Annotated in this window: 78 protein-coding genes and 4 pseudogenes (2 of these 82 running past the window's edge); 41 read left to right on the top strand and 41 right to left on the bottom strand. The window is 58.3% G+C overall.

Annotated elements, in window-relative coordinates; translation table 11 throughout:
• Positions 1 to 1,010, top strand: partial view of a DMT family transporter gene (locus AC6I1V_RS17415; protein ID WP_486855035.1) — the 3' portion only. Its footprint begins 7 nt before the window's first position; the window shows 1,010 of its 1,017 coding nt (coding positions 8-1,017); its start codon lies off the left edge, out of view; its stop codon occupies positions 1,008 to 1,010.
• Positions 1,011 to 2,394: 1,384 nt separating this feature from the next.
• Here the strand turns inward: AC6I1V_RS17415 and AC6I1V_RS17420 are convergent.
• Positions 2,395 to 2,949 carry a hypothetical protein gene (locus AC6I1V_RS17420; protein WP_308772423.1) on the bottom strand — a complete coding sequence of 185 codons (555 nt, stop codon included), beginning with the start codon at positions 2,947 to 2,949 and terminating at the stop codon, positions 2,395 to 2,397.
• 414 nt (positions 2,950 to 3,363) lie between these two features.
• Complete coding sequence (locus AC6I1V_RS17425) at positions 3,364 to 5,250, bottom strand: alkaline phosphatase family protein (protein ID WP_486854856.1); 1,887 nt, start codon at positions 5,248 to 5,250, stop codon at positions 3,364 to 3,366.
• Positions 5,251 to 5,671: 421 nt separating this feature from the next.
• Between AC6I1V_RS17425 and AC6I1V_RS17430 the strand changes: the two genes are divergently transcribed.
• Together AC6I1V_RS17430 and AC6I1V_RS17435 are read left to right on the top strand one after the other, a co-directional pair.
• Entirely contained in the window at positions 5,672 to 7,231 is a 1,560-nt protein-coding gene (locus AC6I1V_RS17430) for a BCCT family transporter (protein ID WP_486854857.1), read from the top strand.
• Positions 7,232 to 7,559: 328 nt separating this feature from the next.
• Positions 7,560 to 8,744, top strand: coding sequence for an MFS transporter (locus AC6I1V_RS17435; RefSeq protein ID WP_302552659.1), 1,185 nt, complete (start codon positions 7,560 to 7,562; stop codon positions 8,742 to 8,744).
• A 786-nt stretch (positions 8,745 to 9,530) separates the two neighbouring features.
• Here AC6I1V_RS17435 and AC6I1V_RS17440 read toward each other — a convergent pair.
• On the bottom strand, positions 9,531 to 11,147 hold the full coding sequence (locus tag AC6I1V_RS17440) for an amidohydrolase (RefSeq protein WP_497737284.1): 1,617 nt from the start codon (positions 11,145 to 11,147) through the stop codon (positions 9,531 to 9,533).
• Positions 11,148 to 11,689: 542 nt separating this feature from the next.
• Here AC6I1V_RS17440 and AC6I1V_RS17445 point away from each other — a divergent pair.
• Complete coding sequence (locus tag AC6I1V_RS17445) at positions 11,690 to 13,045, top strand: 5'-deoxyadenosine deaminase (RefSeq protein ID WP_486855039.1); 1,356 nt, start codon at positions 11,690 to 11,692, stop codon at positions 13,043 to 13,045.
• Positions 13,046 to 13,286: 241 nt separating this feature from the next.
• On the opposite strand, the pseudogene AC6I1V_RS17450 reads toward AC6I1V_RS17445, so the two are convergent.
• Positions 13,287 to 13,712: pseudogene (locus AC6I1V_RS17450) on the bottom strand (IS5 family transposase); the annotation flags it as partial.
• Positions 13,713 to 13,813: 101 nt separating this feature from the next.
• On the bottom strand, positions 13,814 to 14,050 hold the full coding sequence (locus AC6I1V_RS17455; protein ID WP_497737285.1) for a transposase: 237 nt from the start codon (positions 14,048 to 14,050) through the stop codon (positions 13,814 to 13,816).
• A 561-nt stretch (positions 14,051 to 14,611) separates the two neighbouring features.
• Between AC6I1V_RS17455 and AC6I1V_RS17460 the strand changes: the two genes are divergently transcribed.
• The gene (locus AC6I1V_RS17460; protein ID WP_486854559.1) at positions 14,612 to 15,760 is read left to right on the top strand and encodes an MFS transporter; all 1,149 of its coding nucleotides are present in this window, start codon (positions 14,612 to 14,614) and stop codon (positions 15,758 to 15,760) included.
• On the opposite strand, the gene AC6I1V_RS17465 is transcribed toward AC6I1V_RS17460, so the two are convergent.
• Positions 15,735 to 16,052 (bottom strand): hypothetical protein, encoded by a 318-nt coding sequence (locus AC6I1V_RS17465; RefSeq protein ID WP_486854558.1) that lies wholly within the window; start codon positions 16,050 to 16,052, stop codon positions 15,735 to 15,737. The genes AC6I1V_RS17460 and AC6I1V_RS17465 overlap by 26 nt on opposite strands.
• A gap of 1,291 nt (positions 16,053 to 17,343) precedes the next feature.
• Between AC6I1V_RS17465 and AC6I1V_RS17470 the strand changes: the two genes are divergently transcribed.
• From AC6I1V_RS17470 to AC6I1V_RS17500, 7 genes are all read left to right on the top strand, one after another.
• Positions 17,344 to 17,991 carry a GntR family transcriptional regulator gene (locus AC6I1V_RS17470; RefSeq protein WP_308771774.1) on the top strand — a complete coding sequence of 216 codons (648 nt, stop codon included), beginning with the start codon at positions 17,344 to 17,346 and terminating at the stop codon, positions 17,989 to 17,991.
• Complete coding sequence (locus AC6I1V_RS17475) at positions 17,988 to 19,088, top strand: DmpA family aminopeptidase (RefSeq protein ID WP_486854557.1); 1,101 nt, start codon at positions 17,988 to 17,990, stop codon at positions 19,086 to 19,088. The genes AC6I1V_RS17470 and AC6I1V_RS17475 overlap by 4 nt, the downstream gene beginning before the upstream one ends.
• A 167-nt stretch (positions 19,089 to 19,255) precedes the next feature.
• Entirely contained in the window at positions 19,256 to 20,332 is a 1,077-nt protein-coding gene (locus tag AC6I1V_RS17480) for an ABC transporter substrate-binding protein (RefSeq protein ID WP_479858753.1), read from the top strand.
• A 409-nt stretch (positions 20,333 to 20,741) separates the two neighbouring features.
• Positions 20,742 to 21,650 carry a DMT family transporter gene (locus AC6I1V_RS17485; protein WP_486854556.1) on the top strand — a complete coding sequence of 303 codons (909 nt, stop codon included), beginning with the start codon at positions 20,742 to 20,744 and terminating at the stop codon, positions 21,648 to 21,650.
• 934 nt (positions 21,651 to 22,584) lie between these two features.
• The gene (locus AC6I1V_RS17490) at positions 22,585 to 23,811 is read left to right on the top strand and encodes an HlyD family secretion protein (protein ID WP_308771682.1); all 1,227 of its coding nucleotides are present in this window, start codon (positions 22,585 to 22,587) and stop codon (positions 23,809 to 23,811) included.
• Positions 23,808 to 25,331, top strand: a complete 1,524-nt coding sequence (locus AC6I1V_RS17495; protein WP_486854555.1) for a DHA2 family efflux MFS transporter permease subunit — start codon at positions 23,808 to 23,810, stop codon at positions 25,329 to 25,331. The genes AC6I1V_RS17490 and AC6I1V_RS17495 overlap by 4 nt, the downstream gene beginning before the upstream one ends.
• Positions 25,332 to 25,339: 8 nt before the next feature.
• Positions 25,340 to 25,942 (top strand): TetR/AcrR family transcriptional regulator, encoded by a 603-nt coding sequence (locus AC6I1V_RS17500; RefSeq protein ID WP_308771683.1) that lies wholly within the window; start codon positions 25,340 to 25,342, stop codon positions 25,940 to 25,942.
• Between the two features lie 1,181 nt (positions 25,943 to 27,123).
• Here the strand turns inward: AC6I1V_RS17500 and AC6I1V_RS17505 are convergent.
• Positions 27,124 to 27,456, bottom strand: coding sequence for a hypothetical protein (locus AC6I1V_RS17505; protein WP_497737286.1), 333 nt, complete (start codon positions 27,454 to 27,456; stop codon positions 27,124 to 27,126).
• A gap of 168 nt (positions 27,457 to 27,624) precedes the next feature.
• Between AC6I1V_RS17505 and AC6I1V_RS17510 the strand changes: the two genes are divergently transcribed.
• The 6 genes from AC6I1V_RS17510 (at position 27,625) to AC6I1V_RS17535 (ending at position 33,819) form a co-directional block, all read left to right on the top strand.
• Positions 27,625 to 27,762 carry a hypothetical protein gene (locus AC6I1V_RS17510; RefSeq protein ID WP_486854908.1) on the top strand — a complete coding sequence of 46 codons (138 nt, stop codon included), beginning with the start codon at positions 27,625 to 27,627 and terminating at the stop codon, positions 27,760 to 27,762.
• 115 nt (positions 27,763 to 27,877) lie between these two features.
• On the top strand, positions 27,878 to 28,663 hold the full coding sequence (locus AC6I1V_RS17515; protein WP_486854909.1) for a substrate-binding periplasmic protein: 786 nt from the start codon (positions 27,878 to 27,880) through the stop codon (positions 28,661 to 28,663).
• A gap of 8 nt (positions 28,664 to 28,671) precedes the next feature.
• Complete coding sequence (locus AC6I1V_RS17520) at positions 28,672 to 30,279, top strand: GGDEF domain-containing protein (RefSeq protein ID WP_486854910.1); 1,608 nt, start codon at positions 28,672 to 28,674, stop codon at positions 30,277 to 30,279.
• 1,026 nt (positions 30,280 to 31,305) lie between these two features.
• The gene (gene ahpC / locus AC6I1V_RS17525; RefSeq protein ID WP_308772284.1) at positions 31,306 to 31,869 is read left to right on the top strand and encodes an alkyl hydroperoxide reductase subunit C; all 564 of its coding nucleotides are present in this window, start codon (positions 31,306 to 31,308) and stop codon (positions 31,867 to 31,869) included.
• 100 nt (positions 31,870 to 31,969) lie between these two features.
• A complete protein-coding gene (locus AC6I1V_RS17530) occupies positions 31,970 to 33,589 on the top strand; it encodes an FAD-dependent oxidoreductase (RefSeq protein ID WP_497737287.1) in 1,620 nt (539 codons plus the stop codon).
• Positions 33,590 to 33,627: 38 nt separating this feature from the next.
• Positions 33,628 to 33,819: a thioredoxin family protein gene (locus tag AC6I1V_RS17535; RefSeq protein WP_486854993.1), complete on the top strand. Its 192-nt coding sequence runs from the start codon at positions 33,628 to 33,630 to the stop codon at positions 33,817 to 33,819.
• 507 nt (positions 33,820 to 34,326) lie between these two features.
• Here AC6I1V_RS17535 and AC6I1V_RS17540 read toward each other — a convergent pair.
• From AC6I1V_RS17540 to AC6I1V_RS17550, 3 genes are all read right to left on the bottom strand, one after another.
• Entirely contained in the window at positions 34,327 to 34,563 is a 237-nt protein-coding gene (locus AC6I1V_RS17540; protein ID WP_486854991.1) for a hypothetical protein, read from the bottom strand.
• A gap of 1,255 nt (positions 34,564 to 35,818) precedes the next feature.
• Positions 35,819 to 38,593: a hypothetical protein gene (locus AC6I1V_RS17545; RefSeq protein WP_497737288.1), complete on the bottom strand. Its 2,775-nt coding sequence runs from the start codon at positions 38,591 to 38,593 to the stop codon at positions 35,819 to 35,821.
• 16 nt (positions 38,594 to 38,609) lie between these two features.
• A complete protein-coding gene (locus tag AC6I1V_RS17550; protein ID WP_486854799.1) occupies positions 38,610 to 39,212 on the bottom strand; it encodes a hypothetical protein in 603 nt (200 codons plus the stop codon).
• A gap of 545 nt (positions 39,213 to 39,757) precedes the next feature.
• On the opposite strand from AC6I1V_RS17550, the pseudogene AC6I1V_RS17555 reads away from it, so the two are divergent.
• The 3 genes and pseudogenes from AC6I1V_RS17555 to AC6I1V_RS17565 form a co-directional block, all read left to right on the top strand.
• Positions 39,758 to 39,913, top strand: a pseudogene (locus AC6I1V_RS17555) (sodium:solute symporter family transporter); the annotation flags it as partial.
• A gap of 112 nt (positions 39,914 to 40,025) precedes the next feature.
• Positions 40,026 to 40,598: a sodium:solute symporter family transporter gene (locus AC6I1V_RS17560; protein WP_486854798.1), complete on the top strand. Its 573-nt coding sequence runs from the start codon at positions 40,026 to 40,028 to the stop codon at positions 40,596 to 40,598.
• On the top strand, positions 40,532 to 40,753 hold the full coding sequence (locus AC6I1V_RS17565) for a hypothetical protein (protein WP_486854801.1): 222 nt from the start codon (positions 40,532 to 40,534) through the stop codon (positions 40,751 to 40,753). Before AC6I1V_RS17560 ends, AC6I1V_RS17565 begins: the two co-directional genes overlap by 67 nt.
• A gap of 224 nt (positions 40,754 to 40,977) precedes the next feature.
• On the opposite strand, the gene AC6I1V_RS17570 is transcribed toward AC6I1V_RS17565, so the two are convergent.
• The 9 genes and pseudogenes from AC6I1V_RS17570 to AC6I1V_RS17610 form a co-directional block, all read right to left on the bottom strand.
• Positions 40,978 to 41,181: a hypothetical protein gene (locus AC6I1V_RS17570; RefSeq protein WP_486854797.1), complete on the bottom strand. Its 204-nt coding sequence runs from the start codon at positions 41,179 to 41,181 to the stop codon at positions 40,978 to 40,980.
• 433 nt (positions 41,182 to 41,614) lie between these two features.
• Complete coding sequence (locus AC6I1V_RS17575; protein WP_497737336.1) at positions 41,615 to 41,800, bottom strand: AAA-type ATPase lid domain-containing protein; 186 nt, start codon at positions 41,798 to 41,800, stop codon at positions 41,615 to 41,617.
• Positions 41,801 to 41,843: 43 nt separating this feature from the next.
• Positions 41,844 to 42,239, bottom strand: coding sequence for an AAA-type ATPase lid domain-containing protein (locus AC6I1V_RS17580; RefSeq protein WP_486854795.1), 396 nt, complete (start codon positions 42,237 to 42,239; stop codon positions 41,844 to 41,846).
• Positions 42,236 to 42,493, bottom strand: coding sequence for a hypothetical protein (locus AC6I1V_RS17585; protein WP_486854794.1), 258 nt, complete (start codon positions 42,491 to 42,493; stop codon positions 42,236 to 42,238). The genes AC6I1V_RS17580 and AC6I1V_RS17585 overlap by 4 nt, the downstream gene beginning before the upstream one ends.
• A gap of 219 nt (positions 42,494 to 42,712) precedes the next feature.
• On the bottom strand, positions 42,713 to 43,141 hold the full coding sequence (locus AC6I1V_RS17590) for a PhzF family phenazine biosynthesis protein (protein ID WP_486854793.1): 429 nt from the start codon (positions 43,139 to 43,141) through the stop codon (positions 42,713 to 42,715).
• Positions 43,105 to 43,581, bottom strand: a complete 477-nt coding sequence (locus tag AC6I1V_RS17595) for a PhzF family phenazine biosynthesis protein (protein WP_486854792.1) — start codon at positions 43,579 to 43,581, stop codon at positions 43,105 to 43,107. The genes AC6I1V_RS17590 and AC6I1V_RS17595 overlap by 37 nt, the downstream gene beginning before the upstream one ends.
• A 531-nt stretch (positions 43,582 to 44,112) precedes the next feature.
• Positions 44,113 to 44,589 (bottom strand): N-acetyltransferase, encoded by a 477-nt coding sequence (locus tag AC6I1V_RS17600; RefSeq protein WP_486854791.1) that lies wholly within the window; start codon positions 44,587 to 44,589, stop codon positions 44,113 to 44,115.
• A gap of 1,175 nt (positions 44,590 to 45,764) precedes the next feature.
• Positions 45,765 to 46,409 (bottom strand): annotated as a pseudogene (locus AC6I1V_RS17605) (IS1595 family transposase); the annotation flags it as partial.
• 501 nt (positions 46,410 to 46,910) lie between these two features.
• A complete protein-coding gene (locus AC6I1V_RS17610) occupies positions 46,911 to 47,627 on the bottom strand; it encodes an SDR family NAD(P)-dependent oxidoreductase (protein ID WP_486854953.1) in 717 nt (238 codons plus the stop codon).
• Positions 47,628 to 48,796: 1,169 nt separating this feature from the next.
• Between AC6I1V_RS17610 and AC6I1V_RS17615 the strand changes: the two genes are divergently transcribed.
• Together AC6I1V_RS17615 and AC6I1V_RS17620 are read left to right on the top strand one after the other, a co-directional pair.
• On the top strand, positions 48,797 to 49,867 hold the full coding sequence (locus AC6I1V_RS17615) for a YeiH family protein (protein WP_486854952.1): 1,071 nt from the start codon (positions 48,797 to 48,799) through the stop codon (positions 49,865 to 49,867).
• A gap of 535 nt (positions 49,868 to 50,402) precedes the next feature.
• Positions 50,403 to 51,383, top strand: a complete 981-nt coding sequence (locus AC6I1V_RS17620; RefSeq protein WP_486854951.1) for a LysR substrate-binding domain-containing protein — start codon at positions 50,403 to 50,405, stop codon at positions 51,381 to 51,383.
• A gap of 1,551 nt (positions 51,384 to 52,934) precedes the next feature.
• Here the strand turns inward: AC6I1V_RS17620 and AC6I1V_RS17625 are convergent.
• On the bottom strand, positions 52,935 to 54,818 hold the full coding sequence (locus AC6I1V_RS17625) for a hypothetical protein (protein WP_486854385.1): 1,884 nt from the start codon (positions 54,816 to 54,818) through the stop codon (positions 52,935 to 52,937).
• A gap of 232 nt (positions 54,819 to 55,050) precedes the next feature.
• The gene (locus AC6I1V_RS17630; protein ID WP_302554665.1) at positions 55,051 to 55,842 is read right to left on the bottom strand and encodes a ParA family protein; all 792 of its coding nucleotides are present in this window, start codon (positions 55,840 to 55,842) and stop codon (positions 55,051 to 55,053) included.
• Positions 55,843 to 56,128: 286 nt separating this feature from the next.
• On the opposite strand from AC6I1V_RS17630, the gene AC6I1V_RS17635 reads away from it, so the two are divergent.
• The gene (locus AC6I1V_RS17635; RefSeq protein ID WP_486854384.1) at positions 56,129 to 57,565 is read left to right on the top strand and encodes a hypothetical protein; all 1,437 of its coding nucleotides are present in this window, start codon (positions 56,129 to 56,131) and stop codon (positions 57,563 to 57,565) included.
• A gap of 1,836 nt (positions 57,566 to 59,401) precedes the next feature.
• Here the strand turns inward: AC6I1V_RS17635 and AC6I1V_RS17640 are convergent.
• The 3 genes from AC6I1V_RS17640 to dnaB all read right to left on the bottom strand — a co-directional run bounded on the left by AC6I1V_RS17640 (position 59,402) and on the right by dnaB (position 62,728).
• A complete protein-coding gene (locus AC6I1V_RS17640) occupies positions 59,402 to 59,848 on the bottom strand; it encodes a flavodoxin (RefSeq protein WP_486854383.1) in 447 nt (148 codons plus the stop codon).
• A 919-nt stretch (positions 59,849 to 60,767) separates the two neighbouring features.
• Positions 60,768 to 60,941: a hypothetical protein gene (locus tag AC6I1V_RS17645; protein WP_497737289.1), complete on the bottom strand. Its 174-nt coding sequence runs from the start codon at positions 60,939 to 60,941 to the stop codon at positions 60,768 to 60,770.
• A gap of 437 nt (positions 60,942 to 61,378) precedes the next feature.
• Complete coding sequence (dnaB, locus tag AC6I1V_RS17650; protein ID WP_486854382.1) at positions 61,379 to 62,728, bottom strand: replicative DNA helicase; 1,350 nt, start codon at positions 62,726 to 62,728, stop codon at positions 61,379 to 61,381.
• Positions 62,729 to 63,496: 768 nt separating this feature from the next.
• On the opposite strand from dnaB, the gene AC6I1V_RS17655 reads away from it, so the two are divergent.
• Positions 63,497 to 63,691, top strand: coding sequence for a hypothetical protein (locus tag AC6I1V_RS17655; protein ID WP_486854381.1), 195 nt, complete (start codon positions 63,497 to 63,499; stop codon positions 63,689 to 63,691).
• Positions 63,692 to 63,705: 14 nt separating this feature from the next.
• Here AC6I1V_RS17655 and AC6I1V_RS17660 read toward each other — a convergent pair whose 3' ends face one another.
• Complete coding sequence (locus tag AC6I1V_RS17660) at positions 63,706 to 64,632, bottom strand: GGDEF domain-containing protein (protein WP_486854380.1); 927 nt, start codon at positions 64,630 to 64,632, stop codon at positions 63,706 to 63,708.
• A 3-nt stretch (positions 64,633 to 64,635) separates the two neighbouring features.
• A complete protein-coding gene (locus AC6I1V_RS17665; RefSeq protein WP_308771805.1) occupies positions 64,636 to 65,157 on the bottom strand; it encodes a V4R domain-containing protein in 522 nt (173 codons plus the stop codon).
• A 373-nt stretch (positions 65,158 to 65,530) separates the two neighbouring features.
• Between AC6I1V_RS17665 and AC6I1V_RS17670 the strand changes: the two genes are divergently transcribed.
• From AC6I1V_RS17670 to AC6I1V_RS17690, 5 genes are all read left to right on the top strand, one after another.
• Positions 65,531 to 66,322: a hypothetical protein gene (locus AC6I1V_RS17670; RefSeq protein ID WP_486854379.1), complete on the top strand. Its 792-nt coding sequence runs from the start codon at positions 65,531 to 65,533 to the stop codon at positions 66,320 to 66,322.
• A gap of 542 nt (positions 66,323 to 66,864) precedes the next feature.
• Positions 66,865 to 68,352 carry a helix-turn-helix transcriptional regulator gene (locus tag AC6I1V_RS17675; protein ID WP_486854378.1) on the top strand — a complete coding sequence of 496 codons (1,488 nt, stop codon included), beginning with the start codon at positions 66,865 to 66,867 and terminating at the stop codon, positions 68,350 to 68,352.
• A 619-nt stretch (positions 68,353 to 68,971) separates the two neighbouring features.
• Positions 68,972 to 69,907 (top strand): ABC transporter substrate-binding protein, encoded by a 936-nt coding sequence (locus AC6I1V_RS17680; RefSeq protein ID WP_486854377.1) that lies wholly within the window; start codon positions 68,972 to 68,974, stop codon positions 69,905 to 69,907.
• A 6-nt stretch (positions 69,908 to 69,913) separates the two neighbouring features.
• Complete coding sequence (locus tag AC6I1V_RS17685; RefSeq protein ID WP_486854376.1) at positions 69,914 to 70,888, top strand: ABC transporter permease; 975 nt, start codon at positions 69,914 to 69,916, stop codon at positions 70,886 to 70,888.
• Entirely contained in the window at positions 70,885 to 71,655 is a 771-nt protein-coding gene (locus tag AC6I1V_RS17690; protein ID WP_497737290.1) for an ABC transporter ATP-binding protein, read from the top strand. The genes AC6I1V_RS17685 and AC6I1V_RS17690 overlap by 4 nt, the downstream gene beginning before the upstream one ends.
• 411 nt (positions 71,656 to 72,066) lie before the next feature.
• Here the strand turns inward: AC6I1V_RS17690 and AC6I1V_RS17695 are convergent, their stop codons facing one another.
• From AC6I1V_RS17695 to AC6I1V_RS17715, 5 genes are all read right to left on the bottom strand, one after another.
• Entirely contained in the window at positions 72,067 to 72,723 is a 657-nt protein-coding gene (locus AC6I1V_RS17695; protein WP_479859914.1) for a GntR family transcriptional regulator, read from the bottom strand.
• 919 nt (positions 72,724 to 73,642) lie between these two features.
• Complete coding sequence (gene cuyA / locus AC6I1V_RS17700; RefSeq protein WP_486854587.1) at positions 73,643 to 74,644, bottom strand: D-cysteate sulfo-lyase; 1,002 nt, start codon at positions 74,642 to 74,644, stop codon at positions 73,643 to 73,645.
• Between the two features lie 385 nt (positions 74,645 to 75,029).
• Positions 75,030 to 75,404 (bottom strand): RidA family protein, encoded by a 375-nt coding sequence (locus AC6I1V_RS17705; RefSeq protein ID WP_486850967.1) that lies wholly within the window; start codon positions 75,402 to 75,404, stop codon positions 75,030 to 75,032.
• A gap of 58 nt (positions 75,405 to 75,462) precedes the next feature.
• The gene (locus AC6I1V_RS17710; RefSeq protein WP_482330807.1) at positions 75,463 to 76,215 is read right to left on the bottom strand and encodes an aspartate/glutamate racemase family protein; all 753 of its coding nucleotides are present in this window, start codon (positions 76,213 to 76,215) and stop codon (positions 75,463 to 75,465) included.
• Between the two features lie 73 nt (positions 76,216 to 76,288).
• Positions 76,289 to 77,524, bottom strand: coding sequence for a dicarboxylate/amino acid:cation symporter (locus AC6I1V_RS17715; protein WP_302553760.1), 1,236 nt, complete (start codon positions 77,522 to 77,524; stop codon positions 76,289 to 76,291).
• 595 nt (positions 77,525 to 78,119) lie between these two features.
• On the opposite strand from AC6I1V_RS17715, the gene AC6I1V_RS17720 reads away from it, so the two are divergent.
• A complete protein-coding gene (locus AC6I1V_RS17720; protein ID WP_486854586.1) occupies positions 78,120 to 79,514 on the top strand; it encodes a Na+/H+ antiporter NhaC family protein in 1,395 nt (464 codons plus the stop codon).
• A 735-nt stretch (positions 79,515 to 80,249) separates the two neighbouring features.
• Here AC6I1V_RS17720 and AC6I1V_RS17725 read toward each other — a convergent pair.
• The 4 genes and pseudogenes from AC6I1V_RS17725 to AC6I1V_RS17740 all read right to left on the bottom strand — a co-directional run bounded on the left by AC6I1V_RS17725 (position 80,250) and on the right by AC6I1V_RS17740 (position 82,490).
• Positions 80,250 to 80,899, bottom strand: a pseudogene (locus tag AC6I1V_RS17725) (aminotransferase class V-fold PLP-dependent enzyme).
• Positions 80,900 to 80,959: 60 nt separating this feature from the next.
• Entirely contained in the window at positions 80,960 to 81,160 is a 201-nt protein-coding gene (locus tag AC6I1V_RS17730; protein ID WP_486854585.1) for a hypothetical protein, read from the bottom strand.
• Positions 81,161 to 81,303: 143 nt separating this feature from the next.
• Positions 81,304 to 82,083 carry an oxidoreductase gene (locus tag AC6I1V_RS17735; RefSeq protein WP_486854584.1) on the bottom strand — a complete coding sequence of 260 codons (780 nt, stop codon included), beginning with the start codon at positions 82,081 to 82,083 and terminating at the stop codon, positions 81,304 to 81,306.
• 35 nt (positions 82,084 to 82,118) lie between these two features.
• A complete protein-coding gene (locus tag AC6I1V_RS17740) occupies positions 82,119 to 82,490 on the bottom strand; it encodes an oxidoreductase (protein ID WP_486854583.1) in 372 nt (123 codons plus the stop codon).
• Between the two features lie 268 nt (positions 82,491 to 82,758).
• On the opposite strand from AC6I1V_RS17740, the gene AC6I1V_RS17745 reads away from it, so the two are divergent.
• The 3 genes from AC6I1V_RS17745 to AC6I1V_RS17755 all read left to right on the top strand — a co-directional run bounded on the left by AC6I1V_RS17745 (position 82,759) and on the right by AC6I1V_RS17755 (position 85,428).
• Positions 82,759 to 83,703: a LysR substrate-binding domain-containing protein gene (locus AC6I1V_RS17745; protein WP_486854582.1), complete on the top strand. Its 945-nt coding sequence runs from the start codon at positions 82,759 to 82,761 to the stop codon at positions 83,701 to 83,703.
• A gap of 458 nt (positions 83,704 to 84,161) precedes the next feature.
• Positions 84,162 to 84,815 carry an HAD family hydrolase gene (locus tag AC6I1V_RS17750; protein WP_486854402.1) on the top strand — a complete coding sequence of 218 codons (654 nt, stop codon included), beginning with the start codon at positions 84,162 to 84,164 and terminating at the stop codon, positions 84,813 to 84,815.
• 166 nt (positions 84,816 to 84,981) lie between these two features.
• Positions 84,982 to 85,428, top strand: coding sequence for a TraR/DksA family transcriptional regulator (locus tag AC6I1V_RS17755; protein WP_486854401.1), 447 nt, complete (start codon positions 84,982 to 84,984; stop codon positions 85,426 to 85,428).
• Between the two features lie 1,341 nt (positions 85,429 to 86,769).
• On the opposite strand, the gene AC6I1V_RS17760 is transcribed toward AC6I1V_RS17755, so the two are convergent.
• Positions 86,770 to 98,586, bottom strand: a complete 11,817-nt coding sequence (locus AC6I1V_RS17760; RefSeq protein ID WP_497737291.1) for a VCBS domain-containing protein — start codon at positions 98,584 to 98,586, stop codon at positions 86,770 to 86,772.
• Between the two features lie 2,182 nt (positions 98,587 to 100,768).
• On the opposite strand from AC6I1V_RS17760, the gene AC6I1V_RS17765 reads away from it, so the two are divergent.
• From AC6I1V_RS17765 to creD, 5 genes are all read left to right on the top strand, one after another.
• A complete protein-coding gene (locus AC6I1V_RS17765) occupies positions 100,769 to 103,036 on the top strand; it encodes an anaerobic ribonucleoside triphosphate reductase (protein ID WP_479858642.1) in 2,268 nt (755 codons plus the stop codon).
• A gap of 477 nt (positions 103,037 to 103,513) precedes the next feature.
• Positions 103,514 to 103,681, top strand: a complete 168-nt coding sequence (nrdD, locus tag AC6I1V_RS17770; protein WP_005024786.1) for an anaerobic ribonucleoside-triphosphate reductase — start codon at positions 103,514 to 103,516, stop codon at positions 103,679 to 103,681.
• Positions 103,682 to 103,885: 204 nt separating this feature from the next.
• On the top strand, positions 103,886 to 104,389 hold the full coding sequence (nrdG, locus tag AC6I1V_RS17775) for an anaerobic ribonucleoside-triphosphate reductase activating protein (RefSeq protein ID WP_302551892.1): 504 nt from the start codon (positions 103,886 to 103,888) through the stop codon (positions 104,387 to 104,389).
• Positions 104,390 to 104,787: 398 nt separating this feature from the next.
• Entirely contained in the window at positions 104,788 to 105,009 is a 222-nt protein-coding gene (locus tag AC6I1V_RS17780; RefSeq protein ID WP_497737292.1) for a hypothetical protein, read from the top strand.
• Between the two features lie 218 nt (positions 105,010 to 105,227).
• Complete coding sequence (creD, locus tag AC6I1V_RS17785; protein WP_497737293.1) at positions 105,228 to 106,919, top strand: cell envelope integrity protein CreD; 1,692 nt, start codon at positions 105,228 to 105,230, stop codon at positions 106,917 to 106,919.
• Between the two features lie 186 nt (positions 106,920 to 107,105).
• On the opposite strand, the gene AC6I1V_RS17790 is transcribed toward creD, so the two are convergent.
• Positions 107,106 to 107,441 carry a hypothetical protein gene (locus AC6I1V_RS17790; RefSeq protein WP_479859484.1) on the bottom strand — a complete coding sequence of 112 codons (336 nt, stop codon included), beginning with the start codon at positions 107,439 to 107,441 and terminating at the stop codon, positions 107,106 to 107,108.
• 301 nt (positions 107,442 to 107,742) lie between these two features.
• Between AC6I1V_RS17790 and AC6I1V_RS17795 the strand changes: the two genes are divergently transcribed.
• The gene (locus AC6I1V_RS17795) at positions 107,743 to 108,216 is read left to right on the top strand and encodes a helix-turn-helix domain-containing protein (RefSeq protein WP_308772122.1); all 474 of its coding nucleotides are present in this window, start codon (positions 107,743 to 107,745) and stop codon (positions 108,214 to 108,216) included.
• Positions 108,217 to 109,023: 807 nt separating this feature from the next.
• On the opposite strand, the gene AC6I1V_RS17800 is transcribed toward AC6I1V_RS17795, so the two are convergent.
• Positions 109,024 to 111,009 carry a SpoIIE family protein phosphatase gene (locus tag AC6I1V_RS17800; RefSeq protein ID WP_497737294.1) on the bottom strand — a complete coding sequence of 662 codons (1,986 nt, stop codon included), beginning with the start codon at positions 111,007 to 111,009 and terminating at the stop codon, positions 109,024 to 109,026.
• Positions 111,010 to 111,636: 627 nt separating this feature from the next.
• On the opposite strand from AC6I1V_RS17800, the gene AC6I1V_RS17805 reads away from it, so the two are divergent.
• The gene (locus tag AC6I1V_RS17805; RefSeq protein WP_302551886.1) at positions 111,637 to 111,852 is read left to right on the top strand and encodes a hypothetical protein; all 216 of its coding nucleotides are present in this window, start codon (positions 111,637 to 111,639) and stop codon (positions 111,850 to 111,852) included.
• A gap of 158 nt (positions 111,853 to 112,010) precedes the next feature.
• Here AC6I1V_RS17805 and AC6I1V_RS17810 read toward each other — a convergent pair whose 3' ends face one another.
• From AC6I1V_RS17810 to AC6I1V_RS17820, 3 genes are all read right to left on the bottom strand, one after another.
• Positions 112,011 to 112,778 (bottom strand): helix-turn-helix domain-containing protein, encoded by a 768-nt coding sequence (locus AC6I1V_RS17810; protein ID WP_302551885.1) that lies wholly within the window; start codon positions 112,776 to 112,778, stop codon positions 112,011 to 112,013.
• Positions 112,779 to 113,078: 300 nt separating this feature from the next.
• Positions 113,079 to 113,603: a hypothetical protein gene (locus tag AC6I1V_RS17815; protein ID WP_486854630.1), complete on the bottom strand. Its 525-nt coding sequence runs from the start codon at positions 113,601 to 113,603 to the stop codon at positions 113,079 to 113,081.
• 1,060 nt (positions 113,604 to 114,663) lie between these two features.
• On the bottom strand, positions 114,664 to 115,343 hold the end of the coding sequence (locus tag AC6I1V_RS17820; protein WP_337431391.1) for an L-lactate permease. It continues 961 nt past the right edge of the window; 680 of the gene's 1,641 nt are visible here — the last part of the coding sequence; the start codon falls outside the window, past its right edge — the gene reads right to left on this strand; the stop codon is at positions 114,664 to 114,666.

The following is a 115,343-nucleotide window of genomic DNA, read 5'->3' on the forward strand; positions in this document are numbered from 1 at the left end:
TTGTCCGCACGGCCAAGCGTGAGCGGAGCCGCCGCGCCCGCACGGGGAGTTCCGTTCCGAAACGGGGAGGCGAGGGGAGCCTGCCGGCACGCCGCCGGGATAGGGAGGCATTCATGGGCTTTTTTCTGGGGCTGTTTTCTTCCGCGACGTTCGGGCTGATCCCGCTGTTCACTCTGCCGTTGATCCACGACGGGCTTTCCCCGGCTTCGGTCTTGTTCTACCGATTCCTTATCGCGTCATTGACGCTTGGGGCCGTGCTTGTGCTGCGGCGGGAGCGCTTCCATGCCAGAGCAATCGATCTGTGCAAGCTGGCGGGCATGAGCTTCATGTATACCGCAGCAGCGCTGCTGCTTTTTTACGGCTTGAACCACATGCCGAGCGGCGTCGCCACCACTATCCAGTTCCTGTACCCCGTTATGGTCATGCTGCTCATGATCGCCTTTTTTCATGAGCAGTTTTCCCTGATCACAGCCTGTTCCATCGTGCTTGCCGTGGCGGGGGTGGCCTTGCTTTCCATCGGGGGGGACAGCAGCAAGCCCGTCACCCTGCTCGGCGTGGGCATGATGCTCCTTTCGGGTTTCTGCAACGCCTTGTACATCACGGGGATCCACGTCGCGGGGATCAGGAACATGAACGGCCTCGTCATGACCTTCTACGTGCTGCTCTTCGGGGCGGCGTTTGCGTTCGCCAATGCCGTCGGCACGGGAACCTTCCAGCCCCTGTCCTCATGGTGGGAATTCATGATGGCAACCCTGCTCGCCGTAATCACGGCGGTGCTGTCCAACTTCACCCTCGTGCTCGCCGTCCAGCGCATCGGCTCGACCCTGACATCCGTCCTCGGCGTCATGGAACCCCTTACAGCCGTTTTCGTAGGCATCATCGTCTTCAACGAACCTTTTACGCCCGCACTCGTCGGCGGCGTGATCCTTATCGGCTCCTCCGTCACCCTCGTCATGCTTGGCAAACAGGTTCAGGCCCTCGCCCGGAAACTGCAAAGAAAAACGGCTTAACCCCACAACCCAACACGCCCTTCAAAAACAAAAGGCGGGGAAAACTGCTTTCTCCGCCTTTTCGCCGTTGCCGTGCCGCCCCGGATAACTCCAACGAGCCCTTTACGCCCACACTCGGCGGCGTAATCCTTATCGGCTCCTCCGTCACCCTCGTCATGTTCGGCAAACAGGTTCAGGCCCTCGCCCGGAAACTGCAAAGAAAAACGGCTTAACCCCACAGCCCAACACGCCCTTCAAAAACAAAAGGCGGGGAAAACTGTTTTCCCCGCCTTTTCGCCGTTGCCGTGCCGCCCCGGATAACTCCAACGAGCCCTTTACGCCCGCACTCGTCGGCGGCGTGCTCCTTATCGGCTCCTCCGTCGCCCTCGTCATGCTCGGCAAACAGGTTCAGGCCCTCGCCCGGAAACTGCAAAGAAAAACGGCTTAACCCCACAACCCAACACGCCCTCCAAAAACAAAAGGCGGGGAAAACTGCTTTCCCCGCCTTTTCGCTGTTGCCGTGCCGCCCCGGATAACTCCAACGAGCCCTTTACGCCCGCACTCGTCGGCGGCGTGCTCCTTATCGGCTCCTCCGTCACCCTCGTCATGCTCGGCAAACAGGTTCAGGCCCTCGCAGGGGGGGGCGGCACGCAGGAACATTTCGGATGCGCATGTCTCCCGGTTACATGGATAAAAAAAAGCTGTGTCATAGGAAACGGTTGATAGTTTGTTTCCTCAAATTCCAGTTGATGTTTTATTCCTTCAAATTTCAAAGGAATAACCAATAAAATGCCCCCAATCTGGAGCCCATCAGCAAAAATTTGAAAAACACATGTATTTTCATTATATTACAAAAAACAACCGCATACTATGACAGAGGCAAAGAAAAAGCTCTGTTCTTCTAAAAAGTGTTTAAATTGGTTCTGTCATAGCATGCGGTTGTTTCACCTCAACAACACGGTGAAGATACAGGCTTTTTATCCAGTTTTCCCATCGGCGGAATCCATAGCTGCGGAATCCATAGCCAAGGTATTTTGTTTATTATTCCTTTGGAATTTCAGGGAAAAAGCATAACCCGTTTTTATGACACAACCTTTCTCATTATTTCAAAAATTACAAAATAAACCAGTTAGCAGAACGGAGTTAAGAAAAGATAGAAAAAGATGAAAAATAGAAAAGGCAGGGCCCCTCGTCCTTCTTACTTGAATGGCTTTGAAATGAAGGACTGTACGCACAAAGCCCGTCATACGGGGCAACCACCTCCCATATCACGGGAAAATGCCGAACAGGGATTCGATAAACGCAAAAGTCTTTGGAAAGGGAGGGATGGGGTTTGGGGAAGGGAGGGAAAAGCTTTTCTTCAGAAAAGTTTTCCCTCCCTTCCCCAATGCTTCAAACGAACCGCTTATGCGCAGTCGTGCTTGTCCCAAGGCTCGCGGTTGTCGCGCTGGATGACGGACTCCATACGGACGAGGGCTTCCTTGAGCTTCTTGATTTCTTCCAACTTGAGGTTGGGGTTCTTCATCACCTGATAGATGATCGCGCCGGTGCAGGACTCGTCGACGGGGAGGTCGGCGATGGTGGCGATGGTCACGGCGATGTCCTGCGCATTGACGGCACGCCCGACGGTGCCCGCCTTGGCATTGACGGCAAGCCCGTAGAAGGCCGTGCCGGAAGCGGAAGCGACCACAACCAGCGTGCGGCGGTCGGCGGCTTCAAGGGCCGGGGCGAGGGCGTCCGCGCCTTCGACGATCACCAGCGCGGCGTCAGCTTCAAACGCGGCTTCGATGCCGGAGGCGTCGGCGCAAACCCCGCCGAGGGCGACGGCCAGTTCCTTGAGCCCCGCGGCATCCGCATGGGGCAGCACGGCGGCCTTTTTCTTCAGCTTGTCCAGCGCCTCGCCGGAACCGTTGAGATCAAGCGCATCAGCCAACACGAGAAGGGCCTTCTTTTCAGCCATGACGATATTTTCCTTATTCGACGGGCAGTAACCCGTTGTTGTTTGTCCCCCTTCCCACGCGGCGGGGACTCCCTGCCAACCGTGAAAGATGGGGTATTAAGAACGGCTCCGGCATAGAATATGGTTGTTCCATCTCCACAGTATGGTGAAAAGGGAGACTTTTTCCCCCATTTCCCCGTTGACGGACTCTCTGTTGAGGGATTTTATTGGTTATCCCCTTGGAGTTTCGAGAAATAAGGCATCAACCATTTCCTATGGCACAGCCTAACGAACATCCCCTTTCCAGCCCGGCAGGAACTCCCGCCGCGCGGCCTCCCCGCCAGCCAAAACGTTTGGGGGATGAGGGGCCGGGGAGGGGAGAAGGAGACACTTTCCAAAGGAGCCCCCCTCCCCCGGTTTCTTCATCCGCTCAGCCTACTTCACCAGATTGGGGTCTTCCATGATCTGGTAAATGGGCGCGCCTTCGGCGTCCGCGGGCACTGGGCCGCCGGTCATGTAGCAGAGGGTGGGCACGATGTCCGCCAGCCAGCGCGGGCGGGTGTAGCGGTAGCCCTTCTTGATGTTCGGGCCGCGGAACATGAGGAGGTTCTTGAGGCTGCCGCAGCCGGATTCGCCGGTGGGCAGGCCGTAGCCGTGTTCCGCCATATATTCCGGCTTGAGGACGTACACCACGTCGCCCGCCTGCGCGCCGCCCATGCCGAAGACATGCGCGTCTTCCCTGCGTACCGCGAGGAGCACGGGCCGCTCGCCGGTCTCGGGATGCTTGTAGTCGAGCAGGGCGTCGATGATCCGGTCGCGCACCTTCTCGTAATCCTCAGGCTCGACGATGCCGCCGGGGTACTTGCCCTTGAGGTTCACATACACGAACATGTAACGCTGCGGGACAGCAAGGGATTTGCTCACGTCGAGCACGTAGTTGAAGCCTTCGGTCTCTTCGTAGATGTCCCAGTAGTTCTCGGACTTCTTGGGCTCGTAGGAACACAGGCCCGCTTCCTTGAGGGCGTGGGCGGTGTTCAGGATCGGGCCCATCGGGGTCGCGCCGTGGTCGGAACACACGCACATCAGGGTGTCGTCGCCCATGATGTCCATGAGGCGCCCAAGAAGGCGGTCTTCCACTTCGTAAATGTGGCGCTCCATCTTTTCGGCGCGGGCGCGGACTTCAGGGTCCTTGCTGTCCAGCTCGCTCAGCCAGCCGTGATAGAACCAGTCGATGGGGTGGGAGTGCATGTAGAACAGATCCCAGTCCGGGTTGGCCTTGAGCAGGGATTCGATGGTGTTCCAGAGCCATGCGCTGTGGAACTCCACCAGCTCGCACACGGTATCGGTGTCGATGATGCCGTGGAGGAAGGCCACCAGCCCGATGTCGTTCGCGGTGATGTGCTTGGAAAAATCAATCTGATCGGCGGCTTCTGGGGGGGCGACGAAACCGATGCGGCCCGCGATGCCGGAGATGTACAGCTTGAATTCCTCGGCGTCGTCGGAGAGTTGCATCAGTTTGCAGCGGAACACGCCCTTTTCGGTGCGCCCGTCGGCCTTGATGGTGAAGTCATGCTGAACCGGCTCGCTCCATTCGCCGAGCTTGATAGTGAAGAACGCCTTCGAGTAATCCTTTTCAGGGCACAGGGCGATGCGGTCATAGCCGTCGTCGCCGCTTTCCCAAGCGAGGCAATACCACGTCTGGGCTTCGACCGGCTCGACGCATTCCTTAAAGACCATGTTCACGGCCATTTCCAGCGGTTCGTCGCATTCGGGCAGGTTCTTCCAGCCTTTGGCGTCGTCGAAGGAGCCCTGAACGCCCATCGGGTAAAATTCCGTGGAGATCACGCTTTCGGAAGCGAGGAATTCCTTGTGCTCGTTGCCGTGCAGGGGCCAGCGGGTTTCGGCGGGCGAGAGGCCCTGCCCCATGATCATGACGCCGTTCTTCATGTGGGAAGGCCACGACATGGGGTAGTTGACCACGATGCACTTCTTGCCGGTTTTGTCCCACGCGTCCCATATGGTTTCGGCGGTCACGATGTCGGAGCCGAACGCCTGCGTGGTTTCCTTGTAATCGAGGCTGCGGCCTTCATGGTAATAGTAATAGTCCTCCACGCCGTGCGTGCGGGGATAGGCGCCCGTGCAGATGGTCGCCCAAGACGGCGGGGTGACGGTGGGCAGGTTGTAGCCTTCGGGGATGAAGCTGCCTTCAGCCATGAATTTACGGAAGTTTTCCAGCCCACCCTGCGCCAGCATGGCTTCCAGACGTTTCGGGATGAGGCAGTCATACCCAATGAGTGCGGCGCGCTTCGCTTTGTCTGCCATCACGGACTCCTTCTCTGTTGCGGTCAAAGGTTCAGGGCCGCTTGCCGGCCCGGTGTGTCGTCGGCAAGGCTGTATCAAGATGCGTGCCAGATGCTTCCAAAGGCCCCGCAGGGCCGCTTTCAGGATATTTTGCTCCTTTTTGGACAATACGCGGGGATGCACGGGCCCCGCTTCGCGGCGCAAAAGGCGACAACCTTGTCATAGGGCGTTCATTGCCGGGCATAACATATGGAAATCATAATGGCTGAAAAGAAAAGCCTCCTTTGTCGCAAATGGTGACATAAATGTCGTATACGGGGCATATGAAAGCATCTTTCATGCTAATTCAGTGTATTGAAAGAAAATGTTCCTTTTGGCACAATCTTGGCAACACCCTCAGCCAAAACTACGGCCCCGAATCAGACCGGGCTGAGGAGAGCGCATGAACCAAGCTACAGACAAAGGCAACGGCATTGATTTGCGTCCCGAGTGGGGGATCTTCATCCCTTCCGTATTGGTCATCATCCTGATCAGCATTCCAGCCGTCCTGTACCCCAAGGCCGCCGAAGAAGTGGTCGCCGCCATCTACCAGCCGTTCGCGGCGAACTTCGGCACGCTCTACCTGTGGATCACGGTGGGGTTGATTGTCCTGTGCGTGTATTTCGCGTGCAGCCGGTACGGCGACATCAAGTTCGGGGACCCGGACGAGAAGCCGGAATTCCCCCTGTCCTCATGGATAGCCATGATCTTCTGTTCCGGGGTGGCCGGGGCGGTCATGTTCTGGTCGATCATCGAGCCCCTGTGGGACATCGTGCAGCCCCCGCAATACGCCGCGCCCATGAGCACGCAGGCCTATGACTGGGCCCTCGCCTACCTGCTGCTGCACTGGGGGCCGAACGCATGGTGCACCTATTTCATCACCGCCCTGCCCATCGCCTACATGTTCCATATCCGCCGCAAGCCGTTCCTGCGCATCAGTTCCGCCGCCGACATGATCATCGGCAAACAGAAGGACGGCCTCATCGGGCGCTGCGTGGACGTGTTCTTCATCCTCGGCCTGATGTTCTGCACCGCCGTGACCATGTGCATCTCCCTGCCCACGGTGGAGGCCGCGCTGGCGCGGGTGTTCGGCATCACGCCCTCGTTCGGGCTTGAAATCGCCATCCTGCTCGTGAGCGCGCTGCTTGCGGGCGTCACGGTGTATCTCGGCCTCAAGAAGGGCATCAAGCGCCTCAGCGACCTCAACGTGATCATCGCGCTCGCCATGGTGGCCTACGGCGCGCTGGTCGGCCCCACGGCCTCGCTGTTCGACATCTTCACCAACGCCGTGGGCAGGATGCTCGGCAACTTCTGGAACATGACCTTCTGGACAAACCCGTTCTCCGAAGGTTCCTTCCCCCGCGACTGGACCATCTTCTACGCCCTGTTCTGGGCGGGGTACGGGCCGTTCATGGGCCTGTTCATCGCCCGCATCTCACGGGGGCGCACCGTCCGCGAAGTCATCGGCTGGGGGATGTTCGGCACGGTGGCGGGCGGCTTCATGATCCACGGCGTGTTCGGCTCCTATACGCTGTGGGCGCAGTACCACGGCATCATCGACGCCGTATCCATCCTCAAGGCGCAGGGCGCGCCCGCCGCCATGATGGCCGTCATCGACACGCTGCCGTTCAGCAAGGCCGTCATGCTGGTCTACTGCGCCTTCTCCACGATTTTCCTCGCCACCACGGTCAATTCCGGCTGTTACGTGGTTTCCGCCACCGCAACCCGCAGGATGCCCGTGGACGCCGACCCGCACCGCTACCACTGTACGTTCTGGGCCGTGGCGCAGGGCCTGCTGGCGCTTGGGCTGCTGGCTATGGGCGGTCTTGAGGTGGCGAAGATTTTCGGCAACTTCTCCGGCGCGCTGATGGCTCTTCCGTCGCTGCTCCTGACGGCCTGCTGGCTGAAGATCATCCGCGAGGACGGCAAGGAACTGCTGCATACCTACCGGGCCAAGGACTGACGCCCGGCGCGGAACCAGATCCAGCAAAAACCCGCCCCATGTCCGGCAGCATAGGGGCGGGTTTTGCGTTTCTGTGCGCCGCATTGCCGTGGCGCGCAAGCCCCACGCCCCCGAAAAATCCCTTTCCCATGCCTTGCGGCGAATGTCCTTTGTCGACGCCTGGCTAGCGTTTACGCCGGATTATGGAGGGCTGGGCCCGCCTTTTTGCGGCCTTGCGGCTCCCCATCAAAACACGTAACGTCACCGCAGGCCGCCTCCGGGCGGGAGATCCCTTCACGGCTGGCGCGCCGCCATGCCGGAGCGTCCCGGACAACACAAAGGAGCCCTGATGCGCAGTCGCCTTTGTCCCAAAGAGGCGTTGTTCACGCCGAGCTTTATTGCCGTCTGTTCCGCGAACCTGCTGTTCTTCATCGCCAGCTTCATGATGGTGCCCGTCCTGCCGATCTACCTGCTCGACGGCCTGCACGCCTCCAAGTCCGTCGTGGGCATCATCCTTTCCGCGTACATGATCGGCGCGCTGGTCATGCGCCCCATTTCCGGCTTTCTGGCGGATCAGTTCCCGCGCAAGATGCTCTTCCTCGCCTGCGGCATCCTGTTCGCCGCCCAGTTCGAGGGGTACCTGCTGTTCAAGGCGCTGGCGCTCGTGGGCATCGTCCGGGCGCTGCACGGCATGAGCTTCGGCGCGCTTTCCACCTCCGCCGCCACCCTCGCCGTCGACGTCATCCCCATCGCCAAGCTCGGCACCGGCATCGGCCTGTACGGGATGATGGGATCGCTCGCTATGGCCCTCGGCCCCATGATCGGCATGCTCGTCCTTGAGGCGGGATCATACGACGCCGTGTTCATCACCGCGATGGGCTGCGCGGCGGGCGGCGTCCTGCTCGGCCTGCTGGTCAGGAAACAGCGCGTGACCCTCAGCCGCGGCGAAAAAATCTCGCTTGACCGCTTTTTCCTGAAAAAAGGCACCTACGCCTTCATCGGGCTGGTGCTCATGGCCTTCGTGTACGGGCTGCTCGTCAACTACCTGTCCGTCTTCGCCCGCGAACGCCACGTCATGGCGAACCCCGGCTACTTCTTCCTGCTCATGTCCCTTGGGCTCGTCCTCAGCCGCCTTTTTGCGGGCGGCATGATCGACAAGGGCTACATCGGCCGGCTCATCCTCGGCGGCAAGAGCGCCATCCTGCTGGCTTCCCTGCTCTTCCTCTTCGTGCCCACGGAAACCGTGTTCTTCGGCTCCGCCGTGGCCTTCGGGCTCGGCTTCGGGATGATGTCGCCTTCCTACCAGACCCTGTTCATCAACCTTGCCGAACCCACCCGGCGCGGCACGGCCAACGCCACCTACCTCATCGCGTGGGACGTGGGCATCGGCGCGGCCGTGCTCCTCGGCGGGCTCATCGCGGAAATATCCAGCTTCGACCACGCGTTCATCCTCGGCCTGATCATGCTGTTCTTCTCCGCCGTGCTGTATATGAAGGTCATCGGCCCGCAATACGAGAAAAACAAGCTGCGCTGAGGCCCCCCGGCCCACGCGAAAAGGGTGGGGCTGTTTGGGACGATCCGATCCCGGCCCCACGGAAAGGGCGGGGCCGCACAGCGCTACCCCTTGCAAAAAACGGACGCCCCGCCAACGCGGAAGGCACCCGTTTTCCGATGTTCCGCCCCAATCCCAAAGAAACCGGAATACGCAGGGATTCGATAAGATAAGACCGTGGGAAATGGCTGAGGCTTTCTCCACATTCCAAAGGGATGGCCAACAAGCTGCCACAGCCGTTGGGCCGCCAGCGGGAAACGGGAAAAAGGCCGTACTTTCACCGTGCTGCGGAGATGGAACAGCCGCATCCTATGCCGGAACCTAAAGCAGGGGCCTTTGGAAAGGGGGAGAGCCCGGCAGGGGTAAGGATTCGATAACGTAAGGCCGTACCGCAGGAAGCGGCTGAGACTTTCTCCATGTTCCAAAGGGATGGCCAACAGATTGCCACAGCCGTTGGGCCGCCAGCGGGAAACGGAGAAAAAGGCCGTATTTTCACCGTGCTGCGGAGATGGAGCAGCCGCATCCTATGCCGGAACCTAAAGCAGGGGCCTTTGGAAAGGGGGGAGGGCTCGGCTGGGTTGGGGAAGGGAGGGAAAGGCCTTTCCTCAGAAAGGTTTCCCCCTGCCTTTCGCTCTTTTCCCGGTTTTCCGCTCCAGGCCGCATCGTCAATTAGGTATAATCTATTGAAATCATACAACTATATTTCAAATCACGAAGAGATTATTTTTAAATAGCTTCAAATAGTTACATATAAAACGACGACACGGCCTAGGGAAGCTGCCCGTACACGACCCTGTTGTCCACGATGGCCGCGGCGAAGGTGATGCCCTTGAGCCGCCCGGCGGGGGCTTCCAGGATGTCTTCCGAGGGGATCACGAAGTCCGCGACCTTGCCGGGCTCGATGGTGCCCCGCCACGTTTCGCTGTGGCTGAACAGCGCCGCGTAGGAGGTGTAGGCGCGCACGGCCTCCAGCGTGGAGATGCGCTGATCCGGGCCAAGCACCGCGCCGCCCTTGGTTTCACGGTTCACGGCGGTATGGATGGAGAGCATGGTCATCTGCGGCAGCACCGGCGTGTCGGCGTGGAGCGAGAAAGGCAGGCCAGCCCGCACCGCGCTTCCGGCGGGGTCAAGGCGCGCCGCCCGATCCGGGCCGAGGAAGATGTCCCGGTGCCGATCGCCCCAGTTCCAGACGTGCAGCCCGTAGAACGAGGGCAGGATGCCCGCCTCCTTCATGCGCCGGACATGCTCGTCGGTCGCCATCTGGCAATGGATGATCAAATGCCGGGCGTCCTTGCGGGGGCAGCGGGCCTGCGCCCGTTCCACCGCCGTGATGAAGGTTTCGATGGCCCCGACGCCGTTGCAGTGGATGGAAAGCTGGCGGCCCCGCGAGTGCCAGTGGTAGACCAGATCGTCCCAGTAGCCCTGCGTGCCGATGATGCCCGGCCTGAGCGAGGGATCGAAAAAATACCCTTCGGGGATGGCGGCTGTCCCGGCCTGAATGGAGCCGTCCGCAAGCGCCTTGACCGCCGAGTACTGCACGAAGCGGCTGCCCGGCCCGTCGAGGAGGCCCGTGGGCTCCAGCCTGCGGAAAGGCTGCTCCATCGTCGCCAGATAGACGCGCATGTTCAGCCCGCCGGATTCGTAGAGCTGGTTATAGGTGCGGTACACCGTCTCGGCGCTCAGGTTGCCGATGCCCACCGCCGAGTCGTGCGCGGAAGTGAAGCCCTGCGCGTTGTATTCCGCCACGCACTCCCGGACGAGGGCCTTGTGGCGTTCCTGATCCGGCGCGGGCATGAGTTCGCTCATGGCCTTGAAAGCCATCCCTTCCGCAATGTACCCGTTGGGCAGGCCGTCCTTGCCGAGGAACACGTTCACGTCGTCGAAAGGCGCGTCCGGGTTGACGCCGATGCGCTCCAGCGCCTTCGAGTTGGCATAGCAGGTGTGCCCCGAAATGTGGAAGACCAGCACGGGACGGTTGGGCATCACCGCATCGAGTTCCTGCTTGGTCGGGCCGCGCCGTTCGGGGATGTCGGTATCGTCGAAATTGTAGACCACGATCCCGTCATCGCCCCGCACCCGTTCGGCCTGCTTGCGGATCAGGGGGTACACGTCGTCGAGGTGCGCAATGCCCGGACAGCGGCAGTGCGTTTTCCACATGGCGTACAGCGAGGCGTGGCTGTGCGTGTCGATGAAGCCGGGGTAGAGGGACGCCCCCCTGAGGTCGACGGTCCGGCAGCCGGGCCCGGCCAGCGCCGCCAGCTCGTCCTTCGGGCCCACGGCCTCGATGACGTTCCCGGCCACAAGCACCGCCTCGGCAACGCTCCCGGCGGCGTCCATCGTGACGATCCGCCCATTCGTGTACAGCGTCTTTTCAATGCACCGCATAAGGAACTCCTTGACAACACATGAGAACCGTTCAAAAAGCCAACACAGCGAGCCCCGGCCCGCGGCTTCGGAGGGCTTGCCGCAGGCGCTCCTGAAAGACTAACCACACGGTACACGGCGAAGGCGATGGGCCGCAAGCTGAAAAAGGGCGCGGCGGCCTCGGAATCCAACACGGGAAACGGGCGGGCCCAGCCCCGCACGGCAACGGAACTTGATGACGGGCCCATCATCCGTTCCATCAATGCCCGGCCCCGCATGGCGGCGGAACGCACATTCCGTTATCACACGATACGGCGTAGTATGCGGGGGAAGGGGCCCCGGAAGCGTCCGCCCCTTCCGCCTTCCCACCCGCCGGCCGGGATTGTGCGGGAGGGGCGCCGCACGGCAGGGAAAGAGCCACTCCCAAAGCAGCGATCCGGATCAAGGCCGCGGGGTGCCTACGGCAGGGAGGGGACCTCGCGTTTCCCTCCGGGCATCCCACCCCCACCCGCCATACCAGCCAACCACAACGTGACGCCACGATTCACGACAGGAGAAAACACATGCGCACACTGCTCGCCAACGCAACCGTCATTACCATGAACCCCGCGCGGGATGTTTTGGACACGGACATCCTCATTGAAAACGGCGTCATCGCGGACATGGGGCCGGGGCTGGCCGGACGCCCGGAATACGCCGATGCGGAACGGATCGACCTTTCCGGGCGCATCGTCATTCCGGGCCTCATCCAGAGCCATATGCACGTCACGCAGTCGCTGTTCCGGGGGCTGGCCGACGAAATGGAACTCATGGACTGGCTCCAGCGCCGGATCTGGCCCCTCGAAGGCGCGCACACGCCCGAAACCAACGCGGCGGCCGCCCGCCTCGCCGCCGCCGAAGGGCTGCGCAGCGGGGTCACGGCCTTCATCGACATGGGCACGGCCCATTGTCAGGACGCCATTTTCGAGGCCATGCGCGACGTGGGGATGCGCGGGCTGTTCGGCAAGTGCATGCTCGATATGGGCGGCACGGACGTTCCCGCCGCGCTCATGGAGGATACCGAAACCTGCCTCCGCGAGAGCGAACGGCTCATGAACCGCTGGCACATGAGCGCGGGGGGCAGGCTCCGTTACGCCTTCGCGCCGCGCTTCGTGCCCTCGTGCACGGAAAAGCTCCTCACGCGCACCCGCGACATGGCGAGGGCCAACGGCGTGCGCCTGCACACCCACGCCTCAGAAAACAAGGGCGAGTGCGCCTATGTGGAAAGCCTCGTCCACATGCGCAACCTCCGCTACCTGCACTCCATCGGCTACACCGGGGAGGACGTGATCCTCGCCCACTGCATCTGGATCGACGACGACGAGATCCGCATCCTCGCGGACACGGGCACCCATGCCGTACACTGCCCGTCCTCCAATATGAAGCTCGCGTCCGGCATCGCCCGCATCGACGAGATGCTTGCCGCCGGGTGCCGGGTGGCGATCGGGCTCGACGGGGCCCACAACCATATGGATGCGCTCGTGGAACTGCGGCAGGCGGGCATCCTCCAGAAGGTGCGCACCAACCGCCCCACGGCCCTGTCCCCGCTTCAGGCGCTGGAAATGGCCACCCTCGGCGGTGCGCGGGCGATGGGACAGGAGGACGAGCTCGGCTCCCTCGAACCGGGAAAGAAGGCCGACCTTGCCGTCATCAACCCGGACAGGCTGAACATGGCCCCCCGCATCGGGCGCGACCCGGTTGCGCAGGTGGTCTATCAGGCCACGCACGAGAACGTGGAGGCGACCATGGTCGACGGCGTTTTCCTGTACCGGGACGGGAAATATGCGTCCCTCGACCTCAAAGAGTGCCTGCGCGATGCGGAAAACGCCTGCGCCCGGATACTCCGCAGCCCGGACGTCGCGCCGCTGTTCGCGCACTAGGCCGTGTCGTCATCTTACATGGAACAATTTAAAATTATTGAAGACAATCTTTTATGATTTGAAAATAATCATATAACTTCAATATATTATATCTAATTGACGACACGACCTAGGGCCTGTTCACACAACCTGAGAATAAACATCATTTTTAAGCGATGCTGAATGTTCCTTCCAATCCGTTTCAGTCATGGGAAAAATGCAGCATAGTGTGAACACGCCCTAGGGGCTGTCCCTAAATAGTTTACTGGAGCCAAATAAGGCATGATGCCAGCATGACAGATGCTTTAAAAGTTATGGCCAGCTTATCATATCGAGTAGCAACTCTGCGAAATGATTTAAGCCTGGCAAAAAAACATTCAACAAGATGGCGCTCTTTGTATACATGACTGTCATACTCTCGTTGAATCCGTCGGCCTGGCATTGGCGGAATGACCACTTCGTGATTTTGGCGTTCCGCCAATGCCAGTAGCTTATTGGCATCATATGCTCTGTCCGCAAGGAGCTTTTCTGCCAGTAACCCTTCTATCAGGTCACATGCGGGAACAATGTCATTTACATTCCCTGCGGTAATGTGAATGCGCAAAGGATTGCCGAGGGCGTCAACCACAGCGTGAACCTTGGTGGTTAATCCGCCTTTACTGCGACCGATCTGCTGATGGAAGTGCCCCCTTTTGCGCCGGTAGCGTGTTGGTGCAGCCTGATAAAAGTGGCGTCAATAATTATAGCCTCAGGATCGGCGTTTATGGATAACATTCGAAGAATGTCATCCTAGACTTCAAGTTTAGCCCATTGGAGGAAGCGTTTATGTACCGTTTTCCAGGGCCCGAACTCTGGATGTAAGTCCCGCCAGGGCGCTCCTGTTTTCATGAGCCACAGGATGGCGTTAAACATCAGACGGTCATCCTTACGTTTGCGGCCTCTGGTTTCCGTACGGGTCTTTACCAGCATAGGCCCGATTATGGCCCATTTTTCGTCTGAAATATCGTGTCTGCTCATGCCAGACATCAAAACAACAGAAAGACGAAAAGTCGAGAACTTATTTAGAGACAGCTCCTAGCGGGGAGGCCCGTTTTGCCGCCCCTAAGATGGGGCAACGCCCCGGCGGAGGTGAGAACCCTGCCGGGGCGTCCCGTGGTTCCGTAATTGCGGGGACGCGCCTCGTTCAAAAACGAGCCCCCTGCACCAGCACGTGTGGTTCCGCAATTGCGGGGACGCACCCTTGCGGGGCTAGGTGGTCAATCCTGCACCCCTTTTTTAGATCGTGTCGTCATTTTACATATAATTATTTGAAATTGTTAAAAAAGATTTTTACATCTTAAAATACTAAGTTATTTCAATAGATTATATCTAATTAGCGACACCGATCCGAGACTTTTTTCCCGCCCATCAATTCTTCCCCGCAGCACAGGATTTTTTTCTGTAATGCTTGACAGTAAAAAACGTTTTTTTTAGAAGCCAAAGCTCCTTCGGAGGATTGGCGCATGCGCGGCGCACAGTTGGATAAGAAGTGTCTTTTGACACTCTTATCCTTTTTTTTGGCTTTTCCGACTTTATTGGAGAAAAACCATGAAGCTACGTCTTCCACAAGCATCTGTTTTAGGCTGTCTTTTCTTTTTCCTCTGTGCGGGTATAGTTTACGGATTATTTTCTTCGCGTCTGCCTGCGATTAAAGCACAAACCCAAGCCGACGAAGCACAGATTGGCTTGGCCTTGCTTTCATTAGGGGTTGGATCCGTTATCGGGTTCATCGGCGCAAGCCCTTTGCTTCGGCTTATTCAGTCTCGGACAATGTTAAAGGCTATAAGTGCCGCACTGCTTTTGGTGCTTATGCTTATCGGGTTTTCTTTTTCCATTGCCATGTTATATGCGGCATGTTTTTTATTTGGTTTTTGTACCGCATTATTTGACGTATGCATGAATACCCAGGCGATATTGCTTGAAATAAAAACACGCCATGCTTATATGTCTGTAATGCATGCCTTTTATAGTGTCGGATGTTTATCCGGCTCTTCAATAGGGGCCCTATTCGCATCTTTGGACATCACCGTTTATATCAATTATGCCCTTTCCGTGATAGCGCTCTTCTTTTTTTGGCATTTCGCATCGTCCCATCTGCATGACGACATACAAGCGGCTTCACATGAGAAAAAGAAATATAAAATTCCGCTATTTATCATCTTTTGTGGCCTCATGGCGCTGTGCGCCTTCATTTCCGAAGGAAGCGTAGCCGAATGGGGAGGGATCTTTCTGCATACGGTCAAAGGTGCGGATGAGGGGATATCAGCTTTAAGCTTCGGCGTATTTTCAGCACTCATGGCATTCGCAAGGTTATTTGGCGACCGTATGCGCGAATATTTTGGAGACTTTCCGCTATTATTCGGCGGAACAATAGCAGCAAGCGCAGGCATGTATATCGTGCTTGAATCACCTTGGCCGACAGTATGCCTTATCGGTTATTCCTTCATGGGGTTGGGCCTTGCTCCCGTCATGCCCATTGTTTTAAGCCGTGCCGGTGCTTCCGGCCTCATACCGCCTAACGACGCAAGCGCAATAGTATCGCTCTTTGGGTACAGCGGGTTGCTTATCGTGCCTCCGACATTAGGATTTCTTGCCAATAACATCGGCCTTGACAAGGCATTGCTTTTACCTCTTGCCCTTTGCCTTTTGCTGGTGGGAGGGAGTTTTGCCTTCAAAGCGGTGCCGAAATCGTCTTAGGCGCGGGGCATCGGCGTTTCGCGCTGCCCCTGCCTGCCCCGTCGAGGCTGATGGGCCGTATGCCCGCGCTTTCAGTGGGGCCGGGCTTGACGGCCTTTGCCACGGCTGGCTTTGGCATCGGCTTTGAAGCGGCCCCCCTACCTGCTGCGGCGGGCTGGGGGGCCTTATGTTTGGCGTTGATGCTGCGGGCGCTTCCCGCCATAGGGCCTTCAGGATCGGCGTCCCCGCCCGCTTCCCGGCGGGCCGCCCCGCCGCTCCGCACGGCGGAAAGGCGGCTATGGCCGGAAGCCACGCCCTGCGGGGTTTCCCCATCTTATTGGAATGGGAATCAAGGGTGGAGGAAGGATGGAGGCCGGAAATCCCGCCCCACAGGGGGTTCCACCTTGCCGAGATCTTCTTTGGCAACGCGCAGCCGGAAGCCCCGCATCCGTAGGGTTTTCCCCGATCAGGGCAACCGCTGGATCGGCTGGAAGGAGGAAGCCCCACACCCGCAGGGGGCTGTCCATTTCCGCGCGTTCGCATGGAGGGGCAAGCCCCGCATCCGCAGGAGGTTTTCCAACCCCCGAAATATACAGAGCCTTAACCCAAAGGAAGCCCCGCAACCCGCAGTTTTTTTCCCTGAATCGCCTTTCAAAGTCGGTGAGGGCCTTCAGGAAGCCCCACACCTGCAAGGGTTCACCGTACCTGCTGGCGAAGCCTTTTTCAGTTTTCCTGTTGATGGACTCCACCGGTTCTCCCCCGTACCTGCTGACGAAGCGCAACCGTCCGTAGGAAGCCCCACAAGCAAGGATTCCCCTCTTGATCGAGCAGGAAAAGAACGTGTCAAAGTCGGAAGCCCCGCATCCGCAAAGATTCACCCCCATCGTGGTCGCTCGGCGCCGCTTCATCGTGGAAGCCCGCACCCGTAGGGATTCCTCCAGTGTTAGCCGTGGGAATCTTCTCAAGCGTCAGGAAGCCCCACACCCGCAGGGGTTCCTTCCTCCCCCTGTTCCCCCGGCGGCGGGCGGCGGGAAGCTCCACGCCCGCAGGGGTTCCCCTGGATGAGGCTGCTTTCTGGAGCGAAGAGAGGGGAACCTCGTCCTGCAGGGGATTCCCCTACGGCCTCACCCCGGTCATTGAAGGGAGTCCCGGAAGCCCCACACCCGCGGGATTCTCCCCACCTTTTTTTGCAGGCCTCGCGGATCAAGCTGCCGGAAATCCCGTACCCACAGTATTCCCGCCAGTTCGGTAATCCTGCAAGCCCGTCGTTGCGCGGGAAATCCCGCACCCGCAGGGTTCCCCCCTTTTCCGGGAAAGGCGCGGGGCTGTTTTCCGTCAAGCAACAGGGGCGGACGGGGAATAGCCCCTGCCGTGGGAAAGGACTGATGCCTTCTTCCTTGAATCCTAGGGAATAGCTGGCAACGTGCCTCAGCCATGAATCCCACCGACGGAACACCTGAAGAAAAAACGTCATTTCAGCATAGTGTGGAGGTGAAACAACCACATGCCGTGGCGGAGCCAAATATTTTTGGGGAAAGGGCGCACGAGGCTTGCATCAACTAATATATTAGTATATCACTACCCCAACAGCAAGGAATGCCAGCATGATCAGACTGAATACGAACCCCGGCCTGTTGAGGACGGCCGTTTACGAGCGGATCCTCTCGGATCTCCAGCAGGGGATCATCGTCCCCGGCGAGGCCATCAGCCTGAACAAGCTGGCCGAGGCCCTCAACATCAGCAAGACGCCGCTGCGCGACGCCCTGTTGGAACTTCAGGCGGAAGGCTTCGTGACCCTCTATCCGCAGCGCGGGGTCATGGTAAACGTCCTTTCCGAAGAGGAGAAGCGGGAAATTTATGAGGTGTGCGGCGTGCTTGACGGGCAGGTCATCCGCAACGTCTTCCCCCGCATGACGCCGGGCCACATCGCCCGCCTCAAAGAGCTCAACGCCCGGATGCACCCCGGAACGCAGGACATTTCCAGCGACGAGTACAACCGCATCAATCTGGCTTTCCACGAGACGTACCTTGAGCTGGAAACCAGCGCCCTCCTCAGAAAGCTCCTGCGCATCAACCGGCTGCGGTTGTTCCAGTTCTCCCAGAGGGACTGGGGCAAGGCGTTCTGTGCGGCCGACCACGCCGAGCACGGCCGGATCATCGAGCTGTTTGAATCCGGCACCGCTGAAGAGCTTTCCCGCTACGTCACGCAAGTCCATTGGTCGTTCAACTGGCAGCAAGGAACCGAATCATGAGAATCAGAGACATCGCGCGCATCGAAGGGTTCCCCTGCGGGGAATACAACGCCGTCACCGACGTCAAGGGCGTGCGCGTGGGGCACTCCACCGTCATCAAGGAGGGGCCGGGCCCCATCGAAGGCATCGCCCGCACGGGCGTCACCGTCGTGCTCCCCGCCGAGGACATCGTGGAAAACGCCATGTATGCGGGCGTGTTCAGCCTGAACGGGAACGGCGAGCTTTCCGGCTGCCACTGGATCGAGGAATCGGGCCTGCTCACCACGCCCATCGCTCTGACCAACACGCACAGCCTCGGCGTCGTGCGCGACGCCATGATCGGCTATTACGCCCAACGCCAAAAGACCGACGGTTCCTCGTACTGGATGCTCCCGGTCGTGGGCGAGACATGGGACGGCTGGCTTTCCGACATCAACGGGATGCACGTGCGGCCTGAGCACCTGTACGCCGCGCTCGATTCGGCGGCCTCCGGCCCGGTGGCGGAAGGCTGCGTCGGTGGCGGCACCGGCATGATCCTCCACGAATTCAAGGGCGGCATCGGGACAAGCTCCCGCGTGCTCCCCAAGGAGCTCGGCGGCTACACCGTGGGCGTGCTCATTCAAGGCAACTACGGTAAGCGTGAGGATCTGCTCATCAACGGCGTGCCCGTGGGCAGGCACATCCCCACCTCGCGCATCCCCGGCAAGGAACAGGCGTCCCAGCCCATGCCCAAAGAGGACGGCTCGATCATCATCGTCGTCGCCACCGACGCCCCGCTTACCCCTGACCAGTGCAAGCGGCTGGCCCGCCGCGCCGGGCTCGGCCTCGGACGCACCGGGGGCCTCGCCTTCGACGGATCGGGAGATATTTTCATCGCCTTTTCCACCGCCAACCGGCTTGGCAACAACGCCGGGGGCGGCCCGCGTGAGCATACCGTGCGCACCCTGTCGCACGGCTGCATGGACCCCCTGTTCCGCGCCACGGTCGAAGCCACCCACGAAGCCATCGTCAACGCCATGTGCGCGGCGACGGACACGGACGGCATCCTTGGGCGGCGCATGTACGCGCTGCCGCTCGACGAGGTGCGCGGGATCATGCGGCGTTACGAATCCCTCTAGAGGCCGCCGCGCCGCACCCCCCGCAACGGGCGCGGCGGCCCCCCCTTATCCCCGGAAAGGGATGGGCGGAGCAATGTTTGAAGAGCCCGGTTTTCACCGTGAGACAACCTCTTGCCAAAAAAGGGCGCTCCTATACGGGAGCGTCCCACATAAACAAGGAGTCCCTTATGTGGAAGCGCTTTTTAGGCATCATGGCTGCAACCCTTTGCGTGTTGAACCTGACCGTGGGCAGCGCCTTCTCGGCTGATCTCGTCAAAGTCCCCACCGCATGGCTGGACGAGCACGAGACGTTCCTGATGTGGTACGCCAAGGGAAAGGGTTGGGACAAGGAAGCCGGGCTTGACATCGAAATGAAGCTGTTCAACTCCGGCCCGGACATCCTCAACGCCCTGCCCGCCGGGGAATGGCGTTTCGCCGCCGTGGGCGCCCTGCCCGCCATGCTCGGCAACCTGCGCTACGGCACCTCCATCATCGCGCAGGCCAACAACGAGGCCGCGCTCTGCACCTCCGTCGTCGTCCGCGCCGACAGCCCCATCGCCAAGGTCAAGGGCTGGAACAAGGACTACCCCGAAGTTTACGGCAGCCCTGAAACCGTGCGCGGCAAGACCTTCCTCGCCACCACGCTGACCTCGTCGCACTACGCCCTCAGCACATGGCTCAACGTCCTCGGCCTCAAGGACAGCGACGTGGTCATCAAGAACATGGATCAGTCGCAGGTCGTGGGCGCGTTTGAAAACAACATCGGCGACGGCATCGCCATCTGGGCCCCGCACACCTTCATCATTCAGGAAAAGGGCGGCGTGGTCTTCGCGGGCGACATCGTGCACTGCAAGAAGTCCAACCCCATCGTGCTCATCGCCGACACCAAGTACGCCGAAGCCCATCCCGATGTGGCCGCGAAGTTCCTCAGCGTATACATGCGCGCGGTGGATCTCATGAAGAATACGCCGCCCAAGCAGTTCGTCGAGGAATACCAGAAGTTCTATCTGGAGTTTGTGGGCAAGGAATACAACTACAATCAGGCCCTGCTCGACCTTGAGACGCACCCCGTCAGCAACCTTGACGAACAGCTCGCCATCTTCGACGACTCCAAGGGGCCGAGCCAGGCGCAGCTCCACCAGTCCGACATCGCCGCCTTCTTCTCGAACGTAGGCCGCATCACCGCCGATGAAGCCGCCAAGGTTTCCGACGGCAAGTATGCGACCGGCAAGTATCTGAAGCTCTTGAAGGAGCAGCAGAAGTAGTCGGGATAGGGGAAAATTTGGGAGAAAATTGGGGAGGGGAGGGGGAACCTTTCTGAAGAAAGGCTTCCCCTCCCCAAACCCCACCCCTCCCCCTCCCAAGACTTTTACGTTTATCGAATCCCTGTCCGCGAGCCTGCTTCGATGCGGGCTGCTTTTGGGATAAGACGCATTGCGCTGGGGAAAAGCGTTGTCCGGGGAAAACGGGCCTGCCGGTTGCCCCGACCCTTTCAGGAAGGCCCTGTCATGGCATAAGATTGTTTTATTTTTGCAGTATGCGGAAAATAGAGACTTTTTCTCATTTTTTTCGCTGATGGGCTCCAGATTGGGGCATTTTATTCGTTCTTCCTTTGGAACTTCAAGAAAGAAAGCATTAACCGTTTCCCATGATACAGCCTTTAGGAAAGCAGCCATGAGCACATCCTTTGTCAGAGGGCCCCTCCTCATCCTTCTTGGGGCCTTGTGTTTCAGCACCACGGGGACTGTCCAAGCCCTTGCCCCGGAAGGGGCGACGCCCTATGTCATCGGCGCGCTGCGCATGCTCGTCGGCGGGCTGTCCCTGCTCCTGTGGTGCGCGTTCCGGGGGGATCTGCCCCGGTTCTGGCATTGGCCCATGCGCTGCGTCATCCCCTCCGCCTTTGCCCTGCTCGGCTTCCAGTTCTTCTTTTTCCGGGGCGTGCTCGAAGCCGGGGTTGCCGTGGGCACCGTGGTCGCCATCGGCTTCTCGCCCATCGTCGTGGCCCTGCTCGGATTGATCTTCCTGCGCGAAAAGCCCGCCAAGGCATGGTATCCCGCCACCGGGATCGCCCTGATCGGGCTGCTCCTGCTCAACGCCGACGCCGTGGACGGGGCCAGCTTCGCGGGCATGGCCTTCCCCCTGCTCGCGGGATTCTCCTATGCCTGCTACTTCGTGTTCAGCAAGCCGCTGGCCCAGAACGCCTCGCCCGGTTCCGTCATGATGGTTCTGTGTCTCCTGAGCGGGCTGTGTATGTTGCCCGTCTTCTGGATCTACCCGGTTGCATGGCTGGCGACCCCCGTGGGCGCGCTCGTGGCCCTGCACCTTGGGGCCGTCACCACGGCCGTCGCTTTTTCCCTCACCCTCTCCGGACTCAAGGTGACGCCCGCCGCCACAGCCTCGACCCTCAGCCTTGCGGAGCCCCTCTCCGCGGCCTGCCTTGGGATCTTCTTCCTCCATGAGCCGTTGTCACTGTCCGCCGCCGTGGGGATTGCCCTCATCTTCGGCAGCGTCCTCATCCTCATAGCCTGCCCGTCCGCCCAGCCGTCCAGCGGAAAACTCGCCCCCCGCCCGCAAGGGCAATGACGGGGAAGGCCCCGCATGCCCCCAAAGGCATCTGTGGCCTTCCCTTGTTCGCGGGGCTCCCTTTCGCTGCCGGAGCCGCCCCTTTTCCGTGTGGAGCCTTGCCTCCGATGAGAACATGCGAACCGCCCTGCCCGGCGTAAGCCTTCCCCTGTTCGCAAGGGAGGCTCCTCCAGCCGGGGTGCTGATGCCTCGGCCTTCCCCGCCTTTCCCCTATTTGTGGGGTTCTTCCATAGAAAATGGTTGATGTTTTATTTCTTAAAAGCCTTTACCCCCACTCATGGGGGCTCTTCCCTTCATTGACCCATACGAAAATCTTGGGAGGGGCCTTCACACCACTTGCGGGGGTTCTCCTGCTACAGCAAGAAAGCTGTTGCCGCTTGTCCAGCTTTACCTCGCTCGCGGGGGTTCTCCTCCTCGATGCCATTCTTAAGAATAAGGATTTTCGGCTCTCCCCCTGCTCGCGGGACTCTCCCATGCCTGCTATTTTTCATGTTCAGCAAGCCGCTGGCCCGGAACACCTCGCCCGGTTCCGCCATGATGGTTCTGTGCCTCCTGAGCGGGCCGTGCTGTAGGTCGGCCTTTCCCGCTCGCGGGGGTTCTTCTCCAGCCGGGGCGCTGATGCCTCGGCCTTCCCCCCCACTCATGGGGGCTCTTCCCTTCATTGACCCATACGAAAATCTTGGGAGGGACCTTCACGCCACTCGCGGGGGTCTTCTGCTACAGCAAGCAAGCTGTTGCCGCTTGTCCGGCCTTCTCCCTGTTCGCGGGGTTCCCCGTCATCCGGGGTTGCCGCCACGGGACGGCGGCCCGTGCGCCAAAAACCGATTGACGGTGCGCTGGGCGTGATATAAAACTGACTGGTCAGTTTTCATTTTATTCCAACCTGTGAAAAGAGCGGCCGATCAGGGAACCATGCGCTGCACGGGAGCCTCTCATGACGACAGACGAAAACCTCTCCATGACCCCAGACGACGACAAGGCCCAGCAGCGGCGCAAACGCCCCCGCAGGGGCCCGCTCATCGGCTTCCTGCTTTTGCTGTTCCTGCTTGCGGGGATAGGCGCTGGCGCGTGGTGGTATCTGTTCCTGCGTTTTGAGGAAAGCACGGACGACGCCTATGTCGCCGGCAACGTGCTGCGTATCATGCCGCAGGTGAGCGGCAAGGTCGTCGCCGTGGATGTGGACGACAACGACATGGTCGCCGCCGGGCAGGGGCTCGTGCGCATCGATCCCGTGGACGCCCGCCTTGCCTATGAGCGTTCCCTTGTGGCGCTGGCCTCGGCGGTGCGCGATACCTGCCGCCTTCAGGCGCAGCTCAGGGAAACCGAGGCCGCCATCCGCATGCGCCGGGTGGATCTGCGCCAGAAAGCCGACAATCTGGCCCGGCGCGAGGCGCTGGGCAGGGCCAACGCCATCGGCGCGGAAGAGCTGAAGCACGCCCGCGACGCCCGCGAGAACGCCGCCGTAGCCCTCGCCGCCGCCGAAGAGGAACGCAACGCGCTTGCCGCCGTGCTGCTGGATACCGGGCTTGCCGAACAGCCCGCCGTGCGTCAGGCCGCCGCCAACGTGCGCGACTGCTGGCTCGCGCTCCAGCGCACCACCGTCCTGAGCCCCGCCGCCGGGCAGATCGCCAAGCGCAGCGTGCAGGCCGGAGAAGTCGTATCGCCCGGCACACCGCTCATGACCGTAATCCCCCTCCACCGCCTCTGGATCGACGCCAATTTCAAGGAAGTCCAGCTTCATAAGATGCGCATCGGCCAGCCCGCCGTGATCCGCGTGGATATGTACGGCGGCGACGTCACCTATCATGGCCGCGTGACCGGGTTCTCCGCCGGGACGGGCAGCGCCTTCTCCCTCCTGCCGCCCCAGAACGCCACCGGCAACTGGATCAAGATCGTCCAGCGCGTGCCCGTGCGCATTGAAATCGATCCCGCCGACCTCAGGGAACACCCCCTGCTGGTGGGCCTGTCCGCCGTGGTGAAGGTGGACACGTCCGACACGTCGGGGCGGCTCCTCGCCGCTGCCGCCCGCACCGAACCCGTGCCCGGCGATCTCGTCTCGCAGGCCCCCGCCGTCGATTTCGCCCCGGTCGAGGCGACCATCGACGGCATCATCCGGGACAACGCCCTGCCCGGCGTCTGCCCCATCCCGGACAAGCCATGAGCGCCCAGCCCCTGCCGCCGCTTCAGGGCGGGATGCTCGCCGCCGCAACCATCGGGATTTCGGTGATCACGGCGATGACCGTGCTCGACTCCACCATCGCCAACGTCGCCCTGCCCACCATCGCGGGCAACCTCGGCGTGGCGTCTTCACAGGGGACGTGGGTCATCACCTTCTTCGGGGTCGCCAACGCCATCGCCATCCCGCTCACCGGCTGGTTCGCCCGGCGCATGGGCGAGGTGCGGCTGTATTTCTGGTCCACGTTCCTGTTCGTCGTGGCCTCGTTCCTGTGCGGCATAGCCAACAGCCTTGGGATGCTCATCATTTGCCGCATTTTGCAGGGGGCCGCCGCCGGGCCGCTCATCCCGCTTTCCCAGAGCCTCCTGCTGGCCTGTTACCCCAGCGAGAAGCGCGGCATAGCCCTTTCCCTGTGGTCCATGACCATCGTGCTCGCGCCCATCCTTGGGCCGATCCTCGGCGGGTACATCTGCGACAACTACACGTGGAACTGGATCTTTTTCGTCAACGTGCCCGTGGGGGCCGTATGCCTCGTCGCGTTGCGCATCCCTATGGCGGGGCGCGAGACGCCCACCGCCAAGAACCCCATCGACACCGTGGGGCTGATCCTGCTCATCATCGGCGTGGGCAGCCTCCAGCTCATGCTCGACGAGGGCAAGGACAAGGACTGGTTCGCCTCCGGCTACATCGTGTTCCTCGGCATCCTCACGGTGGTGGGGCTGGTGTTCCTCGTGGCGTGGGAGCTCACCGAAGAGCACCCCGTGGTTGACCTCTCCCTGTTCCGGCACCGCAACTTTACCGTGGGCACAACCTGCATCAGCCTTGGGTTCCTGTTTTATTTCGCGGGGGTGGTCATGGTGCCCATGATGCTCCAGACGCGGCTCGGCTACACCTCCATGTGGGCCGGGCTTTCCCTCGCGCCCATCGGGATTTTCCCGGTCTTCCTCTCGCCGCTCATCGGCCGGTTCGCGCAGCGCATCGACATGCGGATCATCGTCACCATGAGCTTTCTGGTTTTCGCGGCGGCCTTCTACATGCGCACCCTGTTTTCCCCGGACGTCGATTTCTTCTTCGTCCTCTGGCCGCAGGTCGTGCAGGGGATCGGCGTGGCCATGTTCTTCATGCCGCTCACGAGCATCATCATTTCAGGGCTCGACGCCAAGGACATCGCCAACGCCTCCAGCCTTTTCAACTGCATCCGCGTGCTGGCGGGCTCCATCGGGTCGTCCCTCGCCACCACCATGTGGGAACGGCAGGAAGCCCTGCACCACGTCCGGCTCACCGAGTCCATCACCCCGTTCAACCCGGCGGCGCAGCACGGGCTCAGCCAGCTCGCGCAGATGGGCCTTTCGCCGGAACAGGCGAAAGCATGGGTCGCCAACGAAATCACGCGGCAAGGGTTCCTGCTCGGATTCAACGAACTGTTCTGGCTGGCGTCCATAGCCTTCATCGGGCTGGCCGGGCTGGTCTGGCTGTCCGTTCCCATCAACAAGAAAACCCGGTAGGCGGGCGCATGGCACAGCAATCGAAATGCCGGAAAAAGACGGAGGCGCGCCGGGAGGCCATCCTCGACGCCGCGCTGGAGGAATTTGCCGCCAAGGGGTACGCCGGGGCGCGCATGGAAGACATCGCCCGGCGTGCCGGGGTCGCCAAGGGCACGCTGTACCTGCATTTTGGGGATAAGGAGGGGCTGTTCAACGGCCTCACGGAATCGGCGTTCGCACCCATGCACGAGCTGGCTCAGGAGATCCTTGAAGATAAGGCCCTGACCCTGCGCGAAAAGCTGATCCGCTTCTGCGGGCCGATGCTGGATGAGCAAGGCTGTTCGCGGACGGCGCGGATTATCAGGCTGGTATGGGCCGAGGGGCTGCACAACCCCAAGCTCGTCACCCCGTTCTACCACGGCCTGATCGTCCCGCTCCTCGAACTGCATCGGGAAAACCTGCGCCTCGCCGCGCATGAGCACCCCCACCCGGCGCTCCAACAGTTCCCGCAGCTTCTCGTTTCCCCGATCATGCAGGGGCTGCTCTGGCAGGGGATGTTCAGGGACAAGGCCCCGCTCGACGTAAAGGAGCTGTATATCGCCTATCTCGACATCATCCTGCCGGAAAAATAAGGGCGGCCTCATGCGGGCGGGCGGTTGTTGTCCATAACGTGGCGGATATGCACGCCATTGAAAAGCGCCCTCTCTGGGCCGTGGCCCTACGCGCGGTGGGCCGCTGTGCGGGGGGCGTCCGAGCGCGGCGTGAGCCGGCGGGCTTCTCCGTGGGCTGTCGGCTTTGCCCCGCTCGAAACGGGTTTCGCCCCCGGTGCGGCCCATCCGCACGAGGGTGCTGGCATTGATTTCAAATTTATTACCTTCGTTACGCGTGTGGCCCATCCGCGCGAGGGATAGCACGGGATCGCGGCCCGTGGCCCCGATCTGTTGGTGCAGCCCCTTCGGGCAAAGAATGTTGAGCAACGCGCGGGGGCTTCGGGCATGACCGGACGCGGCCCCTCCGGGCGGGAGGGTCCATAACGTGGCGGATATACGCGCTACTGAAAAGCGGACTCTCTGGGCCCGCAGCCCACGCATGGTGGGCCGCCGTGCGGCCTTCTACGCGATGTTTAGTAAGTAAATTCGGTAGGTCACACCAGAAACGCGGCAGGGCGTTTGGGCGGCATCCCTTTTTCCGCCGCCGCCAGCTTTGAAAGCCAACAAATTGTAGATCTCTAACAGACTATCATGTATTTATAAGCAAGTAATTCCCATTATGGGGGCGGCTACGCTTTTCCCCGGTTGCGCCGGAAGTCTTTCGCGGAATAGACAGCGGCCCCTCCCCTCAGTACCTTCTGGCCCCAAGGCCCACCCGGTTTCAAGACAGGTGGGCTTTGTTTTTCTTGCAACAATGGACGTTGATTGTTTTTTCCTGTGGCGCGTTACAAGCGCCCGCAGAGGGCCGCGTATGTTTTACGGCTTTGAGGCAAGGGTTCCGCTGTTTTTCATGGTATAAAACGGCATAAAATTAACATAATAAAAAATGATTATGTGATATATTTCTGTGGCATCAACAAGCGCCCGCGAACTGCCCGCCGCCCCTCCATGTGATGCCCCACCCCGTCCCCCGCCGTCCGGCCCTCTGTCCCAACCGGGTGGTAATCGGTACCCTGTGCGGAGCCGGGAATGGGCACGCCCCCGAAACAGGGGCCGCATCGCAGAGTATGCGGAAGGCTTTCCCAAAACATACAAGCCGCCAAAGCCATCTCATGCTGTGCCGCAGGATTGCGGAAGGAACACCGGAGGCCGCCCTCTGCCTCCTAATGCCTCCGCTCCCTGCGCCCGCCGTCCGCCGGGCACTTTCCGCACGGACGGGGATTGCAGGGAACCAGCAGGAACCCCGGACGTAAAGCCGAAGCACTTCCCGTACGGGCGGGAGCGCTGTCCTGATCGGCGCAGTCGTCGGATTCCTTGACGGCACCTCCCGCATGGGCACGGCCTTTCCCGCATAGGCGGGGCTCGCTACGCCGCAGGCGGAACCCCGATGGGGCCATGACGCACCCGGTACGGGTGGGGATCGCGATCCCATATAATTTTATAGGGATATACCGATGCCGGGCCGCTGCCGCCGAAAAACGGCGGCCCCAAAACATCCCCCGCGCCTTTTCCGGCCGTCTCCATGTTTTCTCATAACACGGTATTCTTCCTCGCAATAAATCGTTATTCCTCCCCAAGCACTGATTGCAACGGGCCGGAATATCCTTTAGAAAAGGGTAGGCCGCGCATTGAGAAAAGCGGCCTGCCCCATCCATCGGATCCTGATGCCGCGTACCGCGCTAGGTCAGGGGCTGAGGGTGCCCGCCGCCGGTTCCGCCGTGCGGCTGATCCCCGGTTCTCCGGGGCCAGCGTCCCGCCGTTTTTCCGATCAGCCTGCCGGGGCTTCCCGCAACAAGTTCTGAGGAACGCCTTTTCCCCTTTGAAAACGAGAGCATCACAGTGAAGCGTCCCGTGTTCCCCGCCGAGAAACGGGAACCTTGCAGGGACCGTCCCCCAAGAGAGTTTCCTTTGAAGATCATGATACCGTCTTTTCCTCCCCCGCTCCGGCCCGTCCTGCTGGCTGTGCTCCTCCTCGCGCTGCTGTCCGCGGGCTTCCCGGCGCGCGGCGGGGCCGAGGAAACCCTCCGCATCGGCGTGGAAGACGATTATGCGCCCTTTTCCTTTCCCATAGAAGGCGGACAGGCCGGGTTCGACCCCGAAGTCGCTGAGGCGCTGTGCAAAGCCATGCGCCGTTCCTGCACGATCAAGCCGCTGCCCTTCGGCACCCTGTTCGAGAAGATGCGCGGGGGCGAGCTTGACCTGATCGTCGCCGGGCTTGCCCAAAACGAACAGCGGCAGGCGTACATGGATTTCACCAACAGCTACTACCATTCCCGTTCCATCTATCTGGGGCTTCCGAACAGCGTGGACATCAGCCCCGAAGGGCTGAAGGGGAAGCGCATCGGCGTCCAGGAGCATACGCAGCAGGAGATTTTCCTCCAGAGGCACTGGGCCGACGTGGTTGAGCTTATCCGTTTCCCCACCTATGAGCAGCTCCTTGAAGCCTTCTGCGCCGGGGGGCTGGACGCCATCCTCGTGGATGGGCTGTCCGGGTATGAATTCCTCCAGAGCGAGCGCGGGCAGCCTTTCGCCATACTGGATGACCCCCTCCCGCCGGACGCAGACCTCGCCTATGCCCACATCGGCGTCAGGAAAGGCGAGCCCGAATTGGTGGACGCCCTCAACGAAGCCATCGTCCATATCAAACTGAACGGCGATTACGACCGCATCGTGCGCAAATATTTCCCCTTCAGCATTTATTGAGCGCGTCCATGCATTCCAAGCCTTCACGAAACGCGGAACCGGGAAGAAAGCGGCAGATCGGCATCAACCTTTTCCCCGTCATCGTCTCAGCACCCCTGATGGCGCTGCTGGCCTTCGTCTCCTTCATCTTCATCAGTGACCTTCAGCGGATCAAAAACCTGGCGCTCTCCACCAGCAACAGCCATCTGCCGCAAGTCCTCGCCAAGCAGCAGATGCTCCTCAACGTCGAAAACATGCGCCGCAGCATTGCGCTGGTGTACAGCTCCTCAGACCCCACCATCAGCCGGAACGCGGGCATTACCGCCCAAGCCCTGATCGCGGAGTCCGTCTTTGAGGAAACGTCGCTGGATTTCTCCAGCAAAATGAATGAAATCAAACCCCAGCTCCTCCGCCTCATCGAGCTGAAGCAGCAAAACCATCAGGCCGAGGATCGGCTTCATGACGGGGAAATCTCTTTTTCAAACGTGCTCGGCCGGCTGTTCATCCGAAGCGGGATAGAATACGGCTATCCTCTCAGGCACAGCGCGCGGCATCTAGGCAAGGAGTTCGCAAGCGGCACGGCCAACAGGCAGGGCCTGCAGGAAAGCCTGCGCCCGCTGATGGGCATGTGCGCCAAGGCGGAACGGGCGGAGCCCCCTGACCAGCCGCTGCTCAAGGACTGCGCGGAATTCCGGGCGGGCTGGGAAGGCATCGCCTCCAGTTGGGCGCAGCTCGCGCACGGGCAGGCGGAAGCCAAAGAACTCTGGGGCACCCTTGACGGCAAGCTGCGCGAACTCAGCGACGCCGTTTCGACCCACGAGGCCGAATGGATTTACCGGAGCATGTCCCACATCAACGAGGAAGTTTCACGCATCGAGGAACTCTTCCCGATCATGGGGGCCGCGGTGTTCGCCGGGCTGCTTGCCACGCTGCTGCTCATCCACCTTCAGATCCTCCGCCCCCTGTCCCTGCTCTCCCAGGCGCTGCGCACCATCCGTTCCGGGCGCCCCATATCGGAGCTCCCCCGCGTGCGCATCCGGGAATTGCAGGACGTGCTCGACGTTTTGCCGGACATCAGCCGCCATATGGACGAACTGAATACCCGTTCCGGGCAGCTCGCGCAGGAGCGGGATCAGTATGCCGACCTCAGCTTCCGGGATGCGCTGACCGGCGTGTACAACCGCCGGGCGCTTGAGGAGACGATGGAACGCATCCCGGCGCGCACGCCGCTCGCCCTGCTGATGCTCGACCTCGACTTTTTCAAGAACTACAACGACCGGTTTGGGCATCAGGCCGGGGACGCCGCCCTCAAAGCCGTGGCGCAGGCCACGCAGAAGGCGCTCCTGCGGAATTCCGACAGGATATTCCGGTACGGCGGCGAAGAGTTCACCACCATCCTGGCCGGGGGCGGGCAGTATTCGGCCATGACCGTGGCTCAGCGCATTTTGGAGGAAGTGGCCGCGCTGAACCTTCCCCATCCCGATTCCCAGACGGGCAGGCTCACCGTCAGCATCGGCATCGCGCACCGCCCGTCCGGGGACGATCAGGACATCTGCGAAGTGCTGGCCCACGCGGATCAGGCGCTCTATAAAGCCAAGACGTCCGGCAGAAACCGGATCGCCCTTTTCGGGGAGTGAGCCCTTCCGATCCCGGCAGGCCCGCATCGGCCCGGATCAGCGGGGATCGGCGGGGCTATTGGGCACCATCGGCCCCGCCCGTGCGCACGGTTTCGGAAGCCCCCATTGCTTCCTTGAGCTCCTTGGACACCCTGAGCTTGATCGTCTTGCGCGGGGGAATGGGCACAGACTACCCCTCTCGGCGGCGTATTCAGGAAGGCATCCATTCCCAATCTTTTTCCTCCCTATCAAGATGAGGGGCACACTGTGGAACCTCCTTCCCATCTATGTGCGAATCACGGTGAGGCGGGGCATCCGATAAAACACCCCCCTGTTCAGGCGAACCTCCAGCCAACCTCTATCCAGCATGCCTCTATGATGATGTGGATACGCGCCGCACACTTGCCCCCTAAAAGAAAGACTCTGCTATAGTATGTGGTTGTTTCACCTCCACAGTGCGGTGAAAATACAGCCTTTTTCTCCGGTTTTCCCCTTGGCGGGATCTACGGCTAAGACATTTTATCGGTTAATCCTTTGGAACTTCAGGGAAAAAAGCATCAACCATTTTCTATGACACAGCCAAAGAAAAGCCCCGGAAAAAATTCCGTGGCGCTGCTGGGGAAGGTGCGGGGGCAGGAGCCCCTGTTTCAAAGCGCTTGGGCATATACGGCACAGGGGATGTCCGGGAGCGGGCTTTACAGCACATCGGGGGTGCGGAAGGGCTCCGTCAGATACGGCGGAGGCCCAAACCGGGCAGGCTGAATTTTTTCAGGCCGCCGCACGGATGGGCGAAGGCCCGCGGCAAGGCCCCATACGGCGCGGGGGTGCGGCACGGGTGGGGATGGGACGAAAAAGTAATGTATCCTTGCGGGGAAATGCGGTACTAGCGTGAAGGGCCGGGGCATGTGACGGGCGGGCGCGCTCAGGAAAACCATGTCCCTGCGACCTTGACAAAGGAATTCTAAATGGTAATGAATTTCGTATTCAATTAGTGGGGCACGGCGGCATGCCGTGCGGGGACGCCAACAAAAACCAAAGGAGATCATTATGTCGCTGATCAATAAGGAAGTAAGCGAATTCAGCGTTCAGGCTTTTCAGGACAACGCCTTCAAGACCGTGACCAAGGCCGATATCCTTGGGAAATGGGCCGTGTTTTTCTTCTATCCGGCGGACTTTACGTTCGTGTGCCCCACCGAGCTTGAGGATCTCGCCGAAAAATATGAAGATTTCAAGTCCATTGGATGCGAGGTCTATTCGGTTTCGTGCGACAGCCATTTCGTCCACAAGGCGTGGCACGATGCCTCGAAGACCATACAGAAAATCAAATACCCCATGCTCGCGGATCCCACCGGCGCGCTGGCCAGGGATTTCGACGTGATGATCGAATCGGAAGGCATGGCCGAACGGGGCAGCTTCATCATCAACCCCGAAGGCCGCATCGTGGCTTACGAGGTCATCGCCGGGAACGTGGGCCGCAACGCAGACGAACTGTTCCGCCGGGTGCAGGCTTCCCAGTTCGTGGCCTCGCACGGCGATCAGGTATGCCCCGCCAAGTGGCGGCCCGGCGCGGAAACCCTGAAGCCCAGCCTCGACCTCGTGGGCCTGCTGTAATGGACGCCGCCCGGACTGCGGATCTGTACGACGCCGTGGTGGTGGGGGCGGCCCGGCAGGGCTTGCCGCCGCCCTCTACCTTGCCCGCGCCCGGTACAGGGTGCTTGTCGTGGAGAAGGACGCCTTCGGCGGGCAGATAGCCCTCACCGCCGAAGTGGTGAATTATCCCGGCGTGGAAAGGATTGACGGCCATTTGCTCACCGAGGCGATGCGCCGTCAGGCCCGGCATTTCGGCGCGGAGTTCCTGCTGGCCGAAGCGCAGGGGATCGACGTGGACGGGGATTTCCGCATCGTGCGCACGAGCCGGGGGGCTTTCCGGTGCTTCGCCGTGCTGCTCTCCACCGGGGCCCATCCCCGCAAGGTGGGCTTTGAAGGCGAGGAGGCGTTCCGGGGCCGGGGCGTGGCCTACTGCGCCACATGCGACGGCGGGTTCTTTACGGGCAGGGACGTGTTTGTGGTGGGCGGCGGGTTCGCCGCCGCCGAGGAAGCCATGTACCTCACCCGCTACGCCCGCTCCGTGACCATGCTCGTGCGCCGGGGCACGCTGTCCTGCGCCGAAAGCATCGCCGAACAGGTGCTGGCCCACGAATCCGTCCGGGTGCGCTTCAATACCGTCCTGGAAGCGGTGGAAGGCGACACGGCCCTGCGCCGCGCCGTGTTCCGCGACACCGTGACCGGGCGGCAGGAAACGTATGCGCCGCCTGAGGGCGAGAGCTTCGGGGTATTCGTCTTCGCCGGGTACGAACCGGCCTCGCGGCTTGCCGAAGGGCTTGCGGAACTGACCGAGCGGGGCAATATCGTTACCGACAGGGAACAACGGACGCGGACGGAAGGGATCTACGCCGCCGGGGACGTGTGCGACAAGCGGCTGTGCCAAGTGGTCACCGCCGTCTCGGACGGGGCCGTTGCCGCCACCGCCATCGAACGCTATGCGGCGGACATGCAGCGCAGGACGGGGCTGCGCCCGCAGCGCCCGGAGGCCGCCGATACGGGGTACAATGGGGCGGCCCCGCGCGGGCCGCATCCGCAAGGCCCGGCAGCCGCGGCTTCCGGCGCCCCGAAAGCCCCTTCGGGAAATGCCCGCGGTGCAGGGGACGGGTTCCTAACGGCTGAGCAGCGGGAACAGCTTGCGGGCGTCTTCGCCCGGATGGAAAGCCCGCTCACCCTGAAGGCGGAACCGGACGGACGCCCGGTTTCGGAAGATCTGCGCCGGATGCTCCTGGAGCTCGCGGCGTTGACGGATAAGCTGACCGTGGAGTGGACGCCGCCGTCTGACGGGCCGGAACGCCCCTGCGTGCGGTTTTTTCGGGCGGACGGGAGCGATACCGGCATTGCCTTCCACGGCGTCCCCGGCGGGCATGAGTTCAATTCGTTCATCGTGGGCCTGTACAACGCGGCGGGCCCCGGCCAGAGCATCGATCCGGCCCTTGCCGAGGCCATCGCCGCCATCGGCAGGCCCCTGGAACTGCAAATCGTGGTTTCCCTGACCTGCACCATGTGCCCGGAACTGGTGATGGCGGCGCAAAAAATTGCCGCCTCAAACCCGCTGGTGACAGCCAAGGCCTACGATGTGAACCTCTTCCCGGAACTGCGGGAACGGTACAAGATCATGAGCGTGCCTTGCCTCATCATCAACAAGACGAAGGTGGCGTTCGGCAAAAAGACGCTCGCCCAACTGCTGGAATTGCTGGCGGAACCGGAGGCCGGGCACGCCGGGTGATTTCCATGTGCCCGGAACTGGCGATGGCGGCGTAGAAAATCGCCGCCTCAAACCCGCTGGTGACAGCCAAGGCCTACGATGTGAACCTCTTCCCGGAACTGCGGGAACGGTACAAGATCATGAGCGTGCCTTGCCTCATCATCAACAAGGCGAAGGCGGCGTTCGGCAAGAAGACGCTCGCCCAACTGCCGGAATTGCTGACGGAACCGGAGGCCGGGCACGCCGGGTGATTTCCATAGGCTGTGTCATAGAAAATGGTTGATGTTTTTTCCTTGAAGTTTCAAAGGAATAACCAGCAAAACGCTTTAGCCATAGGTTCCGCCAAGGGGAAAACTGGAGAAAAAGGCTGTATTTTACCACACTGTTGGATGAAACAACCGCATACTATGACAGAGCCTTTCCATAAGCGAACCTAGGGCTGTTTTGGGGAAGGAGGCTGAAAAGTTCCCCTTCCCCAAAACAGCGGGCACGCCCCTTTCTCCCCCCCTCTCCTCCTCCTTCATGCTTGCCAGCCTTTTCTTTTGGCTCTGTCATAGTACATGGCTGTTTTGTTTCAGTAATATACTGAAACTATATGCTTTTTCAAATTTTCCGCTGGTGGGCTCTGTGATTGGGGGATTTTATTGGTTATTCCTTTGGAATTTCAAGGAAAAAAGCATCAACCGTTTTCTATGACACAGCCTTTCTTTTCAAGGCTGCGCACATTGCCCTGTGCTTTTCCGGCACAGGGTTTTCTTTCATGAAATTTTCTTTTGGGTAACATGGCGGGGCAGATGCCGACAGTCCCTCTCCTCAAAGGCTTTGGCTTCCGGCAAGCCAGCAGCAACGGTTCCCTGCGGCCTTTTTGCAGAGCCCTGCTTGCCGCCGGGGAAATGGACATTGCGGCCTTTTAGGGAAGGCCGTGCCATAGAAAACGGTCGATACTTTATTTCTTGAAATTCCAAAGGAATAACCAATAAAATGGTCCGAATCATGGAACCCATCAGCGAAAATTAAAAAAACTGTATTTTCAGCATATTGCGGATATAAAACAACCAGATGCTCTAACAGAACCTTAGAAAAAGAAGGCCCCCCGCTAGGCGGCTTTCCAAAACGCGTATTGCGTATGGGCGAAGCGTGATGCGAGGAACGCGCGCCGCACAAACCGAGACATAGAATTTTTTTAGGCTGTGCCATAGAAAATGGCTGATGCCTTTTTCCTTGAAGTTCCAAGGGAATAATCAACAAAATGCCTCAGCTATGAGTCTGCCAAAGGGAAAATTGGAGAAAAAGGCCGTATGTTCACCGTGCTGTGAAGATGAGGCAACCACATACCATGACAGGGCCTTTTTTATTATGTCAGTGTCAATTTTATTCCTTCATAATGACAACAAACTACATATAATAAGCAAAAATGGACGCTCACAATTTCCCGTCTCTTTGACCTATACAATGGACGCTCAGAATGTCCGTCCATATGCGTTGAAAAGACCGTTCCAGAAGAAACGGTTGCCGATTTATTTCTTGAAGTTCCAAATAAATGACCAATGATATGCCTCTGAAGCCCCACCGGGAAAGCGGGAGAAAAAGGCCGTATTTTCATCATACTCTGGGGATGAAACAACCGTATGTACTGACGGGATCTATAAAAAATGGCTCTGTCATAGTATGCGGTTGTTTCATCCCACAGTGTGGTGAAAATACAGTCTATTTCTCCAGTTTTCCCCTTGGCGGAACCTATGGCTAAGGCATTTTGCTGGTTATTCCTTTGAAACTTCAAGGAAAAAAGCATCAACCATTTTCTATGACACAGCCTAAAAAATTCCTGTCAGAGTGGACGCTCACACTTTCCTGTCTCTTTATCCTATCTAAATGGACGCTCAGAATATCCCCTTTAAGCGGACGCTCATATCGCACACATAAAATGGACATCCATAAAAGGGCGGGATGTCCCCCCTGCCCATCCGAGGCTGCTTTGCCGGGAAGAGCCCATATCACCTTGCGATTCATGCCCTCCCCGCCCATCCGGGGCTGCCCATAGTGCGAAGAATGGATTTGCTTTTCCTATAATTGCCATCCGGGGCTGCCACCCTCAAATCCCGGAGGCAGCGGGTTCCCTCCGGTATGGCGGCCCTTCCCTTTTCGGAAGGCGCAGCACCGCTGCCGCAAGGCGGTTCATGAAAAAAGACGCCGCATCCCTCAAGGGGACACGGCGTCCGCAAGCGTTTTGCGGCCTCCCGGATCGTCGGCTCAGAGGATGTCGCTGAACTTCGCCAGAAAGTCGCGGGTGAAGAAGCCGCTCTGAACCTTCTCTTCGAACCTGGCCTTCGCGCTGAGCTTATGCCGGGCATACGTTTCCATGACGCTCGGCGCGGCCCAGTCATCCACGACACGGCCACCCTTCGCAAGTTCCGTGGCGTAGGCCTTGGCTTCCCTGAGCCGGTCCACGGCGGCATCCACGGCTTCGTCGTCCATGCAGGGGGCGAGCATGGCCCGGTAGTCCGTTTCATCAAGGGCCATGAGCTTGTCGAACGTGTCGCGGTCGATGAGCGCCGGCTTGAACAGCTGGTTGAAGCCGAACACCTGGCACGCCGTATACAACAGGCCTGGGGGGATGGTCGAGAGGTCGATGCGTCCGTCAGCCGGTACGGCGTATCTGTGTCCCTCCAGCAGTTTCAGGAATTTCTTCTGGTACTGGGTGGGGTTGCTCAGGTCAACGACGGTCATGCCCCTCTTGAGGGTTCCGAAGCTGGCGTCGTTGTCGATGCCCGTGATCTTCACGGCCCCGGTTTGCGGGTTGATGTCCACAAGGTAGTTGTTGCCGTGGCGATCCACCTGCCCGGAGAGGACGTCGGCCCACTCCAGCCTGGAAAGTTCGCGCATCAGGTTGGCGCGCATGGCATCGAGCTTCCCGTTGGAGCGCAGGACGTGGCAGGCTTCCCGGAAATTGAGCTCCCTGCCGTCGGGCATCCGGCAGCAGGGCTTGCCGCGCAGGACATCGTAGAAGGTCTTGCCGGGGGCGGCCTCCATGAACAGGCCAAGCTGCCCGTCATGGCTGCCGATGCTTGAGCGGGCGATGGCCCCGCCGCAGCCGATGGCGTCCGCCGCACGGGAGGCCGCCACGTTGAGCTGCATGGTGCGCGCGCCGTCGCGGTAGCCGAGGCCGCCCGCGGCCAACCCGTCGAGGCCGCGCCGTGCGCCCACCTCAGGCTTGAAGACAAGCCTCATGTCTTCGCCGTCCCTGCCCCGGTAGGTACACAGATGCACGGTATTGGCCGCGCCCTGCCCCAGCTTGCGGGAACCCTTCAGGATGGCGTCGCCCGCCCGGAGCTCAAGCTGGTCGGTCATGATGCCGCGCAGGGAGGCTTCGAGGACGGTATTGATGTCCACATGGTGATCCAGCGCGGCCTGGATGTATTCGCCCCGCGCCTGCGGGTTGGCCCCCGTCGAGCGCAACATCCCGACGGCCTCCATGATCTCGGCAGTGAAGATCTCGTTGCGCGTGATCAGGGGCGTGCTCCCGATCTGGGCCGCGAGCCTTTCCACCTCAGGGGGCATGAACACCAAGCCGCTTTGCTCCACGCTCCGGCGCAGTTTATCCGCCATGCCGGGCAGGATCCGCTCCCCGCAGAATTTCAGGTAGTAGCTCTCGATCTCCTCTGTAGTCATTCTGGGCTCCTTCGCGATTTCCATCATGGTCAGGAGCGTACCGCAGGCCCGGCGGGTGTCCGGGATCTGAAGGATGTCCATGGCCTCCCTCATCTCGTGCTCCAGCTGTTCAGGCGAGAGCTCCCCGGCGTCGAAGCGGGCCATGAGCTCGCCGACCCTGGCGTTGTAGCGGGCAAGCCCCACGGAAAGCTGCGTGCCGAGGCCGTTGGGCAGGATCGAAGCCTCGTGGAACAGGGAGGGATCCACAAGCGGCAGGATCGCGCGTATGGCGGATCTGACGCCCGCTTTGGGGTCGGCGGCGGCAAGGGCGTCCAGCCGCTCGGCGGAGCGGGCAAGCATGGCCTCGGCGGGTGCGAACAGGGAGCGGTCGGGGATGAGGACCGGGCCGCTGTCGGGGGCGGGGGCCGGATCGCCGTCCGGGAGGGGGCCGCCCTCAGGGGCCACGCCTCCGCCGGGAGTGGGGGCGCCTTCCTGGGCTATCCCTTCGTCGGGGGCGGGGGCGGCATCGGGGTTGATGGCCGCGTCGATGCGCCCGCGCAGGGTTTCGAGATCGTCGCGCAGCCGGGCTATCGTATCTTGAAATACATCAAGCGGCATCTGCCCCTTGCGGGCTTCCAGCGCGTCGATTTTTCCGAAAAGCCGCGCCGCATCAGCCCTGAACGCCCCGGCGACGCCGCCGCTGCCGTGCATGAAGTGCGCCATGTCCTGCATGGCTTTCCCCGCCGTGGGCGCCTGGGGCTCAGCAACGCCGGGGGCCACCTCCTGCTGCCGGTTGGCGGGCATAGCCATGAGCTGCATGGTGGCCGCAAAATTCAGCGCCTCTGAAGCCCGGAACTGGGTGGCCTGCGCCAGCGAGTCAAGCAGGGCGGCCCGAACACCGCTGGCCTTTTGGAATGCGGCAATCTGGGAATACAGCTTGTTCTGCGCATCGACGAAGCCTTTCAGCGCCTTGAACGCGGCATCGGGAAGCGGGTTGCCGCGGAAGTCCCCGATGGGGATGCCGCGCAACTTCGCCGCCGCCGCATCGCAGGCTTTGGCGGCATCCAGCATGGCGGAGTGAATGCTGAAGCCGCCGTGGAAGAGCTTGGGGCGGGGGATTTCGGCTTTCAGGGCTTCGTACAGATCCCCGCCGATGCCCCGCAGCCCGCCGGAGCGGTCAAGGGCCGTGTCCAGCATCCGGCGCAGCCGCGGCTCGGCCTGGACGAGATCCGCATCGGACGGGTTTCCGGGGGCCGGGGCCTCGTCCCGTGCGGCGTTGGGGGCGACTGGGTTTTGCCGCCCGGCGTCTTCGACGTCCGCATGGGGATCGATGCCGAGGGGCGTGCCGGGCGTCGTGGAGAAAATCGTGGAGCTCATAGGTGGCCTCCGTGCGCTAGACGCGCATCCAGTTGACGTTGGGGATGCCGGCAGGCCCGGAATCGAAGCCCTGCATCAGATCCAGCAGGGCATCCAGCCCTTCGCCCTGCTGCCGTACCTCGCCCTCCGAGGTGTCCAGGCGCCATGCGCAGCGCTCGGCGTCAAGGACGACGCTCAGCACGCCCGACCGGGGCAGGCAGGCTTGGCAGGCCTCGATAAAACGGCACGCCGCCTCAAGGGACAGGCGTTCCGCTTCGGGGTCGCCCCACGCACGCCCCCACGGGAGCGACAGCCCAAGGCGCAGGCGTCCCGCATCCAGCAGGTAGCGGAACTGCCAACTTTGGAGCCCCCTGCCCACAAGCCCGCAGCCGAGATAGCGGACGGGGCCTTCCCCGATGCCCTGCGGCGCTCCGGGGCCGCCAAACAAGGCGTCCAGCTCCTCAAGGTAAAGCCCGGCAAGCCCGGAGAGCTCCCGCCCGTCCGTGGCGAAAAACCATTCGTCGATCTGTTCCAGTTCGTTGATGGCCTCCAGAGGCAGGGGGGGCAACGGCAGGCCGTTGTCTTCAAGCATCCCCGCAAACCCTTCCGGCAGCCGCAATTCCCGTACGGTCGCATCCATTGTCCGACTCCTTCGTCATGCCGCAAAACGGCGGGACATGCCGCACGGGGCCGCCAACGGCGTTGCCGGTTTCCCCGCGCGGGTGCTTCATGCAAAAGGCCCAAGCAAAATCCGTGCTCAGGGAAGTCTAACCAGCAGGGGCTGTTCCCGCAACACCTTCCCCGGATGCCGTGGTCCCGCCACGGGGCGGCGGGATCCGCTCCTGCTTCGGCACGTTCCCCGGATACGTGGGATTCCTCATAGACAATTGCTACATCTATGGAAAGGGTATGTTCCCCGGACGCAGGGAATTCCCTGTTCTACCTCGTCTTCCCCGAAGTCACGGCGAGTATGTTCCCCGGACAATGATGCACGCCGCGTCTCCGCCACCGGCATTTTCCCCGGATACGGGGGATTTCCTGATCAGCTTGGTGATCTGTCCGACGGTATCTCGTACCTTCCCCGGATATACCCTGCTGTCAGTGTCCTATGCAGAGGTCGCCTCCGTACCTTCCCCAATCCGGGCCCTGTTCTGTGTGGGGGCGTTCGGGGTGCAGATACTGGCGATGGGCGCCATCCTCCAGACCGCCACGGGCATCAGCCTCATCCCCGCCGCGCTGATTGCCTCGATCGTGACGCTGGCCTACACATGGTCGGGCGGCATCCTCGCCGTAACCCTTACCGACGCCGTGCAGTACGTCATCATCGTCATCGGGGTTACGCTCTGCGGCTATCTCGCCATCGATCACCTCGGCGGGTTCGACGCCATGATGTCGATCCTCTACTCCAACCCGCGCTTTGAGTCGAACATGAAGCCCATGGCCAACTGGTCCCTTGTCCAGTTCCTCGGCCTGTTCTTCAGCTTCCTGCGCGCCGTACTACATCCAGCGCTACGCCTCCACCAAATCCGCCAAGGACAGCAAGAACGGGCTGCTCATTTTCGGTGTGCATTGGATTTTCTTCATGGCCACCACCGCCGCCATCGGCCTGGCGTCCATGGCGATCCAGCCCGACGTGAAGCCCGACCTCGCCTTCACCAACCTTATCCGCGACATCCTGCCCCCCGGCATCACCGGGCTCGTGTTCAGGGCGCTGCTCGCCGCCGTCATGTCCACCGGCGCGGCCATGATCAACACGGCTGCGGTCATCTACACCCGCGACATCTACAACAAGTTCATCAACGCCACAGCTACGCAGGCCGATCTCCTGCGCCAGTCCCGTCTGTCCACCCTGCTTGTGGGCGGCATCTCCATCGGCGTGGCCATCGTCTTCCAAGACGTGTTCGGGCTGATGATCTACCTGTTCAAGCTGTGGCCTTCCGCCATCCTGCCGCCTTTGATGTGCGGCCTGCTCTGGGGCAAGATCTCCCCCTACGCGGGCGCCCCGCGGTCATCGCCGGCGGCCTGAGCTTTTTCCTCTGGAGCGACAAGGTACTTGGGGAGCCCTTCGGCATCCCCGCCAACTTCATAGGCATCGGCATGAACTGCCTCGTGCTGTTCTTCATCCATCAGAAGATGAAGAACCACAAGCCCGAAGGCCCCTTCCTCCCCGATCTCAACTAACCGCCGGAGGCGTCATCATGTGGCTTCAGTTGACGAAGTACTTGTTCTATCTTTCCTTCTTCCTGAATATCGCCTGCGGCGTGTGGGTATTCTTCGGCATTATCCAGTGGCTCAGGGATCTGAACAGACAGTAGGCCCGCCCCGCCGGGAAAGGACCGCAGCGCATCCCCGTGAAAAAAGGGGGGAGAGCCATCTCCCCCTTTGCATAAGCGCCGGGAGCGGCTTCATTTCGTTCCGGCGCGCAGGACGCAGCTTTCCCAGCCCTCCCCGCAGCATGGCGCAGGCGGCGTTTTCGCTTTCGGGCGGATCGCAGCCCCGGCAGGCTGCCCCGGATACTGGCAGGGCACGCCGTCTGCCGGGTTCTTTTGCAAGGCCCGGATCAACGCGGCTTCCCCGTGTTCGGGAACGGGTGCGGCGAACGTCCGCATGCTGATCCCGCATCATGCCCCCGTTTTCCGGGGAGCAGTCCGAGCTGCCCTACGCTGCGATAGAGCGTGGCGAGGCTGATGCCGAGTCCGCCCGCCGCCTTTTTCCCTTCCGTGTGCCGCCCGTGCCGCTCAAGGAGCTCCCTAATGCGGCCTCGTTCCGTTTTCTCCTTCGTCTCCTTCCCCAGGCCGTTAGGGATTCCGTTTCCGGGCTACGGCATGGGACGGGGCCCAGCGCGGGGCTGGTGTACACCGCCGGGGCCGCGAGGCGGGCATCCATGAGAGCCAGCGTGAGGATGCCGTGTCCGCCGAACCCCACGCCGTACTTAATGAAATTTTTTGCTGTGTTATAGAAAATGGTTGATGCTTTTTTCCTTGAAACTCCAAAGGGATAACCGGAAAAATGCCTTAGCCGTGGAGCCCGCCAAGGGGAAAACTAGAAAAAAGCTCTATTTTTCATCGCACTGTGGAGATGAAACAACCACATACATAACAGAGCCAAATTTTTCAATTCCCTGACGTTGTCCGACCAGCGGTGAGCCTCGAATGCATGCATCAGATCCGCCGCCACTCGGTAGGTGCGCTCCCGTTCCCGGCTGAACGCGTGCGGGAAATGCACCATCAGCAGCCGCACGTGCCCTTGCGTTCCCTCAGCGGCGGGACGATCAGCGGGATAAGGTCAAACGGAAAACAGATCTTCCCGGAATGTGCCCTGCCCGATTCCCGTCCGTTTCGCGGATTGCCTTCCGTATGGTTTCGGTTTCCTGCATCCACAGCCAGCCGTTTTTCCGGCCGGGGCCAGAGGCTGGCCCATATCTAAACATGGCCGAGGGGAAGCCGCACGGCATCAGTTCTTGCCCGCCGCAGACGTTCACGGCGAGCCCGATGGCGTTTTCCTGTTCGCGGACGTTTCCGGGCCACGGGTATCGGCAGAGCAGATTCCGCGTTTTGGCATTGATGGCCTGCATGTGCTTGCCGAGCGCCGCCGAAAACGTGTGCAGGAAATGATCCGCCAGAAGCTCCACGTCGCCGCGCCGGGCGGCAAGCTGCGGGATACTCAAGGGAAACGCATTGATCCGGCAATGCAGGCCATGCCGGGGTACATTCTGTCTACGGCTTCTTCCAGATTGCGGCTCATCGCGGCGATGGCGCGGGTATTGCCGCCGGATGCTCTTTTCGTCCACGCAGGCGGCCTTTCCAGCGGGTGACGGAGTAGGGCTACGTTCTTTCCACCCATGTAGGTGGCCTCGCGGGGTTGCAGCGGTCGCAGCAGGCTGGCCCATTCGATTAATGGCGTGGGCGGCGGCTTCACCATGCCGCGGGTATGGCGATGGGGTTTTCGCGCGAGGAGAAGAGAAGAGCCTTAGCGAAGATGGGAGCGGCGGAACAATACCGGACATGATGGTGGGTGCGGCAGCATTCCCGCTGACGGCAGCATGGGGCCGTGCGGTACAGGCATAATGAAGGGGAGCTTTCCTCGCAGAAGCTCCCCTGATGTGTTATCGTGCCTTTCGGATGGCGTCGTTGGCTCCCCTTACCAGCGGAGCGTGCCGCTGGCGGAGATCACCGCCGTTCCGCCGAGGCGCACGGCTTCGAGCTTCCCACCATCGGGGGCAAGGATCAGTTCCAGCTCTCCGGTTCCCGGCCGGTCGAGGATATGGCCCTGCTCAAGCCGGATGTGCGTCCCGGAACACAGCCCGTGCGCGTGCATGTAGGACGCCATGCACCCGGCGGCCGATCCGGTGAAAGGATCTTCCCCGGCGTTGTCCGGATCGATAAGCCGAGCGTGCACATCCCTTTCAGGCTCCACGCCTTCGGGGGCGAACACGTACGCCGCCGACACGCCGAGGGGTGCCAAAACAGCTTTGAGGGCGGGCCTGTCCATCTTGATCCGCCGGAGCGCCGCAAGCTCCCGGACGGGAACCATCAGGAAGCTGACGCCCCCCCCCGCATGAGCTGGCACGGAAGCCCTTCCCGGAGATCGGAAGCCTGAAGCCCGAGCGCTTGGGCCGTTGTCCCGGCGTCGGCGCAGGTGTCCGGGACGGCGGGGGGCTGGGTCATGATCACCCTGTCGGGGCGGATATCCACAGGCAGCACGCCGATGGTGAACTCGAACCACGCGGTGCCCGGCTTGAGCACGCTCAGTTCCCGCAAAAGGTGCCCCGTGGCAATGGTGGGATGCCCCGCAAAGGGGATTTCCCCGCGCGGCATGAAATAGCGGACACGCACGTCCGCCTTGTCGGAGGCCAGCACGAACGCCGTTTCCGGGGCGTTGGTCTCGCGCGCGATGCGCAGCATGTCAGCGGGATCGATGCCGTCGGCGTCCGTCACCACGGCGCAGGGGTTGCCGGTGAACGGCTCCACAGTGAACGCATCCACAATATGGAAGGTACAATTGGGCATAGTATATTCCTTTAGGTACAGCATGTTACGGTTTTTGATGGAGGACGGGCCGGCGGCAGGGGCTGCGCCGCACGTCAGGTTGGGTTGGAAGCTCCGCACGGGGACAAGCCTTCATCTGGGGCGCAGGCGGAGCCAATTCAGGATGAAAAAGAGATGAACACGTTCAAACGCCCCCATCCGGGGCACGGATGGAACCAATCCCGTGGAAACAGGAGTGAACAAGGTATGGCACAGCCCCAATCAGGGCATGGGCGAAGGCTGTGCCATAGAAAATGGCTGATGCTTTTTTTCTTGAAGTTCCAAGGGAATGACCAACAAAATACCTTAGTTGTGGATTCCGCCAAAGGGGAAACGGGGAAAAAGGCTGTATTTTCACCATACTGTGGAGGTGAAACAACCACATACTATGAACAGGAAAAAGGAAGCGGCCTGCCCCACAACGCAAAGGCGCTGCCGCGATGCCTTCCTACGGCAGATAACGACTCACAAAATATGGCAGAGAAAGCCTACGCCTCAGAGCCCGGCGTGCCTTCAGGCGCCGCCCGCATCCAGATGGCGCATCACCGCCACTTCGTCGCAGTCGGGAAAGCGGGGACAGTTCGCACAGACGATCCAGACGCGCTGGGGCAGCAGATCCTTGCTTACCACACAAAAGCCGTTCCGCTCGAAAAAGCGCACCTGATACGTCAGCGCGAATACCCGGTCGATGCCTATCCTGCGGGCGTCCTTACAGCACTCATCCACGAGGATGTTGCCGAACCCGTTCCCCCGCCACGGCTTGGCAATGGCGAGGGAGCGGACTTCCGCCAAGTTTTCCCAAATCACCGCCAGCGCCGCGCAGCCGATGAATTCCCCGCCGCCGGTTTCCAAGATGCGGAAATCCCTGATCTGACCGTACAGGTTCGACAGCGAACGCGGCAGCAGCAGGCCCTCAGCCGAACATTCCATGAGCAAACCGTGGATCTTTTTCGCATCGCACATCCGCGCGGGACGCAAGACTGGCTGCATGATACAGAGCTCCTCTCCAAAAAAACGATTCAACAAAAAGGGCGGCCCCATCCCGGACAAACCGGAAGCCCTTGGGCCTCCCCTGCGGCGGTTCCGATCTCCGGGGCCGCCATCCACTCCGCGCCGCTGAAGCCCTTCGGACCCCCTCTGCCTTTCGATTGAAACTACCCGGAATGATGTACCTGTTTTTGCCGGCAGCCACAATATCCGGTATCACCGATCCGCCTTTTCCCTGCGGGATTGGGCAACGGCACGCCTTGGGGCCAACCGTAGCCGGGATGCAGCACCCGGCGCAAGGGCCGCCATGCAGAGCGGGAGGAACCGAGAGGGAATGGGATAGCCCCCTGCGGCAAGGGGCCGCCCCATCCGGCTGATCCCTGCGCGAAAAGCCTGTGATGAGGCCTCCGGCGGCAATGGGCTGCCGCCCCTTGACCCTGCCCGGTGGGGCAAGCGCCCCCCCGGACCCCCGCATATGTGCTCCGTTTCTTTCCGCACTCCGTTTGGAAGGAAACGGATCACGTCCTGCATCAAGTGATTGCCTGTGAGGATGTACATTATTCATTTTGATAAGCACATCACAATATAAAGTTTCGCTCTAGTCCGTGTCGTCATTTTACGTCATTTTACATTTAACTATTTAAAATTATTGAAAACAATCTTTTATGGCTTAAAAGATAATTAAATAATTTCAATATATTATATCTAATTGACGACACAACCTAGTAAGCAGTTAATATAGGCCCTATCATAGGCTGTGGCTGTTTCATTTTCGCAGTATGGTGAAAGAACTGCTTTTTCTCCAATCTTTCCGCTGACTGATTTTATATCTAAGGCATTTTATTGCTTATCTCTTTGGAACATGAAGAGATAAAACATCTATCGTTTCCTGTGACACAGCCTTGATATTTTATTTTTTGAAAGGTGTATCATAGGAAATGGTTGATGCCTGATTTCTTGAAATTCCAAAGGAATAACCAATAAAATATCTCAAATATGGAGCCCGCTAGCAGAAAAACTGAGAAAAAGCCTGTATTTTCACTATGCTGTGGATATAAAATAATCATATATTATGCAGAGACTTTTGAAATCCCAAATGCCTAACCAAACAAAATACCTCAGCCAAGCCAGGCAACGAAAAAGCTACATAAAAAGTATTGGAGCTGTCCTAGCTAAGGCTAATGTTTAGATTCTTTTACCCAACACTTTAACTGGGTTAAGAGCTCTTTATGGTTGCCACCGTTGAATCGTCATTCACACTTTTTCAGGAACCAGTAGAAATGTTCTGGCTTGATGCCGTTAAAGCGGCGCAAATGCCGTTTTGCCTGGTTCAAAAAATTTTCTATCCCGTTGATATGATTCCCTCATTTTGCAAACAGCCTGTTATGATTGATTCGGTGATGATGAAAACAGCTTACGTCCAACGCATTATACGCCTTGAAAGTGTCTGTGTAGACGATGCTGTCCGGCTCAACCTGCTCCTCAATGATAGGCATCAGCGTTTCTGTGCGGGCGTCAGGGATTATGGCCGTGTAAACCTTGCCACTGCGTTTTAACAAGCCAAAAAACACTATTTTTCCCGCTGCCCCGCGCCCGCGTTTCCCTTTCCTGACCCCGCCAAAATAGCTTTCATCGGCTTCAACCTCCCCTAACAGGCGATAACTGGGCAAATGAGCGGCAATCAGGTGCTTGAGACGCATAAAGTAGGAAACCGCTGTGTTACGGTGAACGCCCACAAGTTCCCCGGCAGTGCGGGCTATTGCCCCTGCCACGAATAGTTTTATCAATTCAGACTGTTGACGCAAACTTAATCTGCTTCGCCGTTCATACGTGAGCTATCCTAACTATTTTCCCTTAGCTAGGACAGCCCCAAAGTATTTATCTTCACTATATTGTGGAAATATACTGACACACCTAACGACAAGGCCACATATAAAAGGTTCTGTCACAGTATGTAGTTGTTTCATCTCCACAGCGCGGTGAAAATGCAGCTTTTTTATCCAGTTTTTCCATTAACGGAATCCATAGCTAAGATATTTTGTTGGTTTATTCCTTTGAAGTTTCAAGGAATAAAGCATCAGCCGTTTCCTATGGCACAGCCATACAAAAATCCGGTGCCGCTCCGGGCAATTCACGCCATTCCCCAATCCCCTCCCCCAAAAAATGTCGTCATTCCCCCGCCTGAGATGGGGGATTCGATAAAGTCAAAAGTCTTGGGAAGAGGAGGGGTGGGTTTGGGAGGGGAGGAGGAAGCCTTTCTTCAGAAAGGTTCCTCCTCCCCTCCCAATCTTCTCCTTCCCCCTTTCTCCTACCCTGCCCTTCCCCTACAGCTTCAAACGCTTCGCCACACACTCCGGCAGGGCACGATACAGCGCAAGAAGGGGCCGCCACCAACCGGGCGTATAAAGCACGTCCCGGCCGCTGTGGACGGCGCGGAAAATGTCGCGGGCAACGCGTTCGGGCGAGGCCACGATGCAGGAGGGAAGACGCCGCCCGGCAATCATCCCCGTGGCAACGTACCCCGGCTTGACCGTCAGAACGTGGACGCCGGAACCCCAAAGCCGCGCCCGCAGGCCGGAAAGGAACGCCGTGAACCCCGCCTTCGCTGAACCGTAGGCATAGTTTGAAGCCCGCCCGCGATCGCCGGCCACAGAGCTCAGCCCGATGATCAGGCCGGCCCCGCGCGCTTCAAAAGCCTCCGCAGCCTGCAGGAGCACGGGAACCAACCCGGTAAAATTGCACTCCATAACCCGGAGCGCCTCCTTGGGAGATCGGCACGCACAATCCTGATCCCCAAGCAGGCCTACCGCGCACAGCACCGCATCCGGGCAGGACGGCAAAAGCCCCCACAGGGCGGAACGCGAAGCCGGATCAAGCGCGTCGAACGGAAAAACCGGCGCCCCGCCGCAGGCATCCGCAACTTCGCGGAGACGCTGGCTATCCCTTCCGGCAAGCTGCAATGTCCAGCCGGAATCCGCAAACAGCCGGGCCGTAGCTTGGGCTATGCCGGAAGTCGCCCCCAATACAAGCATCGTCGGCATATGGCCTCACATATCAATGGCTGCAATAGATTCGTAAGCCTGAAGGCCGGATTGATAACTTCTCATTGTCAATCCAATCTGATTTATCCGTTTGCAGCTCAATGGCAGAGGGTGGTAAATGTACATCCAACAGATAACAACTTTTCTTTGGAGGTTCATTATGGATATGCAGTCCCGGTTCATTCTCCTTACGGTTGTCTTTCTTCTCGTCGGTCTGGTACGCGGTTATTGTGCCATGAAGGAAATGTAAAAACATTCACAAAAATATGGTGCTGAGAACAGATATGTTTGCCCAGTCCTCCCTGCTTCTTTTCAATATCGCTTTACTTCTTACCTACAGTCTCCTTCAAGCCATGAAGAAGATGTAAAAATATCAACCGGACAAAAGGGATACCGCCGTATTGACACAGCCAGCGTTGACCGAACCTAATGGTGCTGCTCCCATACGCTTCTATAAAGCCCATGCGCCACATACGGCAAGACAACGATATTCTGCATTTCTTATTAGGGGCCTTTCATACCCGCTCAGTTGGCCTTTCCCCTTCTCGGCATGGACATCTTTGCCTACATCCGTTCCGCACGGGAGAAGTAAGCGTTAAAGGGAGCAAGGAAATCCGGTCAACCCCTTTCATTCTCCTTATACGCTTTTCTTCGCGTGCAACGCCGTCCCGTGCCGTCCAATCCGGCTAAGAATGGAGTTTTCCCATGACCATGCAGTCCGTGCTCTCCGTGCTCCCCTTCCTGCTCCTTGCCGCCGCCATGTTCCGCATTTGTTCCGCTATCCGAGACAGTTGACCTTTTGGGGAGATTCATCGTGACCATCCAGTCGCTTTTCGCCTTGAGGCCCTTCACCATTCTGGCCGCCGGCATTAGCCGCATCTACTGCACCATTAAGGAAATCTGATGTATCGAAGTACAAAACGCCGTGCGGCACGAGAAGGCTGTCCCAAAGGACGGCCTTTTTTATGTCGTTTCGTACAGGGGGATTCACGAACCTCTTTCCCATTTTGTGATGCATGTCACAGATAAATGAATACTCTCAACAGGATACTGAATAGTTTCGTTTATTGAACCGATACGATTTATCCGTTTGTTTTCAGGATGAGGATAAGACAAAACAGATGCTGCAAAGTCCGCACGTCATCTACAAACCGCAAAGGAGCCCATCCATGCAATCGGAAAAAGCCATCGGGAACGGATACCATATACAGCTCATGAACGGCATCCTGTTTGTCGTCTTGTTCGCCAGCGCCGCCTATCAGCTTTCACAGTGGCATTACATTTCCCTTTTGGGCATCAGCCCCCTCATTGTGGGCATCGTGCTCGGCATGATTTACGGCAATACGCTCCGGCTGCATCTTCCAGTCTACTGGCTGCCCGGCATCCTGTTCTCTTCCAAGGTATTGCTGCGCGCCGCCATCGTCCTTTACGGTTTCCGCCTTACCTTCCAGGATCTCCTGCTCGTCGGTTTCAACGGGCTGGCGATCAGCTCCATCATGCTGACAAGCACGTTTCTCGGCGGCTCTTGGCTTGGGATCAAGGCCTTCGGCCTGCCCCGCCGCCTTGCCCTGCTCACAGCCGCCGGGAGCTCCGTTTGCGGGGCCGCCGCCGTACTCGCCGCCGAACCCGTGGTTAAGGGCGAATCCTATGAAAGCAGCATCGCCGTGGGCACGGTCGTGGTTTTCGGCACCATCGCCATGTTCGTCTATCCCTTCCTGTACAACCACGGCTTCCTTGACATGGGCGAAAAGGCTTACGGCATGTTCGTGGGCGGAACCCTGCATGAGGTCGCGCACGCCGTAGCCGCCGGACAAGCCGTTTCCGCCGATGCGGGCAATACCGCCGTCATCGTCAAGATGATCCGCGTAATCATGATCGCACCCCTGCTCATTTGCCTCGGCTTCTGGCTGAACCGATTCCCTGAAAAAACGGAAGAGGAAAGCCGTGCGCCTTCCTACGGCACCTACAGTTTCAGCAACTTCCCGTGGTTCGCCGTCCTGTTCATCGCGTGCATCGGCATCAACTCGCTCGGCATCATCCCCAAGCAGGCCGTCAGCATCATCAATTCGCTGGATATCTTTATGCTCACTATGGCCATGTGTGCCCTCGGCATGGAAACCAGCCTCGAAAAGGTTCGCATGGTCGGCCCCAAGCCCTTCCTCCTTGCGGGCGTGCTCGCCCTGTGGCTCATCGGCGGCGGCTATTTCGTGACCCGCTCCATCCTCGCCCTCAACTTTTAGCGCAGTTGGGCTTTGGATGCATCAGGCTTTGGGGGGAACATTCATTGAAATGTTCCCCCTTCCTCTTTTCAGAACCTTTGTGAGCCCTCTTCCCCAATACGTTACCAGCCACCCACAAAAGGTGGGAGCGCCCTCCTGCCTTCTTTGCCGCACTGGGCCTGATCCCACATCAGGGCGGGGCAGGATTAAACGGAAACCGGATGCCGTCGGCGTTCACAAAAGAACGTACAACAAATGTCGTCTGGCGACATCCCACGGCGCATTCACGCGGCTGTCAAAAAAACAAACGTATTTTCACGCTGTTGCATGGACATACCCCTGAATGGATTCCGAATGGGCACAGGCGGCGCCCCTCACGCGGGGGCGCCCAAGCGTCCTTCAACGGCGTAACCCATGCTAAAAAAGGCATGGGAAAAAAGAAACATCTTCCATATGTTGCGTTTCAGTACGGTTGCCGTCCCATACCGGATCCGTTACCAAGGAATGATGGCATTGCGGTTTGCCGCAGACAACCGGCAGCAGAGAGGAGGGGTTTATGACGCTTCGGTATCTGGAAGTTTTTTTGGCCTTGGCGAGGACGCCGAATATGCGGGACACTGCGGCCAAGCTGTTCATATCGCAAGCGGCGGTTTCCAGTGCGCTCCGGGATTTTGAGGCGGAGTTGGGGGTTTCTCTGTTCGACCGGATGGGCCGGGGCATCCGGCTCAACGACAAGGGGCGGCTGCTCGAAGAACGGCTGGCCCCGCTGTACAATCAACTCAAGAATGTGCTCGCGCTGGTGGCGAGTGACGAGCTGGCGGGCAAAATCCGCATCGGCGCGTCCACCACGCTGTCCGACTTCGTGCTGCCGCAAGTGCTGTATAATTTCAAGATGCGGCATCGCCATGTCGAAATCGAATGTGAGTCGGGGAATACGGCGGATATTGTGCGCCATGTGGAACACGGCCTGCTCGACGTCGGATTTGTGGAAGGGGACGTCCACAACCTCGCTGTGGAGATCACCCCCCTCGCCAAGGAATCCCTCGTGATCGTTACCGCAGACAAGGCTTTGGCCGAGGCCGGGCCGTACCCCATTGAGGCCCTGCTCGGCCGCCATTGGCTGCTGCGCGAACCGGGATCAGGGACGCGGGAAACATTCCTGCGCCAACTTACCCCGCGCGGCCTGCGTCCGCAGATCCTTCTCGAATTTGAGCATAACGATTCCATCAAGCAGGTTCTCCGCAATCCGGGCATGCTATCCTGCCTCTCTCCGCGCATCGTGCAGCGGGAAGTCCGCGCCGGCGAACTGTTCATCGTCGGGGTAAGCAACGCCCAGTTCGACCGCACCATCTACCGCGTCGAGCACAAAGCCCTCCCCTTTTCAAGCCTCAAGGAGGCGCTCTCCAAAGAAGTGGAATCCTGTCTTGAAGAAGAGGAACGCCTGTGCCATCTCGCCTTGAAGGGCAACGAGCCTTTTCCGAAACATAAAACGGAAAAGGCGGCATCCCGGAAGGCGGCGCAACATGCTCATGTGTGAACCGTTTTCCGGCTCCTCCCATGCCGTGAAGCTGCGGGGCCGAGCACACTGACCTTCGTTCCCGGCCATAGACAGAAAGAGGCCCCGCCAGCTTCCCCGCCGCTTTTTTTGGAATGCGGAGCCCGCTTTTTTACCTGCTTATAAGCAGCATGATACGGAGCCCCCCCCAACTCCGGATCAAAAGGGGAAACGATAACCTTTTCCCGCTTCCATCCCAAAGAGAGCCGATACACAGATCGAACGTAGGAAAATCTGGACAAAGATAATAAACGCGTGTTCGCTTCATGCGGCGAACGGCACTCAAAAAACAGCAGGCGGAGAAAATATTTTCCCCGCCTTTTTTATATCCTCCCCGGAAACCTGCCTTTCAATGATTCAACATCACACGGGAACCTTTTCTAAAGGGATTCATCACAGTTTCCATTCCCTACTTTCTTCATCATCTCTTCATTTTTCGCATATCTTTTCAAGAATGGTTCCAGCAGGTTGCCCTGCATACAAATTATGGCACGCAAAAACTTTGGCAAACGGAGGAGGTCATCCCCTGATTTCCGTATGTGCCTGCCTTAAGGCCAGTTATCATATTTTACTCTGCTGTAACATATTTTATGTTGATCCAAACATTACCGAAAAGGAAGCGCTGACCCACTTTGGGATTCCCCCCCATTGCGACAATGCGGGAAACAGGCTCTTTTTCATATTCGTCATAATGCCCACTTTCGGTAAAATGGCTCCCCATGTACGGTTAAATGACCACCTTTTTTCGGTAAATCCCCCACTTGAATACGGCTAAATGCCCACTGCCAGCCTTTCAAATCCCTTGAGCATCAAGGGCTAAACGGGCCCCTATAAGGATTTCAGTATTCCAAAGGAATTCAATAAGAAAATAATTTTCCCTTTGCGGAAAGCAAAAACAGCCAAGAATAAACACAGGCAGAGAGAGAGAGAGAGAGAGAGAGAGAGAGAGAGAGAGAGAGAGAGAGAGAGAGTGTGTGTGTGTGTGTGTGACACTCAGCGGCGGAGGTTCAAAGCCGTGTTATATGTGCTGAATGATGATCATCAACAGACAATTACTCTTGATGATAGCTGATGATGGTCAGTAACGGTTTTTTATAGTACAAAAGAATCTTTTTAGGAAACTGACTGTGATGGTCGATAACTGTCATTAGCTGTTTCAAGCAGTCAAAAATTCTTTTAAAAGGTTTGGCTATGTCATGATATGTGGTTGTTCCATCTCCACAGCACGCGGAAAAGACGGCTTTTTTATCCGTTTTTCCCATTGACGGAATCCACAGCTAAATGTTTTCACGTCGAAAATACCCTTCCAACTGCGGGAAGCAGGCGGTCGCCGGAAGACATAAGCCCCATTTATTTGCGCTGGCAATGCCGAATCGAGCGTCCCTTAAACTTTAAAATTTCAACATGATTGTAATATGTTGAAATGAATTTGCTCCAGACCATCTGGTGTGACCAATGCCGGGGACAAGGGGCGGTATGGTCTGTACTACATCCAGATCGGCTGCGGTTTTCTTTTGGTGAAAAAAGAGCGAATTACTTAAAGAGGCTGCGGGCTTCCGCGAGTTCGCGTTCCTCTTCGGCTTTTTGGCGGAGACGCTGCACTTCAGGATCTACATACCCTTCAGGACGCGGATAGTGCCCTTGCCGCTGCATGATGCGCAGCCATAGGGTGACATGCTCAGGGCCTGAGGAGGCGCCATTGGCAAGCTCCCAATCAAGGTAGCGCAAACACCGCGGCACGTTTTCCGGTTCCCATCCCTGCAACTGATAGGCACGCTTAAGCTGTGCCAGATGGGCTGGCCCGAACCCCGCAGCCGCAGCAAAAGGCCACAAAATGGCGATGAAGTCTCCATCTGTATTCCATATGCAGGTGTCATCCAACGGTAACGCAGGTGCCGCTTCAGGTGTTTTTGTGTTTGTGACTGTCTGTGATTGTTGTTGATAGGTTGTTGACTGTTTGATGCGTGAAGGGACAGTCATTGTCGGTAATGGATTGTCATCAATGAATTCGACGCATACGCCGTGCGCATCTCCGGTGCGGACTTGCGTTGTACAGATGACGCCTTCGCGTACAAGGCGGCTTATGGTGTTGCGGACTGTGCCGTAGGAAAGCCCGATCGCTGGGGCTAGGCGTTTAAGGTTGACGACGACTTGGGGGGATTGCTGTCTCAACGCGGTGAGCGCATCCAGAAGTATCTGACGTGCTCCGCCAAGATGGGCATTTTGAAGTGTGGCCGCAGCTATGGACGGCGAAATGCCTTGGGGGACGCCGGATTGCGTGGACGTATGTTTTATCTGTTCTGAATGGAAAGAACTATCGGGGTGCTCATGGGGAATTGCCGCATTGATGACTGTTTGTGACGATTTGAAGCTGTCATTTTGAGATACGGGACGTGCAGCCACAGCGTTTGGGGAGACAACGGTCTTAGATTGAAAAGGTTCCGCTAAGAGTGGAGATTGCCCGTCAGGATAAAGGGACTCCATTCCTGTTGTCGCATAGAATTGATAGTCAGTGACAGTTTGTGACTGACTATGTGATGCCTGTGTGTCTGCTGCGTGGCTGGCTATATCCTCCGGCTGTCTTACCGGATCAGCATGAGCGGAAGGCGCTTGGCAAATAGCCTGCGAGGTACCTGTCACGGTGTCAGTCGATGGCTGATTGTGATAGTTGTATGACAGTTGATGGCAGTTTGTGCCTTTGGGGAGGGGTATCGTTGACTGACGTAGGACGGATTGTTTTTGACTGTCTGTATTTGTTGTTTTTTGTATTAAGCTGTCATCAACTGACATTGACGTTTCTGTGCAATCCGGGCTGTCTTGCGCTGCCTGAATCTGTGCGGCAGAAGGTTCATCCCGGCTAGCTGAGCGGGGATATGCGGGGTCTGCATCCGACGTGCAGGCAGCATTGAAAACTTCCCCTGAAGCTGAATGGGGGTCAGGGGAAGGGGCCAGGAAAGATTCTGCCTTCTCAACGGTGGCAGGGAGGGGGATTTCCTTTTCAGAAGCAGCAGGCAGCTCAGAAGGTTCTGCCGTCCCTTGTCCGGCTGTTTGAGAGGGGGTGGAGCCCATCTCTTCAAGAGGCTGCAAGCCGCTGTCTGCTGCGGCACAAGCGGAGTCTGCGGGGGTAAGATTTCCCTCGGAGGGCCCGGCTACGGCAGATGCGCAGGATTCCGCCTGAGGCGGCTCTTCGCAGATGGGCGCATCGGGATTGGGTTCCGGCGTTATTTCTTCCTCAGCAATGGGGGGTTCCGCTACTGGGGATTCGACGGTGCTTTCCGCATCGCCAGACATGGCATCTATGGCCTCATCAGATTGATGCTTCGGCGGCTGGCTCATTTTACGCATCTTGGCGGCCGCTTCCCGAAGGTCGGCACCGAGAGCGAAGGTAAAGTCCGGCATGCTTGATTTCTTAGCCATGTCAGTTCCTTACGGAAGGAAGAGGATAAAGTGCACCGGGAGGGGGAAAGCTGTTTCTGGCGGAGAAAGAATATTACTCATAAGTAGCATGGTACGGCTAATAACGAGATCCAACCCCTAACGGTACACGTTGCCTCTTCCGGGAAAGAATTAGATGTTACCAATCGTTCAAATTTAAAAGAGTAATATGAAGCGCCAAAACAGGCCTTGCCCGCATGCCCATTTGGGATGCTCAGGCATTTTTGGGATCAAGCCGGGCTTCTATTTCTTGTGCCAACTCACGGTAGCTGCGGCAGGAAGAACAACCGTCATCGTAGTCGCAGACGGCAAGATTGCTCATAACGGCCTTGTTCAGCGTAGTATTTCTTGGGATAGTCGTACGAAATACCATTTCCTCGCCGAAAGTCCCAATCGCCACGTTGCGGATGGTCTTCGCGGCATTATTGCGGCCGTCGTACATAGTCAGCAGTACGCCCATGATCGCGAGGTTCGACTCGGTATCGGCACGCAGGGTTTCCGCGACCTTGATAAGATGGCTCACGCCGGAAAGGGCGTAAGTATCCTCAACCCCAACCGGAATAATGATATAGTCCGTAATGATAAGCGCGTTCGTCAGGAGCGCGCCCTCAATAGTGGGCGGGCAATCCAGCAGGATGTAATCGTAGGTGTTCAGTGCCGCCTTATCGAGCGCCTGCCGGAATCCGAAAAAGCGCTTGATGGAATTGGAAAGCGTACTTACCGTAGCGTACACGTTCAGATTGGCGGGGATCAGATCCAGCCCTTCATATTTGGAAGGCACGGCCGCCGCCGAAAACGAAAGCCCGGTAAAAAGATTTGCCACGGTGCGGGGTTGCTCGTATGGGGATATGGTTCCGAGGGTCAGCGAGGCGTTCCCCTGAGGATCACAGTCCACAACAAGCACACGGCGTTTGCGTTTAGCGAGGCAATACGCTACGTTAACAGTGCTCGCGGTCTTGCCCACGCCACCTTTGTGGTTTGCAAAAGCGATGACTTTCGCTGCCATGAGATCCTCCGATTTGCGTATGATGTGTCGAATTTTTTGCACGATGCCCAAAAAAAGTCAATGATCATCCTGAATAAAAGCGGTAAATGTATGCGGAGAATGGCAGCCATCAACATTTTCTAGAGTCGGAAATGAGCGGCGAGGGCCGGGGAAAGAAAGGCCTTTTGCGGAGTTTGACACCTTTTTCTTCTATGGATGCGCGCCCGGCGCCTCCGGGTTTCAGCACCTTCCGGCGGCCCTTGTGCCGTTTGGACGGCAGGCTGGTGCTCTAATGCGGAATATTGCTATGGCCAATAAGATGAAATCCGTAGGTGAAGCGTTGCAGGGCTTTCTTGAGGCGGCTGGCCCCTCCCCCCTTTCCCCTGAGGAGCGGGAGCGCCTGAGGCTGTACAACCCCACGCTTGCCGCGCAGATCGATGCACTCGACTGGAAGGATGTTCCGGCTTTTATCGTTGCGATCATCGAAGAGTGGCGCAGAAATGGAAGCCCTTCCTCTAAGGCTTGCCGCCCGCTTGCCGCGCCTGAGGAGCGGAAACGGCCCTTGCCTGTGAGCCTTGAGGAGCTCGCCCGCGAACAGGCGAGGGAGGCGGCGTGTGAAGTCGTCAGGGCGGCTTCACCGAAGCCCGTTCCTGCGCCCAGCCCTGTTGAGGCCGCTCCTCCAGCCCCCCTGCCTGCCCCTAAAGCTGAGGAACGCCCTTCACTTTGGTGCGGCTATCCAACCAGCATTGCACGCGTTTCGCCGTTTTTTCCGATGAATAACCTTGAAAAGGGGCGCCGGGATGCGCTGATGCGTGATCCCGACATTACCTCGCGTGAAAAAGGCGGCATTGCGGCATCTGGGGCTTTCTTCTTTAAGGAACGCATCTCTTCTGGGCCGTGGGGTGATATCCTTTATACTGGGCCGAAGCTCAGCGTTGAGGAGGAGGATGTGCTGATGGCTCTGCTGGCGATCATTGAATCCGGAGCTGAGGGGGCCGAGGCACGCCATGCCCGCTCGGCCGGAACGCTTCCCGCAAAGGATACGGAAGAGGGTTTTGTGCCTGTCGCCCCGGAGCTCCCCGAAGCCCCGTATGTTTCCGGCGGCGTGGAGGCTTTTCCGGAACCTGTGCGTTCGGCGTTCCCGGAGAGCGGTACGGGAAAATTTACCTATCGCGGCCCGTTGCTGCCGATCCTGCGTTTGATGGGGCATAAGAGGCCGGGGAAGAACCATTACACGCGCTTGGTGACAGGGCTCACATGCCTCGCGCACGGAACCATCGAATTGGTGGTGCGTGAAAGGGGGCAGGAGACGTTCTACGACCTTACGCACATTATCTCGAATTTGCGCCTGCGCGGAAAAAATGATGCGGAACGGGATATTTCAGTGACAATCAGCCCGTTCTTCCGGGAAATGTACGTGGCGAACAGGCTCACTTGGATTGACGTAGCCAAGCGCTTCCAGATCAGGGGAAGCATTGCGAAGGCCATGTACCGCTTCTGCCAGTCGCACAGGGAAAACCCGGTTTTCCGGGGGGATATCCGCACGCTGGCATTGGCGCTGAATATGGATCCGCGCTCGCCGTTAAAGGAAACGCGCCGGCAGATTCGGGATGCCATCGCGGAATTGGCGGAAAAGAAGGTACTGGAGAAAACCAGTATCCTGACCAAGGGGAATATCGTGATCCTCAACCGTACAGCCGAAGCCCTTCCATCCCGAAGGCGGGGGCGCAGGAAAGAAGACTAGACAAACGAGGCCGTGTAAGCGGCCTTTTTTATGCGTTGTCCTTTTGATGCCGCTCCGCCATTTCCGTATCCATATATACTCTTGGCCGTGCCGGGTTCCCTTCCCTGCACGGTGGGCGTTCAGACGTTTTGGGTATTTTGAAAAATAAATATATTTTTCAAGATATTATCGTAAATCAGTGGGCATGTTGCCGTATAGCTTCCCGTCGTGCGCTGTCCTTCGTTTTTTCTCTGGAAAGCCATATGACAGCTAATGTGCGTCATAAGCCGTCACGAACGCACTTTAGCTGTCACTGTCGATAACGTATTGTTTTCGTTGACACCTAAAAAAGGTATTCGTGGATTTTTTATTGAGGCTCTCTGAATCCTTAGGAAAGGCGGATGCAGAGGGAAAACAGTTTTTATAATTAAAAATTTTCATAATATTTCAATGTAATATATACAAAAAGAGAATATTTTGCCGAATCGTTTTGATAGGAAGGAGCGGACATCCTCAGCTTCTTCGATGACACCTCAATAGCACATTTCCCCTGTTGTTTCTTTATATAAATATATTTTTATTCTACATGGTTATTGAGTATTAGTGGCCGTTTTGACGTGCTCCGTTTTCGTGTCTGGCAATGCCTGTCTGAAGCTATCATTGTCAGTCATTCACTGCTGGTTGCAGGTGTTGTCTGACGGTAACAGATGGTGATGAACAGAAACAGTTCTTTCAAGGAAGCTGAGGGAAAAATCTTCTGGATGGATGCCTGTTGCAAATTGTCAATGACAGATGCTGACTGATGAAGATTCCTATGAAGACAGGGGAAAACAAGGAACTCCTTAGGAAGGCTCTGCCATGTATGTGGTTGCTTCATCCTCACCGCACGGTGAAAAGACGGCCTTTTTCTCCAGCTTTCCCCTTGGTGGAATCCCCGGCTAAGGCATGTTGCTTGTTCCTTTGGAACTTCAAGGAAAAAGCATCAGCCGCTTTCTAGGGCACAGCCAAATGCGAAAAGAGCCCGTTCCGGGAAAATGTTGAGGAGGGGAATCAGGTAATGGGGACGAAAAAGGCTCCGTCATGATATACGGTTATTTCATCTCCTCAGTATGGTGAAAATACAGTCTTTTCCTCCAGTTTTCCCGTTGGCGGCTTTAGAGGTATCCTATTGGTTCTTCCTTTGGAATTTTGAGAAAGGCTGTGCCATAGAAGACGGTTGATACGTTATTTCTTGAAATTTCAAAGGAATAGCCAATAAGATACCCCAATTATGGAGCCCATCAGCGAAAAATTGGAGAAAGAAGCTGTATTTTCAGTATATTGTAGATATAAAACAGCCAGATACCATGACAGAGCCAAGAAAAAAACATCAGCCGTTTTCTTCTAGATTGTGCCGTCAATTATATAATCTATTGAAATTGTTTAACTGTTTTTAGGTTGTAAAAGATTATTTTTAATAATTTCAAATAATTATATGTAAAATAACGACACGACCTAGGGCACAGCCTTTACGAAAAGCACGCCATCGGGGGAGGACTCCTTGGCTTTTTTAGAGGAAACGGTGCGGGGTGCGAATGTTTGAAGGGCCCTAGAGCGCAAGAAGGCACGGCGTACTGTACTTGTAAAGGGCCCTGCTCCAATGAGGCGTAACTCGGCGGCATTGGGCGCGGCATGGAAGAGGGGATGGTTTGAGATAGCCATATTTCCTTGAGGGCTCAATGATGGAAAAAGTATCGCCCCGGTTCGGCGGTCGAACCGGGGCGCAAGGAGGAGGGGGTGGGTCGGAGAGGTCGAGATGACTCCGGCCCGTTGCGCTCGCAAGGAAACGAGCATTTGGAAGGAAGATTTTTGGGGTTCCTACAACGCCTCAAGGACAGCCTTGGCCCATTCGTGGATTTCCGGCTGGTCGGACTGGGCTTGCCCATCGATTTTAAGGCCCTCAGCGACAACATTCGCGCCCAGCCGTTCAAGAGCGCCTTCGATGACGTCGACGGCCCCGCAGAAGTATGTGAAACTGCTGTCCCCCGTGGCGAAACAGGCTGTTTTGTGCCCCTTGGCGTTGATGAGGTCGAACTGCTGGAACAACGTATCAAAATCGTCCTGTAGGACGATTTCATCGTCGCCCCATGCAGAACAGCCGAAAAGGATCATATCCCATCCGTCGCAAAGCCCGGGCGCGCTGGCGTCGGCGGCATTGAGAAGGGTGGGCTCATGTCCGGCCTCTTGGATAAGGCGTCCAAGGATTTCCGCGAGAGCTTCCGTGTTGCCGGTCGTGGAGCCGTAAACAATCAGTATTTTACTCATGCTCTACTCCATGTTGAAACGGTTTTGTTCCCGTACACTCGCTCTTTTGGGCCGGAAAAGGCAATGAGAACACGCGAAGCTGAGAAAAGCCCATGTGTTCGGAAATTTCTTTGCCGGATGCCGAAGGACTGCTTCCGAGGGGGGATCGGCATCCGGCTGGAGAAGCCGGGCCAACCACCTCCCGGCTCCTGTGCCGATTTCTCGGCAACAGTTTGACTGGAGACGGGGGTACTGCCTGCTTCCTCGTCGTCCGTGAAAAGACAATAATGAAATTGAAATTCTTTTTCAAGTATAAAGTTCGCTTTTTTTCAAAATTCTTGAAAAAATATGCTATTACATTGAAAATACAATATATTTTATCATAAAAACACTGAAGCCCCTATTCTTTGGAACTCCCAATAACGTACCAATGAGATGCCCCAATGATGGCGCTTTCAACGAAAAGTTGCATAACCTAAAGTATATTCAGCCTATTAGAGGAATATCGCAAGGCTGTTCCGGCGTAATTTCTTGCAACGGAACGATGCGCCGAAAAATGCGAAAAACGGGGCACTCCGTCCGTATCCAGCGGGCAATGCCATAGGGAATGCGCCATGTGCGGGGAGAGGGCTGTGCATTTTCACACGTCCTGCATTGCGGCCTTTAGATATACAAGCCGGAGTGAACGGGGGCTTCCCTCAGCGGGAAAGCACACCAAAGGATGCTGTGGACAGGAGTCCGATCCAATATCCTCGGAAAGCGGGGAACGCGCCTGAAACGGGGCACCCTGACAGGTTTGGGGAAGGGGGCTTTTCAGAAGGCCCGTCATGGAATGTGGTTGTTCCATTTCCGCAGCATGGTGGAAAGACAGCTCCACTCTACGGCAACAATGCAGCCTTTTTCTCCAAATTTTCCATTGGCTGGCTCTATGGCTAGGACATTATTGGTTATTGCTTTGGAATTTTTCAGAAGGCTGTGCCATAGAAAACGGTTGATGCTTTTTCCTTGAAATTCCAAAGAAATGATCAATAAAATCCCCAATCATGGAGCCCACCAGCGGAAAATGGAAAAAAAGCATATGTTTTTCAGCATATTGCTGAGACAAAACAGCCATATATCATGACAGGGCCTTTCAGAAGGCAAGCAGTAGTCCTTTCCTATGACGCGGCCTTTCAAAAGGTTTTGTTCTAGTATGTGGTTGTTTCATCTCCACAGAGCGGTGAAAAATACAGCCTTTTTTCCAGTTTTCCCCTCGGCGTGAGCCAAGGCTAAGGCCTTTTTCCGGTTATCTATTTGAAGTTTCAAGGAAAAAGCATCAACCTTTTTCTTTAACACAGCCTTTCGGAAAAGTTCTCCTTCCCCAAGCGCCTTAGGCCGTGTCGTGAATTAGATATAATCTGTTGGAACTATATAACTATTTTTTAAGTCCAAAAAGATTATCTTAAATAAGTTCAAATAATTAAATGTAAAACGACGGCACGGCCTAGTCTCCCCCCAACAGGAATGTCTGTTCGGCAAATCCACCGTTGCTGATCAGCGATCCTTTGCCGATCAGCGATCCTTGGCGAGCGGTTCAAAGGCGGTGTACTGCGGCAGGAAAGCCAGTTCCACGGTTCCGATACGCCCGTTGCGGTGCTTGCCGATGATAAGCTCGGCGATGCCTTTTTTCGGCGTGTCGGGCTTATACACTTCCTCACGGTAGAGGAAGATCACGATGTCGGCATCCTGTTCGATGGCCCCGGATTCCCGCAGGTCGGAGAGCAGGGGGCGGTTGTCCTTGCGCTCCTCGACCTTGCGGTTGAGCTGCGAAAGTGCCACGACCGGCACGTCGAGCTCCTTGGCTATGGCCTTGAGCGAACGGGAAATATCCGAAATTTCGAGTTCACGCGAGTCCGTGCGCCGCGAGGAGCGCATAAGCTGCAAATAGTCCACCACGATAAGCCCAAGGCCATACTCGGCCTTGAGCCGCCGGGCCTGCGAACGGAGTTCGAGGGTACTGATGGCGGGCGTCTCGTTGATGAACAGCGGCGCGGTTCGGAGCAGATCGGCGGTCTCAAAGAACCGTGCCCCCTCGGTTTTGCTAAGGCGGCCTGTGGAAAGCTGTTCCTGCGGGATTTTCCCCCACAGGCTGATCATGCGCTGGACAAGCTGGTGTTCGGACATTTCCAGCGAGAAGATGCCCACGGGCGCGCCTTCGCTGATGGCGGCACGCATGGCGAGGTTGAGGGCAAGGGCGGTTTTGCCCATCGCAGGGCGCGCCGCAATGATGATCAGATCCGAAGGCTGGAGCCCCCGCGTGATGGCATCGAGTTCGGGATAGCCGGTAGCGAGCCCGGTGATCCCGCCCGCGGCGGGCTTGAGCACGGCGTCCACCACGTCCCCCACGAGCGCCTGCACGGGTCGGAAACCCCCGGAACTGGTGCGGCTGGAGACCGCCATGACGGACTGCTCGGCCTCGTCGATGAGCCCGGCCAGATCCTTTGACGTGTCGAAGCCCGTGGAAACGATCTTGGCCCCCGCCTCGATGAGCCCGCGCTGGATGGATTTGTCCCGCACGAGCTTGGCGTAATACTCGGCGTTTGCCGCGCTGACATGCGACTGCGCCAGCTCCGCGATATAGGCCGCGCCGCCCGCCTGTTCCAGCGAACCCTGATCGCGCAGGTGTTCCGCAAGGGTAACGAGATCCACGGGCCGGTTGTCGGTATGGAGCCCAAGGGCCGCCGCATACAGCGTCTGATGTGCGGGCAGGTAAAAATCTTCCGGGTGCAGCATGGGGGCGATCTGCCCCATTGCGGAAGGGCGCAGGATCAGCCCGGCGAGCACGGCCCGCTCGGCTTCCGCACTGTGTGGGGGGACTCTGCGGGCAAGATCCGTTGTGGCTGTTTCAAATTCTGTCTTCATGGCGTTGTGTGGAAAAGGTTGGAGGCGCCGTCAGCGCCCTTTCTTCCCTTCCAAGGTAGGGCTTTTCGGCAAAAAGAGGAAGGCCCGCTGAATGGGGCCCGCATGGCCCGGCGGCCATATTCCCGTTTGGGAACGGGCATCTTTTGTTTTTTGTATGGGCGGAGGGAACATCCTTTTATGTAGCCTTGTATTTTCTGAAATACTGGGAGGAGCCCCGCAGCCCGTGTCCATAAAGGGGGCGAGGGAACGGCGAACAGAGGCCCGCCTGCCTCAGCGAGGGGATGCCGCTGTTCCTCGGCTTCCCCTTCCGCATCCGGGGGAAGGGCGGCGGCAAGGTATGGATGCGACGCCTGCTGTGCCGAAGGGCGGTGGGACGGGCATGGCGTGCCGTATCGCTTTTATACCGACATCGGCGGGCAGCAGCGCCGGGGGTCGACTGCCGCCGCCAGCGGTATGCCATGCCGTTGATCGGTTCCAGCCCTGAGGGGGGCTTTTTCGCTAGGCCCTTTCATGCCATGTGGTTGTTTCATCTCCACAGCACGGTGAAAATACCGCCTTTTTCTCCAGTTTTCCCATTAACGGAATCCATAGCCAAGGCATTCTGCTGTTTCTTCCTTTGGAATTTCAAGGAAAAAAGCATCAGCCATTTTCTATGACACAGCCTTTCGTTACCGAGGAGGCGGCGAGCGGAGGCCCACCTGCCTCAGCGAGGGGATGCCGCTGTTCCTCGGCTTCCCTTCCGCATCCGGGGAAGGGCGGCGGCAAAGTATGGATACGACGCCTGCTGTGCCGAAGGGCGGTGGAACGGGCATGACGTGCCGTATCGCTTTTATCCGACATCGGCGGGCAACAGCGTCGGGGGCCTCTCAGGGGTTGATGATGGGCGGCCTTGAGGCCATCGTCGCCGGAGGCCGTGCCCGCGTTCCGCACGGCATGGAACGGGGCCGCCAACGGCTGCCATGAACAGGTATGCCGTTTTATCCTGCGGAACAGATGCGGTTCCGGCCTTCCTGTTTGGCACGGGCAAGGCGATGGTCGGCGACTTGAATGGCATGTTCAAGGATTTCAACGGAATTGAACGTATTGAGCAGTTCGGATTCGCCGATGAAGGACAGGCCGAAGCTGGCCGTGACCTTCATTTCAGGGGCTGGCCCATGAGTGGGGGCCAGCGAGCAGATTTCCCGTAAGCGGTTGACGTGTTCGATGCTTTCATCCCTGCCGATTCGGGGGATCAGGATGATAAATTCGTCGCCCCCGAAACGGCAGCACAGATCATCGTCATGGGAGGCCTCACGCAGGCGGCAGGCAAAGAGCTGAAGAACCCTGTCCCCGTTGGCGTGCCCAAAGTGTCCGTTTACATTTTTAAAGTTGTCGAGATCGGCAAGGGCGAGGCAAAGTGCCGGATGGGAATCCTGATGGAATTCCTTCGCGCGCCGGAGTTCGCTCATGGCCAATTTAAAAAAGGTGCGCCGGTTGAGGAGCCCCGTCAGCGTATCCTCGTCCGCAGGCACCCGATACCGTTCGAGCAGCCGGGAAAGCTCCTCGGCCCTGCTGTGCATCTCCCGGCTCATCTTGTTGAATGCCTTGGAAAAATCTCCCATGAACGATACGGACTGCGAATAGTCCCCCTGCGAGACGCGTTCCATCTGCCATGTAAGGTGGCGCAGGTTGGCCTCCGTAGCCTTGAGCGATCCGGCTACGAAGCCGCGTGCCTTGTTCCCTCTGCTCAGGTCTCCCTTGGACAAGGCTTGTACGTGCGCGCGGATTTCGGCCAAATCACAACAAAGCTTGCCGAAAGGATCGTCTTCAGGCAAGCCGGCGATGGAATCCGCAGACCACTGGGGATCCATGAGGATGGACGAAAGAATCGCTGTCGCTTCATTCGTCGAGAGGGGAGCGGTCATGAGTCACTCGGCAGCAGGTTTGACTTCAAAACGGCATGTTCTGTCGCCCGTACACCAACAGTCAACTTCTTTGGCTTCAAAAGGCTTGCCCGTAAAGCTCTCAAAAAGGCCGGAAATAAACCCTTCGTCATACGTACAGACGACATGGCCCAAATCCGGGAGCCCGGAACAGTCCAGATCCTCCGCCACGGTGAGCGTGAACTCCAGCTTATCCATGTCGGCATGTTCAATGTGGAGGATGCCGACCCCCATCTCTTCAAGGGCGGTTTGGGCCTTAGCGGCGAAATCGCTGAACGATGCGCATTTCCCAACATACCGTTTGCAGAATTCCATCCCGGCGAGGAACCCCGCTTTATATAACAACCTTTCAGATTGCCCCGTACCGTATTCAGTCTCAAGCACGTCGCGCAAGGTGTATTGGAAGAGCCTGTAGATTTCAAGGCGGGCCATTTTGCCAAGATTAGGGCGGCCAAGCTCTATGTCGCCAATATACTTCCAGTCAAAGGCATAAAGACGGTTTTCCATGGGTTCCCCGTGATGATGAAAGGCTGTGTCATAGAAAATGGTTGATGCTTTTTTCCTTGAAACTCCAAAAGGATAACAGGCAAAATGCCTTAGCCGTGTATCCCGCCGAGGGAAAACCGGAAAAAAGGCCGTATTTTCACCGTGCTGTGGAGATGAAACAGCCGCATGCCATGACAGGGCCATAAAAAAGGTTTGCAGAACATATCTTTGTCTTCAAATGAAATCAATACGTTCTTTATGACGGCGCTACAACCCTTTTTTGCGCCGGGCATCAACATTTCTCCATCAGCCTTGACAAAAGGGATGATTTCCTGTCTGGCACTGGCAGTACGCGGCGTTCCGCGCGGACACGATAATCAGAGAGGTTCCAATCATGAAACATATCCTTTTTGGGCTTGCCGCCGTGCTGTTCGCCTCTTCCGCAGCGCTGGCGGATGATCCGGCTGCGGCTCAGGAAAAAGCCGCCTCCGCAGCGTCTGCCCAATCCGCCGACTCCAATCCCGCCAAGCCTTCTTCCGGCGCTGCCGTTGAACATGCCACCAGCCCGGAAACCGCCGTTCCCGCCGGAGGCCCTTCCCCTGCCGCTTCCGCCGGGAGCGCTTCCCCTGCGGGGGAACGAGGCATCGGCCCTTTCTCGCTCGGCATGTCCCAAGATGAGGCGAAAGCGCTCGGCGCAAAACCCACCGACAACGCGGATATGCTCCAGCTCCCGTACAAGTGGATGGAGGCCGACTGGACTTGCGTGGTGCAGTTCCAAGAAGGCAAGGCGGCTGCGGTGATCTTGTATGCAAATATGGGTGATCCGCTCCTCGCACGGATATTCGACGACCTGCGCGCTCGCGGCTGCATGCCGATAACCGTACAGCCTGCAATGGGTCACGCTGATCTCTATCAGCTTGCGGCACAGGGAAAGAGCGACGATGAATGTTGGACAGCCATGCGCAAGCGCCTCAATGTCTTTTCCACCGCCACAGAGGGGGCCTGTTCCGTCCTGTTTACGACGCAGGGCTTTTTCAAAGCGCTTGCCGCCACCGTCAAAGAGCCTTCCCAAGAGGAGGCCATCCTTACTGGGCATACCGCCGATCCCGTCTACGCGGTGAATATCGATATGTCCGCGAATCAGCTTACCTATCTGGTCACTTCTTGGGGATTCATATCCAAATGACGGGTTAGGCTGCAAATAAAGGGCACGGCGTGTGACGCAAACGGGGGTTCCGGGACGGCTCAGGCTGATTCGGAACCCCTGTTTGCGTCTGGGGAGGCCCTTCGCGCATATCCGTCCTCTGAGGCTTTTTTAGGGGCGGCATGCGTGTGTGTCCCCTTCGGCGCCTTTCAGCCTTACGGATAGGATTTATGGCCCTATAAAGGGCATGTATTGTTCCATCCCCACAGCACGGTGAAAATACGGCCTTTTTCTCCGGCTTTCCCCTTGGCAGAAAGCCATAGCCAAGGCATGTTGCTGGCCATTTCTTTGGAGCTTCAACGAAAAAGCATCAGCCGTTTTCCATGACGCAGCCTTTTCATTAGATATATCTTTGCCGCTGTCGGCATGGGGCTTGATCCACGGCAGATATTGCCCCGAATGTATGGTATCTTGCTATAACCAATAAAAAAATTTTTAAGTATGCCTTATTGCATATATTAAAAAGTCCTTGACAGGAACTTCTGTTTCAGAAAAGAGTTATATCAACTCATGGAGCTAGTCTGATGATGGATCTAGACAACTGTCCCTGTTCCGGGGTGAACCTGCCGCGGTTCGTGCAGCCGGTGATTTTAGCGGTATTGTCCTCCGGGCCGCTGCACGGCTATCTTGTGGTGCAACGCCTTGCGGAAACAAGCCTTTTCCGCAAGCAGCCTCCAGACGCCACCGGCGTCTACCGGATGCTGAGGAATATGGAGCAGGAGGGTGTGCTGAAGTCGGACTGGGAACTTGAGGGCAGCGGCCCCGCCCGTAAGCGGTACAGGTTGACGGAAAAGGGCGGGCACTGCTTCAACCAATGGATGCGCACACTGACCTCGCATCAGGCTTTCATCGCCAACCTGCTGCTGTTCTTGCAGGACGCGCGCTCCGGGATGCATTCGGAACCATGCCCTATGCCGGAGGATTCCGTTTCCCTGTCTCCACAAGATCTGTTCCGGCCCTCCGGTTCGCTTTTCCCGCCCGCCCCCTGCGGCTGTGGGGCGTCCCAACCTGCTGCCGGGGCCAGGCCGATGGGCATCTATCCTTTCATTGACGCACTCAAAAACCGGGCGCTGCGCGGTATGGCCGTCTCGCGGGATGAGGTGCTGCGCCTGCTGGCCCTTGCGCCGGACTCAGAGGAAGCGGCTTACCTTGGGCGTGCGGCCAGGGAGGTTGCGCATATCGTGGCCGGCAATGAAGGGCGGGTGTGGAGCGCCATCGGCATCGACTGCCGCCCCTGTTCGATGAACTGCGGGTTTTGCGCGTTCGGTGAAAAGTGGGGCTTGATTGCCGAGCCGCATGAGTGGGACGACGAAGCCGTCATCAAGGCGGCACGGGCTTTTGTGGACGAAGGCGCGTCGTGGGTGACGCTGCGGACAACGGAATTTTATGGGCTCAACCGCCTTTGCGCGCTGGCGAAAAAGGTGCGCGGGGCCGTCCCCGGAGACTACGGGCTGGTGGTGAATACCGGTGAATTCGGGCCGGTTGAGGCACAGGCGATGCCCGCGTCGGGCATAGATGTCGTGTATCACTCCCTGCGGCTTGGGGAAGGTCGGGCGACATGCTTCCGGCCTGAGGATCGCAAGGCTACGCTGGCGGCGGTGCGGGATTCGGATCTCAAGCTGGCGCATCTGGTGGAACCCGTGGGGCCGGAGCACACGGATGAGGAGATCGCAGATGTGCTCATGGAGGCCCTTTCCAACGGCGCGGCCTTGAGCGGGGCAATGGCCCGCATCAACGTCAAGGGCACGCCCTTTGAATCGCACGCCCCCCTCCCGGATCGCCGCCTTGCCCAGATTGTAGCGATCACCCGCATCTGCGGGGGCGTGAACGTACCGGACATCTGCGTCCATCCCCCCTGCAAAGAGGCGCTTGAATGGGGCGCGAACGTCGTGGTTGTGGAGACCGGCGCCGTGCCCCGGAATGACGCCGAGTGTTCCGCCGAGTGGCAGGGGTTCACTGTTGCCGATGCCAAGCGGCTTTTCAGGGATGCCGGGTATGTCGTGAGGGGCTAGAGGAATGATTGGAGGGGGGAGGGGAACCCTTCTCCAGAAGGGTTCCCCTCCCCCCTCCAATCATTCCTCTAGCCCCTCCCAAGACTTTCGACCTTATCGAATCCCTTATTTCAGGCGGGGGAATGGGCCGCCGGTTCCCGGCGGGATGTCCGGTATTGCCCGGCAACGGAACCCCTCATCCCCTCCCCATATGTATTTTTAAGGCGGCTGTGTTTAAGTTTACGGTTGATAACTTTTCAGCGAAACCACGAGTAAACAAGGCTCTGTTATAGTTTGGGGTTGTTTCATCTCCACAGTGCGGTGAAAATACAGCCTTTTTCTCCGGTTTTCCTCTTTGCGGAATACAGGGCTAAGGCATTTTGTCGGTTATCCCTGTGGAACTTCAAGGAAAAAAGCATCAACCATTTTTTATAACACAGCCATTTTTAATGCGGAAACGGGATTTTTTTCGGCAATGATAACCGTGGCGGAATCACCTGACGCGACAGGAGCGATCCGTTTTCCTTCCGAACACTGTTCGGGAGGAAAACGGATCGCACTTGCCGGGGTTTGGGGGGCGGCTCGCCCCCCAAACAGGGGTCAAGGGGGCGGTAGCCCCTTGCCGCCGGAGGCGCACAACATGAGAAAGCTGCTCCTGACCTTCGTACTGGCCCTGGCCCTGTGCGTGCCGTCCCTGGCGGCGGAAACGTGGAACGTAGGCACATGGAAAACGGCCCAAACCATCCAGCCGTTCCTGTATGCGCCGTTTGCGGACGGCGCAGCGGTGAAGGTTCACCCGTTCACCAATCCGGGCGATCAGAAGGCCGCTTTGCTGGCGGGCAGCCTCGATATGACCGGGACTACGCTGGCGCTGGCGATTCAGGCCGCCTCGCGCGGGGAACCCATCGTGCTCGTCGCCTCGCTCGGCAACAAGTGCTCCGCGCTTGTGGTGAGGAAGGACGGCGGCGTCAAAAGCGTCGCGGATCTGAAAGGCAAAAAAATCGGCTATGTACCCGGTACGATGCATGAAATCCTGCTGCGGGAGACCCTCACCCGCGCCGGGCTCAATCCCGATAGGGACGCCAGGCTTGTCCGCATCGACTTCTTTGATATGGGAACCGCCCTCAGCCGGGGGGACATTGACGCCTACCTGTCCGGCGAGCCTCTGCCCACGCTGGCGAAGCGGCAGGGCTACGGGGAAATTTTGGCTTACCCGTATTATGGGGAAGGCATCGGGGCCATCAACAGCGGCATGATCGTGCGGCGCGATTTTGTGGAGGAAAAGCCGGAGCGCGTGATGGAAATGATCCGCGCCCACCGGAAGGCCACCGAACAATGCATGTCCGACAAGGCGTTTTGGCTCGGAACAGCATCGAAGATGTTCGGCGTGGAGTTTGACGTGCTGCGTGACGCCGCCGACAACATGGAACTTGTATGGGACATGGACGATGCCTTTATGAAGCAGCTTTCCGCCCTCGGCAAGCGTATGCTGGAACTAGGCATCATCAAGAGGGAACCCGATTATGGCGCGCTGGTGGATCGCCGCTTCGTGGATGCCCTGCGCGAAGGCAAGTAAGACATCATGAAGGCAGGATCGGCGGGCATGGGGCGGGAGGCGGAAGGCTGCGGGGGATTGCCCCATGAGGCCCCTTCTGTGCCGTCACCCCCAAAAGGCTTCACCGGGGAGCCGCGCCGGGGGGCTGCGGGGGCAGGCCCGGAGGGGCCGCCGCCTGGAAACCCGTTAAGGGCTTCCGGGCGCTTTGCCGGGGCGTGGGTTTTGAAGGGGCGCATCCTTCCTTGGCTCCTTCCGCTGCTTCTGTTCGTTTGTTGGGAATCGGCAACATCCGGCGGGCTTGCCCCGGAATATCTCCTGCCGTCGCCGGGGACGGTGTGGGAAACGGTGTGCGCGTATATGGGCGCGGTATCGGAAGGCCATGCGGATGCCTATGCCGGGCGCTTCTGGGGTGATGTGTCCGCAAGCCTCGGACGTGTGGCGAGCGGCTACCTGTTGGCGGCGATCCCCGGTGTGGCGCTGGGCCTGGCTTCGGGGCGGGTTCCCGCCCTGGCGAGCCTGCTTTCACCGATCATCAATGGGATACGCGCCGTTCCGGGCATAAGTTGGCTGCCGCTGGCGTTGCTGTGGCTTGGCATCGGTTTCCGGGCCACCGTGTTCTTGATCGCGCTGGCCGGTTTTTTCCCGGCCTACCTGAATGCGGCGGCGGGAGCGGCCTCAGTGCCCCCTGTGCTGATCCGTGCGGGCCGTATGCTTGGGTTCGGGCGGCGGGCCATTTTTTTCCGGGTCGTGCTTCCGTCAGCCATGCCGCAGGTGCGGACGGGTTTGCGGGTGGCGCTCGGCATGAGTTTTTCGTATTTGGTACTCGGCGAGCTGACGGGCGTCCCGGACGGCCTCGGCGCCATGATCATGGATGCGCGGCTGGCGGGGCGCGTGGATCTGCTGGTTTCGGGCATTATCCTGATTGCGCTGGTGGGGTGGCTATGCGACGTGTTGCTTGTGCGGGCGCTTTCGGCGGCCTCAGTGAGCCTGAGGCGGCAATGACGCCTTTTTTCGCCTGTTCCGGGATATGGAAATCCTTCCGTAAGGGGGGCGGAGCACGCCTCGTTCTGCCGGGTGTTTCAGTCGCCGTTCCCCGTGGCGGCGTATTGGCCCTGATCGGGGCTTCGGGATGCGGCAAGACGACGTTGCTGAATATCCTTGCCGGGTTCGATGTCCCCGATGCCGGTACGGTGACGCTGGAAGGCAGGCCTTGCGGCGGCCCCGGCCCGGATAGGGCGGTCGTGTTTCAGGAGCCTGCGCTGTTCCCGTGGCTGACGGCATTGGAAAACGTGGAGATCGGGCTTGAGGCCGCGGGCGTCCCGCCTGACGCCCGGCGTGCACGGGCTCTCGATATGCTGGCGCTGACCGGGCTTTCTGGCCGGGAGGGGCAGATCCCGGCGGAACTTTCCGGAGGCCAGAAACAGCGGGTCGCACTCGCGCGGGTATTGGCCCTGTCGCCGCCTGTGCTGCTCATGGACGAGCCCTTCGCCGCGCTGGACGCCATCACGCGGGAGCAGATGCAGTCATTGCTGATGGCGTTGCACGCGCGCATCGGCATGGGGATTGTTCTTGTGACGCACGATGTGGAGGAGGCGCTGCTGCTCGGCGACGAGGTCTGTGTTATGGCCTCCGGGCAGGGCATCGTGGCTTCCCGCCGTGTGGAGGCTCCCCGGACTGGTGAAGTTGCCGATCGGGAACTTCTGCGGGAGCTGAAGGCAATCTTGCGGCAAAGCATGGAAGGGCAGGGTGGCCCTTTTCCGGCATCGTGAAAGCCCCCCAGAAACGTGCCTGACGGATCAGCTTTCCAACGTATGCCTAGGTCGTGTTCACACCATGCTGAATTTTTCCCATAATTGAAAAGGGTTGAAGAAAAATGCAGCTCACTCGAAAATGAGGATAACCATTTGTAAAAATATGTTTATCCTCCATTTGTGTGAACAGGCTCTAGCGAAAAAACGTAGCCTGTAAGGTTATAAATGGCTCTGTCATAGTATGCGGTTGTTTCATCCCACAGTGTGGTGAAAATACAGCCTATTTCTCCAGTTTTCCCCTTGGCGAAACCTATGGCTAAGGCATTTTGCTGGTTATTCCTTTGAAACTTCAAGGAAAAAAGCCTCAGCCATTTTCTATGACACAGCCTCATAAATCAATAACAGTATATAATCATTGTTTATTTAATATCATGCCTCTTTGCCGAACTGGGCCATGCGCAGGCCGGTCTCCTTGTAATGTTCGCGGAGGACGGTTTCCACGTACTTGACATTACGGGAGTAGACGGCCTCGGCTACGGCATGGTGGCGGTCGGCGTATTCCCTTGGCGTAAACATGGTAATCCAGTGCTGATAATAAAGGTATTTGGATATGGTCGCACAGGAGGTGCGGGCCATTTCCACGAGCCGGGTATTGTCACAGGCCATGAAGAGGGTCGCGTGGAACAGCTCGTCGATTTCGGCAAGCTCGTCGAGTTTGGTGGCGTAGCTGATTTTTCCTTCCATCTGCCGGACGACGGCCCGGAAGGTTTCCATGTTTGCCTCGGTCCAGAGCGGCAGGGATTCAGCGACGCCCGCGCCTTCAAGGATGCCCGCAACGACGTAGCTGTCGTAGATTTCTTTTCCGGTCATCTGCCTGACGTGTTTACCCTTTTGCGGCTCAGAGGTGATCAGCCCCTCCTGAACGAGCACTTGCAGCGCTTCCCGGATGGGGGCCCGGCTGATCCCAAGCTGCTCAGAAAGGGCGGCCTCTTTGACAGGGGCGCCGATTTCCAGCGTACCTTTACGGATAAGTGAGCGGATATAGTTGGTTACCTGATTACAATATGTTTGCTTCGTAAAATCCATTGATGCTCCGAACAGATGCGGGGCTTGAAAGAGAGTTGCCCTATGGGGTTTCGTCATGCGGTTCGGGATAAAGTTCTACGTGGTTTCGGCATGTCGTGCAAGGCTGGGCATTGTCTTTTGAGGAGAGGCTGCGCACTGTTTATGGGATAGGCACGTTATGGAAAGGCACCGTCGGAGCATTTGATGGAAGCCATTTTACAGCAATTGATTTGGCTCTGTTATAGTATGTGGTTGTTTTATCTCCACAGTGTGCTGAAAATACAGCCTTTTTCTCCGGTTTTCCTCTTGGCGAGAGCCACGGATAAGGCATTTTGCCGGTTATCCCTTTGGAGCTTCAAGAAAAAGCATCAACCGCTTTCTACAATACAGCCATTGATTTCATTGGCTCTGTCATAGCACATGGTTGTTTTGTCTCGACAATATACTGAAAAATATATGCTTTTTCTCCAATTTTCCGCTGGCGGGCTCCATGACCGGAGGATTTTATTGGTTATCCCTTTTGAATTTCAAGAGATAAAGCATCAACCGTTTTCTATGACACAGCCATTTCATTTAAGGATCTGTCATAGCATGTAGTTTTTTATCTCCACAGCACACTGAAAATACAGACTTTTTATCCAGCTTTCCATTGTCCGAATCCATGCCTAGGCCGTGTCGTCATTTTGTATAATTATTTAAAATAATCTTTTTGTGACTTAAAAATAGTTAAATAGCTTCAACAGACTATATCTAATTGACGACACGACCCAGGAAATGGGGAAACCGCAAGGGAAGGGTGGGAGCCAAGAAGCCGCAGGAAAAGGAGCGCGCCGTGGGGCGCTGGGGAGGCCGTTCACGAGGGACCAAGAAGGCCGGAGCCTCTCCGCCGCTGTATGCGGAAAGGCTCCGGCTGGGGGAGTATGGAATCAATAAAAGGCGGTTAGGCGCGGAAGGTGGGCAGATAGGCATACAGCGCCGGGGAGCCGCCGGTGTGGAGGAACAGCACGTTGGAGCCCTTGGGGAAGTATCCCTTATGGGCCAGATCGATGAGGCCGGACATGGCCTTGCCGGAGTAGACGGGGTCGAGCAGGATGCCTTCCGTGCGGGCGAGCATCTTGACGGCCTCGACCATGGCGTCGGTGGGCAGGGAGTAGCCGGGGCCCACGTAGTCGTCGAAGGCTACGACTTTCTCGGCGGGCACGCGGGCTTCGACACCGATATATTCGAGGGTTTCATTGGCGAGGTTGAGGACGGCGGCCTCCTGAACGGGCTTCTTGCGGTTGACGCCGATGCCTGTGACCGGGATGCCCGCGTTGTTGCCGACCATGCCCGCGATGATGCCCGCGTGGGTACCCGCGCTGCCGCTTGGGACAACCATGTGGTCAATGGCGAGGCCGCGGTCGAAGAGCTGGCGCAGGACTTCTTCGGCGCAGCTCACATAGCCGAGGGCACCGATCTTGTTGGAAGCGCCGCCGGGCACAATATAGGGCTTTTTGCCTTCGGCACGCAGCTTTTCGGCGAGCTTTTCCATTTCGCCGAGCATATTGGAGCCGCCGGGGACCACGGTGACGGACTTCACGTCGAGAAGCTGGAACAGGAAGTTGTTGCCCGAAGCTTCGGGGTTGTAGCTGTCCTTCACGCGTTCTTCAAGGACGAGGTGGCAGTCGAGGCCTTCCTTGACGGCCCAGGCGAGGGTCAGGCGGCAATGGTTGGACTGCACGGCGCCGCAGGTGATGATGGTGTCCGCGCCTTGATTGATCGCGTCGGCCATGCTGAAGTCGAGTTTGCGGGTCTTGTTGCCTCCGGCGGTGCCGGGAAGCAGGTCATCGCGCTTGATATAGACGTTGATGTCCGCGCCGAGGGCTTTGGAGAAGTTAGGAAGCGCTTCCAGAGGCGTGGGTTCGGTCACATAGCCGCGACGGGGGAACTTGGCGAGATTCATAATGGCCTCCTGTGGGTATGATGTGCTGCTGCCGCAGCATTTTTTGATGTTTTTTCAAAATGTCGACATTCGACAATTTGGTTGTGCCATCGGCTCCCTATCTTGTCAAGAGCCTTTATCCGAGAAAATGTCATTGTTTGATTTTTTTGTTATTTCAAAAAATTACACTCTAATACAAGCATGATTCAGCCGTGCTGGGCACGGGGCCGCGCACCAGTGGTTCCGCTGGAAGAGGAACCGGAAAGGATGCCGGTTTTCAGTGCGGGTTCACCTTTTCTTTTCCTTCCGCGCCGTCCGAGGCCGGAAGGGGCGTAAACCGGGCCGCAAGCGGCAGAGGCAGTGTTTCCTTACTCCGTATGTTGGCGGAATCGGGACATCTTTGGAGTCAGACGACGGCGAGCACTTCGATTTCAACCAGCCCGCCGAGGGGCAATTCCTTGACCGCCACGCAGGAACGGGCGGGAGGGTTCTCGGCGAATACTTTGGAGTATTCCGCGTTGACCAACGGAAAATCCGCCATGTTGGTGATGAACACGGTGGTTTTGACCACGTTTTCGATGTCCGCCCCGGCTGCGGAGAGGAGCGCCCGGATGTTCTTCAGGCTTTGTTCCGTCTGGGCCGCGACGCCTTCGGGGAGTTTGCCCGTGGCGGGATCGATGCCGAGCTGTCCGGAGCAGTACAGGGTTTCGCCTGAGCGGACGGCTTGGGAGTAAGGGCCGATGGCTGCGGGCGCATCGGCGGTGGAGAGGATGGTTTTCATAGTGTTTTCCTTTGAGTCCTTATGAATATGGATGGTCTGGTTTGGCCGGTTGGGGCGTTCAGCGGAGCTTTTCGGGGGCGAAGGCCCTGACCAGCTCCCGTGCGAGGATGTCGGTGGCATCAATGAGCGGGACGCCGCCGAGTTCCTTTTCGGGGAGCGCGAGCGGGATCTCGGTGCAGCCGAGGATGATCGCGTCGGCGTTTCCGGCAAGGCGGCGGGCTTCATCCAGAAGATCGGCGCGGGCGCGTTCCGTGACCGGGTTCCGGGCCTTGATGCCGTACTCGCGGTTGCTGATGGCCTCCTGCACCCGGGCGCAGCCGTCCGGGGCGGGATGCAGGGCCACCAGCCCGGCGCGTTCGAGGCTGTCCTGATAGAGCCGGGTTTCCAACGTCGCCAGCGTGCTCAGGATGCCGATGCGCGCGCCTTCCCCGCAGCGTTGCCGCACATGGCGGACTACGGCGTCGATCATGTGCACGAAACGCACGGGCCGCCCGGTCGCGTTGAGCTTTTCGAGGGCCGCGTCCAATATCCTTGGGCTGTGGGCCGTGTTGCAGGGCATACCGATGACGGTCGCCCCGGCCTCCGCCAGTTCCGCCATGATGTCCCCTATGGCCTCGCCGGGATTGTCCACCGTCTTGCCGAGCAGGAAGGCCGGGCGTTCCCCGATCCGGTCAGGGAAAGAATAGAGCATGACCGGCAAGTGTTCTTGATCCGTCTCGGCTCTGGTGTGGTCAAAGAGTTTGCGCGTCAGATCCAGCCCCGCATGGGGCCCGACGCCGCCGACGATGCCGATCCGTTTATCCTGTCGCATGGTTGTCTCCTGTTCCCGCCGCGGAAGGGAGTTTTTTCGCGGCGTCCACTGCCCGGAAAGGTTTCCGGGCGGGTTATTCGGCCGCAGCGAGCCGTTCGCCGCGTTCAGGGTCGAAATCGTTTTCCAGCTTTGAAACAAACAGGGCGCCCGTGGCGTCGCCAAGCACGTTGATGGTGGTGCGGGCCATGTCCATGATGCGGTCGACGCCGGCGACGAGAGCGATGGCTTCCAACGGGATGCCCACCTGCGTGAAGACCATCGTGATCATGATGAGGGCCGCGCCGGGCACGCCCATGGAGCCGATAGAGGCGAGGACGGCGAGCAGGATGACGGTGAGCTGCCTATCAAGCGGCATGGGGATGCCGTAGACCTCGGCGGCGAAGATGGCGGCGATGCCCATGTAGATGGCCGCGCCGTCCATGTTGATGGTGTTGCCGAGCGGGATGGAGAAGGAAGATACGGATCGGGACGCGCCGAGCTTCTGGACGCTGAGGAGCGTGGTGGAGAGGGCGGCGGCGCTTGAGCAGGTGGTGAAGGCGATCATCATCGGGGAGGCGAGGCCCTTGAGGAAGCGGCTGGCGGTAAGGCCCGTGACCTTCACGCAGGGGAGGTAGACGATGAGAATCTGAAGGATGCAGGCGAGATACATGACGAGCACGAGCTTGATGAGCGGCAGGAGCACGCCGAGGCCGTGCATGCTTACGGTGTAGGCCATGAGGCCGAACACGCCGATGGGTGCGTAGAGCATGACGAAGCCCGTAACCTTGATCATGACGTCGGCCGCGCCGTCGAAGAAGTGGAGCACCTGCCTGCCCTTGTCTCCGATGACGCTGAGGCCGAAGCCGAAGAGCAGGGCGAAGAAGATGATCTGGAGCATGTTGCCCTTGGAAAGGGCTTCAATGGGGTTGATCGGGACGATGTTCAGGAACACGTCGACGAGCGTGGGCGGGGCGACTTCCTTGGCCTTGAGGCCTTCCGTGGAAATGGACAGCCCGCTGCCGGGCTGGAAGATGTTGGCGAGCACAAGGCCGATGACCACGGCGACGGCTGTGGTAATAAGGTAATAGGCCAGCGTCTTGCCGGCTACGCGCCCAAGTTTGCTTACGTCGCCGACGCTGGCCGCACCCGCGACGAGGGTGGTCAGCACGAGCGGCACCACGACCATGCGCACCAGATTGATGAACAATTGGCCTACGGGCTTGTACCATGAGGGATCAAGCCCCATCGCGGGGGTCAGCGCTCCGGCGGCGACGCCGAGAACCATGCCGATAGCCATCTGCGTGGGCAGACTCATCCGGGAACCCTTCATATGCTTCCTCCGTCTTTTCCCGCGGGATTGCGGGCTTGTTTGCGGCGCCGCAACGCTTGTGCGTGGTTGCGGCGTCTCCCTTGGCGATTTTTATTTGTCGATTGTATAAATGTCGACAATCGTTCATTCCGTTTTTCACATAAGAGCCCGTCCGTGTCAATACGGCGGACGATTTTTTCCATAACCTTTTTTAATAGATTTATATTACATCAAAAATAAGCCGTTCCCGAATGCCGTTCCTGCCGTTCTTTTGTTCAGAAATGCGGCAAAGCATTCAGGATACGTTGAAAGGCTCTCCGGTCCTGCTGCGGGGACGGTTGGGGGTATTTTTATAAAATAGAATAAATACAAATGGATAAAAATAACTCAAACATGCCGGTTTCGAGGGGAAGAATCATTGATGTATTTTTATTTTTGGAGATAACAACAAGAAAATAATGGTATTTTTATGCCTTGGCAGGGCTTCTTTTTAGGCTGATATGACAAGAAGGCTTGATTCTTTTTTCACGTAGCTCTATATCCAAATCAGTTATTGTCGAATGTCGACAATAGAACAAATACAGGCAACGCCTAAGCGGATAAGAAGGAGTGCCTCATGCAGGAAAAGAAGCTTGAAATGTACGGCGGATTGTTCGGCGGCCTGATCCCTCTCATCGTGCTGGTGGGAGGGCTCGTCTGGCTGTCGGTTGCGGAGCGGGGCGGCACCAAGCCCTTTTGGGCCTGCGCGTGGATCGCGCTGTGCGTTGGGATCTTCTTTGCCAAAAACAAGGAGGAATACTGCAAGGCGGCGATGCGGGGCATCGGCGACCGCACGGGCATCGTCATCGTTACGGCGTGGCTGCTGGCCGGGGTGTTCGGCCAGCTCATGGCCGCAGGTGGGCTTGTGCAGGGGCTCTTGTGGATGGGCATGACGACCGGGGCACAGGGCGGGGTCTTCGTGGTGCTGGTCTTCCTCGCCGCGATGCTGTTCGCCCTCGGCACGGGCACGAGCACCGGCACCTGCATTGCCCTGTCGCCGGTGCTGTATCCGGCGGGCTATTTCCTCGGAGCGGATCCGGCCATGCTCGGGCTGGCGATCCTGTCCGGCGCGGCTTTCGGGGACAACCTCGCGCCCATCTCCGACACCACCATCGTCTCGGCCTACACGCAGGGGGCCGAAATGCGCGACGTGGTGCGCAGCCGTTTCCCGTTGGCCATTTCGGCGGCGTCCATTTCCGCCGTGGTGTTCCTTGTGTTCGGCGGAGGCGGGGAAGTGCGGCCCCTTCCCGAAATGCAGGCCGGCTTGAACCCGTCAGGCCTGTTCATGCTTTTGGCGCTTGCGGCTGTCGTCGTCTCGGCGCTCAAGGGGCGGCATATCATCGAATCGCTCATTTACGGCAATGTTGCCGCCGCGTTCGTCGGCATGTTGATTGGAACCATCCGGCCTGCCGACATCTTCAGCGTCCCCGCCGCAAAGGGAGGTTCCACGGGCCTCATTCAGGCCGGGATAGACAACGTGGTCGGCGCGATCATCTTTGCGATCCTGATTCTGGCGGTGACGCAGATATTGGTGGAATGCGGCATCATGCGGCGTATCCTGGACTTCGCCCAGAGCACGCTGGTTACCGGCGTCCGGCAGGCCGAACTCTTCATCGTCGGCGTGACCATTCTGGCCTCGATCCCCATTTCCGCCAATGCCCCGGCGGAACTGCTGGTGGGGCCGAGCATCGTGCGGCCTCTGGGCGAGCGCTTCGGCCTCGCGGCGGCGCGGCGCGCCAACCTCATGGACTGCGCGGTGTGCACGATCTTCTTTGTCCTGCCGTGGCATATCGCGGTGGCGGCGTGGTACGGGGCGCTCTACAGCGCGGCGGAAACCTACGCCATCCCCGCCCCGCCCATCAGCGCGGCCCTGTACAATCCCTATTCATGGGCACTGCTCGCGGTGCTGCTGTTCTCCGCCTTCACCGGCTGGAACCGCAAGTACGCCAAGGATGAAGCGCCCGCCGCATGACTTTGGCGGACTTTGCCCCGGAACCGAATGGGGCGGAGCCCGCTAACCCCGGCAGGAGCCTGCCTCCGTACTCCGCAAGGGGCCGCCCCTGTCGGCCCGCCCCTTGACCCGGTAGGAGGTTGGAACTTTTTTCCTTTGAAATATAAGCTGATTCAATAAAACTGAGGAAGGGAGTGGAAACCGTTTTAAGGAAAAGTTTCCACTTCCTCCCTTTTTTATTTGGCGCTGCCATAGGATGCGGTTATTTCATCTTTACAGTATGGAGAAAATGGAGTCTTTTTCTCCAATTTTCCGTTGGCGGACTCCATGCCTGAGGCATTTTATCGGCTATTCCTTTGTAACTTGAAGAAATGAAGCATCTACGACATGTTGCTGATTATTTCTTTGGAACTCCAAGGAAAAAAGCATCAACCATTTTCTCTTTGAAGTTCCAGAGGGATAATCAACAAAATGTTTTAGCTGTGGATTCCGTCAATGGTAAAACCGGATAAAAAACCATATTTTCAGCATACTGTGGAGATGAAACAATCATATACTATGACACAGCCTTTTATTTTAAAGATGGTTTGCTCCGAATGGCACAACGAAATGTATGGATATTTTAAGCCATGTCGTCAATTACATATAATCTATTGAAACCATTGAATTATTTTTTAAGATATAAAAAGATTGTTTCAAATAATTTCAAATAGTTACATGCAAAATGACGACACGGCCTAAGGGCATTATCCTGAATTATCCGGCTGCGATTTCATGGACGGCCCTGACGAGCAGTTCCGCTTCTTCTTCGGTGTTGTACGGGGCGAATCCGACCCTGACCCAGCCGCCGATCCGGTCTACGCCGACCCTGTGGGCGAGCGTTTCCGCGTAATAGTCCCCATCGGCGGCAAAGATGCCGTATCGGTCGCAGAGTTTCCGGCATACGTCTCCGGGTTGCCGTCCTTCCAAGGTAAAGGCGACGGTGGCGGTCTTGGGGCCTTCGGACTGTACAGTTTCAGGCCGGGGACATCCGCGAGCCCTTGCCGGATGATGTCGGCAAGGCCGTTTTCGTGCCGTTCGATGCGCTCGAAGCCGGAGACGAGGCGTTCGCGGCGCGTGGAACCGGTGCCGAGCCCGGCGATGAAGTCCACGGCGGGCACGATGGATGCGATGGCCTCATGGCTTTGCGTCCCGGTTTCGAGTTTGCCGGGGGCGGTGGAGGGAGCCGGGTGCAGGCGGTAGGTGTCGAGCGCCTCGAACACGCTCTTTTGGACTGCCGCGATGCCGATATGCCCCCCGAAGAACTTGTAGGCAGAGCAGAACAGCATGTCCGCGCCGATGGCGTCCATATTGATGGCCTTATGCGGGGCTATGTGCACGGCGTCCACGGAGAGCAGCGCGCCCACCTCGCGGCAGCGCCGGGAGATGCGGGCGACGTCGTTGATGGTTCCGACGGCATTGGAAGCCTAGCCCACGGCGACGACGAGGGTGTCGAAGCCGGAGAGGGTTTCTTCCCGGCCTTTTCCGTTGCGGACGGTGACGGCTCCGGCGGCGGAGGCGCAGAAACGTGGGATGACGGGCAGGCTGCCCGTAGCCACGATCACGGCGTCGGGGGACAGCTCGCAGACGCTTTCCGGCGTGGCCCCGCACGAGAAGCGGAACGCCACGCCCGCGCGTTGGGCCTTGCGGTACAGATAATCCGAAATAAGGCGCAGATCGTCCTTGTGCGGGGGGACGGCGGCAAGGTTGATCTGCCCGCCGTGCCGATCCGAGCGTTCGAGCAGGATGACCTCATGCCCCCGCTCGGCGGCTATGAGCCCGGCGGGCCCGGTTCCCCGACGGCCACCCGGCGCGGCGTTTCCGCCTTCGGGACGGCGGGCATGGAGGCTTCCCGGCCCGAAAGCGGGTTGAGGGCGCAGGTGATGGGGATCATCTTGTCGGCATTGCCCACGCAGCCCTGCCCGCAGGCCACGCAGGGACAGATTTCGTCCTTGCGCCCGGCGGCGTATTTTTCCACCAGATGCGAATCCGCAATAAGCGCCCGGCCCATGATGGCGAAGTCGGCCAAGCCGTCGCGGACGACCCGTTCGGCGGTGTCGGCGTCGGAAATCCGGCCCGTGAGCATGACCCGTGCCCTGTCCCCAATCGCTTGCTTGACGGCGGCGCTGGTGGCGGCGTTCCATGCCTTGGGCATACAGGTAGGGGGCGTCATCAGCTCAAAGCAGCATTGCATGCCCGCCGTGATGTCGAAGGCGTTGACGCCCGCGTCCGTGAGGGCGCGGCACAGCTCCACGGTGGTGTCGAGGTCGATGCCGTTCCCGGTGGGCACGTCCTCCACGGAGGTATGGTGGTAGAGGATGGGGAAATCTTCGCCCACCGCGGCGCGGACGGCGCGGGCGACCTCGGTGGGAAAGCGCAGGCGCTTGGCGAGCGATCCGCCGTACCCGTCGGTGCGGCGGTTGGTGAACGCGGACACGGCCTGTTCGAGCAGATAGCCGCTGACCCGTGGATTTCCACGGCGTCGAACCCGGCTTCCACGGCGCGGCGGGCGGCCTGCACATAAGCCTCGACCGATATCCCCAGAGTCCATGATGCGGGCGTTTTCCGTAGGGGCGAGGCCGGGGATCATGGAAACAAGCAGGCGTGGACAGCCGGAAGTTGGCGGGTTCCCGAAGCGTCCGCCGTGCTGGACTGGATGGCTATCTTCCCATCGTGGCGGTGTACGGCGGCGGTGAGTTTGGAGAGCCCCTTGATTATGAAGTCGTCGGAAATGCCGAGGCTGAGATCAAAGCTGTTGCCGCTGCGGGCCACATAGGTGGCCTCGACGATGTTCATGCCTACGCCGCCTTCGGCGTGTTCCTCGTGGTACCGGATGAGCTTTTCGGTGGCCTCGCCGTTGACGGCCGCATGGTAGGAAGCTATTGCGGGCATGACGATGCGGTTTTTCAGCGTCATCCTGTTGATCCGAACGGGGGTGAAAAGAACGGAACTGGTCATACTGCTGTACTCTCCATAGCCGGGCCCGCGACAAGTTTATGAAGGAAAGGCCATATGTCTTTTCATATAACGCGAATGTTTTTCCTATGAGGCAGTTTGTTCCGAAGAAGAAAAGCCTGTTTGCCAAAAAACGGCTTCAAAGATAGGATGGGGCTTGGAAAAGGGTTGGTTATCTATGGATTCTTCTAATCTTATGATTACGGTATAGAAGAATGTGATAATTCTATCAAACGCAAAATCTTTATCCGCCCATTCATGAGATTAATGCATGAATCAGAACAGACTCCAAGTGTCCGGGCAATTCCTGTATTCGTTCACGGCGGTAGCCAAGCACATGAGCTTTACGAAGGCGGCCGAGGAACTCTGCATCACCCAGAGCGCGGTGAGCCATAGAATACGTTGTCTTGAGCAGGAACTGGGGTTCCCGCTCTTCCATCGTCTGACGCGCAAGATCATTCTGACCGAAGAAGGAAAGACGCTGTACGGCGCGCTGGACGCCAGCCTCAAGCAGATCCACGAAGCCATCAGAAATATTCAGGAGGCAGAGCTGCAGGGGGCTCTCGTCATTGCCTGCGCCCCTTCCATCGCCGGTTGCTGGCTGCTGCCGTTGCTGCCGGAATTTCAGCGTGAGCATCCCAACATCTCCCTCCACATACGCAGCGGCAACGACCTCATCAGCTATGAGAACGAAGAGAACAATGCGGATGTAGCGATCTATTGCGGCGATTCGATTACCGACGGGCTGCACGCGACGCCGCTTCTGCGGGACAACCTGCTGCCCGTGTGTTCCCAGCATTATGCGCGGGAGCATGATTTGACCGAGAACCCCGAAGCGTTGCGCAACTGTGAGTTGATCCATGAGCATCCTGAGGCCGCGAACACGCCGTTTTATGCGGGGTGGGAGATATGGGCGAACTGGGCAGGGATTACGGGGCTGCCGCTCCAATCGGGCTACAGTTTCGACCGTGCCGAATTGACCGCGATAGCGGCAAAGCAAGGGCTCGGCGTCGCGCTCGGTCGCGAGTGGCTGGTCAGGGATGCCCTGCAAAAAAAAGAGCTCATCGTACCCTTCAATTTGGTTTTCCCCGCTCCGCAGACCTATTATGTGGTGTCCACGCACAAAGGCATCCAGCGGCCCAAAGTCCGGCTGTTCCATGACTGGGTTTTAGAGAAGGCCCGCCATTCAAAGCCGTACGGCAATGAGACTCTTTGAGGTGAAGGGGCGGAGGTAAGATATGCGGGGGGAGGAGGGAGGAAACCCTTCTGAAGAAGGGCTTTCCTCCCTCCTCCCCCGAACCCCCTCCTCCCACCTTCCCAAGACTTTCGTTCTTATCGAATCCCCCATCTCAGGCGGGAGAATGAACGGTATCTTTTGGGGACTGTTTTTCCCTGTCAAAGGTACCCCCTCTTTCGTGTTGGAGCGGATCACATATGCGGGGGTCCGGGGGGGGCGCTTGCCCCACCGGGCAGGGTTAAGGGGCGGTAGCCCCTGCCGCCGGAGGCCCCATCACAGGCTTTTCGCGCAGGGATCAGCCGGATGGGGCGGCCCCTTGCCGCAGGGGGCTATCCCGCTCCCTCTCGGTCCCTCCCGCTCTGCATGGCGGCCCTTGCGCCTGGTGCCGTATCCCGGCTGCGGTTGCGCAAAGGCCGGGGCGGACGTACAAGTGAGCCATGCAATACAAAACAATACTCTTTGATCTGGATGGGACGCTGACGGACTCAGAACCGGGGATCGTCAATTCAGTGCGGTACGCGCTGCGGAGCTTCGGGATGGACGCGGAACCGGAGACGCTGCGGTCGTTCATCGGGCCTCCACTGTACGACTCGTTCCGGGGGACGATGGGCATGAGCGACGCGGATGCGAAACGGGCCGTGGATACCTACCGCGTGTATTTCCGCGATAAGGGGATATTCGAGAACGCCCCGTATCCGGGAGTGCCGGAAATGCTTGAAGCGCTGCGTGCTGCTGGCGGGCGGCTCATTGTGGCGACCTCGAAGCCGGAGGTGTTCGCCAAGCGCATCGCGGAACATTTCGGGTTTGCTCGGTCGCTGGATGGTGTCTATGGTGCGGATATGGAGGGGAAACGCTCCTCCAAAATCGACGTGATCCGCTACGCCATACGTGAGCAGGGCATAACACCGTCGGGCGCGGTCATGGTGGGTGACAGGAAGTACGACATCGTGGGAGCTCACGAGGCCGGGCTTGCGGATATTGGGGTGCTGTACGGCTACGGCTCGCGGGAGGAACTCGTGGAGGCTGGTGCCACGCGGCTGGCGGCAAGCGTTGCGGAACTGCGGGAAATGCTGGCTTCTTCGGGCTGTTGAGGACTTGCAGCCGTTTTGCGCGTCTCTGCGGGAAGGAGGGAAGATCCGCTTTCGTTCCAACCGCTTTCATCTGCCGCACAAAAAAGTCATAGGGGTGCCATGAAGCCGTCGCGTTGCGGGGGATACATCCGAATCCACGGAACAACCCCCGCAAGTGAGGAACGGTATGAACACCTCTCAGTTGGCTGCATTGCAATGGATGATGGAACGGGAGCTTTCGGCTCTGCGGTCATCCCGGATGTCTTCGGAGATTTCCTTCAAATGTCCCGATGAAAACGAACTGGCCTCGCGCCTGAGCGAGTATGCGGTGGACGAGCGCCTGACCGCCCGGCGTGTTGAGCGTATCCGGGCTTTGGAAAACGCCCTGCGGCGTATTGAGGTCATGGACTACGGCGTCTGTGAGGCGTGTGGTGAGCCCATACCGCTCCTGCGGCTTTTGGCGTCGCCTTCGGTGCGGTACTGCGTGGCTTGCCAGCAGGAACTTGAAGAGGAGCGGGCCGTGGCTGTAACCGGATCTTTTGAGGCTCCGCGTCCCCGGCGTACGATGCCGCCGCGTCCGGTTAGGCCGTCCATGCCGTTTTTCCTGCCGCGCCGCAGGCAGGTAAGCCGCTGACCCCAAAGGGGGCGCTGGCTTTTGGGAAGGGCGCGTCAGGGCGGAGGGGCCATGCAAGGCTGTGGGATATGCCCGTATCCCTATGCGGGAAGGGGCCAGCCAAGCGGAGATATTCGCGTTTTCCAATAAAAATTGTATTTAATTATATGAAATATAAAATGAATTTTTAGAAAACTCTCGAAGAGGCGAACTCCCAAGCGGCGCTTGCCCCGCCCATGCGGAAAACGGAGGGAGTGCATTGGCTTGGGCGCGTAGGCGGCAAGTTGCCCGCAGGTGTGGGCAAGGGCTGTGAATATGCCTATGGTCTGCGTATATCCAGACTGCCCGCAGGCGTAAGGGCTTCCTTCCGAACGGCGGTGGGAGCGCGCAAGATTCCCCGCGCATGTGCGGGAAGGAATTGCCCGCGGCTCCCGCCACGCTGTGTTCCATAAGATTCTCCGCAGGTGTGGGAAGGCGTTCCGCACCTGCTTTTTCTTTGAAGTTCCAAAGGAATAATCAGCAAAATGTCTTGGCTATGGAGTCCGTTAATCGAAAAACTGGAGAAAAAGTCTCTATTTTCAACATACTGCTGAAATAAAACAACCATAGACTATGGCAGAGCCTTTCTTGAAGCCGCCACACTGCCGCTGTGGGGTTATCGTGCCGCGCATCGGGCGGGATTGGGCGGATTACCGCTGTTGGGGTGGGTTCTCGCTTTTTTGTTGTAGTGAAGGTTGTGCGTAGCGCGTGCCGATGGTTAAGGAAGAGGTTCCGCCGTATGCCGGAAGGGGCTCATCAAGCCCGGAAGCCTGCGCTTTGGACGGTTCCGTCCCGGTACGGCGGGAATGCCAAAAAGACTTTCCAATGCCGTCCTGCCTCACGGGTTCCCCCGGCGTATGCCGGGAATATGTGCTTTGAAGCCCCCACGAGCCCAAGAAAAGGTTCCGCCTCGGTGTATGCCGGAACGGAACCTTTTGTTTTTGGGTAGCGGATAGGGGGGCCGCCGGAAGGGTATCCGGCGGCATCCCTGTGATCAGCCTTGTCCGCTTTTTGCTGTAGTGAAGGTTGGGTAGCGCGTGCCGATGGTTGAGGAAGAGGTTCCGCCGTATGCCGGAAGGGGCTCATCAAGCCCGGAAGCCTGCGCTTTGGACGGTTCCGTCCCGGTGTACGGCGGGAATGCCAAAAAGGCTTCCCAATGCCGTCCTGCCTCATGTGTCCCCCGGCGTATGCCGGGAATGCGTGCTTTGACTCCCCCACGAGCTCAAGGAAAGGTTCCGTCCCAGTGTATGCCGGAACGGAACCTTTTGTTTTTGGGTGGCGGATAGGGGGCCGCCGGAAGGGTATCCGGCGGCGTCCCTGTGATCAGCCTTGTCCGTGGGCCAGTGCGTTCTGGGCGAGCTGTTGCGTCAAGTCCTCGCTGGCTAGGGTATCGGCCTGCACGAGGATTGTGGTGCCGTTCCCATTGGTGAACTCGGCGTAATTGCCGAGGCTGGTGCCCGGTTCCCCGTTTCCGTCAGCCGTCGGCTTCCAATCCCCGGAGAGGTGGAGCTTGTCGTCCTCTATGGAGATGCCGATATTCTTTAGATCATCCATACTCGTCAGGCTCAGGCTGTCCGGCTTGGAGGTGATGAACACTTCGATGTCGCTCTGGATGGGGTTGCTGTCCTTGTCGGCGAACAAGCTGTCCAGCGTGTCCCTGTCGGCCCCGACAAGGAAGTCGATGCCTTCACCGCCGCTGGCATGGGCCATGCCTTGGTTGTAGACGAGGATATCGTTCCCTTCACCGCCGTAGAGCGAGTTACGGCCAGCCCCGCCGTCGAGGTAATCGTTGCCCGCGTCGCCGAACAGGGTATCGTCACCCATGCCGCCGAAGATCTGATCGTCTCCGTCGCCGCCGAACAGCCAGTCGTTGCCCGAACCGCCGTGAAGGGCATCGTCGCCGCCTTCGCCAAAAAGCACTTGCGAATGCGGTGCATTTGGATCGCCTAGGGGATCGGTGCCCTCACCGCCGAGAGCCGTGTGCAGATTCGTCAGGTTGATTTCCAGCGAGCCGTTGGAAGTGCCGTCAGCGCCGTTTACGGTATACTCGAAGGATTCCTTCAGGTCGGAACCGTGAGCTTGTGCCTCCGCCAGCTTGTGGAGGCCCTCCTCCGAGGTATCCAAGGTGTAGGTATATCGCCCGGTTTCCGCATCGAAATGCAGCGTCCCGAATGTCCCTTGGATGTCCCCGCCTTGGGCATTGTCGAACGTGTAGGCAAGCGCGTTCTCGTGCGGGTCCGTGCCGGGCAGCGTATCGCTGTGGGTCATGTCCGGCATCAGATTGTCCAATGGCATGTCTGCATTGACGCCCGTGCCCATAAAGCTCACGGACAGGGAGCCTGCCGGAGTCGTCACAGTAGCATGACCGTCACTGACGGTAATCTGGAAGTCATGCTTTACGACTTCTCCCAGTTCGGCCCCGGCCTGCGCTTCGGCGCTGGGGGTGAAGGTGTAGTTCCACGCGCCGCCCTCACCTTTCGTCAATGTGAACGTGCCCAGCCCGTCAATGGCGGCGGTGCCGCTCGTGCCTTCGGGGTTCAGGGTTACATCATATGTCTTGCCGCCGATGCTGACGGCAAGGGAATGTTTGTCGTTCACATCGGCGTCGGCGAAGGTGAAGGAGCCCGTAGTGCCGTTGTCGGTCTGCGAGCCCGTAATCACCGGGGCGTCATTGGTTCCGGTAAGGTTGACGGTGATGGTCTGGGTCGCCGTACCACCCTTGCCGTCGCTCACGGTGACCGTGAACGTTTCAGTGGCCTTCTCTCCTTCTCCGAGCGCGTCGCTGGTCAGGATGTACTCGTAGTTGCCTTGCTCATCTATGGTCAGCGTGCCGTACTTGCCTTCAGCCGATGGGCCGCCGTTCCCTTCCGCTCCTTCGCGCTTTACCGAGAAGGTGTGCGTGTCATGGAAGCTTCCGTCAGCCTTTTTGTCCGCATCGGTAAACTCGATCCGGCCTGTTGCTTGGGCCGTCCCTTCGGCCCCTTCGCTCGGTTCCGTCAGGTTGAGTGTCGGGGCGGCGGAGGTGATCACCGGGGCGTCGTTGGTGCCCTGAATGGAGATCTGGAGTTCGGAGGGGTTCGTGGTTTGCGCCCCGTAGTTGTCAACGGCAACGACCTTGAAGCCATCGACGGCCAGTCCTTCGGCGCCAAGGTGCTGCGCCTTCCCGTTGTCGAACGTATAGGTGTAGGTGCCGTCCTTATTGATGGTGATGGAGCCGTACTTGCCTTCAATCGTGCTGACAAGCTCGCCCTTGTCGTTTACGAACATGTAGTTGGCGACTTCGCCGTCATAGTCATGGGCCTCCACCTTCCCGGTCATCTGAGTCTTGCCGCCGTCTTCGATCAGCGGGTTCTCTGCATTGGCCTCGATGACGCCGTTTTCACCGCTCTTGATGATGGGCGCGGTATTCGTGCCTTCGATGGTGACGGTGAGTTCCTTTGTGTCTGACAGTCCTGATGTGTCAGTGACGGTCACGGGAATCTTCACCTCGTACAGCTTGCCCGCTTCCATCCCAAGTACGGCTTCGGACTCATTGTTGAGCGTGAACGTGTATTCCCCGGTCTTGGTGTTGATCCTGAACTCGCCGTATTCGTTTTTTATAACCGCAAACGTGCCGTTTTCGTTTTTTACCGTTTCAGCGCCCTCAAAGGAGTAGGTCAGATGCCCTTTGTCCGCATCGTCTTTGTCGGAGCCTATGGCGGTTCCACCTATGGCCCCGGCCCCTTCACGCACGTAGAGGGCCCCGCCGAGGCTCAGCAACGGTGCGTCGTCGTTGCCTTTGACATTGACGGTGATTTCAACCTCCACCGTTTTTCCGTGCTTGTCCGTCACGGTGAGGGTAAAGTGTTCTTTCTGAATACCGTCCGCCTCACTGAGGCCCTGCACGGTCGGGTCGGCATTGTTCAGGGTATAGACATACTTTCCGGTAGCCGGATCGATGTGCAGGGTGCCGTACTTGCCTTCAGCGACCATGCCCTGCCCGTTGATGGAATAGGTCAGGTTGTCCAGCCCAAGCCCTTCGTCGTCAAAGATGAGTTTGCACAGCTCGCCTGACGTAGTGGTGATCTCGTCTTCCTGAACAGCGAGGGGCGCTTGTTCCCCGATCACTTTAGGGCCCGTGTTGGTGCCCTTGATGGTGACGTTGATTTCCTGATCAACCGTCTCCCCGTGCTGGTCACGCACGGTGACGGTGAACGAATCGGGAAGCGTTTCCCCTTCTATCAGATGATCCACATTGGGCGTGTAGACGTATGTACACTCGCCCCCTTCATCAACTTTCAGGGTGACTTTGCCGTATTCGGTCTCCAGCTCTTTGACGAGGTTGCCGTCCTTGTCGCGGAAGAACCACTCAAGCGTCTCGGTTTCAGTCCTTGCATCCCCATTGCCGTCGAGCGCGGGGTTGCCGTTCCCATCAAGGATGTAGTCGATGTCTTCAGCCTTCAGGGTTCCTTCCATCGGCTGAAGCCCCTCTTCGGCGTCTTCCTGAACCTTCAGGCTCAGGTCTTTGGCCTCGCTGGTAATGACGGGCGCGTCGTTGGTGCCCCGAATGGTAATGGTGATCGTGGAGTCCGTCACCTTGCCGTTGAGCATGACCTTGAAGGTTTCCTCCACCACCTGCCCGGCGGCGAGGTTTTGCACCGGGCCTTCTTCGCCGTTTTCGCCGTTGTGCAGGGTATAGGTATACTTCCCGGTAACGGGATCGATGACGAGGACGCCGTATTTGCCTGACGCGGCGTTGCTCTGGATCTGGTTCCCGGTACCGTTTCCTTCCGCGTCCGTTTCTTCGATGCCGAAGACGCGGTTGGGCGCTTCCACCCCTTCAGGGCCTTCGCCGTCCCATTCGGCTTTAAGCTGGCCTTCAACGACCGTGCTTTCCACTTCGGGGGTATCTTCCCGGTCGCCGTCTTCATACACTTCCCCGGTGTACTCATTGCCGGGGTCTTTGACATCCACTCCACCAGGCTCTTTGTCGTCAGGTTGTTTGATTTCGATGGTGAGTTCCCTCGTCTCTTCGGAAACCCCGCCGTGGGCGTCGACGACCACGACCTGCACCGTGTCCCACAAAGACTCGCCTTCCCCAAGCTCGCTCAGTTTCTTGCGGAGCGCATCGCTTTCGTTGTCCAGCGTGTAGGTGTAGTGCGTGATGACATTGATAATATTTCCGGCATCATCCGTTACTTCCTCATAGGTGAGGACGATGGTGCCGTAGTCGGTCTTGAGCTCGGTAACGGGCTCCCCGTTCTCACCGACCAGCATGAAACGGACGTCCGTGTCGTCGATGTCCTTCCAGCCGAGGATGGTTCCCTTGTAGACCAGTCCGGGGTTGTCGGCAGTGCCGTCAGCGACGAACGCGTCCTGCTTCACCACGCCACCCGTGAGGCCCGTGACCTCGGCGGCAAATTCCGGGGCGTCGTTGGTGCCATTGATGGTGATGGTGATTTCCGTATCGACGAGCTTGCCGCCTTTGGTCTCCACCTGCACCTTGAAGACTTCGGTTTTGCTGTTTCCTTCGTTCATGGACTGGACGATATCTTCGCCGTTCTTGGTCAGGACGTAGGTGTAGGTGCCGTCTTTATTGATTGTGAGTGTACCGAGCGGTTCGTCGACCGGATTTCCTTCCTTGTCCGTGACCTCGTTGCTGACCGTCCACTTCAGCTCGCCCTCGCCCTTGTCCTTGGCATCGACCACGCCTTCCAGCTCCAGCTTTCCACTGACGGACGGAAGGCCCTCATCGTCGCCGCTTTCCGGGATATCATCCTCAACCACCGTTCCCGCACCGGGCTTGACGATCGGAATGTCCGCCGATCCGATGACGTCGATGACGAGCTTGCCGGTGCTGTAGGCCCCTTTCGGGTCTTCGACGCGGATGGTGAATGCTTCCTGCTCTAAAACGGAGCCAATGAGCGTCTCGCCTTTATTCAGCGCGTCCAACAGTTTGGGATTAGTGATCGTATAGGTGTAGCTGCCGTCCTCTTTAAGCTCAAGGATGCCGTACTTGCCCTGGATGTGATGTTCCAGTTGCCCGCGGTTGCCCACGATGCTGTAGGTGAGGGCGTCGCTGTGGCCCGCGTCGGGGTCGTGGGCGTTCAGATTGCCGGTAATGGTATGGTTGCCGTCTTCCTCCAGCTCGCCCGTGCCGATGGTGATTTCGGTGATGGGCTTCCCATCTTTGTCGGTGAAGAAGGGCCGGTCATTGGTGCCGTTTATGTGGATCTGCACATCCTGCGTCAGGACAAGATCCCCGTCCTTGATGTTGAACGAGCCTTCCCCGTTGGCGTCGCCCTTCACGAAGGATTCGTGGGCGGAGTCATAGACGCCGACCTTGAGATCCTCAAACAGCTCTTTGCGCTCGCCCTCGTTGAGGGCGTCGAGGTTCTTGGCTTCCTGAGAACCCGGCTCCGGTGGGATGAAGGAGTAGACGACTTCGTAAGTGCCGTCTTCGCCTTTGACGGCTTCGGCGTGCAGGGTTCCGTAGGGGGTTTCCAGGTCTCCCACGTGGAACTCGTTGCCCACGACGAACCCGGCGATAAGCTCACCCGCCGCCGTCTCGTCAGTGCCTACCGTATCGATCTGCTTGACCGTGAACGAGCCGAGTTCGTAGCCGTTGGGGGCGTCTCCAAACGGATCTGTCTCCTGATCCTCGCCCTTGATGTGGAGCGAACCGGATACATCCTTATTCCCAACCACACCGGCCTCGGTGAGCTCGATCACGTTCGCGTCGGGGGCCTTGCCCACAAGGACAGGGGCGTCGGCGTCGCCCTTCACGATGAAGGTGATATGCTGCTGCGACCACGCGCCATGCTCGTCACGTACGAAGATGGTGAATTTATCCTCGTGCTCCGAGCCAAGGACAAGGCTGTCGTCGGTCGGCGTGTACGCATATTCGCCGGTCTCCGGGTTGATGGTGAGCACGCCGTACTTGCCTTGAACTTCCGTATGTGCCGCGCCCATGCCGGGGTCGTCGGATTTACCGGGTTCGCCGGGTTTATCGTCAAAGGCTTTTTGAAGATCCGTGACGTCGGTGCTGTCCGCGTTGCCGATATGCCCTCCGGCAATGCCATAGGTCAGCGTGGAGCCGGAGTCCACATCCGTCCCGTGGGCCTTGCCGACGAAGGCGTCGCCGTCTTCGTTCATTTCGATCTGGGCTTCTTCAGTTACCGTCTTCCCATCATTTGTCGTCTTTTCAACGATCGTGATGCGGTCATCGTTGCTGTCTAACGTCAGTTCGGGCCGGTCGTTGGTGCCTTTGATGACAATGTTAAAGCTGCCATTGTAAACGCCGCCGTGCGGGTCGGTGATGGTATAGTCGAGGGGCCGCCCGGACTGGGTACCCTGCTGGAGCGTATCCACGAGGATGCTGCCCGCCGAGCCGTCCGGGGGAAGCTCAAAGGTGTATTCGCCCTTTGTATTGACGGTAAGGGTGCCGAGCTCCACATCTTTAAGGATAGCCTTAGCGTTGTCGAGGGTGAGATCTTCATCCGCTCCCAGCAGCCCATCCGCCCGAAGCGCGGCTTCGAGTTCCGCAAAGACGTCCTCCGGGAAGTTCCCGCCGAAAAGGGCTTCCATGGCCCTTTCGCAATCGGCGCCGTTGCTCAACAGGGGGTGCGTTGTCCACGTCCCCACGGTTTCACCTTCGACCTGGGTTTCTGTATATGTCAGCTCGCTGCAATGGCTCTTGTTGGAGTCCTGCAGGCTGATATTCAACTTGAACTGCCCCTTTCCGAGGCCGAAACCTGCGCTGGTGTCGTCGTCCACGTCCGTGAGGCCCGTTATTTCCAGCTTACCGGAAAGATTGTGGCCCTCTTTGCTGGTGTTGCCTTCCGTCGTGGCGGTGTTGCCGCCGTGACCTTTGTTGGCATGGAAGTAGACGCCTTCTTCCTTGACGTAGATGTCCGCCATCTTGGCGTAAGGCAGGTCGTTGGAACCGTCGATCTCGACCTTGACGTCATGGGTGTCCGAAGCCACCGCGCCATGATCATCCTTCACGCTGATGGTGAAATCAAGCTCCACCTTGTCGCCGATCTGAAGATCATTGATGGGGTTATCATCAAGAACTTCTTTACCATTTTCGAAGCGTGTTTCTTCGGCCTTGGTGAAACTGTATTTGCCGTTCGTGGTATCCAGACGGAAATCGCCGTAGTCGGTGGAGATGATTATTTCGTTCCCTTCCTGCCCGACCCCGGTAATAGAGATCTCGCTTTTCGTACCGTCGGCAAGCGTCAGGGTGCCGATCTTGTCACCCACCTCGAAGGTGATGGGGTTGTGATTCTTATCGGAGAAGAAATACGTCAGCGTATCGTTGGCGTCCGCATCGGAGGCTTCCACCTTCCCCGTGAGCATGTCTTTGCTGTCAACGGCTATATTGCCTTTCTCCGGGTCGTAGCCGTCGTAGCCTTCTTCCCTCAGCGTGAGCGTTTCGCCCGTACTGGTGACAATGGGCATATCATTGGAGCCGTTGACGGTGACGGTGATGGTCTTTTCCGACCATGCGCCGTGTTCGTCGCGCACGTAGATGGTGAACTCGTCGGTTCCGGTTTCCGGGTTGCCGTCCTTGTCGAGGCCGAGCTTATCCGCCGCGCCGTCTTTGGTGGTGTCCAGCGTATAGGTGTATGTGCCATTGCTCGGATCAAGCGTCAGGGTGCCGTATGTTCCTTTGACCGTATGAATCCCTTCGCCCATGCCGGGGGTGTTGTCATCGCCCGCATGGAACGCGGTATCGCGGTTGCCGGGGGTGGTGCTCACGCCGAATTCGAGCGAGTGATCGGAATCGGGGTCAGCGCCCTTGAACGTACCGGTGACGGTGAGGTCTTCAGGGACTTCATTATGATCCTTGTCGTAGCCGGGATCGCTGACCGTCATGTCGGCGGGGTTGGTCAGAGTCAGGGCAGGCCGATCGTTGGAGCCCACGATGTTGATCGTGATGTCCACGGAAGCCTTGCCGCCGTGCCCGTCGTCCACGGTGATGGTGAAGCTTTCCTTCTCGGTCTGGCCTTGCTTGAGGGACTGCGTTTTCCCTTCGTCGATCGTGTAGGTATAGGTTCCGTCCTTGTGCAGGATGATGGAACCGAACTCCGTTTCCAGCGTAATGTTGCCGTTGGCGTCCGTCTTGGGAGCGCCGATGAGGATCGTGCCGGAACCTTCCTTCGCCCCGATGCTGAGGGTCAGGGTGTCGTCGGCGTCGGTATCCTTGACGTGGACTTGACCGGAAATTTCATTCCGGGAGAGGGTGGTATCATCTCCGGTCAGCTCGCGGGAATCATCGGAGGTATCCGCGGTATTCTTGGTGTCGGTCGTCGTGCCGTGAGCCGTCGAGGTGTCCAGAGCGCCCGCTTCCTTGACCCAGTGCTTGGTGGCGTCAGCCGTAATCGTCGGCGTGTCGTTGGAGCCGGTGACTGTGAAGGAAACGGGTTTCGCCGTCCATGCGCCGTGTTCGTCACGCACATAGATGGTGAACTCGTCGGTTCCGGTCTGCGGGTTGCCGTCGGCGTCGAGGCCGAGGCGGTCGGCGTTTTCGTTGGTCTTGTAGGTGTAGGTATTGCTCTCCGGATCGATGGTCAGCGTGCCGTATTCGCCCTCAATCACGATCTTGTCGCCGACTTGGTGGAGCGGTTCGCCCATGCCAGGCTTGCCGTCGGAACCGGAAGCAAAGGCTTCGTTTCGGCCCGCTTCGGACTCCACGTCCTGCTTGCCGTGCGCCACGCCGTAGAGCAGGTTCGCGCCGCGGTCGTCGTCTTCGGACTTGAGCGTCCCGGAAACGGTGGTATCGCTGGGGGCGTCGGCCTTTTCGGTGATGTTGAATGTGACTTCGCCGGTTTGGTCATCGATCTCGGCCGTGACGTTGTCGCCGTGGGAGGGCTCAGCCAGATCGAGCGTGGGCCGATCGTTGGTGCCCTTGATCGTCACGGTCAGAACGCTGTCGGCTGTTCCGCCGTTGCCGTCGTCAACGGTCGTGTGGAAATTGAAGGTCAGCTCTTCGCCCTGCGCCAGCTCGTCGGCGTCGTCGGACCCGCTGATGTCGAAGGTAAACTCACCGGTCTGCGTGTTGAGGGTCAGGGTGCCGTAGTTGGTCTCGATGGTCTGGATATGCGTGGCCGGATCAATCGAGGAGGAGGTGACCTCGACTTCCACGGTCTTGGGGGCGTCGGGGTCACTGCCCTTGATTTCCACGGTCAGGCTGTCGGCAGTGGGGCCGTCGCCTTCCTTCAGGCCCTTGATGCCATAGGTGAGCTTGTCGTTCAGATCAAGGTCGCTTGCATCCAGCTTGCCTTCAATGGAAAGCTGGTGCTCGCTGTCGCCTATCCCCGTGCCGCCGGAATGTTCCGTGGTGGGGGTGTTGGCGTTGACCGTGTCATAGACCCCCTGTTCCTTCAGTTCAATGGCGGCACCATTGAGCCGCGGAGCATCGTTTTTGCCCGTCAGGGTAACGGTGATCTCCTTTGTGGAGGTCGCACCGTGCTCGTCGGTGACGGTCACTTCAAAGGTTTCGATTTTGGTTTCGTCCTTGCCGAGCCCCTGGATCGCGTCGGGCTTGGCTTCATACGTCCACTCCCCGGTGGCGGGATCGAGGGTCAGCGTGCCGTATTCCGTCTCGAACGTGGCCGCCGTGCTGCCTTCGGCGGTGTGGGAACCCTCGGCAGCCGTGCCGATGGTGTCATGTTCCTTGCCGTCGGCGCCCGTGGCCTTGCCGCCTTCGATGCGGAAGGTCTGGTTTTCCCCGGCGTCGCGGTCGTTGTCGCTGACCGTGAATGTGCCGCCGATGGACAGCTCGCCGCCCTGCGTGATGTTCCAGTCCTCGCCCTTGATTTCGAGGGTGGGGATGTCGTTGGTGCCGTGGATGGTCACGGTGACGGTCTGCGATGTCCAAGCATTGTGCTCGTCGCGCACGTAAATGGTAAAGGTTTCGTGAATGGTGTCGCCTTCGGCGAGCTGATCAAGGGAAGTGTAGGTCTTGCCGTCGATCTCAAAGCTGACGTTTTCGTCTTCGCCCTTCATGGCGTAGGTGTAGGAACCGTCGGATTTGATCGTCAGGCTGCCGTACTGCCCGTTTGCGACCACGGAAGAGGCCTCGTCGCCCGTGGCGGTGGAGTCGGCCGCGTTGAACTTCACGGAAGGATCGAACGCTCCGTTGGCCTTATCGCCCGCAGCCGCGCCGAAATACAGGATATGCCCTGCATCGGCGTCAGTACCGGTGGCGGTTCCGGTGTCGGTGGTATGGCCCGTAAATGGGGCGTTTTCCTTGCCGGGATCGTCGGTGGGGGTGTTGGCGTCTTCACGGCCCACGCCGTCCTCGACCACATGGAGGCCGTCGCCGCCGAGCAGCCCATTGAGGTTGTCGTTGGAAAGATCCAGCGTGGGGATGTCGTTGGTGCCGTGGATGGTGACGGTGATGGTCTGGGGTTCGCTCTTTCCGGTCTGGGCGTCGGTGACGTAGACGGTGAAGGTCTCGGTTACGGTCTGGCCGAGGGCGAGGTTGTTGACGGCGTCGCTGTCCGCTTCACTTTTCAGGGTATACTCGTAGGAGCCGTCCGCATGGAAGGTCAGGGTGCCGTAGGCTGATTCGTACGTATAGACGATGTCCCCGGTGCCGGGGGTTCCGGTTCCGGTCACCGTGGTGGGGGCACCGCCGTCGCTGTCGGTCAGGTTCGATCCGGCGTGCTCGACGTGGAAGTTGAGCTTGTTGACGTCGTGATCCGTGGAACCGGCCCCATTTTCCTTGTCGATATCGGAAGCGTAGATCTTGCCGGAAAGGGTTCCGGTCTGATGTTGGCCTTCCCCGATCCCGCCCCCTGTGGTGGGGGCGTTGCCGTCGCCGCCTTCCGTAGGCTGGTAGACGCCCTGTTCCTTGAATGCAAGGTGGAAATCGCTCTGTTCGGTGTCGATCACCGGGATGTCGTTGGTTCCGGTGATGGTAACCGTAATGGTCTGGGTGGAGGTCGCGCCGTGCTCGTCGGTGACGGTTACGTCAAAGGTCTCGAATTTCTTTTCACCGGCATTGAGCTGCTGGATTTCTTCGTTGGTGTTGTCGAGTTCATACTTCCACTGCCCGGTGGCGGGATCGAGGGTCAGCTTGCCGTAGTCCGTGGTGAACGTGGCCGGCGTGCTGCCTTCGGCGGTGTGGGAGCCGTCGACAGCCGTGCCGGTGGTGTCATGAACCTTGCCGTCGGCGTCCGTGGTCTTGCCGCCGGCGATATGGAAGGTCTGGTTCTGCCCGCTGTCGCTGTCCGGGTCTTCCACTTCAAAGCTGCCGCCCACAGAGGCGGTGTCTTCGTGGATGGGCTGTGCAGCGTCGGCAATGGAGAGCTCAGGCCGATCGTTGGTGCCGGTGATGGTGACGGTGATTTCCTGCGTGGCGAGGCCGCCGCGTCCGTCGCTCACATAGATGGTGAAGGTTTCGGTACGGGTTTCGCCACGGGCGAGGCCGTTGGTATCGGGGTCGGCGTTGTCGAGGGTGTACGTGTAGGTTCCGTCGGGGGCCATCGTCATCACGCCGTAAGGTGTGGTGATGCTGCTCACTTGCGCCCCGTTCGCGTCGATGAAGCCGAAGGAAAGCGAGTCCCCGTTGCCGTCAGTGCCGGTGGCGCTGCCGGACATGGAGGGGATGCCTTCATAGGGGGTATTGCCGCCGGGGAGCACGCCGGATTCGATAAGGTTGAGTGAGCCGCTGACGCTGAGGATCGGCTCGAAGTTGGGGGTATCGTTACCGCGCAGGCCGCCCCACGGGTCGCGTTCGGGGAAGAAGGCGCGGCTGCTGCTCAGGTCGAGCCCGTCAAGGCGGTTTACGCCGTCGATGAGGGTGGCGTCGGTATATTCGCGGAAGCGCCCGCCGTCCGCGTTGGAGGCGTTTGCCGCCGGGCCGGCTGCGGGCATGAGGTCGGGCTCGTTGAGGGCCATAAAGAATTGTTCGCCCGCAATCGGGGTGCCTTCGATCACGAAGTCGGGTATGGATTCCTTGGTATAGGCCGTATAGAAATCGCGCAGGGCAACGGTGCCCCCGTCGTCGAAACGGAAAATGAGGTCATTGCCGGATCGTTCCAGCGTTGCCTGATCAGTAGGGAAGTTGAGGTCGATCCGGCTGTCCCCGGCCGCCTCAAAGACGGCCTGAGTGCCCGCTTCCGGCTTATTGAGAATGATGTCCGCCATACAGGACTCCTTAAGTGTGGAAGGAAAAACAAAAGAGGCCGCTGCACGAATTGTGCAGGGCCTTGTCTACGATGGAACAGTCCTGATGATGTCGGGCTGGGGAGAGGTGCGCTAAGGCGCGTTTCTCAAGAAATGACGGGCATCCCCAACGGGGCGGGATACCGGATGTTTTTCTTATCTATAAGCGTCCATCCATCGGCTGTCAATGAGAGTTGCTGCTCTTTGCCGTCCCGCTGATGAGTATCATTGGGGGCCGCCTCTGTGGGGGCTTTGTTTCTTTTTTGATGGTTTTTTCATTGAACAGGGGAAAATCGTATCCGAAACAGGAGCTTTTGCGGCGTCCGGGCATGTTGGGGATGCCCTTTTTGCCGGGGCGTTCACTTTTTGGTGGTTTTACAATAAATTTATTTTATATTTCATATAGTTGAATATAAGTTTCATTGGAGGCGTGAATATCTCCTTTTGCCGGGGCAAGCCCCGGAAAAGGCTTGGACTGATTTGTGGCTGGGTGCCGGGCATATATCCATCCGGGAATGGGCGACGCTTAACGTGTCGTACCAGTCGTTGGATGCCGGGTATATTCCGTCCGGCGAACTTGGCCTGCTCCGGCGGCGCATTGGCTGGATGCCGGGCATACCGTCCGGGTTGGTGCCGGAAAAGGGGCCTATCGGGGTATGGAGGTTTGGCGGACGGGATTTCCAAAGTGGGGTTCCCAAGGTGGGGCCGTTCCGCCGCACGGGGGCAGGCTTCGGTACGTTTTCTATGGCAAGGCTTCCAAGGCTCCGTTCCGCCCACGGGTGGCAGTCCTCCAAGGGGGAACCCCCTACCTTTTGCCGGGGGCAAGCCCCGGAAAGGCTTAGGCTGATTTATGGCTGGTTGCCGGGCATATATTCGTCCGGGAATGGGCGACGCTTAACGTGTCGCACCAGTCGTTGGGGGCCGGGTATATATCCGTCCGGCGAACTTGGCCTGCTCCGGCGGAGTATTGGCTGGATGCCGGGCATACCGTCCGGGTTGGTGCCGGAAAAGGGGCCTATTGGGGCATGAAGGTTTGGCGGACGGGATTTCCAAAGTGGGGTTCCCAAGGTGGGGCCGTTCCGCCGCACGGGGGCAGGCTTCGGTACGTCTTCTATGGCAAGGCTTCCAAGGCTCCGTTCAGCCCACGGGTGGCAGGCCTCCAAAGTGGAACCCCTCTACCTTTAATATAATAGAATAGGCACGATCCCGGACAGGCTGCCGGGATACGGCGGCAATGATGCCGATGGGGCCGCAGCAGTGCCGGTATGGATCGGGCTGCGGCGCTGAGGGGAACGGTTTTCCCTTGGATAGCCCCCATCTTCCGCACAGGTGCCCTGCCGCCAAAAGGGGAGCGGGCGCATCTTCCGTGCAAGAACCGGGGCAGAGGATTCACGGTTTCAGAGCGTTGTATTTTGTTGGCGCCCCCCATGTAGGAACCGGGGCTTTGGGGGAAGGTTCTGCCGCCTCTGGAGGCTTTCGCGGGGCGTTTCTTGAGATGGCGTTTTTTCTGTAATTAGGAATTGTTACTTTTTAGGGGTGGCCTGCATACGTTGCCGAAAGGGGCGGCGAAGGAAGAAAGTTTGATATTTTTAGAAAAAAATAATTCATTATCCATAATGTGTTATGCGTAACTAGCTGCAAACTGGCGGTTGACAGAATGCCCCCGATATGACTCGTCCGGGCATAAAAAAAGCTGAAAAATTTTTCATCCCGATGGAAGCCTTGTTTATCGGGGCTTTTGAGGTGAGAGCTTTCGTTTAGGCACGCTGGGGGGTGTTGATCCTCTTCCGGTTTGCGTTTACATCTTTTTCACGCAGAGAGGCATCCCCCCTGACAAGCGAGGGTTCGCTGCCGTATGCCCCCGGTATCGGGGAGAGCATATCAACCCTCGGATATTCAGAAAGTTTTGATAGTGGGTCTCCCCGTTTTAACGAAAGAGCGATGGCTTCGTTGCTCTAAGGCGTCCTTTTTTGCGTCCCGATGGCGGGCGGCCGGACGGCGGATGGTTCAAAAAAGAACTTTTCGGAAAAGAGTGTTGGGCACTAGCCCCAAGTCCCCGGATAGGCTATGCTGGATGTATGAACCTGTTTCCTTCAGTGACAAGCATCTGCTGTTGTGAACGGCAACCAGCCTTTTTTTCTAGATAACGCGAGTGAGATGACGAATGGTTAGTTCTATCAGGAAACGTGACGCACGCATTGTTCCTTTTGACGTGAACAAGATCGCTCAGGCAATCTTCCGTGCCGCCAGCAGTCAGGGGGGGAAGGACTATGTCCTTTCGCTCAAGATAGCCGCCGAAGTGCTGGAGCGTCTTAATGAGCAGTTCGAGGACACCGTCCCCGATGTGGAACAGGTGCAGGATCTGGTAGAAAAGACCCTCATCAAGAGCGGCCATGCCCGTACCGCCAAGGCGTACATCCTGTACCGACACCAGCGGACGAAGATCCGGGAAATGAATACCCGGCTCATGACCACCATCCGCGATCTCACTTTCAAGGATGCCAAGGACAACGATCTCAAGCGCGAGAACGCCAACATCGACGGCGACACCGCTATGGGCATGATGCTGCGCTACGGCAGCGAAAGCTCCAAGCAGTTCTATGAGATGTACATTCTTAACCCGAAGCACAGCCTCGCGCATAAGAACGGCGACATCCATATCCACGACCTCGACTTCCTGACCCTGACGACCACCTGCTGCCAGATAGACATCAAGAAGCTGTTCAAGGGCGGCTTCGGCACGGGGCACGGCTTCCTGCGCGAGCCCAACGACATCCGCAGCTACAGCGCCCTTGCCTGCATCGCCATTCAGGCCAATCAGAATGACCAGCACGGCGGGCAGAGCATCCCGAATTTTGAATACGGCCTCGCCCCCGGCATCGCCAAGACCTTCATCAAGGAACTGTGCATTATCCTTGACCTCTACGATATGGAGGGCAAGGATGCCGTAAAGGCCGCGCTGCGCGCCTACATTGAGGAAAACGAGTCCATCCTTGACGAGAAGGGCCTTGCCTTCGTCCGGGAGGTTCTTGCCGAGCGCGCCCCCGCCCTGAACATTGATTTCGCCATCAAGAAGGCCCTTGAATATACCGAGAAGGCCACGTATCAGGCGATGGAAGCGCTGGTGCACAACCTCAACACCATGCACTCCCGCGCCGGGGCACAGATCCCCTTCAGCTCCATCAACTACGGGACCGATACCTCTCCCGAAGGCCGCATGGTCATCCGCAACGTGCTGCTGGCCACCGAAGCGGGCCTCGGCAACGGCGAGACGCCCATCTTCCCCATCCACATCTTCAAGGTGAAGGAAGGCGTCAATTTCCGGGAAGGCGAGCCCAACTACGATCTGTTCAAGCTCGCCTGCCGCGTGTCCGCCAAGCGCCTGTTCCCGAACTTTTCCTTCATCGACGCGCCGTTCAACCTGGCCTACTACAAGCCCGGCCATCCTGAGACGGAAATCGCCTACATGGGCTGCCGGACGCGCGTCATGGCCAACATAAACGATCCGAGCCGTGAGATCGTCAATGGGCGCGGCAACCTGAGCTTTACGTCCATCAACCTGCCCCGCCTCGGCATCCTTGCGAACCACGACGTCGATGCCTTTTTCGCTGAGCTGGACAAGATGGTGGATTTGGTCTTCGAGCAGCTTCTTGAGCGCCTCGAAATCCAGTCGTGCAAGAAGTGCAAGAATTATCCTTTCCTGATGGGGCAGGGCATCTGGATCGATTCGGATCGGCTCGGCCCGGACGACGAAGTGCGCGAAGTGCTCAAGCACGGCACGCTGACCGTAGGGTTCATCGGCCTTGCGGAGTGCCTCAAGGCGCTCATCGGCAAGCATCATGGCGAGTCCGAGGAGGCGCAGGAGCTTGGCCTCAAGATTGTGGGTTTCATCCGTGAGAAGGCGGACAAGAAGGCCGCCGAGACGAAGCTCAATTTCTCGGTGATCGCGACCCCCGCCGAAGGGCTTTCCGGCAAGTTCGTGCGCCTCGACCGCAAGCGCTTCGGTTCCATCGAAGGCATTACGGATAAGGATTACTATACCAATTCGTTCCACATCCCGGTCTATTACGGCATCAGCGCGTACAACAAGATCCGTTTGGAAGCGCCCTATCACGCGCTGACCAACGGCGGGCACATCACGTATGTGGAAGTGGACGGCGATCCGGTGAACAACCTTGAGGCGTTCGAGGATCTCATCCGGGCCATGAAGGATATGGGCGTCGGCTACGGCTCCATCAACCATCCCGTGGATCGTGATCCGCTGTGCGGCTATACGGGGATCATCGGTGACGTGTGCCCCCGCTGCGGGCGCCATGATGGCGAGGGCGTAGACATCGAAGTCCTGCGCAAGATCAAGGGCTACGTCCGCGACGTGCGTTCCGAAGAGGAGCGCCTCGAGGCCGAGGACAAGAAGCCCAATATGGTGATTTAGCGGATATTGGGGAGGGGAAGGGGAACCCTTCTGGAGAAGGGCTTCCCCTTCCCCTCCCCAAACCCCTCCCTTTCCCCTCCTAAGACTTTCGCTTGGTGGGGAGGCTGCGCGGAGGGAGTCCCTTCCGCGCTGTGAGGTGGGCGTTGTGGGTTTCACCCAAGGCATTTGTTGAGGGGTGTCCCTTCCGTCTGCAAGGGTTGGCTGGGTTCCTCTTTGGGGGGCCGATGCAGTCCTTTTTGGCTGTGGGGTAGTTTGCATGGACTCCTTCAAGGGGGTCCCGATGGAGCCCCTCCCCGTTGCGGGGAGGATGGGTTTCCCCAGCCCCGCTTGTTGGAGCGGGCCTTGGATCGCTGTTGGGACAGCCGGAGCGGTTGGGGACGGCGGGACGAGGACTGTGCATTGATGGGCAAGCAAAATGCGGATGCCCGCATTTTCCGATATACCTATTATTAAACCAAAGTATTGGAGAACGGTTCGATGAACACGGAAAGCAAGAAAGTTTTGGTTGGCGAAGGCGTGAAGTTTGAACGTATCCGTCGCATCACCGGGTACCTCGTCGGTACAGTGGATCGTTTCAACAACGCCAAACGCGCCGAAGTTGAAGACCGCGTGAAGCACTGCAAGATCGGCTGCTGCGGCAACTAGGTCACCCGTTTGGGGAGCCCCTTCCGTTTCTCCTCGGAATACGGAGGGGTTTTCCCATGAAAGTGAACAGCCTGCGTCCCGAAAAGGGAACAGGCTGTTTTGCGGCTTTCCCTCTCTCATGATTATGGGGGGCCGCTGCGCATAGGCGGCGCGGCGGCTTCAGAAGGGAAGGGCGGCAGGTTACTCCGAATCAGAGGTTTTGGTATGAGCGACGAAATACGCATATCCGGCATTGTCGAGGAGTCCATCGTGGATGGCCCGGGCTTGCGCTACGTGCTGTTTACGCAGGGCTGCCCGCACCGCTGCAAGGGCTGCCACAACCCGGCGACGCACCCTTTCGAGGGCGGGCGCATGGTTTCGCCCGACTGGGTGTTTGCGGATGTGCGGAAAAACCCCATCGTGCGCGGGGTGACGTTCAGCGGTGGGGAGCCGTTCGTGCAGAGCGAAAAGCTCGCGCCGCTGGCGGAGCGCCTGCGCGCCGCGGGGTACAACCTGACGAGTTATACCGGGTACCTGTATGAGGAGCTGCTTGCGGACAGCCGGCATATGCCGTTGCTGCGCCAGTTGGATATCCTTGTGGACGGCCCCTTTATACTGGAAGAGAAGTCTTTGGTCATCCGGTTCCGGGGTTCGCGCAACCAGCGCATCATCGACGTGCCCCGCTCGCTGGCGGAAGGCCGCGTAGTCCTCCACCCTGCTATGGATTGAGCAAAGCCCTCCCGGTGTTTCGGGAGGGCTTTTTTTATGGGTTGTATCATGGAAATGGCTGGTGCTTTATTTCCCTCAATACCAAGGGAATAACCAATAAAATTCCCCAATCATAGTCCATCAACGGAAAAATGAGAAAAAAAGCCTCTCTTTTCACCATACTGTGGAGATGAAACAACCACATACTATAACGAGCCTTTCCTTTATGGCGATACGGCGGAAAAGGAAGGCCCTTTCAGGGAATAGAATTGATGGCCTCTGTCATGGGATACGATTGTTTTCTTTCCGTATATGGTGAAAACACAGCCCTTTTCCCCTGTTTTTCCGTTGTGGGCCCCAAGGCTGAGGCGTTTCATCGGTTGGTTGTTGTGCGTTTCAGAAAGGCTCTGTCATAGCATATGGTTGTTTTATTTCAGCAGAATGCTGAAAAGAGAGACTTTTTCTCCAATTTTTCCGCTGACGGACTCCATGATGGGGGAACTTTATCGGTTATCTCTTTGGAATCTCAAGAAATAAAACGTCAACCGTTTCCTATGACACAGCCTTCAGAAAAAGCACTGCCAATCGGTTCGTTATGGCACAGCCAAAATAAAGAAGGGGAACCTTGCCGTTGTGGATAGGGGGCAAGGGTTGCGCTGCGTGCTTGTTGAGGGCACATTGGGGATAGGGAGTCTGTAGGGCCTGCCTCCGGTGTGCCCGCCGTTGGTAGAGTTGCTGAAGATATCCGCCTTTTCGATGGTTTTCTAAGAAATGTATTTTAGATTTCATATGGTTAAATAGAAATCACATTGGAAGCGTAAATGTCTCATCGCTGGGCAGCATTGACAGGAAATAAGGTATGCTCGGAATGATGCTGATTGGCCTGCTTGTGCTCGTGTTGCTTGTAATCCCGTTGTGTATCGGTTTTGTAAGTATAATCAGATGGATCATACGCCGGGTGCGCCGGGATTCCGGCTGTGTTCCGGCTGTCGGGGGAAGGTCGGCCCCGCCGCCGGAGACTGCCGGAGGGGAGGCCGCCCGGACGGAACCCCCGATGCCCGGAGGTACGTTTGGGGCCGAAACGTCTGGAGGGCCGGATTTTCCTTTGGAAAGGGCCTTGGAACCCCAGTTGCCCGTGGAGGATGTTATGGGTGTGCCGCACGATACGGACAGGGCCGCGTTGCAGGATCAATTGCCGGGAAAGGCCATGCCGCAGGGAGAATTGAAGGATTCCGTGGTGTTCCGTTACGCTTTGGTGGCGGGCATCGCGCTGTTGCTTCTGATTCCGCTCCTGATGGTGGAAAGCCTCGTAGGGGAACGCTCGTCGCTGTACCGTGAAGTGGTGGCGGACATCAGCCGGACATGGGGCGGGCTGCAGCAGCTTTCCGGCCCGTACTTGCTGGTTCCGTATACGGAACGTGTGGAGCGGGAACGCGTGGTGCCCGTTGAGGGGGGCGAGGGCAGGCTGGTGCGCGAAACGAGGCTGGAGGCGAGCTATTTCGTCATCCTGCCGTCGCGCCTGTCTTTTGACGCCGTGCTCGACCCCGAATCCCGCCGAAGGGGGATTTATCGGGCGTTGGTATATACGTCCGAGATCGATATTTCCGGGCAGTTTACGTTGCCGTCTAGGGAAGCCCTGACCCGCATCGTCCCCGCGCTGGTCGAAGTGGACTATACTCGGGCCTTTGTGATCACGGGCTTGAGCCATCCGAGCGCGCTCCGCGAGGCGAGCCCGTTCGTTTGGGCCGGAGTCCCGTACGGCGCCGAGCCGGGCACGCAGCCGTTCGAGAACCTTCCGTCCGGTTTCCGTGTCCCCATTGCGCTGAATACGGGGCAGGGGACGTTTGATTTTTCGCAGCGGCTGGCCTTGAGCGGCAGCAGCGGCATCCGGTTTGCGACGGCGGGCGAGAACACCGAGATCAAGGTGCGTTCGCCGTGGCCGCATCCGAGTTTTCAGGGGCAGGTGCTTCCGGCTTCCTACGAAACGTCGGATACGGGTTTCTCCGCTGTGTGGAGCGTGCCCTCACTGGCGCGCTCGTATCCGAACCTTGGGATGCAGCATACATGGCCGAGCGATTTTATGGAGTTCACCGTCGGCGTGGATCTGTATCAGGCCGGTACGCACTACAAGCTGGTGGAGCGCTCGGTGAAATACGGGGTGCTGTTCATCGGGCTGACCTTCCTTGCGTTCATCGTGTTTGAAATGGGGCTTGGGGCGCGGCTGCATCCGGTGCAGTACGGCATCGTGGGGCTGTCGATGGTGGTGTTCTATCTGGTGCTGTTGTCGTTGTCCGAACATCTGGCTTTCCTGGCCTCCTACCTTTCGGCGTCGGTGTGCATTGTACTGATGGTGTCGTGCTATGTCGGTTTCGCCCTGCGGAATTATAAGGAAGGGATGGGCATAGGCGTATTGCTCGTGGCCCTGTATTCGCTGTTGTACACGATCCTGCAAATGGAGGACTATGCCCTGCTTATGGGCACGGCCCTGCTGCTCGTCATGCTTGCCGCCCTCATGGTGGTTTCCCGTAACCTTGCGGGAGGGAGCAGGTAATGTGGCATGTATGGGCTGAGGGAGGTGTGCAGCTCTCCTGAAACAATGATGCATTGCAAAAAGGTGCCCGTCAAAAACAGTATGTAGCGGTTCCTGCGGGAACTATGTTCTATGCAAAACATCCTCCCTGACGCATGTTGGGGAGGATGTTTTGCATTTTTGAATCCGCTTTGATGGGAAAGGGCCCTATTTTATCTTGTCCACAGAGCTTTCTGTATGAAAGAGCGCGCTTCCGTCGATTTTCTGCTTTTCAAGATTGCTTTCCCGCCATGCTTCAAGAATATCCCAGATCCGTAGGGCCTTCTCTACCGCTTTTTGGGGCATGAGCTCTTTATCTGCACTGACAAAACGGCAGGCGGCAATAAAAACGGCCTCTTCCTTTTGGGGTTCCTCAATGCCGCAGAGCCGGATCTTTTCCGCAAGCTGGAGCGCATCCCCTGCCGCGTCGTTAAGCGAGAGTTCCGGGTAGTGGCTGGCGATTTCGCAAGTGCCGATCATGAGGCTTTTTGGTGGGATAGTCATAATTCCTCCTATAAAGGGCATGGAGAGGCGTCTATCCTATTGTCATACCGTTTTCTTGTCATGGTATCTTTCTTTTGGAGAGAAGATACCCTGACATGTATTTAAAAATCTATAATTATGGGAACGTCATTTTCGATAGATGGTATAGAGCTGATAACCGACACATATAAAAAGATATTAGCGATACAAGCTCCAATACGATGTGCAAAAGGGAATACTCCCAATGTGTAAAAAAGAATGGGCCTGATTGAGCCTCGTGAAAGAGGGCATCCACTTTATTCACATGTTGGGAGGAAAAAATATGATTGAATTGAAGATGATGACGGGCAAGGCCGCACTTCGCCTCGCCAAAGAAGAAAGCGGCTTGACCCAAGGTGAGATAGCGGATCGCCTTGGCGTGTCACACGCTGTCACCAAGCGTTACTTCAATATAAACGATGCCTACATGCCGAGCTTGGAAATGATCCCCCGCTTGTGCGTGGCTTTGGGGAATGACATTTTGGTGCGCTGGCTGGAGGCCCGTCTTCAAGGCGGGGAAAAATTTTCCCGCGAGGAAATAGAGGATGAGATGGTACGCGCGGCGAATGCGTTTGAAGAACTGCGGGCCCTCGTAAACGGGGAAGGCGCCTCTCCTTCCGTGCGGGACATGCAGTACGCCGTCAACAGGCTGGTTTTGGAATTGGGATGTATCCAAGAAATACTGTCCGGGCACTCCCTGCACAGGATCAGAGGGGCCTCGCCGCTTTGTCCTTGGTGGAAGTTCCTGAAGAAATAGGCGAGGCTCTGTCAGGGTAAACGGTAGATGTTTTCTTTCCTGCAATGCCGGATGGGAATCAGCGAAAGGCCTCAGTCATGGTTTCTTCAGATAAGATATAAATGCACTATGTTAAACATGTCATGTGGATGTGCCGGATACATGCCTGGCAGAGCCGTAAGAAAAAAGGGACGCCCGCAGCGTCCCTTTTGCATCCCCCGCCTCCATCCCCGTTGGTTGGGCGGCATTTCAAGGTGGGGCATCCCGTTTTCCCATAAGCAGGCCGCATCGTGCGGGTCCCGGCTTCCCCCGGCGGTCGTGCGGCTCACCATCAACTTTTGGATAGATTGCATAGCCTCGGTTTTCCCCGGCGGGTATGGCGGCTTGCACCTCGGAGTGGAAGTGGATCTGTCATAGTATGTGATTGTTTCATCCCCACAGTGCGGTGAAAATCCGGCCTTTTCCTTCGGCTTTCCCCTTGGCGGAATCCATAGCCAAGGCATTTTGCTGGTTATTCCTTGAAGTTCCAAAGGAATAGCTCACAAAATACCCCAATCATGGAGCCCATTAGCGGAAAAATCAGAGAGAAAGTATATATTTTCAGCGTACTACAGAAACAAAACAACCATATGCTATGACAGGGCCTAAGTTTCTTGGCCTCGGCGTCCCCCGGCGGTCGTGCGGCTTGTCGTCAACTTTTGGACGGGCCGCATAGCCTCGGTTTTTCCCCGGCGGGCATGGCGGCTTGTCAATATCGGCATATCGGCGTTGTTCTCGGCCTGCGGGTTTCCCTCCGGCGGGCTGGCGGCTTTCCCCGGAGGGGGACGGTCAGCGTTTTCCTCCAAGATACCGGACGCACAGGATGGTCATGTCGTCCGAGGCGGCGTTGCCGTCAACATGGACGGACACGTCATCAAGCATATGCCGGAGCACGGAGGCCGGCTCCCGTGACGGCGAGGAGGCGAGGGCGCGGATCATCGCCTCATTGGAGTAGACGTCGCCTTCCGCGTTCATGGCCTCATTCACCCCGTCGGTATAGAGGAAGAGGGTTTCGCCGGGCCGGATCACAGTGCGAAGCAAGGTATAGCTCATGCCTTCCATCGCGCCGACCACGGGCCCGCTGATGCCTTTGAGCCATGCCGTGCCGTCGTCGCTGAGCCGAAGCGGGGGATTGTGCCCGCCGTTGGCGTAGAGCAGTTCCCCGGTATCCAGATCGAGCACGCCGATAAACAGCGTGACGAACATGCACTTGGCATTGTCGCGGGCGAGGTTTTCGTTGACCTCGGCCATGAGGTGTTCCGGCGAGGGATGGGAACCCGCCCGCGAGCGGATGAGGGTCAAGGTCATGCTCATGAACAGCGAGGCGGGCACGCCCTTGTCGGACACGTCCCCGATGATGAAACACAGGTGCCTGTCGTCGAGCATAAAGAAATCGTACAGGTCGCCGCCCACTTCACGGGCGGGGACGAGGCTCGCCGCCAGTGAGAACCGCCCGGCGGCGACGTCCGGGGGCAAGGGTTTGGGCAGAAAGCCCATCTGGATTTCGGTGGCGGCGCTGAGTTCACCTTCGAGGCGTTCGCGGCTGGATGTGGCCTCCATAAGCTCACGGACCCGTGACCGGAGGGTCTTGTCCATGAACATCAGCGAGTTGGCGAGGCTGGCGATCTCTTCGCCGTGTTTGCCGTCTGCGAGGGCGGCGAGCAGGGGCGTCGGGCGTGCGTCCTCCATGAAATCCTGCTCCGGGAGCTTGCGGGCGTAGTCCCCAAGCTTCGCCAGCGGCGAGGTCAGCCGCGTGACCATAAGGAGCGCCACGGGCAGGATGAACAGCGTAGCCGCGAGGATGGCCGCGATGAGCAGGAACGAAAGCCGCTTGCCGGGCGCGCCGGCCTCGTCGGTGTAGACGACGCCGGTGACATACCAATCGAACGGCTTGACGTGGCGCACGAAAAGCAGGGCGTCGCGGGCCGGGGCGTCGCTGATCAGGGAGCTGATCGATGCCTCAACGGGGTTTTCCGGTGTTTCCGCTGCGTTGCGTATATCGGTGATGAGGGGGTTGCCGGTTTTGGGGTTGACGCCGGAGAGGGCGGCGTCCATACCTTCCGGCCCGATTACCGGGGTGCCTTCGGCGTCCGTGACGAACAGGAAGCCCGAAGGCCCTATCCGCTGTTTCCCGAATTCGTTTTGGAGCTCCCTGATGCTGTCTTCCTTAAGCCGCTGCTGGTGTTCGTCGAGCTTGTCGATGTTGGCCCACAGGCCCACGAGCAGCCCGCCCTCTCCGGGGAGGTACAGGTGCGTCCCGTAGAGCCGCTGTTTTTTGCCCCCGGCGTCCCACTGGACGAAACAGGTTGCGGGGAGGCCCTTTTCCGCGAGGGCGCGCATGGCGGGGCCCACGGGCCGGTCTTTGATGTCGCGGAGGCGGTAGGGGTTGTCATCCTTCTTCAGATCGCCGCGCACGAGCCTGATCTCACCGTTGGGGCCGAGCGCCGTGAGGCTGATCCCCTCAGGCAGGGGGAAACTTTGCATGATTTTAAAGCGTTCGGATGGATCATGCACCAGCGTGGTGATGAGTTTCGCCAGCCAGCCGAGGTTGTTCTGGAGCGCGACGGCCTGATCCGCCTTGCTGCGGAACAGGATCTGGTAGCGATCCGTCACGTTGAATGCCGCGAGGGCAACGGTGTTTACGCTGCTTCGGCGCTGCTCCTCCAGCATGGTTCTTTTCACGCTGTACATGGAGAACAGGCCCACCCCCACAGCGAGCAGGATCAGCGACCCCGCGACGAGCAGCACCAATTTATTCTTTGTGGACAGGATCATCGTTCGTCTCAGGGCTGGTTGCCACGGGCGCGCGCCCGCCTTGCCGGGTCGCCCCATTCCGGCGTCCTTTGTCTAGCATCCTTTTCTTTGGGAAGGAATACACGCCGCGCTTCAGGAAAGGAAACCCCGTCCCTCTCCCACCCTCGGCTCCCCAAGCCCCACAGTCCCGCGCCCGGAAAAGGCGGCATCCAAAAATATAAGCCCGGAACGCATTGGAATCTATTGCCCCTTCACACAAGTGTCAAACGGCGATGGTTCCCTGTACGGCGTTTGGGGATTCCGCCCCTTCCGCCTCTTCCTTTCCATTGCCGGGAGGCGTAGGCATGGCACAAGAAAACCATAGGGCCGGGCCTTCCGGCCTTATGGGGATCTGTCCGCTTTTTCGATGGTTTTCTAAAAATTCGTTTTGAGTTTCATATGGTTGAAAATACGGCTTTCATTGCGGAAGCGAATGTCTCCTTATGGGGGATCTGTTGCACAGAAGAGGAATCTGTGGCACCACCGGAACCCGTTCTGAAAGGGATGCGGGAACAGTTTTTTGGGCCCCGGCCTTTCCGGGAGGCGGCCCTGAAAAGGCCAGCCCCGCCGCATTGATGAAACCCCGCCGTTACAGCAGGAAGGAATGGCATGGATACATGGCTTGAGTGGATTGGTTTTTTGTGCATTGCCCTTGCCGCAGGATGGTTCTTTTTCCATAAGCGGATGGCGGAAGGCGAACTCGCGGAGAAGGAAGAGGACGCACGGAAGAACGCGCCGCTTTTCTCCTCAGGCGAGGGGATTTGCGGGCAGGATGATGGAGATGGCGGGGACGGCGATGCCGATGGGGACGGGGGGGATGACTGAGGCGGCTTCCGGGGGCCGCTGGGCCGCCCAGCCAAGGCGTTTGCTTGGGGCGGCATGGTCGGGGCGCCGCATGTGGAAAGCGCCCGCACCCTCCCATAGGGCAAAGGCCTTTCCGGGCGTCTGAAAGGGCCTTTGCCGTTTTTGGGCGCTGGAAGCCGCTATTCGCGCTCAAGCCCCTTCACGTCGATGCGATATTTGCGGATTTTCGACCAAAGGGTGCTCGGATTGAGGCCGAGGAGTTCGGCGGCGCCGTCCCGCCCGGAGATTTTGCCGTTGGTGCGGTTGAGCGCCTTAATGATGTGGCTGACGGTGACCTCGTTGAATGTCTGGAATGGTTCTGCATGGCCCTTTTTGCTGTCCGGCTCCTGCCCGCCCTTTGGGGGAGGGGCGTCAAATGCGCGATCGCCGGAATGTTCGGAAAGGATATTCAGGAAATTATCGGTAAAGACGGGCTGGAGGCAGGAGCAAACGTCGAGATGTTCCTGTGTGTAGTTGTCCATGCCTACTGATATTACGGCCATCGTAACGCTTGTTTCCTTCAGCATATTGAACGTCAGGGGGATGTATATGGCGGATGTGTCCACCTTATAGACGGAACGGTGCACGTCGGCATACGCGCAGGTTTCATGCCCTGTAAAGATTTTTAGATTGAAGGCGCCTTCACTGAAAAAGTGCTTCTCAGTCCTCAACCGCACCATACTTTCCTGAGAAATGGAAAAATGGTCGTTGACGTTGAAGGCGGATGTTTTGCCGCATTCTGCCAATTTGGCAATGGCCCCCTCCACGGATCGGAAGAGGAACACGGAGGAGACGGGCATCATCATGGAGAGGAACACCGCCGCCCTCTTTACGAAGAAGTCCAAGGACGCATCGGACAAAACAGAATTGATGAACTTTCTGAAGATTTCTTCAGGCGGGTACCTCATGGCTCAACCTCTTCCCCTGTGCGCTATGCGTATTTTCTCCATTATAAGGTAGCCAGCTTGAATGGACGTAGGGATACGTTTTCCCGTCTGGCCGCGTTCCGGAAGGGAACGGCGGAGGAGAAAGATTATTCTTTTTGTTTTATAATATATGGAAAAGAAAAACCATCTTTTTCCGTTTCGTTTTATAAAACGATATAGGCGGGCGACTCTTTTTATAGAGGCGCATGCAATGCCATGACGTCGAATGGTTCCTTGCCCGCCTTTGTAAAATGATTTCCTGTAGAGAACCCCCGTTCTTTTTTATGGCTGTCCCCCTCCAAAGGCATATTTTTTATCATGCTGAAACAATGGATTCTTTGTATGTTTTCCCTCTGAGGCGGCAAGGACAGGCAGGGAAAGGGCCAAGGATGAAACGCCCGCAAAGGCGGGAAGACGTTGCCGGGCACAGCGTTTTTTCGTCGGGGTTCCAGAAGCCTCATCTTGTGGGATCTGTGTTTCCAACGGGTTATTCCAGCAGTAGAAAAGGGCTCCATAGAGGCGTTTACCCGGCCGGTGAGGGGCCGTTTCCCTGATGTTTACGCGCGCCCGGTGAGGCATTTTCAGATGAGGATGTGAAACGGCGCGATCCGTATCGTGCCCCGCAAAGATGAAAAAACAGCAATCCGTCATAAATCGGAAGGCCGTGCCATAGAAAACGGCTGCTATTTTTTTCCTTGAAGCTCCAAAGGGATAACCAGCAAAATACGTTAGCCGTGGGATTCCGCCAAGGGGAAAACCGGAGAAAAAGGCTGTATGTTCACCGTGCCGTGGAGATGAACCAACCATATGCCATGACAGATCCAATCGAAAAACCAGCAATGCTCTGTCATCGCATATGGTCGTTTTATTTTTGCAGTAGGCCGTGCCATAGAAAACGGCTGGTGTTTTTTTCCTTGAAGCACCAAAGGGATAACCAGCAAAATGCGTTAACCGTGGATTCCGCCAAGGGGAAAAACGGGGAAAAAGGCTGTATGTTCACCGTGCCGTGGAGATGAACCAACCACATGCCATGACAGTCCAATAGGAAAAACAGCAAGGTTCTATCATGGTATATGGTCGTTTTATTTTTGCAGTAGGCTGAAACTATAGATTTTTTATCATGTTTCCCGCTGATAGGGTCCATGATTGGGACATTTTATTTGTTTCGTTATTCCCTTGGAATTTCAAGAAAGCATCAACCGTTTTATGGCACAGCCAACAGCCAAAAAGCCATGTGGAGCCTTAATGCGCGTATTGGGATGCGGAACCCGACCTCTTTTTACAGCGGGAAAAGGAGGCCCCGATCTTGATTTTCACCTTTTCGGTGGTTTCCTAAAATGAGTTTTGAATTGGCTCTGTTATAGTATATGGTTGTTTCATCTCCACAAGTGCGATGAAAAATAGAGCTTTTTTCCAGTTTTCCCCTCGGCGGGATCTACGGTTAAGGCATTTTCCCGGTTATCTCTTTGTAATTTCAAGGGAAAAAGTATCAACCATTTTTATAATACAGCCTTTGAATTTCATTGGCGCTGTCATAGTATGTGGTTGTTTCATCTCCACAGCCGGTGAAAATACAGCCTTTTTCCCCAGTTTTCCTCTTGGCGGGATCCACGGTTAGGGCACTTTGTTGGTTGTTCCTTTGAAACTTCAAGGAAAAAGGCATCAACCACTTTCTAGGACACAGGCATTTCATTTAGTTGAAATGCAACTTCATTGAAAATGTGAATGCCTCCCCCTTGAAGGCGTGCAGAGCAAAAGCCGGTTGATCCGAAGATCAACCGGCTTTGTTTCCAGCGCCGGAAGCGCAGCGTTTTTGCAGGCTGGCTGAAGGATGCGGAATCCTTCAGCCAGCCTGTTTCATGAATGTTTACGGCAGCATCCACTGCCAGACGGTAGCCTGAAGATAGGTCAGTATGCAGATGAACAGCGTCATGGCGATGCTGTGCCCAAGAGCGAAGCGGAAGAGGTTGCCTTCCTGCCCAATCATGCCGGTGGCGGCTGTGGCCACGCTGATGGACTGGGGCGAAATCATCTTGCCGGTGACGCCGCCGGAGGAGTTCACGGCTACGGCGAGTTCGGGGGGCATGCCCACGGCCTGCGCGGTGGAGCGCTGCATGCCGCAGAAGAGGGCGTTGGACGAGGTGTCGGAGCCGGTCAGGAACACGCCGAGCCAGCCGAGGAGCGGGGCGAAGAACGGGAACAGGCTGCCGGTCTTGGTGAAGCCGATGCCGAGGGTCGTGCTCATGCCGGAGTAGTTCATGAGGAAGGCCAGGCCAAGGATGGTGGCGATGGTCAGCACGGGGAAGCGGAGCTGGTGGATCGTGGAGAAGAAGCAGGACACGGCCTTGCCGAAGCTGTACTTGGGCATAAAGGGCACGGCGAAGAAGCCGGACAGCAGGATGGCGGTTCCGCCCGCGGAGAGCCAGCCGAACTTGAAGAACGCGGGATAGGGGGCTTCGGCGGGCACGATGGGCACGGTACGGTTGACCATGCCGTCAAGCATGGGCCATGCGAAGCCCTTGGTGGCGATGCTGCCGCTGATGCTGT

The organism is Bilophila sp. T19-St14, assembly GCF_059728385.1.

What these genes read in the sequence shown, in the direction of transcription:
- AC6I1V_RS17420 (WP_308772423.1), bottom strand. Translation starts at nt 2,949, where the DNA reads ATGGCTGAAAAGAAGGCCCTTCTCGTGTTGGCTGATGCGCTTGATCTC.
- AC6I1V_RS17425 (WP_486854856.1), bottom strand. Translation starts at nt 5,250, where the DNA reads ATGGCAGACAAAGCGAAGCGCGCCGCACTCATTGGGTATGACTGCCTC.
- AC6I1V_RS17430 (WP_486854857.1), top strand. Translation starts at nt 5,672, where the DNA reads ATGAACCAAGCTACAGACAAAGGCAACGGCATTGATTTGCGTCCCGAG.
- AC6I1V_RS17435 (WP_302552659.1), top strand. Translation starts at nt 7,560, where the DNA reads ATGCGCAGTCGCCTTTGTCCCAAAGAGGCGTTGTTCACGCCGAGCTTT.
- AC6I1V_RS17440 (WP_497737284.1), bottom strand. Translation starts at nt 11,147, where the DNA reads ATGCGGTGCATTGAAAAGACGCTGTACACGAATGGGCGGATCGTCACG.
- AC6I1V_RS17445 (WP_486855039.1), top strand. Translation starts at nt 11,690, where the DNA reads ATGCGCACACTGCTCGCCAACGCAACCGTCATTACCATGAACCCCGCG.
- AC6I1V_RS17455 (WP_497737285.1), bottom strand. Translation starts at nt 14,050, where the DNA reads ATGTCTGGCATGAGCAGACACGATATTTCAGACGAAAAATGGGCCATA.
- AC6I1V_RS17460 (WP_486854559.1), top strand. Translation starts at nt 14,612, where the DNA reads ATGAAGCTACGTCTTCCACAAGCATCTGTTTTAGGCTGTCTTTTCTTT.
- AC6I1V_RS17470 (WP_308771774.1), top strand. Translation starts at nt 17,344, where the DNA reads ATGATCAGACTGAATACGAACCCCGGCCTGTTGAGGACGGCCGTTTAC.
- AC6I1V_RS17475 (WP_486854557.1), top strand. Translation starts at nt 17,988, where the DNA reads ATGAGAATCAGAGACATCGCGCGCATCGAAGGGTTCCCCTGCGGGGAA.
- AC6I1V_RS17480 (WP_479858753.1), top strand. Translation starts at nt 19,256, where the DNA reads ATGTGGAAGCGCTTTTTAGGCATCATGGCTGCAACCCTTTGCGTGTTG.
- AC6I1V_RS17485 (WP_486854556.1), top strand. Translation starts at nt 20,742, where the DNA reads ATGAGCACATCCTTTGTCAGAGGGCCCCTCCTCATCCTTCTTGGGGCC.
- AC6I1V_RS17490 (WP_308771682.1), top strand. Translation starts at nt 22,585, where the DNA reads ATGACGACAGACGAAAACCTCTCCATGACCCCAGACGACGACAAGGCC.
- AC6I1V_RS17495 (WP_486854555.1), top strand. Translation starts at nt 23,808, where the DNA reads ATGAGCGCCCAGCCCCTGCCGCCGCTTCAGGGCGGGATGCTCGCCGCC.
- AC6I1V_RS17500 (WP_308771683.1), top strand. Translation starts at nt 25,340, where the DNA reads ATGGCACAGCAATCGAAATGCCGGAAAAAGACGGAGGCGCGCCGGGAG.
- AC6I1V_RS17505 (WP_497737286.1), bottom strand. Translation starts at nt 27,456, where the DNA reads ATGTTTTGGGGCCGCCGTTTTTCGGCGGCAGCGGCCCGGCATCGGTAT.
- AC6I1V_RS17510 (WP_486854908.1), top strand. Translation starts at nt 27,625, where the DNA reads ATGCCGCGTACCGCGCTAGGTCAGGGGCTGAGGGTGCCCGCCGCCGGT.
- AC6I1V_RS17515 (WP_486854909.1), top strand. Translation starts at nt 27,878, where the DNA reads ATGATACCGTCTTTTCCTCCCCCGCTCCGGCCCGTCCTGCTGGCTGTG.
- AC6I1V_RS17520 (WP_486854910.1), top strand. Translation starts at nt 28,672, where the DNA reads ATGCATTCCAAGCCTTCACGAAACGCGGAACCGGGAAGAAAGCGGCAG.
- ahpC (WP_308772284.1), top strand. Translation starts at nt 31,306, where the DNA reads ATGTCGCTGATCAATAAGGAAGTAAGCGAATTCAGCGTTCAGGCTTTT.
- AC6I1V_RS17540 (WP_486854991.1), bottom strand. Translation starts at nt 34,563, where the DNA reads ATGATTCGGACCATTTTATTGGTTATTCCTTTGGAATTTCAAGAAATA.
- AC6I1V_RS17545 (WP_497737288.1), bottom strand. Translation starts at nt 38,593, where the DNA reads ATGAGCTCCACGATTTTCTCCACGACGCCCGGCACGCCCCTCGGCATC.
- AC6I1V_RS17550 (WP_486854799.1), bottom strand. Translation starts at nt 39,212, where the DNA reads ATGGATGCGACCGTACGGGAATTGCGGCTGCCGGAAGGGTTTGCGGGG.
- AC6I1V_RS17570 (WP_486854797.1), bottom strand. Translation starts at nt 41,181, where the DNA reads ATGCGGACGTTCGCCGCACCCGTTCCCGAACACGGGGAAGCCGCGTTG.
- AC6I1V_RS17575 (WP_497737336.1), bottom strand. Translation starts at nt 41,800, where the DNA reads ATGGTGCATTTCCCGCACGCGTTCAGCCGGGAACGGGAGCGCACCTAC.
- AC6I1V_RS17585 (WP_486854794.1), bottom strand. Translation starts at nt 42,493, where the DNA reads ATGGTGAAGCCGCCGCCCACGCCATTAATCGAATGGGCCAGCCTGCTG.
- AC6I1V_RS17595 (WP_486854792.1), bottom strand. Translation starts at nt 43,581, where the DNA reads ATGCCCAATTGTACCTTCCATATTGTGGATGCGTTCACTGTGGAGCCG.
- AC6I1V_RS17600 (WP_486854791.1), bottom strand. Translation starts at nt 44,589, where the DNA reads ATGCAGCCAGTCTTGCGTCCCGCGCGGATGTGCGATGCGAAAAAGATC.
- AC6I1V_RS17610 (WP_486854953.1), bottom strand. Translation starts at nt 47,627, where the DNA reads ATGCCGACGATGCTTGTATTGGGGGCGACTTCCGGCATAGCCCAAGCT.
- AC6I1V_RS17615 (WP_486854952.1), top strand. Translation starts at nt 48,797, where the DNA reads ATGCAATCGGAAAAAGCCATCGGGAACGGATACCATATACAGCTCATG.
- AC6I1V_RS17620 (WP_486854951.1), top strand. Translation starts at nt 50,403, where the DNA reads ATGACGCTTCGGTATCTGGAAGTTTTTTTGGCCTTGGCGAGGACGCCG.
- AC6I1V_RS17625 (WP_486854385.1), bottom strand. Translation starts at nt 54,818, where the DNA reads ATGGCTAAGAAATCAAGCATGCCGGACTTTACCTTCGCTCTCGGTGCC.
- AC6I1V_RS17630 (WP_302554665.1), bottom strand. Translation starts at nt 55,842, where the DNA reads ATGGCAGCGAAAGTCATCGCTTTTGCAAACCACAAAGGTGGCGTGGGC.
- AC6I1V_RS17635 (WP_486854384.1), top strand. Translation starts at nt 56,129, where the DNA reads ATGGCCAATAAGATGAAATCCGTAGGTGAAGCGTTGCAGGGCTTTCTT.
- AC6I1V_RS17640 (WP_486854383.1), bottom strand. Translation starts at nt 59,848, where the DNA reads ATGAGTAAAATACTGATTGTTTACGGCTCCACGACCGGCAACACGGAA.
- AC6I1V_RS17645 (WP_497737289.1), bottom strand. Translation starts at nt 60,941, where the DNA reads ATGGCTGTTTTGTCTCAGCAATATGCTGAAAAACATATGCTTTTTTTC.
- dnaB (WP_486854382.1), bottom strand. Translation starts at nt 62,728, where the DNA reads ATGAAGACAGAATTTGAAACAGCCACAACGGATCTTGCCCGCAGAGTC.
- AC6I1V_RS17655 (WP_486854381.1), top strand. Translation starts at nt 63,497, where the DNA reads ATGGATACGACGCCTGCTGTGCCGAAGGGCGGTGGAACGGGCATGACG.
- AC6I1V_RS17660 (WP_486854380.1), bottom strand. Translation starts at nt 64,632, where the DNA reads ATGACCGCTCCCCTCTCGACGAATGAAGCGACAGCGATTCTTTCGTCC.
- AC6I1V_RS17665 (WP_308771805.1), bottom strand. Translation starts at nt 65,157, where the DNA reads ATGGAAAACCGTCTTTATGCCTTTGACTGGAAGTATATTGGCGACATA.
- AC6I1V_RS17670 (WP_486854379.1), top strand. Translation starts at nt 65,531, where the DNA reads ATGAAACATATCCTTTTTGGGCTTGCCGCCGTGCTGTTCGCCTCTTCC.
- AC6I1V_RS17675 (WP_486854378.1), top strand. Translation starts at nt 66,865, where the DNA reads ATGATGGATCTAGACAACTGTCCCTGTTCCGGGGTGAACCTGCCGCGG.
- AC6I1V_RS17680 (WP_486854377.1), top strand. Translation starts at nt 68,972, where the DNA reads ATGAGAAAGCTGCTCCTGACCTTCGTACTGGCCCTGGCCCTGTGCGTG.
- AC6I1V_RS17685 (WP_486854376.1), top strand. Translation starts at nt 69,914, where the DNA reads ATGAAGGCAGGATCGGCGGGCATGGGGCGGGAGGCGGAAGGCTGCGGG.
- AC6I1V_RS17690 (WP_497737290.1), top strand. Translation starts at nt 70,885, where the DNA reads ATGACGCCTTTTTTCGCCTGTTCCGGGATATGGAAATCCTTCCGTAAG.
- AC6I1V_RS17695 (WP_479859914.1), bottom strand. Translation starts at nt 72,723, where the DNA reads ATGGATTTTACGAAGCAAACATATTGTAATCAGGTAACCAACTATATC.
- cuyA (WP_486854587.1), bottom strand. Translation starts at nt 74,644, where the DNA reads ATGAATCTCGCCAAGTTCCCCCGTCGCGGCTATGTGACCGAACCCACG.
- AC6I1V_RS17705 (WP_486850967.1), bottom strand. Translation starts at nt 75,404, where the DNA reads ATGAAAACCATCCTCTCCACCGCCGATGCGCCCGCAGCCATCGGCCCT.
- AC6I1V_RS17710 (WP_482330807.1), bottom strand. Translation starts at nt 76,215, where the DNA reads ATGCGACAGGATAAACGGATCGGCATCGTCGGCGGCGTCGGGCCCCAT.
- AC6I1V_RS17715 (WP_302553760.1), bottom strand. Translation starts at nt 77,524, where the DNA reads ATGAAGGGTTCCCGGATGAGTCTGCCCACGCAGATGGCTATCGGCATG.
- AC6I1V_RS17720 (WP_486854586.1), top strand. Translation starts at nt 78,120, where the DNA reads ATGCAGGAAAAGAAGCTTGAAATGTACGGCGGATTGTTCGGCGGCCTG.
- AC6I1V_RS17735 (WP_486854584.1), bottom strand. Translation starts at nt 82,083, where the DNA reads ATGGACTCTGGGGATATCGGTCGAGGCTTATGTGCAGGCCGCCCGCCG.
- AC6I1V_RS17740 (WP_486854583.1), bottom strand. Translation starts at nt 82,490, where the DNA reads ATGACCAGTTCCGTTCTTTTCACCCCCGTTCGGATCAACAGGATGACG.
- AC6I1V_RS17745 (WP_486854582.1), top strand. Translation starts at nt 82,759, where the DNA reads ATGAATCAGAACAGACTCCAAGTGTCCGGGCAATTCCTGTATTCGTTC.
- AC6I1V_RS17750 (WP_486854402.1), top strand. Translation starts at nt 84,162, where the DNA reads ATGCAATACAAAACAATACTCTTTGATCTGGATGGGACGCTGACGGAC.
- AC6I1V_RS17755 (WP_486854401.1), top strand. Translation starts at nt 84,982, where the DNA reads ATGAACACCTCTCAGTTGGCTGCATTGCAATGGATGATGGAACGGGAG.
- AC6I1V_RS17760 (WP_497737291.1), bottom strand. Translation starts at nt 98,586, where the DNA reads ATGGCGGACATCATTCTCAATAAGCCGGAAGCGGGCACTCAGGCCGTC.
- AC6I1V_RS17765 (WP_479858642.1), top strand. Translation starts at nt 100,769, where the DNA reads ATGGTTAGTTCTATCAGGAAACGTGACGCACGCATTGTTCCTTTTGAC.
- nrdD (WP_005024786.1), top strand. Translation starts at nt 103,514, where the DNA reads ATGAACACGGAAAGCAAGAAAGTTTTGGTTGGCGAAGGCGTGAAGTTT.
- nrdG (WP_302551892.1), top strand. Translation starts at nt 103,886, where the DNA reads ATGAGCGACGAAATACGCATATCCGGCATTGTCGAGGAGTCCATCGTG.
- AC6I1V_RS17780 (WP_497737292.1), top strand. Translation starts at nt 104,788, where the DNA reads ATGGTTGTTTTATTTCAGCAGAATGCTGAAAAGAGAGACTTTTTCTCC.
- creD (WP_497737293.1), top strand. Translation starts at nt 105,228, where the DNA reads ATGCTCGGAATGATGCTGATTGGCCTGCTTGTGCTCGTGTTGCTTGTA.
- AC6I1V_RS17790 (WP_479859484.1), bottom strand. Translation starts at nt 107,441, where the DNA reads ATGACTATCCCACCAAAAAGCCTCATGATCGGCACTTGCGAAATCGCC.
- AC6I1V_RS17795 (WP_308772122.1), top strand. Translation starts at nt 107,743, where the DNA reads ATGATTGAATTGAAGATGATGACGGGCAAGGCCGCACTTCGCCTCGCC.
- AC6I1V_RS17800 (WP_497737294.1), bottom strand. Translation starts at nt 111,009, where the DNA reads ATGATCCTGTCCACAAAGAATAAATTGGTGCTGCTCGTCGCGGGGTCG.
- AC6I1V_RS17805 (WP_302551886.1), top strand. Translation starts at nt 111,637, where the DNA reads ATGGATACATGGCTTGAGTGGATTGGTTTTTTGTGCATTGCCCTTGCC.
- AC6I1V_RS17810 (WP_302551885.1), bottom strand. Translation starts at nt 112,778, where the DNA reads ATGAGGTACCCGCCTGAAGAAATCTTCAGAAAGTTCATCAATTCTGTT.
- AC6I1V_RS17815 (WP_486854630.1), bottom strand. Translation starts at nt 113,603, where the DNA reads ATGGTTGGTTCATCTCCACGGCACGGTGAACATACAGCCTTTTTCTCC.